The organism is Kribbella jiaozuonensis (assembly GCF_005233875.1).
In the GTDB taxonomy this organism is placed as follows: Bacteria; Actinomycetota; Actinomycetes; order Propionibacteriales; family Kribbellaceae; genus Kribbella; species Kribbella jiaozuonensis.
In genome coordinates, this window is sequence record NZ_SZPZ01000003.1 from 504455 (window position 1) to 613763 (window position 109309).

The 109309-nt window shown below is 68.0% G+C and carries 122 protein-coding genes (2 of these 122 cut by a window edge); 65 read left to right on the forward strand and 57 right to left on the reverse strand.

The genetic code is table 11. The features are described from left to right. The 10 genes in view from FDA38_RS22100 to FDA38_RS22145 are tightly spaced (at most 39 nt apart) and all read left to right on the forward strand, a layout consistent with a single transcriptional unit that may run on beyond the window. On the forward strand, positions 1-18 hold the 3' portion of the coding sequence (locus FDA38_RS22100; RefSeq protein ID WP_137255990.1) for a DUF6668 family protein. The gene continues 600 nt to the left of window position 1, outside the view; only the last 18 of its 618 coding nucleotides appear in the window; its start codon lies beyond the left edge, outside the window; it ends in the stop codon at positions 16-18. A 39-nt stretch (positions 19-57) separates the two neighbouring features. Next, a complete protein-coding gene (locus tag FDA38_RS22105) occupies positions 58-309 on the forward strand; it encodes a conjugal transfer protein TrbC (protein WP_233714849.1) in 252 nt (83 codons plus the stop codon). Positions 310-347: 38 nt separating this feature from the next. Next, a complete protein-coding gene (locus FDA38_RS22110; RefSeq protein WP_137255991.1) occupies positions 348-1199 on the forward strand; it encodes a hypothetical protein in 852 nt (283 codons plus the stop codon). Further along, entirely contained in the window at positions 1196-2095 is a 900-nt protein-coding gene (locus FDA38_RS22115; protein ID WP_137255992.1) for a hypothetical protein, read from the forward strand. The genes FDA38_RS22110 and FDA38_RS22115 overlap by 4 nt, the downstream gene beginning before the upstream one ends. 1 nt (position 2096) lies before the next feature. Continuing rightward, complete coding sequence (locus tag FDA38_RS22120) at positions 2097-3689, forward strand: hypothetical protein (RefSeq protein ID WP_137255993.1); 1593 nt, start codon at positions 2097-2099, stop codon at positions 3687-3689. After that, the gene (locus FDA38_RS22125) at positions 3676-5184 is read left to right on the forward strand and encodes an SCO6880 family protein (protein ID WP_170989832.1); all 1509 of its coding nucleotides are present in this window, start codon (positions 3676-3678) and stop codon (positions 5182-5184) included. The genes FDA38_RS22120 and FDA38_RS22125 overlap by 14 nt, the downstream gene beginning before the upstream one ends. 34 nt (positions 5185-5218) lie before the next feature. After that, the gene (locus tag FDA38_RS22130; protein ID WP_233714850.1) at positions 5219-6832 is read left to right on the forward strand and encodes an ATP/GTP-binding protein; all 1614 of its coding nucleotides are present in this window, start codon (positions 5219-5221) and stop codon (positions 6830-6832) included. Next, on the forward strand, positions 6832-8676 hold the full coding sequence (locus tag FDA38_RS22135; RefSeq protein WP_137255994.1) for a type IV secretory system conjugative DNA transfer family protein: 1845 nt from the start codon (positions 6832-6834) through the stop codon (positions 8674-8676). Before FDA38_RS22130 ends, FDA38_RS22135 begins: the two co-directional genes overlap by 1 nt. Then, positions 8666-9043 (forward strand): DUF4913 domain-containing protein, encoded by a 378-nt coding sequence (locus FDA38_RS22140; RefSeq protein ID WP_130443131.1) that lies wholly within the window; start codon positions 8666-8668, stop codon positions 9041-9043. Before FDA38_RS22135 ends, FDA38_RS22140 begins: the two co-directional genes overlap by 11 nt. 1 nt (position 9044) lies before the next feature. Beyond that, positions 9045-9386 (forward strand): YrdB family protein, encoded by a 342-nt coding sequence (locus tag FDA38_RS22145; protein WP_137255995.1) that lies wholly within the window; start codon positions 9045-9047, stop codon positions 9384-9386. A gap of 2 nt (positions 9387-9388) precedes the next feature. Here FDA38_RS22145 and FDA38_RS22150 read toward each other — a convergent pair whose 3' ends face one another. Together FDA38_RS22150 and FDA38_RS22155 are read right to left on the reverse strand one after the other, a co-directional pair. Continuing rightward, a complete protein-coding gene (locus tag FDA38_RS22150; protein ID WP_137255996.1) occupies positions 9389-10135 on the reverse strand; it encodes a hypothetical protein in 747 nt (248 codons plus the stop codon). Between the two features lie 41 nt (positions 10136-10176). Beyond that, positions 10177-11499 (reverse strand): MATE family efflux transporter, encoded by a 1323-nt coding sequence (locus tag FDA38_RS22155; protein WP_233714851.1) that lies wholly within the window; start codon positions 11497-11499, stop codon positions 10177-10179. Between the two features lie 342 nt (positions 11500-11841). Between FDA38_RS22155 and FDA38_RS22160 the strand changes: the two genes are divergently transcribed. Beyond that, positions 11842-14973, forward strand: coding sequence for a replicative DNA helicase (locus FDA38_RS22160; protein WP_380090680.1), 3132 nt, complete (start codon positions 11842-11844; stop codon positions 14971-14973). A 24-nt stretch (positions 14974-14997) separates the two neighbouring features. On the opposite strand, the gene FDA38_RS22165 is transcribed toward FDA38_RS22160, so the two are convergent. Then, positions 14998-15579: an NADPH-dependent FMN reductase gene (locus FDA38_RS22165; protein ID WP_137255997.1), complete on the reverse strand. Its 582-nt coding sequence runs from the start codon at positions 15577-15579 to the stop codon at positions 14998-15000. A gap of 108 nt (positions 15580-15687) precedes the next feature. On the opposite strand from FDA38_RS22165, the gene FDA38_RS22170 reads away from it, so the two are divergent. Further along, entirely contained in the window at positions 15688-16167 is a 480-nt protein-coding gene (locus tag FDA38_RS22170; RefSeq protein ID WP_137255998.1) for a MarR family winged helix-turn-helix transcriptional regulator, read from the forward strand. On the opposite strand, the gene FDA38_RS22175 is transcribed toward FDA38_RS22170, so the two are convergent. After that, positions 16164-16796 carry a MerR family transcriptional regulator gene (locus FDA38_RS22175; protein ID WP_137255999.1) on the reverse strand — a complete coding sequence of 211 codons (633 nt, stop codon included), beginning with the start codon at positions 16794-16796 and terminating at the stop codon, positions 16164-16166. The genes FDA38_RS22170 and FDA38_RS22175 overlap by 4 nt on opposite strands. Positions 16797-16881: 85 nt before the next feature. On the opposite strand from FDA38_RS22175, the gene FDA38_RS22180 reads away from it, so the two are divergent. Continuing rightward, positions 16882-17382 carry a DoxX family protein gene (locus tag FDA38_RS22180; protein ID WP_137256000.1) on the forward strand — a complete coding sequence of 167 codons (501 nt, stop codon included), beginning with the start codon at positions 16882-16884 and terminating at the stop codon, positions 17380-17382. Continuing rightward, positions 17379-17780, forward strand: coding sequence for a hypothetical protein (locus FDA38_RS22185; protein ID WP_137256001.1), 402 nt, complete (start codon positions 17379-17381; stop codon positions 17778-17780). Before FDA38_RS22180 ends, FDA38_RS22185 begins: the two co-directional genes overlap by 4 nt. Here the strand turns inward: FDA38_RS22185 and FDA38_RS22190 are convergent. Then, complete coding sequence (locus FDA38_RS22190) at positions 17730-18740, reverse strand: helix-turn-helix transcriptional regulator (protein ID WP_233714852.1); 1011 nt, start codon at positions 18738-18740, stop codon at positions 17730-17732. The two genes, FDA38_RS22185 and FDA38_RS22190, sit on opposite strands and share 51 nt — an antisense overlap. Positions 18741-18797: 57 nt before the next feature. Between FDA38_RS22190 and FDA38_RS22195 the strand changes: the two genes are divergently transcribed. Next, positions 18798-20069, forward strand: coding sequence for an FAD-binding oxidoreductase (locus FDA38_RS22195; protein WP_137256003.1), 1272 nt, complete (start codon positions 18798-18800; stop codon positions 20067-20069). Here FDA38_RS22195 and FDA38_RS22200 read toward each other — a convergent pair. Genes FDA38_RS22200 through FDA38_RS22215 form a run of 4 tightly spaced genes read right to left on the reverse strand, consistent with a single transcriptional unit; the run spans position 19999 to position 22489 of the window. Next, positions 19999-20559: a GrpB family protein gene (locus FDA38_RS22200; protein ID WP_170989833.1), complete on the reverse strand. Its 561-nt coding sequence runs from the start codon at positions 20557-20559 to the stop codon at positions 19999-20001. The genes FDA38_RS22195 and FDA38_RS22200 overlap by 71 nt on opposite strands. Further along, positions 20556-20951 (reverse strand): RidA family protein, encoded by a 396-nt coding sequence (locus tag FDA38_RS22205; RefSeq protein ID WP_137256005.1) that lies wholly within the window; start codon positions 20949-20951, stop codon positions 20556-20558. The genes FDA38_RS22200 and FDA38_RS22205 overlap by 4 nt, the downstream gene beginning before the upstream one ends. Before the next feature lie 22 nt (positions 20952-20973). Beyond that, complete coding sequence (locus FDA38_RS22210) at positions 20974-21408, reverse strand: phosphatase domain-containing protein (RefSeq protein WP_233714853.1); 435 nt, start codon at positions 21406-21408, stop codon at positions 20974-20976. A gap of 4 nt (positions 21409-21412) precedes the next feature. Continuing rightward, positions 21413-22489: an ABC transporter ATP-binding protein gene (locus FDA38_RS22215; RefSeq protein ID WP_137256006.1), complete on the reverse strand. Its 1077-nt coding sequence runs from the start codon at positions 22487-22489 to the stop codon at positions 21413-21415. Positions 22490-22682: 193 nt separating this feature from the next. Here FDA38_RS22215 and FDA38_RS22220 point away from each other — a divergent pair, with 193 nt between their 5' ends. Together FDA38_RS22220 and FDA38_RS22225 are read left to right on the forward strand one after the other, a co-directional pair. After that, positions 22683-23246, forward strand: a complete 564-nt coding sequence (locus FDA38_RS22220) for an ArsR/SmtB family transcription factor (RefSeq protein ID WP_137256007.1) — start codon at positions 22683-22685, stop codon at positions 23244-23246. After that, the gene (locus FDA38_RS22225) at positions 23239-24069 is read left to right on the forward strand and encodes an SRPBCC family protein (protein WP_137256008.1); all 831 of its coding nucleotides are present in this window, start codon (positions 23239-23241) and stop codon (positions 24067-24069) included. The genes FDA38_RS22220 and FDA38_RS22225 overlap by 8 nt, the downstream gene beginning before the upstream one ends. Here the strand turns inward: FDA38_RS22225 and FDA38_RS22230 are convergent. Next, on the reverse strand, positions 24066-24959 hold the full coding sequence (locus FDA38_RS22230) for a LysR family transcriptional regulator (RefSeq protein ID WP_137256009.1): 894 nt from the start codon (positions 24957-24959) through the stop codon (positions 24066-24068). The genes FDA38_RS22225 and FDA38_RS22230 overlap by 4 nt on opposite strands. An 82-nt stretch (positions 24960-25041) precedes the next feature. Here FDA38_RS22230 and FDA38_RS22235 point away from each other — a divergent pair, with 82 nt between their 5' ends. Continuing rightward, positions 25042-26262, forward strand: coding sequence for an MFS transporter (locus FDA38_RS22235; RefSeq protein WP_137256010.1), 1221 nt, complete (start codon positions 25042-25044; stop codon positions 26260-26262). Positions 26263-26274: 12 nt separating this feature from the next. Next, positions 26275-27099, forward strand: a complete 825-nt coding sequence (locus FDA38_RS22240; RefSeq protein ID WP_137256011.1) for a phosphotransferase enzyme family protein — start codon at positions 26275-26277, stop codon at positions 27097-27099. Here the strand turns inward: FDA38_RS22240 and FDA38_RS22245 are convergent. Further along, positions 27096-27548, reverse strand: a complete 453-nt coding sequence (locus FDA38_RS22245) for a winged helix-turn-helix transcriptional regulator (RefSeq protein ID WP_137256012.1) — start codon at positions 27546-27548, stop codon at positions 27096-27098. The genes FDA38_RS22240 and FDA38_RS22245 overlap by 4 nt on opposite strands. A gap of 85 nt (positions 27549-27633) precedes the next feature. Between FDA38_RS22245 and FDA38_RS22250 the strand changes: the two genes are divergently transcribed. The 3 genes from FDA38_RS22250 to FDA38_RS22260 are packed head-to-tail and all read left to right on the forward strand — an operon-like array spanning position 27634 to position 29316. Continuing rightward, positions 27634-28224: a dihydrofolate reductase family protein gene (locus FDA38_RS22250; protein WP_137256013.1), complete on the forward strand. Its 591-nt coding sequence runs from the start codon at positions 27634-27636 to the stop codon at positions 28222-28224. A gap of 12 nt (positions 28225-28236) precedes the next feature. Further along, positions 28237-28617, forward strand: a complete 381-nt coding sequence (locus FDA38_RS22255) for a TIGR03618 family F420-dependent PPOX class oxidoreductase (protein WP_137256014.1) — start codon at positions 28237-28239, stop codon at positions 28615-28617. A 9-nt stretch (positions 28618-28626) separates the two neighbouring features. Continuing rightward, positions 28627-29316, forward strand: a complete 690-nt coding sequence (locus FDA38_RS22260; protein ID WP_137256015.1) for a dienelactone hydrolase family protein — start codon at positions 28627-28629, stop codon at positions 29314-29316. Here FDA38_RS22260 and FDA38_RS22265 read toward each other — a convergent pair. Together FDA38_RS22265 and FDA38_RS22270 are read right to left on the reverse strand one after the other, a co-directional pair. Continuing rightward, entirely contained in the window at positions 29294-29812 is a 519-nt protein-coding gene (locus tag FDA38_RS22265) for a putative immunity protein (RefSeq protein WP_137256016.1), read from the reverse strand. The genes FDA38_RS22260 and FDA38_RS22265 overlap by 23 nt on opposite strands. A 39-nt stretch (positions 29813-29851) precedes the next feature. Beyond that, positions 29852-30784: an AraC family transcriptional regulator gene (locus tag FDA38_RS22270; RefSeq protein WP_137256017.1), complete on the reverse strand. Its 933-nt coding sequence runs from the start codon at positions 30782-30784 to the stop codon at positions 29852-29854. A 91-nt stretch (positions 30785-30875) separates the two neighbouring features. Between FDA38_RS22270 and FDA38_RS22275 the strand changes: the two genes are divergently transcribed. Beyond that, positions 30876-31709 carry an NAD(P)H-binding protein gene (locus FDA38_RS22275; RefSeq protein WP_137256018.1) on the forward strand — a complete coding sequence of 278 codons (834 nt, stop codon included), beginning with the start codon at positions 30876-30878 and terminating at the stop codon, positions 31707-31709. A gap of 54 nt (positions 31710-31763) precedes the next feature. On the opposite strand, the gene FDA38_RS22280 is transcribed toward FDA38_RS22275, so the two are convergent. The 3 genes from FDA38_RS22280 to FDA38_RS22290 form a co-directional block, all read right to left on the reverse strand. Further along, on the reverse strand, positions 31764-32921 hold the full coding sequence (locus tag FDA38_RS22280) for a zinc metalloprotease (protein ID WP_137256019.1): 1158 nt from the start codon (positions 32919-32921) through the stop codon (positions 31764-31766). A 93-nt stretch (positions 32922-33014) separates the two neighbouring features. Beyond that, positions 33015-33803 (reverse strand): ABC transporter permease, encoded by a 789-nt coding sequence (locus FDA38_RS22285; RefSeq protein ID WP_137256020.1) that lies wholly within the window; start codon positions 33801-33803, stop codon positions 33015-33017. Beyond that, complete coding sequence (locus FDA38_RS22290) at positions 33803-34756, reverse strand: ATP-binding cassette domain-containing protein (protein ID WP_137256021.1); 954 nt, start codon at positions 34754-34756, stop codon at positions 33803-33805. Before FDA38_RS22290 ends, FDA38_RS22285 begins: the two co-directional genes overlap by 1 nt. Before the next feature lie 88 nt (positions 34757-34844). On the opposite strand from FDA38_RS22290, the gene FDA38_RS22295 reads away from it, so the two are divergent. Further along, positions 34845-35807, forward strand: coding sequence for a helix-turn-helix transcriptional regulator (locus FDA38_RS22295; protein WP_137256022.1), 963 nt, complete (start codon positions 34845-34847; stop codon positions 35805-35807). Next, a complete protein-coding gene (locus tag FDA38_RS22300) occupies positions 35804-36388 on the forward strand; it encodes a YdeI/OmpD-associated family protein (protein ID WP_137256023.1) in 585 nt (194 codons plus the stop codon). Before FDA38_RS22295 ends, FDA38_RS22300 begins: the two co-directional genes overlap by 4 nt. Here the strand turns inward: FDA38_RS22300 and FDA38_RS22305 are convergent. From FDA38_RS22305 to FDA38_RS22330, 6 genes are all read right to left on the reverse strand, one after another. After that, complete coding sequence (locus FDA38_RS22305; RefSeq protein ID WP_202877783.1) at positions 36385-36729, reverse strand: cupin domain-containing protein; 345 nt, start codon at positions 36727-36729, stop codon at positions 36385-36387. The two genes, FDA38_RS22300 and FDA38_RS22305, sit on opposite strands and share 4 nt — an antisense overlap. 69 nt (positions 36730-36798) lie before the next feature. Then, a complete protein-coding gene (locus FDA38_RS22310; RefSeq protein WP_137256025.1) occupies positions 36799-37608 on the reverse strand; it encodes a phytanoyl-CoA dioxygenase family protein in 810 nt (269 codons plus the stop codon). A gap of 85 nt (positions 37609-37693) precedes the next feature. Beyond that, positions 37694-38647, reverse strand: a complete 954-nt coding sequence (pip, locus tag FDA38_RS22315) for a prolyl aminopeptidase (protein ID WP_137256026.1) — start codon at positions 38645-38647, stop codon at positions 37694-37696. 2 nt (positions 38648-38649) lie between these two features. Beyond that, positions 38650-39558 (reverse strand): UbiA prenyltransferase family protein, encoded by a 909-nt coding sequence (locus FDA38_RS22320; RefSeq protein ID WP_233714854.1) that lies wholly within the window; start codon positions 39556-39558, stop codon positions 38650-38652. A 63-nt stretch (positions 39559-39621) separates the two neighbouring features. Then, positions 39622-40443 carry a virginiamycin B lyase family protein gene (locus FDA38_RS22325; RefSeq protein ID WP_137256027.1) on the reverse strand — a complete coding sequence of 274 codons (822 nt, stop codon included), beginning with the start codon at positions 40441-40443 and terminating at the stop codon, positions 39622-39624. Continuing rightward, positions 40430-42007: an ABC-F family ATP-binding cassette domain-containing protein gene (locus tag FDA38_RS22330; protein ID WP_137256028.1), complete on the reverse strand. Its 1578-nt coding sequence runs from the start codon at positions 42005-42007 to the stop codon at positions 40430-40432. The genes FDA38_RS22325 and FDA38_RS22330 overlap by 14 nt, the downstream gene beginning before the upstream one ends. A 103-nt stretch (positions 42008-42110) precedes the next feature. Between FDA38_RS22330 and FDA38_RS22335 the strand changes: the two genes are divergently transcribed. The 3 genes from FDA38_RS22335 to FDA38_RS22345 all read left to right on the forward strand — a co-directional run bounded on the left by FDA38_RS22335 (position 42111) and on the right by FDA38_RS22345 (position 44302). Then, the gene (locus FDA38_RS22335; protein WP_137256029.1) at positions 42111-42689 is read left to right on the forward strand and encodes a TetR/AcrR family transcriptional regulator; all 579 of its coding nucleotides are present in this window, start codon (positions 42111-42113) and stop codon (positions 42687-42689) included. Between the two features lie 63 nt (positions 42690-42752). After that, positions 42753-43481, forward strand: coding sequence for a VOC family protein (locus FDA38_RS22340; protein WP_137256030.1), 729 nt, complete (start codon positions 42753-42755; stop codon positions 43479-43481). 53 nt (positions 43482-43534) lie between these two features. After that, positions 43535-44302, forward strand: a complete 768-nt coding sequence (locus FDA38_RS22345; RefSeq protein WP_137256031.1) for an SDR family NAD(P)-dependent oxidoreductase — start codon at positions 43535-43537, stop codon at positions 44300-44302. Here the strand turns inward: FDA38_RS22345 and FDA38_RS22350 are convergent. Continuing rightward, positions 44299-45822: an LCP family glycopolymer transferase gene (locus tag FDA38_RS22350; RefSeq protein WP_137256032.1), complete on the reverse strand. Its 1524-nt coding sequence runs from the start codon at positions 45820-45822 to the stop codon at positions 44299-44301. The genes FDA38_RS22345 and FDA38_RS22350 overlap by 4 nt on opposite strands. A 39-nt stretch (positions 45823-45861) precedes the next feature. On the opposite strand from FDA38_RS22350, the gene FDA38_RS22355 reads away from it, so the two are divergent. Next, the gene (locus FDA38_RS22355) at positions 45862-46353 is read left to right on the forward strand and encodes a GNAT family N-acetyltransferase (RefSeq protein WP_233714855.1); all 492 of its coding nucleotides are present in this window, start codon (positions 45862-45864) and stop codon (positions 46351-46353) included. An 81-nt stretch (positions 46354-46434) separates the two neighbouring features. Continuing rightward, complete coding sequence (locus FDA38_RS22360; RefSeq protein WP_137256034.1) at positions 46435-47235, forward strand: DUF3152 domain-containing protein; 801 nt, start codon at positions 46435-46437, stop codon at positions 47233-47235. On the opposite strand, the gene FDA38_RS22365 is transcribed toward FDA38_RS22360, so the two are convergent. Both FDA38_RS22365 and FDA38_RS42325 read right to left on the reverse strand, forming a co-directional pair. Then, positions 47226-47591, reverse strand: a complete 366-nt coding sequence (locus FDA38_RS22365) for a VOC family protein (RefSeq protein ID WP_137256035.1) — start codon at positions 47589-47591, stop codon at positions 47226-47228. The genes FDA38_RS22360 and FDA38_RS22365 overlap by 10 nt on opposite strands. 62 nt (positions 47592-47653) lie before the next feature. Next, the gene (locus FDA38_RS42325) at positions 47654-48271 is read right to left on the reverse strand and encodes a MarR family transcriptional regulator (protein WP_170989834.1); all 618 of its coding nucleotides are present in this window, start codon (positions 48269-48271) and stop codon (positions 47654-47656) included. A 94-nt stretch (positions 48272-48365) separates the two neighbouring features. On the opposite strand from FDA38_RS42325, the gene FDA38_RS22375 reads away from it, so the two are divergent. Further along, positions 48366-49130, forward strand: a complete 765-nt coding sequence (locus FDA38_RS22375; protein ID WP_137256036.1) for an SDR family NAD(P)-dependent oxidoreductase — start codon at positions 48366-48368, stop codon at positions 49128-49130. 193 nt (positions 49131-49323) lie between these two features. Continuing rightward, positions 49324-49554: a hypothetical protein gene (locus tag FDA38_RS22380; RefSeq protein WP_130443046.1), complete on the forward strand. Its 231-nt coding sequence runs from the start codon at positions 49324-49326 to the stop codon at positions 49552-49554. Positions 49555-49805: 251 nt separating this feature from the next. On the opposite strand, the gene FDA38_RS22385 is transcribed toward FDA38_RS22380, so the two are convergent. Next, positions 49806-50171, reverse strand: coding sequence for a VOC family protein (locus FDA38_RS22385; RefSeq protein WP_137256037.1), 366 nt, complete (start codon positions 50169-50171; stop codon positions 49806-49808). A gap of 98 nt (positions 50172-50269) precedes the next feature. On the opposite strand from FDA38_RS22385, the gene FDA38_RS22390 reads away from it, so the two are divergent. Next, a complete protein-coding gene (locus FDA38_RS22390; protein ID WP_202877784.1) occupies positions 50270-50515 on the forward strand; it encodes a YdeI/OmpD-associated family protein in 246 nt (81 codons plus the stop codon). Here FDA38_RS22390 and FDA38_RS22395 read toward each other — a convergent pair. Both FDA38_RS22395 and FDA38_RS22400 read right to left on the reverse strand, forming a co-directional pair. After that, positions 50512-51273, reverse strand: a complete 762-nt coding sequence (locus tag FDA38_RS22395; RefSeq protein ID WP_325053106.1) for a M23 family metallopeptidase — start codon at positions 51271-51273, stop codon at positions 50512-50514. The two genes, FDA38_RS22390 and FDA38_RS22395, sit on opposite strands and share 4 nt — an antisense overlap. Next, positions 51270-51929, reverse strand: a complete 660-nt coding sequence (locus FDA38_RS22400; RefSeq protein ID WP_137256040.1) for an excalibur calcium-binding domain-containing protein — start codon at positions 51927-51929, stop codon at positions 51270-51272. The genes FDA38_RS22395 and FDA38_RS22400 overlap by 4 nt, the downstream gene beginning before the upstream one ends. A gap of 140 nt (positions 51930-52069) precedes the next feature. On the opposite strand from FDA38_RS22400, the gene FDA38_RS22405 reads away from it, so the two are divergent. From FDA38_RS22405 to FDA38_RS22415, 3 genes are read left to right on the forward strand one after another with little or no spacing between them, the layout of a single operon-like run. After that, on the forward strand, positions 52070-53815 hold the full coding sequence (locus tag FDA38_RS22405) for a PHP domain-containing protein (protein WP_137256041.1): 1746 nt from the start codon (positions 52070-52072) through the stop codon (positions 53813-53815). An 11-nt stretch (positions 53816-53826) separates the two neighbouring features. Beyond that, complete coding sequence (locus FDA38_RS22410; protein ID WP_137256042.1) at positions 53827-54399, forward strand: hypothetical protein; 573 nt, start codon at positions 53827-53829, stop codon at positions 54397-54399. An 18-nt stretch (positions 54400-54417) separates the two neighbouring features. Further along, positions 54418-54612 carry a DUF5808 domain-containing protein gene (locus FDA38_RS22415; protein ID WP_137256043.1) on the forward strand — a complete coding sequence of 65 codons (195 nt, stop codon included), beginning with the start codon at positions 54418-54420 and terminating at the stop codon, positions 54610-54612. On the opposite strand, the gene FDA38_RS22420 is transcribed toward FDA38_RS22415, so the two are convergent. Continuing rightward, the gene (locus FDA38_RS22420; RefSeq protein ID WP_137256044.1) at positions 54595-56832 is read right to left on the reverse strand and encodes a HelD family protein; all 2238 of its coding nucleotides are present in this window, start codon (positions 56830-56832) and stop codon (positions 54595-54597) included. The two genes, FDA38_RS22415 and FDA38_RS22420, sit on opposite strands and share 18 nt — an antisense overlap. Positions 56833-56959: 127 nt before the next feature. Here FDA38_RS22420 and FDA38_RS22425 point away from each other — a divergent pair, with 127 nt between their 5' ends. Genes FDA38_RS22425 through FDA38_RS22435 form a run of 3 tightly spaced genes read left to right on the forward strand, consistent with a single transcriptional unit; the run spans position 56960 to position 59680 of the window. Beyond that, a complete protein-coding gene (locus FDA38_RS22425; protein ID WP_137256045.1) occupies positions 56960-58060 on the forward strand; it encodes a M4 family metallopeptidase in 1101 nt (366 codons plus the stop codon). A gap of 46 nt (positions 58061-58106) precedes the next feature. Beyond that, entirely contained in the window at positions 58107-58631 is a 525-nt protein-coding gene (locus FDA38_RS22430; RefSeq protein ID WP_137256046.1) for an NADPH-dependent FMN reductase, read from the forward strand. Positions 58632-58660: 29 nt separating this feature from the next. Continuing rightward, positions 58661-59680, forward strand: a complete 1020-nt coding sequence (locus FDA38_RS22435; RefSeq protein ID WP_233714856.1) for an LLM class flavin-dependent oxidoreductase — start codon at positions 58661-58663, stop codon at positions 59678-59680. Between the two features lie 2 nt (positions 59681-59682). Here the strand turns inward: FDA38_RS22435 and FDA38_RS22440 are convergent, their stop codons facing one another. Further along, positions 59683-60174, reverse strand: coding sequence for an Lrp/AsnC family transcriptional regulator (locus tag FDA38_RS22440; RefSeq protein ID WP_137256047.1), 492 nt, complete (start codon positions 60172-60174; stop codon positions 59683-59685). A gap of 123 nt (positions 60175-60297) precedes the next feature. Between FDA38_RS22440 and FDA38_RS22445 the strand changes: the two genes are divergently transcribed. From FDA38_RS22445 to FDA38_RS22460, 4 genes are all read left to right on the forward strand, one after another. Continuing rightward, a complete protein-coding gene (locus tag FDA38_RS22445; protein ID WP_137256048.1) occupies positions 60298-61449 on the forward strand; it encodes a trans-sulfuration enzyme family protein in 1152 nt (383 codons plus the stop codon). A gap of 89 nt (positions 61450-61538) precedes the next feature. Continuing rightward, positions 61539-61895, forward strand: coding sequence for a helix-turn-helix domain-containing protein (locus FDA38_RS22450; RefSeq protein ID WP_137256049.1), 357 nt, complete (start codon positions 61539-61541; stop codon positions 61893-61895). Between the two features lie 3 nt (positions 61896-61898). Then, positions 61899-62888 (forward strand): pyridoxal-phosphate dependent enzyme, encoded by a 990-nt coding sequence (locus tag FDA38_RS22455; protein ID WP_233714857.1) that lies wholly within the window; start codon positions 61899-61901, stop codon positions 62886-62888. Next, complete coding sequence (locus tag FDA38_RS22460) at positions 62873-63277, forward strand: GNAT family N-acetyltransferase (protein ID WP_233714858.1); 405 nt, start codon at positions 62873-62875, stop codon at positions 63275-63277. The genes FDA38_RS22455 and FDA38_RS22460 overlap by 16 nt, the downstream gene beginning before the upstream one ends. Here FDA38_RS22460 and FDA38_RS22465 read toward each other — a convergent pair. Continuing rightward, positions 63264-64139, reverse strand: coding sequence for a hypothetical protein (locus FDA38_RS22465; protein ID WP_170989835.1), 876 nt, complete (start codon positions 64137-64139; stop codon positions 63264-63266). The two genes, FDA38_RS22460 and FDA38_RS22465, sit on opposite strands and share 14 nt — an antisense overlap. Positions 64140-64298: 159 nt before the next feature. Here FDA38_RS22465 and FDA38_RS22470 point away from each other — a divergent pair, with 159 nt between their 5' ends. Both FDA38_RS22470 and FDA38_RS22475 read left to right on the forward strand, forming a co-directional pair. Further along, entirely contained in the window at positions 64299-65444 is a 1146-nt protein-coding gene (locus tag FDA38_RS22470; protein ID WP_267901764.1) for an MFS transporter, read from the forward strand. A gap of 35 nt (positions 65445-65479) precedes the next feature. After that, positions 65480-66409, forward strand: coding sequence for a DMT family transporter (locus FDA38_RS22475; protein WP_137256051.1), 930 nt, complete (start codon positions 65480-65482; stop codon positions 66407-66409). Here the strand turns inward: FDA38_RS22475 and FDA38_RS22480 are convergent. Then, the gene (locus FDA38_RS22480) at positions 66331-67023 is read right to left on the reverse strand and encodes a TetR/AcrR family transcriptional regulator C-terminal domain-containing protein (protein WP_137256052.1); all 693 of its coding nucleotides are present in this window, start codon (positions 67021-67023) and stop codon (positions 66331-66333) included. The two genes, FDA38_RS22475 and FDA38_RS22480, sit on opposite strands and share 79 nt — an antisense overlap. 46 nt (positions 67024-67069) lie before the next feature. On the opposite strand from FDA38_RS22480, the gene FDA38_RS22485 reads away from it, so the two are divergent. After that, the gene (locus tag FDA38_RS22485; RefSeq protein WP_137256053.1) at positions 67070-67981 is read left to right on the forward strand and encodes an SDR family oxidoreductase; all 912 of its coding nucleotides are present in this window, start codon (positions 67070-67072) and stop codon (positions 67979-67981) included. On the opposite strand, the gene FDA38_RS22490 is transcribed toward FDA38_RS22485, so the two are convergent. The 3 genes from FDA38_RS22490 to FDA38_RS22500 all read right to left on the reverse strand — a co-directional run bounded on the left by FDA38_RS22490 (position 67978) and on the right by FDA38_RS22500 (position 70568). Beyond that, complete coding sequence (locus FDA38_RS22490; RefSeq protein ID WP_233714860.1) at positions 67978-68715, reverse strand: MBL fold metallo-hydrolase; 738 nt, start codon at positions 68713-68715, stop codon at positions 67978-67980. The two genes, FDA38_RS22485 and FDA38_RS22490, sit on opposite strands and share 4 nt — an antisense overlap. Before the next feature lie 172 nt (positions 68716-68887). After that, entirely contained in the window at positions 68888-69850 is a 963-nt protein-coding gene (locus FDA38_RS22495) for an Abi family protein (RefSeq protein WP_170989837.1), read from the reverse strand. Positions 69851-69971: 121 nt separating this feature from the next. Next, positions 69972-70568 (reverse strand): LysE/ArgO family amino acid transporter, encoded by a 597-nt coding sequence (locus FDA38_RS22500; RefSeq protein ID WP_137256055.1) that lies wholly within the window; start codon positions 70566-70568, stop codon positions 69972-69974. Between the two features lie 73 nt (positions 70569-70641). On the opposite strand from FDA38_RS22500, the gene FDA38_RS22505 reads away from it, so the two are divergent. Continuing rightward, entirely contained in the window at positions 70642-71529 is an 888-nt protein-coding gene (locus tag FDA38_RS22505; RefSeq protein ID WP_137256056.1) for a LysR family transcriptional regulator ArgP, read from the forward strand. Here the strand turns inward: FDA38_RS22505 and FDA38_RS22510 are convergent. After that, entirely contained in the window at positions 71480-72685 is a 1206-nt protein-coding gene (locus tag FDA38_RS22510; protein ID WP_137256057.1) for an FAD-dependent monooxygenase, read from the reverse strand. The genes FDA38_RS22505 and FDA38_RS22510 overlap by 50 nt on opposite strands. A gap of 99 nt (positions 72686-72784) precedes the next feature. Here FDA38_RS22510 and FDA38_RS22515 point away from each other — a divergent pair, with 99 nt between their 5' ends. Then, the gene (locus tag FDA38_RS22515; protein WP_137256058.1) at positions 72785-73378 is read left to right on the forward strand and encodes a TetR/AcrR family transcriptional regulator; all 594 of its coding nucleotides are present in this window, start codon (positions 72785-72787) and stop codon (positions 73376-73378) included. Here the strand turns inward: FDA38_RS22515 and FDA38_RS22520 are convergent. Together FDA38_RS22520 and FDA38_RS22525 are read right to left on the reverse strand one after the other, a co-directional pair. Then, positions 73362-74231 carry an SCO6745 family protein gene (locus FDA38_RS22520; protein WP_137256059.1) on the reverse strand — a complete coding sequence of 290 codons (870 nt, stop codon included), beginning with the start codon at positions 74229-74231 and terminating at the stop codon, positions 73362-73364. The two genes, FDA38_RS22515 and FDA38_RS22520, sit on opposite strands and share 17 nt — an antisense overlap. Beyond that, positions 74228-74734, reverse strand: coding sequence for a GNAT family N-acetyltransferase (locus FDA38_RS22525; RefSeq protein WP_137256060.1), 507 nt, complete (start codon positions 74732-74734; stop codon positions 74228-74230). Before FDA38_RS22525 ends, FDA38_RS22520 begins: the two co-directional genes overlap by 4 nt. Positions 74735-74798: 64 nt before the next feature. On the opposite strand from FDA38_RS22525, the gene FDA38_RS22530 reads away from it, so the two are divergent. Next, complete coding sequence (locus FDA38_RS22530) at positions 74799-75905, forward strand: calcium:proton antiporter (RefSeq protein WP_137256061.1); 1107 nt, start codon at positions 74799-74801, stop codon at positions 75903-75905. Here the strand turns inward: FDA38_RS22530 and FDA38_RS22535 are convergent. The 4 genes from FDA38_RS22535 to FDA38_RS22550 all read right to left on the reverse strand — a co-directional run bounded on the left by FDA38_RS22535 (position 75871) and on the right by FDA38_RS22550 (position 80050). Then, positions 75871-77313, reverse strand: a complete 1443-nt coding sequence (locus FDA38_RS22535; RefSeq protein ID WP_137256062.1) for an ankyrin repeat domain-containing protein — start codon at positions 77311-77313, stop codon at positions 75871-75873. The genes FDA38_RS22530 and FDA38_RS22535 overlap by 35 nt on opposite strands. A 144-nt stretch (positions 77314-77457) precedes the next feature. Continuing rightward, a complete protein-coding gene (locus tag FDA38_RS22540; protein WP_137256063.1) occupies positions 77458-77817 on the reverse strand; it encodes a YybH family protein in 360 nt (119 codons plus the stop codon). Beyond that, a complete protein-coding gene (locus tag FDA38_RS22545; RefSeq protein WP_137256064.1) occupies positions 77814-78851 on the reverse strand; it encodes an amidohydrolase family protein in 1038 nt (345 codons plus the stop codon). Before FDA38_RS22545 ends, FDA38_RS22540 begins: the two co-directional genes overlap by 4 nt. A gap of 338 nt (positions 78852-79189) precedes the next feature. After that, the gene (locus FDA38_RS22550; protein WP_137256065.1) at positions 79190-80050 is read right to left on the reverse strand and encodes a PadR family transcriptional regulator; all 861 of its coding nucleotides are present in this window, start codon (positions 80048-80050) and stop codon (positions 79190-79192) included. A gap of 542 nt (positions 80051-80592) precedes the next feature. Here FDA38_RS22550 and FDA38_RS42330 point away from each other — a divergent pair. Continuing rightward, positions 80593-80862: a hypothetical protein gene (locus tag FDA38_RS42330; RefSeq protein ID WP_170989838.1), complete on the forward strand. Its 270-nt coding sequence runs from the start codon at positions 80593-80595 to the stop codon at positions 80860-80862. 62 nt (positions 80863-80924) lie between these two features. Next, a complete protein-coding gene (locus tag FDA38_RS42335; protein ID WP_170989839.1) occupies positions 80925-81464 on the forward strand; it encodes an RNA polymerase sigma factor in 540 nt (179 codons plus the stop codon). A 579-nt stretch (positions 81465-82043) separates the two neighbouring features. Here FDA38_RS42335 and FDA38_RS22560 read toward each other — a convergent pair. Beyond that, positions 82044-82553: a DinB family protein gene (locus FDA38_RS22560; RefSeq protein WP_137256067.1), complete on the reverse strand. Its 510-nt coding sequence runs from the start codon at positions 82551-82553 to the stop codon at positions 82044-82046. Between the two features lie 359 nt (positions 82554-82912). Between FDA38_RS22560 and FDA38_RS22565 the strand changes: the two genes are divergently transcribed. From FDA38_RS22565 to FDA38_RS22580, 4 genes are all read left to right on the forward strand, one after another. Continuing rightward, a complete protein-coding gene (locus tag FDA38_RS22565; protein ID WP_137256068.1) occupies positions 82913-84439 on the forward strand; it encodes a DEAD/DEAH box helicase in 1527 nt (508 codons plus the stop codon). A 63-nt stretch (positions 84440-84502) separates the two neighbouring features. After that, positions 84503-85411, forward strand: a complete 909-nt coding sequence (locus FDA38_RS22570; protein ID WP_202877785.1) for a phosphotriesterase family protein — start codon at positions 84503-84505, stop codon at positions 85409-85411. A 15-nt stretch (positions 85412-85426) separates the two neighbouring features. Next, entirely contained in the window at positions 85427-85795 is a 369-nt protein-coding gene (locus tag FDA38_RS22575) for a DUF1304 domain-containing protein (protein ID WP_137256070.1), read from the forward strand. Positions 85796-85824: 29 nt separating this feature from the next. Continuing rightward, on the forward strand, positions 85825-87192 hold the full coding sequence (locus FDA38_RS22580; RefSeq protein WP_137256071.1) for an MFS transporter: 1368 nt from the start codon (positions 85825-85827) through the stop codon (positions 87190-87192). On the opposite strand, the gene FDA38_RS22585 is transcribed toward FDA38_RS22580, so the two are convergent. From FDA38_RS22585 to FDA38_RS22605, 5 genes are read right to left on the reverse strand one after another with little or no spacing between them, the layout of a single operon-like run. After that, complete coding sequence (locus FDA38_RS22585; protein WP_137256072.1) at positions 87182-87823, reverse strand: LysE family translocator; 642 nt, start codon at positions 87821-87823, stop codon at positions 87182-87184. The two genes, FDA38_RS22580 and FDA38_RS22585, sit on opposite strands and share 11 nt — an antisense overlap. 59 nt (positions 87824-87882) lie before the next feature. Then, entirely contained in the window at positions 87883-89733 is a 1851-nt protein-coding gene (locus FDA38_RS22590; protein ID WP_137256073.1) for a Na+/H+ antiporter NhaA, read from the reverse strand. Further along, positions 89730-90152 (reverse strand): VOC family protein, encoded by a 423-nt coding sequence (locus FDA38_RS22595; RefSeq protein ID WP_137256074.1) that lies wholly within the window; start codon positions 90150-90152, stop codon positions 89730-89732. Before FDA38_RS22595 ends, FDA38_RS22590 begins: the two co-directional genes overlap by 4 nt. Further along, positions 90152-91792: an MOSC and FAD-binding oxidoreductase domain-containing protein gene (locus tag FDA38_RS22600; protein WP_137256075.1), complete on the reverse strand. Its 1641-nt coding sequence runs from the start codon at positions 91790-91792 to the stop codon at positions 90152-90154. The genes FDA38_RS22595 and FDA38_RS22600 overlap by 1 nt, the downstream gene beginning before the upstream one ends. Beyond that, complete coding sequence (locus FDA38_RS22605) at positions 91792-92646, reverse strand: DUF427 domain-containing protein (RefSeq protein ID WP_137256076.1); 855 nt, start codon at positions 92644-92646, stop codon at positions 91792-91794. The genes FDA38_RS22600 and FDA38_RS22605 overlap by 1 nt, the downstream gene beginning before the upstream one ends. Positions 92647-92804: 158 nt before the next feature. Between FDA38_RS22605 and FDA38_RS22610 the strand changes: the two genes are divergently transcribed. From FDA38_RS22610 to FDA38_RS22630, 5 genes are all read left to right on the forward strand, one after another. Continuing rightward, positions 92805-95522: a helix-turn-helix transcriptional regulator gene (locus FDA38_RS22610; RefSeq protein ID WP_137256077.1), complete on the forward strand. Its 2718-nt coding sequence runs from the start codon at positions 92805-92807 to the stop codon at positions 95520-95522. A 46-nt stretch (positions 95523-95568) separates the two neighbouring features. After that, positions 95569-96117, forward strand: coding sequence for a histidine phosphatase family protein (locus tag FDA38_RS22615; protein ID WP_137256078.1), 549 nt, complete (start codon positions 95569-95571; stop codon positions 96115-96117). Between the two features lie 274 nt (positions 96118-96391). After that, on the forward strand, positions 96392-97345 hold the full coding sequence (locus FDA38_RS22620; RefSeq protein ID WP_137256079.1) for an alpha/beta hydrolase: 954 nt from the start codon (positions 96392-96394) through the stop codon (positions 97343-97345). Next, complete coding sequence (locus tag FDA38_RS22625) at positions 97342-97713, forward strand: hypothetical protein (protein WP_137256080.1); 372 nt, start codon at positions 97342-97344, stop codon at positions 97711-97713. The genes FDA38_RS22620 and FDA38_RS22625 overlap by 4 nt, the downstream gene beginning before the upstream one ends. 57 nt (positions 97714-97770) lie before the next feature. Continuing rightward, on the forward strand, positions 97771-98154 hold the full coding sequence (locus FDA38_RS22630; protein ID WP_233714861.1) for a hypothetical protein: 384 nt from the start codon (positions 97771-97773) through the stop codon (positions 98152-98154). A 98-nt stretch (positions 98155-98252) separates the two neighbouring features. Here FDA38_RS22630 and FDA38_RS22635 read toward each other — a convergent pair whose 3' ends face one another. Genes FDA38_RS22635 through FDA38_RS22650 form a run of 4 tightly spaced genes read right to left on the reverse strand, consistent with a single transcriptional unit; the run spans position 98253 to position 100835 of the window. Next, positions 98253-98630 carry a VOC family protein gene (locus tag FDA38_RS22635; RefSeq protein ID WP_137256081.1) on the reverse strand — a complete coding sequence of 126 codons (378 nt, stop codon included), beginning with the start codon at positions 98628-98630 and terminating at the stop codon, positions 98253-98255. Positions 98631-98639: 9 nt separating this feature from the next. Next, on the reverse strand, positions 98640-99242 hold the full coding sequence (locus FDA38_RS22640) for a class I SAM-dependent methyltransferase (protein ID WP_137256082.1): 603 nt from the start codon (positions 99240-99242) through the stop codon (positions 98640-98642). Positions 99243-99275: 33 nt separating this feature from the next. Further along, positions 99276-100124, reverse strand: coding sequence for a fumarylacetoacetate hydrolase family protein (locus FDA38_RS22645; RefSeq protein WP_137256083.1), 849 nt, complete (start codon positions 100122-100124; stop codon positions 99276-99278). Between the two features lie 15 nt (positions 100125-100139). Then, positions 100140-100835, reverse strand: a complete 696-nt coding sequence (locus FDA38_RS22650) for a GntR family transcriptional regulator (RefSeq protein WP_233714862.1) — start codon at positions 100833-100835, stop codon at positions 100140-100142. 140 nt (positions 100836-100975) lie between these two features. Between FDA38_RS22650 and FDA38_RS22655 the strand changes: the two genes are divergently transcribed. Genes FDA38_RS22655 through FDA38_RS22665 form a run of 3 tightly spaced genes read left to right on the forward strand, consistent with a single transcriptional unit; the run spans position 100976 to position 103852 of the window. After that, entirely contained in the window at positions 100976-102064 is a 1089-nt protein-coding gene (locus FDA38_RS22655) for a mandelate racemase/muconate lactonizing enzyme family protein (RefSeq protein WP_137256084.1), read from the forward strand. A gap of 40 nt (positions 102065-102104) precedes the next feature. Further along, entirely contained in the window at positions 102105-102944 is an 840-nt protein-coding gene (locus FDA38_RS22660) for an amidohydrolase family protein (protein ID WP_137256085.1), read from the forward strand. Then, positions 102944-103852, forward strand: a complete 909-nt coding sequence (locus FDA38_RS22665) for a phosphotransferase family protein (protein WP_137256086.1) — start codon at positions 102944-102946, stop codon at positions 103850-103852. Before FDA38_RS22660 ends, FDA38_RS22665 begins: the two co-directional genes overlap by 1 nt. On the opposite strand, the gene FDA38_RS22670 is transcribed toward FDA38_RS22665, so the two are convergent. Genes FDA38_RS22670 through FDA38_RS22685 form a run of 4 tightly spaced genes read right to left on the reverse strand, consistent with a single transcriptional unit; the run spans position 103845 to position 107625 of the window. Further along, on the reverse strand, positions 103845-104936 hold the full coding sequence (locus FDA38_RS22670; protein ID WP_137256087.1) for a DNA polymerase IV: 1092 nt from the start codon (positions 104934-104936) through the stop codon (positions 103845-103847). The genes FDA38_RS22665 and FDA38_RS22670 overlap by 8 nt on opposite strands. Before the next feature lie 18 nt (positions 104937-104954). Continuing rightward, a complete protein-coding gene (locus tag FDA38_RS22675; RefSeq protein WP_137256088.1) occupies positions 104955-105797 on the reverse strand; it encodes an ABC transporter permease in 843 nt (280 codons plus the stop codon). Continuing rightward, positions 105794-106606, reverse strand: coding sequence for an ABC transporter permease (locus tag FDA38_RS22680; RefSeq protein ID WP_137256089.1), 813 nt, complete (start codon positions 106604-106606; stop codon positions 105794-105796). The genes FDA38_RS22675 and FDA38_RS22680 overlap by 4 nt, the downstream gene beginning before the upstream one ends. After that, entirely contained in the window at positions 106603-107625 is a 1023-nt protein-coding gene (locus FDA38_RS22685) for an ABC transporter ATP-binding protein (protein WP_137256090.1), read from the reverse strand. Before FDA38_RS22685 ends, FDA38_RS22680 begins: the two co-directional genes overlap by 4 nt. Before the next feature lie 298 nt (positions 107626-107923). Here FDA38_RS22685 and FDA38_RS22690 point away from each other — a divergent pair, with 298 nt between their 5' ends. Next, positions 107924-108766: an alpha/beta fold hydrolase gene (locus FDA38_RS22690; RefSeq protein ID WP_137256091.1), complete on the forward strand. Its 843-nt coding sequence runs from the start codon at positions 107924-107926 to the stop codon at positions 108764-108766. On the opposite strand, the gene FDA38_RS22695 is transcribed toward FDA38_RS22690, so the two are convergent. Beyond that, positions 108735-109199 carry a GNAT family N-acetyltransferase gene (locus FDA38_RS22695; RefSeq protein ID WP_233714863.1) on the reverse strand — a complete coding sequence of 155 codons (465 nt, stop codon included), beginning with the start codon at positions 109197-109199 and terminating at the stop codon, positions 108735-108737. The genes FDA38_RS22690 and FDA38_RS22695 overlap by 32 nt on opposite strands. Positions 109200-109230: 31 nt before the next feature. Here FDA38_RS22695 and FDA38_RS22700 point away from each other — a divergent pair, with 31 nt between their 5' ends. Continuing rightward, positions 109231-109309, forward strand: partial view of a PaaI family thioesterase gene (locus tag FDA38_RS22700; protein WP_137256092.1) — the 5' end (the start) only. Its footprint extends 323 nt past the window's final position; 79 of the gene's 402 nt are visible here — the first part of the coding sequence; it begins with the start codon at positions 109231-109233; the stop codon falls past the right edge of the window.

A 109309-nucleotide genomic window follows, 5' to 3' on the forward strand; every position in this document is an offset into this window, starting at 1 on the left:
TACCCCGCCCCGTACTGAAAGGTATTCACAACCATGATGTTGGTACACCACGTGGTCATGGAGCTCAACACCATGACCCTCCCGCTCGACGCGCCTCCCGGCGTACAGCCCGGCCTGGACAAGGTGCTCGGCTGGGTCAAGTGGATCGCGTACTCCGTCTGCACGCTCGGCATCCTGATCGCCGGCGGCATGATGGCCGTCGGTCAGCGCCGCGGTGAAGGTGGCGAGCACGCCGCCCGCCTCGGTTGGGTCCTGGCGGCCTGCATCGTGATCGGTGCGGCGACGGCACTCGTCGACGCCCTGAAGTGATCGCGGTCAGCGGCGACCTGCTCGGAGGCTGATCGCAGGTGGGACTGTTCAGCAAGGATCCGGACTCCGATGGCGATTCCGACGGCGAAAAGACCAGCTTCCTCGAGGAGCGTGGCTTCGTCGCGTCGGCGATCGTCATCGGAGCGGTGCTCATTTGCCTGGTGGTCTGGGCTGTTGCCAGTAACGGCTCGGACACTCCGGCCGCCAACCCCAGCCAGACACCGAGCACCATCGCTCCTACTGAACAGCCCACGGAGTCGACCGGTCCGCCCGCCACGCCGACCGAGCAGCCGACCGCTACGCAGACGGCGCCGCCGCCACCAAACAGTCACACCGGTGGCTGCCACGACAGCAACCCGGAGCAGGCGATCCCGCGGCTGGCCGCGCCGGTTGCGGTGACGTGGCAGTTCGAGGGCGAGATGCTGGTGCCGATCCAGGCAGCGGCCGGCCCGGCGTCCACCGGCACGAACGGCGTACGGTCCTGCTTCGCGCATTCGCCGACCGGTGCGGTGTTCGCCGCCATGGTCCTGCTGGGCCAGGTCCAGAATCCGCAGGTCAGCGTCGCCGCGCTGAAGACCCGGGTGCTCGCCGGTCCGGGCCGGACCGCTGCGATCGCCGCGGCCAGGAACGAACTCCAGACCCCGCCGACCGAGGCCGGCGACGTCCAGTTCTCCGGCTTCAAGGTGCTCTACTACACCACCACTCAGGCGATCGTCCAGGTCGTCGCGAACCTGAACAACAAGGCGTACGGCGCGCTGCCGATCACCATGCAGTGGTCGCACGGCGACTGGTACGCGGTGCTGCAGGACGACGGCACGTTCAACGGCTCGGTCGAGCCGGACATCCTGTCCAGTCTCAACGGCTACGTTAGGTTCAGTGGTGCGTCATGATCGCCCTCGGATGCTCGAAGTGGCCCTGGGACTGGGACGACTGCATCAGGGAAGGCCTGCAGACCGCGATTCAATGGGCCTTCGGCAAGTTCTTCGACTTCATCTTCCAGGCCATCGCCGACGTCGTCGTGAAGGCGGTCGAGGCCGTCATGAAGGCGGTCGGCCTGCTCTGGGTCTACATCAAGACCCCGGACATCGCGGAGAACACCCCGGCCCTGTGGGTGCAGCAGCACACGAACTTCATCATGGTGTTCATCGCCACGATCGCGGTCATCGTCGGCGCGATCCAGATGGCGATCTCGCACCGCGGTGAGCCGGCCAAGGAGATCCTCCGGTCGCTGATCACGCTGGTCGTGGTGACCGCTTCCGCGACCGCGTTCGCCGGCACGCTGATCGCGGCCGCGGACGGGTTCTCGAGCTGGATCATCGATCAGGCGCTGAAGACCAACGACCACAGCTTCGCCAAGGCGATCGCGGACACGATGACCGATCCGCTGAAGAGTCCCGGCGAGGCGTTCGGCTGGCTGCTGGTGATCTTCGTCGGCATCCTGATGGTGATCACCTCCATCATCCAGCTCGCGCTGATGATCATCCGCTACGGCATGCTCGTGCTGCTGGTCGGTGTGCTCCCGTTGACCGCGGCGGCGACCAACACCGAGATGGGGATGATGTGGTTCAAGCGGTCACTCGCCTGGCTGGCCGGCTTCATCATCTACAAACCGGTCGCCGCGCTGATCTACGCCACCGCGATCTACCTGATGTCGACGCCGAGCGTGGAAGGCGCGCCGGACGGTACGCCGCAGACCCTCAAGATCGTCATGGGCGTCACGATGATGATCCTCGCAGTCGTCGCGCTGCCCGCCATTCTTCGGTTCGTCTCCCCGAGGACGTCTTGACATGATTCCGCTCAACTGGGCCACGGATCTGCTGAAAGAAGCCGTCTCGGCGGTCCTTGCCCCCGCCATGGAAGCGGTGATGAAGTTCGTGTTCCAGCCCATCCTCGACGCAATCTCCGGTGCGGTCGGGACGTTGATGTCCACGATCGCGACGTTCTGGATCTACGTGCCGACGCCGTCGGTGGAGGGCGCTCCCGGTCAGCCGGCCAACAACTCGGTCAGCTGGATCTGGTCGCACACGCAGTTCATCACGCTGTTCATCGCGGCGATCGGGCTGATCGTCGGCGCCATCCAGATGGCCTGGACGCAGCGCGGCGAGACCGCCCGCGACCTGCTCCGTTCGCTGATCACCCTCGCCGTCGCCGCGGCCTTCTCGATCGCCGTCGCGCAGGCGCTGATCACGGCCGGCGACAAGTTCTCCCAGTGCATCGTCAGCTCCGCGCTGAGTACCAGCGGAGACTTCTGGGTGAAGAACTGCGACAAGATAGGCTCCGGCGACGCGAAGGCGTTCGGCACCAGCATGTCGGTGGTGCTGGGCTTCGCCGCCGTCGCGGCGCTGGCCGGTTCGCCGTTGCTGATCGGGATCATGATTGCCGTCGGCATCTTGTGTGTGATCGCCGGCGTGATCCAGATCGTGCTGATGGTCGTCCGCAGCGCGATGCTGATCCTGCTGCTCGGCGTACTGCCGATCTCGGCTGCCGCGACGAACACCGAGATGGGCCGAAGTTGGTTCAAACGAATAATCGCGTGGTTGCTCGCCTTCATCCTCTACAAACCGGTGGCGGCGATCGTCTATGCGACAGCGATCCGCCTGGTCTCGAACAACGGCGCACCACTGCACTTCGACGGCACCAACGCGAACGACGTCGGCAGCCTGGTGATGAACGTGGTCACCGGCCTCACGATGCTGGTGCTCGCGCTGTTCGCGCTGCCGGCCCTGATGCGGTTCATCGTGCCGATGGTCTCGGCGACCGCGGGCGCGGCCGGCGCCGGCATGATCGCGGCCCGGATGATGCCCGGCATGGACAAGCTGGGCGACATGGCGAACAAGCAGACCAGCCAGGGTGCCGACGACGGCGGGGGCGGCGGTGGAGGCGACGGCCCGACCGGCGCCCAGAACGTCGGCAGAGCGCAGCAGCAGGCACCGAGTGGCGGCGGTGAAGGTGCCGCGAGCGGTGCCGGCGAGGGTGCCGCGGCCGGTGGCGAAGGTGCAGCGGCCGGAGCGGGCGCCGGTGCTGGAGCCGGGGCTGGTGCGGGCGCCGGCGCAGGTGCGGGTGCCGGAGCTGCGGCGGCCGCGCCGGTAGCGGCTGTGGCTGCTCCGGTCATCGTGGGTGTCGCGATCGCCAAGGGCATCTCGGACACCGGCAAGACGCTGGCGGCCGAGACCACCGACCAGGGCGACGCGGCAGCGCAGTCCTCGTCCCAGAGCAGCGGCCCGAGCGGCAGCAGCGGCACCGGCGACCCGAACCGGGGCGGCGGCCAACCACAGCAAAGCGGCGGAGGTAACCAGCCTCCACCTCCACCGCCAGGCCCGAGTGGCAGCGGCGGAGGCGACGACACACCGACACCGGAAGGCCCAAGTGGCAGCGGCTGAGAACGTACGACGCGCACCTCGCACCTACGGCAACTGGCGCCAGCCCGCCTCGGCGGGTATCGGCGGCTTGGGCATGCTCGGCACGGCCATCCTGATGGGTGGCCTGCTGATGGTCGTCATCGCGACGATGTCCGGCGGTCTGCCCGCAGCGATGATCACGCTGCTGGTCGTCGGCGTCGTACTGCTGCTGCTGATGACCAAGGACAAGCATGGGCAGTCCACGCTGCAACGGATCTCGACCCGAATTGGATGGCAGCGAGCAAAGATGGCAAAGCACAACATCTACCGATCCGGTCCTCTCGGCCGTACGGCGTGGGGCAAGTTCCAGCTCCCCGGCCTGGCCGCCTCTTCGCAGCTGAGCGAGTACCAGGACTCGTACGGGCGCCCGTTCGCCCTGCTCTACTACCCGAGCACGCGGCACTTCACGGTCGTCATCAACGCGGAGCCGGACGGCGCCTCGCTGGTCGACGAGGACCAGGTGGACGTGTGGGTCGCGCACTGGGGTCAGTGGCTGGCGTCGCTCGGCCACGAGCCGGGTATCGTCGCCGCCTCGGTCACCGTCGAGAGCGCGCCCGACACCGGCATCCGGCTGCGCCGTGAGGTCGGCAACAACATGATGGACGGTACGCCGGCCATCGCCCGCGCGATGCTGACCGAGGTCGTGCAGACCTACCCGGAGGGCTCGGCGCTCGTCTCGGCCCGGGTCGCCCTGACCTTCAAGGGCACCGACCGCAGCGGCAAGCGGCGCAAGGAAGACGACATGGGCCGCGAGCTCGCCGCCCGGCTGCCCGCGCTGACCCAGAGCCTGAACGCGACCGGTGCGGGCGCGGCCCGGCCGGTCAACGCGCAGGAGCTGTGCGAGGCGATCCGGATCGCGTACGACCCGGCGTCCGCCATCCTCATCGACGAGGCCCGGGGCCAGGGCATGCCGCCCGAGCTGCAGTGGACCGACGTCGGCCCGTCCGGTGCGCAGTCGTTCTGGGACAAGTACCGGCACGACTCGGCCTGGTCGGTAACCTGGCAGATGTCGCAGGCGCCGCGTGGTGAGGTGTTCTCGTCGGTGCTCTCGCAGCTGGTCGCGCCGCACGCCGACATCGACCGCAAGCGCGTCACCCTGCTCTACCGCCCGCTGGACGCCGGTACGTCGGCACGCATGGTCGAGGCCGACAAGCGCAACGCGTCCTTCCGCGCCAGTACGTCGAGCCGCCCGTCCGCGCGCAGCCTGGCCGAGGCACGCGCCGCCGACCGGTCCGCGCAGGAGGAAGCGCGCGGTGCGGGCCTGGTCAACTTCGGCATGATCGTCACCGGCACGGTGATGACGGTCGAGCAGATCCCGGACATGATCGCCGCCATCGACAACCTCGGCGCCACCGCGCGCGTGCTGCTGCGGCCGGCGTACGGCTCGCAGGACTCCGCGTTCGTGGCCGCGTTGCCGCTGGGCGTCGTACTGCAGAATCACCTGGCGGTCCCGGCCGGTCTGCGGGAGTCTCTATGATTGGACAAAGCTCGGTGGCCTCTGGGGAGTCACAGTGAGTCAGAAGCAGAAGAAGCCGGTCGATCCGAGCAAGCGGGGCAAGCGGCCGATGCCGCGCGGTTGGCCCGGTCCCGGCGGCGGCTACTCGACGTACCTGCAGGCAGCGCCCGAGTGGCGCGGGACGACGGTGCAGGTCTGCGGCATGTGGCCGTTCGCGGCCGGCACCGGCAGCCCGATGGTCGGTGTGCCGATCGGGCGGAACATCCTCTCCGGCGCGACCATGTGCTGCGACCCGATCAGCTGGTTCATGCGGGCCAAGCTGATCTCGAACCCGTCGATGTTCGTGCTCGGCAAGCCGGGTCTGGGCAAGTCGACGATCACCCGGCGGATGGCGCTGGGCCTGGCCGGGTACGGCGTGATGCCGCTCGTGCTGGGCGACCTCAAGCCCGACTACAAGGACCTGATCGAGGCCCTCGGCGGCCAGGTCATCCAACTCGGCCGCGGTCGCGGACACCTGAACGTGCTCGACCCGGGTGAGTCCCGCGAGGCCGCGCTTCGGCTGACCGGCAAGGCCCGCGAGGCGATCCAGGCCGACGCGCACGGCCGCCGGCAGACGATGGTCTCTGCGCTGATCTCGATCATGCGCTCGCAGCCGCCGAACGACCGCGAGGAGACGATCCTCGACGAGGCGCTCAAGGTTCTCGACGAGCGCTTCCAAGGTACGCCGGTGCTCCGCGACCTGCTCCAGGTCGTGCAGGACGCCCCGGACCGGGTCCGCAACGTGGCCCTGGACCGCGGCAGCCTGGACCGCTACCGGCAGATCACCGAAGGTCTCGAGGCCTCGCTGATCGGTCTGGTCGGCGGCGGCCGGCTCGGTGAGATCTTCTCCGAGCAGACCGACAACCCGATGCAGCTGGACCGGCCGGTCGTGTTCGACGTGTCCAACATCGACGACTCCGAGACCAGCCTGCAGGCCGCCGTACTGCTGGCCTGCTGGTCGTACGGGTTCGGCGCGGTCGCGGTCTCGCAGGCGCTGGCGGACGCCGGCCTCGAGCCGCGGCGGCACTACTTCGTCATCCTCGACGAGCTCTGGCGAGTACTGCGGGCCGGGCGCGGCCTGGTCGACCGGGTCGACGCGCTGACCCGGCTGAACCGGCAGCGCGGTGTCGGGATGGCGATGATCTCGCACACCATGTCCGACCTGCTGGCACTGGAGCTGCCCGAGGACCGGATGAAGGCGAAGGGTTTCGTCGAGCGCTCCGGCATGGTCATCTGCGGTGGTCTGCCGCGGGCCGAGATGGACAACCTGACCGAGGTCGTGCCGATGTCGCAGGAAGAGCAGAACATGCTCATCGGCTGGCAGGACCCGCCCGCCTGGGACCCGGCCACCGGTCAGGAGGCCGCACCTCCTGGTCGAGGCAACTTCCTGGTCAAGGTCGGTGGCCGCCCGGGTATCCCGGTGCACGTCGGGCTGACCACGGTCGAGCGCGAGATCAACGACACCAACAAGCTGTGGAGGACCGGCGAGGACGGCAAGCCGCTGAAGGTGGAGGTCGCACCGGACGGCAGTGAGGCGGTCGTCGGCGAGTACAGCCTGGACGATCCGGCGATGCTGCCGCCGCCCGACCCCACCACGCGAGTGGTCGCCCGAACGGGAGTTGAGGAGTAATGGCCCAGGGCAGGAAAAGCACCGGACCGGGCGGGCTGTCGCCCGAGTCGATCCTGATCTTCGCCGCCGTCGGCGTGTTCGCACTGGTCGTGTTCTCGCTCTGGGGTGCGCTGAAGATCGCCTCGGCGATCAACGGCTCGCCGCCGGTGGGCAACCCGTTCGACGCGATCGTCGATCTGATGAAGGGACACCGGGACTGGTCCGGCGCGGCCACCGGCGTACTGATCATCGAGCTGGTCGTGCTGTTCGGCCTGGTCGGCACCGGCTTCTGGTACTTCCGGAGCCGGCAGAAGTCGGTCGGTCGCGTGGACCGGCAGGCGCAGCTGATGTCGAAGCGGTCCGAGATCTATAAGCTCACCCGCGAAGGCGCGCAGGAGAAGGCGAACCAACTCGGCGCCGGCCACGCCGGACCGGGCATCCTGATCGGCCGCACCGTCCGGGACAACCTCGAGGTCTTCGGCAACTGGGAAGACATGCACGTCGACATCTGGGGTCCCCGAACCGGTAAGACCACGTCCCGCGCGGTGCCGGCGATCCTGGACGCGCCCGGATGCGTCATCGCCACGTCCAACAAGCGCGACATCGTCGACGCCACCCGTGGGCCGCGCTCGGAGAAGGGCCCGGTCTGGGTGTTCGACCCGCAGGAGGTCTGCGAGGAGCCGAACACCTGGTGGTGGAACCCGCTCAGCTACATCACCGACGAGACCAAGGCTCGCGAGCTGGCGGAGCATTTCGTCGCCTCGCAGCGCCAGGTCGGCGCCCAGACCGACGCGTTCTTCGACGCCGCCGGTACGGACCTGCTGGCCGGTCTCTTGCTCGCCGCGGCAGTGGCGAAGCGCCCGATCACGCAGGTCTACAGCTGGCTCGCCGACCAGCGCAACGACGAGCCGGAGCGGATCCTGCGCAACACCCCGGGTCTGCAGCTGTCCGCGGACGCGCTGTCCGGTGTCATCAACGCGCCCGACAAGCAGCGCGCGGGTGTCTACGGTACGGCGCAGCAGAGCGCGCAGTTCCTGGTCAACCGCAAGGTCACCCGCTGGGTCGTGCCCCAGGGCCCGAACGACAACCGCCCGCAGTTCAACCCGCACGAGTTCGTCCGCAAGGGCGGCACGCTCTACAGCCTCTCCAAGGAAGGCGCCGGTACGGCGGGTCCGCTCGTCACCGCGTTGACCGTGGCGGTCGTCGAGGCGGCCGAGCAGTTCGCCCGCGGCTGCCCGATGGGCCGCATGCCCAGCCCGCTCGTCGGCGTACTGGACGAGGCCGCGAACGTGTGCCGGTGGAAGAACCTCCCCGACCTGTACTCGCACTTCGGTTCCCGCGGCATCGTGCTGATGACGATCCTGCAGTCCTGGGCGCAGGGCCAGGAGTGCTGGGGCGACCACGGCATGCAGAAGCTGTGGGGCTCGGCCAACATCCGGGTGTACGGCGGCGGCGCGGCCGACGCGTCCTTCCTCGAGAACCTGAGCAAGATGATCGGCGACTACGACATCAACTCGAACTCGGTGTCGTACAACGAGGGCAAGCGCGGTACGAGTTCGCAGGTCCAGCGGCACAACATCATGGAGGTCTCCGACCTCGCCTCGATGCCGCCCGGTCGCGCGGTCGTGTTCCCGTCGGGTATCCCGGCGACGCTGGTGAAGACCGTCCCGTGGTTCACCCGGCCGGACGCCGGTGCGGTGAAGGCGTCGCTGGCGAAGTACGATCCGGGAGCGGCTGCGAACGTTCCGGTGAGCAACAACCCGTGGGTGTCCGCAGGCACCGGCGGACAGGCGCCCCCGCCGCAGCGCGGCCCGGACCGGCCGGTCTGGGAGCAGAACGAAGGGGACAACCGAGGTGGATGGTGAACAGGAGCTCTTCTATCCACACGTCGCGGCGTTCGTCGAAGACCGGCTGATCTACCTCTACACCCGGCGGCTCGGGCAGCAGTTCGTCTGGTGCCCCGAGTGGTACCGGCACGCGGAGGCACTCAGCCGGCTCGACTCGATCTGGCGTGCGTGGGAGCACCTGCGGCTCGACCCGGCGACCGGGATGTCGGTCTGGTGGCGTGACCACGCGGACCCGCACATGATGGCGCTGCTCGACCCGGACGGCCCGTTCGCGGCCTGCCGGAACAACGTCCACACCGACTACCCGATCCCGCCGCTGCCGGTGCAGGAGCCGCCGGCCGGCCTGTTCTTCGACCAGCGCCAGCCGAACATCCGCGGCATCTGACATGTGGAAGTGGGGCAACCTGCTACTGGCGTTCCTCGTCGAGTTGGTTGCCCTAGGCATCTTTGCCTGGTGGGGCTGGGACACCGGCAGTACGACGCTCACCCGATGGCTCCTCGCCATCGGGCTGCCGGTGGTGACCGCGGTGGTCTGGGGACTGTTCGCAGCACCCACCGCCACCCGCGGTACTCCCGTGGTGCGGTGGATCGTGAAGGTACTCGTGTTCGGCCTCGCGGGTGCCGCCCTGTGGAGTCTGGGGCACCCGCTACTCGCCGTCGTGTTCGTTGTGGTGGTCGCGGCCAACCTGGCGATCATCCACGTCCAGAAGCTGCAGCCTACGAGCTAGGACTACATGTCCAGGTCGATGCCGGTGTCGCGGCGTTGCTCCTGCTGCTTCTTCTGCCTGCTCCGGGGACCGCGGGAACGCACGCGGGCCTGGGGGAGCTGAGCCTCAGGCGTTTCCTTGGGCGGGTTCCGGACCGCCTCGACAGCGTCGGGCTGCGTCTGGCGCGCCTCCCGGCGGTGCTCCTGCGCGGAGTCGTCGTACCTGTCGGCGAGCCGGTCGTCGGACACGGCGCGGCGGGCCTCGATACCGCTGGCGCGTTCGTAGCGCCGGCCTTCCGCGGCCAGTCCGGCCGAGCCAAGCTCATCGGGATGCGCGGCCGCCTCGTCCAGCTCGTGCCGGCCGTGGGCCAGGTCGCCGATGGACCGCTGCGTCTCGGTCGTGGCGTACGCGCGGTACCGGTCGCGGGCAGCCTCGTCGGCGTACGCGAGCTCGAAGGCCCGCGTGGTCTCCGCGGTGGCGTCGAGGAGCTGCTCCCGGTCGCGGAGCTCGTCCAGCTCCTGCTGGTCCTTGGCTGCTAGCTCGAGACGCTCGGCGTGCGCGGCCTCGTCCTCTTCGTCCAGGCGGGCCTGCTCCACCTCCTCCGTGTGCCGCTCCACGTCCTCGTCGGCCGTCAGATCGGCGACCACGCGCCGGTCGGCCTCGGCCCGCGCCTGCGCGGCACGCCGCTCGCGATGGCCCTCGGTGTCGTCGTCACCGGACTCCCGCTGCACGGGGTCGAGCTCGACGGACTGGTCGTCGGTGTCGGGCATGCCGCTCCTTTCCTTCCGCTCAACGATGCCGCACCGCGGGGTCAGCGGGTAGCGCCGGTGACCAGCCAGCCGTCGCGGCGCTCGCGTAGCGTCAGGGTGAGGAAGCGGAGCAGCATGTACCCGCCGAATGCCCACCAGAGCGCGACGATCCCGCCGCCGAGCCAGAGCACCGCCAGCGCGAGCGGCACGTACAGCACGAGCGCGACGACCCCCGCCGCGGCCAGGTACTTCCCGTCACCCGCGCCGATGAGCACACCGTCCAGGACGAACACGACGCCGTTCACCGGTTGCCACAGTGCGGCGACGATGATGATCGCCGCGAGAGTACGGCGTACCTCGGGATCGCTGGTGAACCACGGGACGTAGACGCCGCGCAGGCCCCACAACGCGAGGCCGCCGATCAGGCCGGAGAACAGGCCCCACCACATCATCCGTCGGGTGATCGTGCGGGTACCCACCACGTCACCGGCGCCGAGCGCGCGGCCGGTGAGCGCCTGCGCGGCGATCGCGATGGCGTCGAGGGCGAGGGCGAGGAACGACCACAGCGTGAACGCGACCTGGTGCGCGGCGACCGACGTCGTACCCAGTGCGGTGGCGACGAAGGTGAGCAGAATGATTGCCGCACGCAACGTCAGCGTCCGGACGATCAGCGGTACGCCCATCTGCGCGGACGCGAGGATGCCGGGGCGATCGGGGCGCAGTTTGGCGCCGTCGCGGCGGGCACCGCGGACGACGACCACGACGAGCGCGATGCCGGCGCCCGTCTGCGCGAGCGCCGTACCGAGGGCGGAGCCGGCGATGTTGAGGCCGATGCCGTAGACGAGCAGGACGTTGAGGCCGATGTTCGCGAGGTTGGCGGTGATCGCGACGACCATCGGGGTCTTGGTGTCCTGCAGTCCACGCAGTACGCCGGTCGCGGCGAGCAACAGCAGCATCGAGGGGATGCCGAAGCACGAGATCCTCAGGTAGGTGACTGCGTAGTCAGCCACCTCGGGCGACGGGTCGAACGCCGCTATCGCCTGCGGCGCGAGCGCCAGCCCGAGCAGCGCCAGTACGACGCCGAGCAGCAACGCCAGCCAGAGTCCGTCGATGCCCTGCGCCAGCGCGCCCTTGTGGTCGCCGGCGCCGATCCGCCGGGCGACCGCGGAAGTGGTGCCGTAGGCAAGGAAGACGCAGATGCCGACGAGGGTCTGCAGGATGGTGCCGGCGACGCCGAGCGCGGCGAGTTGCGGCGTACCGAGGTGGCCGACGATCGCCGAGTCGGCGAGCAGCATCAGCGGTTCTGAAACCAGCGCGAAGAACGCCGGGACGGCCAGTCGGAGGATCTCCCGATCCTGTTCGCCCACCCATCGTCTGCGTCTCACCGGAGCGAGGTTACCCACGACTGCCGGGGACTCTGGAAATTCGTCTCAGACTTTTTCTTCTCCACAGTTGTGCACTGGAGAAACCGCAGGTCAGGGCGATGTTGTGGGCAAACGTCCACAGATATCCACAGGGTTGTTCGCAGCCTGTGCACAGCCCCTCACGGAGTTTCCCACAGTTCGTCCACACCCCCTGTGGATGGCTGGGTGGCTTTGGGTGACAAGAGCGGCGTACGGTCGCGAGGCCTGCTGCCGGAAACTGTCGGCGGGCCGGGCTACGGTTCGAGCAGGTGTTCGAACCGGGTCACAGTGGCCGGGCGGCGGCGGACGAGGAGGTCGGGCGAAGTGAGCGTGGCGGAGTTCCGCGGGGGTCAGGACGGCGGTCACGAAGAGCGCCGGCCGGAGATGGGCTTCGACCGCACCCCACCGCAGGACCTGGCGGCCGAGCAGTGCGTGCTCGGCGCGATGATGCTGAGCAAGGACGCGATCGCCGACGTCATCGAGACGCTGCGCGGCACCGACTTCTACCGGCCGGCACACGAGAGCGTCTTCGACGCGATCACCGACCTGTATGCGCGGGGCGAGCCGGCCGACGCGATCACCGTCGCCGCCGAGCTGACCAAGCGCGGTGACATGGCCCGGATCGGCGGTGCGCCGTACGTGCACACGCTGGTCGCGTCCGTGCCGCTCGCGGCGAACGCGTCGTACTACTCGCACATCGTTCGCGAGAAGGCGATCCTCCGTCGGCTGGTCGAGGCGGGCACGAAGATCGTCCAGCTCGGGTACGCCGGTGAGGGCGAGGTCGACGATGTCGTCGACGAGGCACAGGCGGAGATCTACTCGGTCACCGAGAAGCGGACCGCCGAGGACTACGCCCCGCTGAAGGACATCATGGAGGGCACCCTCGACGAGATCGAGGCGATCGACTCCCGTGGTGACGCGATGGTCGGCGTGCCGACCGGGTTCACCGATCTCGACGAGCTGACCAACGGGCTGCACCCCGGCCAGATGATCATCGTTGCCGCGCGTCCCGCGATGGGGAAGGCGCTCGCCCTCGACACCCCGCTGCCGACGCCGACCGGTTGGACCACGATGGGCGAGGTCGCGGTCGGCGACCAGCTGCTCGATGCCAACGGGCTGCCGACGACCGTCGTCGCGGCGACCGAGGTAATGGTCGACCGGCCCTGTTTCCGGCTGTCGTTCTCCGACGGCAGTGCAATCGTCGCCGACGCCGAGCACCAGTGGCTCGTCGAGGACGGCGGCCGCCCGGTGGTCTGCACGACCGCCGACCTGTACACGGCGATGTCAGCGAGTCCCGGACTGACACCGTCGATCCCCGGGTCGGCGCCGCGGCAGATCACCGGGCACGGCTTCCCGGCCGCGCTCGGCGGTGAGGGCGAGCGCCGGGTGGAGTGGGTCGACCCGGTCGTCGGCGTACCGGTGCGTTGCGTCGAGGTCGACAACGCCGACCATCTGTACCTGGCCGGCAAGACGATGATCCCGACCCACAACTCCACGCTGGGCCTGGACTTCGCCCGCTCCTGCTCGATCAAGCACGGCCTGACCTCGTGCATCTTCTCGCTGGAGATGAGCCGCAACGAGATCACCATGCGTCTGCTCTCCGCCGAGGCGAAGGTGCCGCTGCACCACATGCGCAACGGCAAGATGACCGACGAGGACTGGGCCCGCCTGGCCCGCAAGATGGGCGAGGTCTCCGAGGCCCCCCTCTTCATCGACGACTCCCCGAACCTCACCATGATGGAGATCCGCGCCAAGGCCCGCCGCCTCAAACAACGCCACGACCTCAAACTGATCATCATCGACTACCTCCAGCTGATGACATCGGGCAAGAAGGTCGAGTCCCGCCAACTCGAAGTCTCCGAGTTCTCCCGCTCCATCAAGCTCCTCGCCAAAGAACTAGAGCTCCCCGTAGTAGCCATCTGCCAGCTCAACCGAGGCTCAGAACAACGCTCCGACAAACGCCCCATGGCCTCCGACCTCCGCGAATCGGGCTGCCTGACCGCGGACACCCGGCTGATGCGAGCCGACAACGGTGCGGAGATCTCGCTCGGCGAGCTGCTCGCGACGGACGCCCGGGACATCCCGGTCTGGTCGCTCGACGACCGGCTCAAGCTGGTGCCGCGCACGCTGACGCATGCCTTCCCGAGTGGGGTGAAGGAGGTCTTCCGGCTGAAGCTCGCGTCGGGCCGGGAGATCAAGGCCACCGCGAACCACCCGTTCCTGACGTACGACGGATGGAAGCCGCTGGGGGAGCTGTCGCCCGGAGCGCGACTGGGATCGCTCCGGCACGTTCCGGCACCGCTCGAGGTCACGCCCTGGGACGAGGACGAGCTCACGCTGCTTGCTCACCTGCTCGGTGACGGCTCCTTCGTCAAGCGGCAGCCGATCCGCTACGCGAGCATCGACGAGGCCAACCTGGCTGCGGTCGGTGAGGCGGCTCAGCGCCGGTTCGGCATCACCGCGATCCGCGACGAGTACGCCGCCGCCCGGGTGAGCACGCTCCGCCTGCCCGCGCCGTACCGACTGGCTCGCGGCAAGCGGAACCCGATCGCCGCCTGGCTCGACGGTCTCGGTCTGTTCGGCCTCCGCAGCCACGAGAAGTTCATCCCGGCCGGCGTCTTCGCGCTGCCGAAGGAGCAGGTCGCGCACTTCATCCGCCACCTGTGGGCCACCGACGGCTCGGTCCGCTGGGACGCGAAGGCCGGCCAGGCGCGGATCTACTACGCCAGCACCAGCCGCCGCCTGACCGACGACCTGGCCCGCCTCCTGCTCCGCCACAACATCTTCAGCCGGATTCATATAGCTAGGAAGGCGGGGTATCGCGACTGCTATCAACTGAAGATTGATGGCGTGGAAAATCAGCGACGTTTCTGCGATGAGATCGGCGTCCACGGCTTACGTGGCGAGAAGGTCCGGGAAGTCCGTGGCTACTTGCAGGCTATTTCGGCGGCACCAAAGCTCGACACCGTCCCGGTTCAGGTCTGGGATCAGGTGAAGGAGGCCATGCGTGAGCGTGGTATGACCAGGGCAGCCTTGGGCGCGGCACTCGGTGTGCGCAGTTCGGGCCGCCTCTTCGCGGGTTCTCCGACACGTCAGCGTCTCTCTGACGTTGCGAATATCCTCGACATCGCGGACCTCGACTTGCTCGCGACGAACGACATCTTTTGGGACACGATCGTGAAAGTCGAGAGCCTTGGCGAGCAAGAGGTATTTGATGCGACCGTCCTCGGAACGCACAACTTCGTGGCTAATGGAATTGCTCTCCATAATTCCCTGGAGCAAGATGCCGACGTAGTAATTCTCCTGCATCGTGAAGATGCTTACGAGCGGGAGTCGACCCGGCCCGGTGAGGCGGACTTTATTGTTGCCAAGCATCGCAACGGACCGACCGCCGACGTGGTTGTTGCGTTTCAGGGGCATTACTCGCGGTTCGTGGATATGGCTCACGACGGCTGACCACGTCGGCGGTCGGGGCGGGGGTCAGGCTGCGATCGGGACGTCGGCGCGGATTCGCTTGAGGGCGCCGGACCAGGACTCGAGTTGGTCGAAGAGGATGGTGGCGGCGTCCTCGTGCTGCGGGCCGGGGCGGAAGGTGGAGAAGTTCTCGAAGTCGGTGAACATCGAGAACGACAGCTGCTGACGGACGGTTGCGATCTGCAGTTCGGCGCTGATGCCGCGGAGGTGCTCGATCGCGCGTGCTCCACCGAGTGAGCCGTAGGAGACGAAGCCGGCCGCCTTGTTGTTCCACTCGGCGTACAGGTAGTCGATCGCGTTCTTCAGGACGCCGGACGTCGAGTGGTTGTACTCCGGCGTGACGAACACGAAGCCGTCGTACTCCGCGATCTTCTCGGCCCACGCCTTCGTGTGCTCGCCGGCGTATTGACCGGCCGCAGGCGGGATCGACTCGTCGAGGTGCGGCAGCGGGTAGTCGAGCAGATCGATCAGTTCATAAGTGGCCCCGGTCCGGATCCGGGCCTGGTCCAGCACCCAATCGGCGACCGCCTTGCCGTTGCGGCCCGGACGGGTACTGCCGAGGATGATCGCGATCTTCAGGTCGCTCACAGCGACAACTCCTTCGAGGGGATGACTTGAATCTTCATGTCATTGACCACGGTACGACCCATCACTTGAAGATTCAAGTCAAGGCTCGAGTGGCCTATGCTGCACCCCATGGCCGCCGAAAGAGCCCGCAAGGTCGAGCCGCGCTGGCTGACCGCGGAGGAGCTGGACACCTGGCAGGCCCTGCACCTGGTGATCGCCAGCCTCCCGACCGTGCTGGGCGCCCAGCTGCAGCGCGACTCGGGCCTGAGCTTCCTCGACTACTACGTCCTGGCCGGCCTGTCGGACCAGCCGGACCACACGATGCGGCTCAGCCAGCTGGCGATTCTGACCAACTCCGAGCTCTCGCGCCTGTCCCACCTCATCCGCCGGCTGGAGAACCGCGGTCTGGTACGCCGTGAACCCGACCCGGAGGATGGTCGCTTCACGAACGCGATCCTCACCGAAGCCGGCTACGCGGAGCTGGTGAAGGCCGCCCCGGGTCACGTCGAGCTGGTACGCCAACTGGTCTTCGACCCGCTGACCGAGAGCGAGCGACGCACGCTGCACAAGGCGCTGGCGAAGATCATCCCGGGGCTGGCCGACGGCTAACCGCGACCCCAGCGCTTGGCCGAGATGGATTCCTGGGCGAGGAGGCGCAGGGACGAGATCAGGGTCTCGCCGAGGATGGTGCCGATGACAACTGATTCGGCCAACTGGTCGCGGGTGGGGCGGGCGCTCACCGCCGCAATGTCGAGCTCGGTGAACTTCTCGACAGCCTCGGCGTAGGTGTCCAGGTACTCGGACAGGTGGCCCTGGCCGAGCGTCTGCATTGCCGCGATCGTGTCCACGAGCGTGGCAAGGGCAGGGGCCTCGGGCTCCACCGTCCAGCCGCGGCGTTCGATCAGCTCGGTGACCTGGGCGGTGGCGGCGGCCCGGGCCTCGTCGGTCGAGGTCAGGCGGCGCGTGGGGGTGAGGGCTCGGTGGGCGCGGCCGATCTGTTCGTGCAGGGGTTCGGTGTCGGAGTCGAGGGACTCGAGGATCTCCTTCACGGTCGCCACCGGGACCTGGGCGAGTTCGATCAGCGCACGGATCAGGCGGAGCCGGCGGACGTGAGTCTCGCCGTACGACGCCTGGTTCGGGCTGCTGAGTTCGCCGGCGGGGAGCAGGCCCTCGCGGAGGTAGTACTTGATCGTCGGCACCGGGACGTCGGTGGCCTTGCTCAGTTCCCCGATTCGCATTTTCGCTTGCCTTCCACTCGCTTGGCATGGATAGTATCAGTATCCATAAGCAGATACTGCAACTATCCATAAGGAGGCGAGTCGGTTGATCCCGCTCGTACTGATCCTCGGGGCCGTCGGCTTCCGGGCGCTGGGTGCGCTCGGGGTACGACGCTTCACGACCTGGCCCGTCGCTGCGGCGCACGCGATGGCGGTGATGCTGCTGTTCACCGCGAGCGCACACTTCGTTCCCGCGAGCGTCACGGTGATGCCGAACCACGCCGACATGGCGCGGATGGTGCCGCCGTTCCTGCCGTACGCCGACGCGCTCGTCTACCTCACCGGCGTATTCGAGCTGCTCGGCGCCGCCGGCCTGGTCATCACCGCGACCCGCAAACCAGCCGGCTACGCGCTGGCCGCCCTGTTCGTCGCGCTCCTCCCGGCCAACATCCACGCCGCGGTCGCGCACGTACCGTTCGCCGGCGGCGAGGCGACCCCGCTCTGGCAGCGCATCCCCGAACAGATCCTGTACCTCGCCGTCGCACTCTGGGTCGCGCGTACGGCGAACACCACCACTACCCCTGCCAAAGAGAGCGTGCTCGTATGACCGACCAGTCCCGCATCATCGCCGGCGTCATCCTGCTGACCATCGTGACGATCCAGTTCGGCGGCTACTTCATGACCAAGATCGTCCGCGGCCAGGTGCCGATGACCGATTTCCAGAAGTCGTTCGCGCGGGCCGGGCACGCCCACGCCGGCGTCCTGGTCATCCTCAGCCTGGTCGGGCTCTTGTACGTCGACCAGACCAGCCTGACCGGGTTCTGGCTCTGGGTTGCGCGGCTGGCGATCCCGGTCGCGGCCGTCCTGATGTCCGGCGGCTTCTTCGCGTCGTCCGCCGGCAAGGACCGTACTCAGCCCAACCAGTTCCTGTGGGTGCTCTGGGCCGGCGCGGCATCACTTGCCATCGGAGTACTGACCCTCGGAATCGGTCTGATCGCGGCGTGAGAAGGACTGCGCGAGTCGCCCACCCACGTGAGCGATGAGCGCAGCCGTCTCCGGTGTGGCGTGGTCGACGGCAAAGTCGGCGATGGCAGCAATGGCGGCGACCTGTGTGAGCAACAGAGCGGGTGTGTCCGCACTGAACCGGACCACACAGGACGACGCATCAACAGGCTCGACGATCCCGCGGACCATCCCTTCGAAGGTCGCGGACACGGCGTGAGCCGGCGCCTGCACTGTTAAGTGGACGGATTGCTGGTACTGCGCCGACGTGAACGACTCGACCAGGTACGTCGCCGCGTCCGGTGCCGGCAGCTCCCGAGGTGTGAAGCGGTGCAGCGTCGACGCAACGTCGGAGATCCGATCGACGCGGAAGATCCGCCAGTCGTCCCGCCCCGGATCGAACGCGAGCAGGTACCACCGCCACGCCAACGTCAGCAGCTGATGCGGCTCCACCCGCCGGCGCGTCGCCCCGCGCGCCCGCCCGTGGTAGTCGAAGGCAACGATCTCCTGGTTCCGGCAGCAGCGCGCGAGCACGGCGAGCACGTCCGGTGAGACCTGCGGTACGCCGGGCCGCGGGATCGCCTCCGCGGACGAACTCACCGCCGCGAGCTGGGGCCGCAGTCGCGCCGGCAACACCTGCTCGAGCTTGGCCAGCGCGCTCATCGAGCTGTCCGCCATCCCGCTCACCCCGCCACCGGCCGCGCCGACCAGACCGAGTGCGACGGCGATCGCCTCGTCGTCGTCCAGTTGGAGCGGCGGCAGGTGCGTCCCGGATCCGAGCCGATAGCCGCCCGCGGTACCGGTCGTCCCGGTGACCGGGTAGTCGAGCGACCGGAGCCGGTCGACATCACGTCGTACCGTGCGCTCGGTGACGCCGAGGCGGTCGGCCAGCTCGCGGCCGGACCACTCGCGGCGACTCTGCAGCAGCGACAGCAGCCGAAGCAGACGGCCTGGCATATCCATGACAACAGGATGCCTTGCGGACAAGATCTGTCCGGAAGGGCCCATAGCGTGAGTCTCATGATGCTGACGACGACAAGCCCGGAGTACGACGATGCGCGCCTTGGGTACCAGCGGCGGGACCCGCATCGGCCCGAGGTGATCTTCCCAGTCACGAGCGCGGCCGAGATCGAGGAAGCCGTGCGCTACGCGATCGACCACGACAAGAAGATCGCCGTGCAGGCGTCCGGCCACGGTCTGACCAGCGGCATCGACGGCGGCGTGCTGATCGCGACCAAGGCGTTCAACCACGTCACCGTCGATCCGGAGAGGAAGACGGCCTGGATCGAGGCCGGTGCGACCTGGCGCGACGTGCTCGACGCGACCGCGCCGTACGGTCTGGCGCCTTTGTCGGGGAGCTTCCCGGGGGTCGGAGCGATCTCGTACACGCTGGGCGGCGGGCTCGGGTTGATGGCGAGGCGGTACGGGTACGCCGCGGACCACGTCCGCCGGATCGAGCTCGTGACCATGGACGGCGTACGACGGGACGCCGACGACGACCTGTTCTGGGCGACGAGAGGTGGTGGCGGGAACTTCGGCGTGGTCACGGGGATCGAGATCGACCTGTTCGAGGTGCCGACGCTGTTCGGCGGGAGTCTGTACTTCGACCTGGCCGAGCACCCCGAGGTGCTGGAGGTGTGGCAGCAGTGGACCAAGACCGTCCCGGACGAGGTGACGACGGCGGTGGCGCTCGTGCCGCTGCCGGACATCCCGCCGATCCCGCCGGCGCTGCGCGGGAAGTACATCGCGCAGGTGCAGCTCGCGATTCTCGGTGACAACGGCGAGGAGCTGATCAAGCCGCTGCGGGCGATCGGGGAGCCGGCGATGGACACGGTCGGCGAGCTGCCGTACGTCGAGTCGGGGAAGATCTTCGCCGAGCCGGATCGGCCGGACAGGTTCAACTCGCGCAATGTCCTGGTCAGCGACCTCGACCCGACCGCGCTGGCGACGCTGCCGAAGCTGGCCGGCCCGGAAGCGTCGACGCGATGCGTGATCGCCATCCGTCAGCTCGGCGGCGCGCTGACCCGGGAGCCGGCGGTCGCGAACGCGGTCTGCCATCGCGACGCGGCGTACTCGATCACCGTGATCTCACCCGGCGCGGACGACGAGAGCGAGCTGCAGAACGCCGTACTGGAGCCGTGGCGTGCGCTGACGGTCGGCCGGCTGCTCAACTTCAACGGCGCCGGCATCGACCTCCGGGAGGTCTACGACGAGCCGACGTTCACCCGGCTGACGGAGCTCCAGGAGCGGTACGACCCGGAGCGTCGGCTGCAGGCGAACCATCAGCTCTAGCGATCAGCTCCTCGACGAGCGCGCCTTTGCCCTCGACATAGGCGGTGCGGTCCGTGGTCAGCAGGTGCGCCAGCTCGCGTTTGCGGGCGGCGTACCGCTCCCGCTCGGCCTCATGGGCACGCAGATGATCGCGGAGCAGGACGTGATCCAAGTGGGCTTTGTTGCCTTCAACAACTATATAGAGATGGTGGTAGTGGGCAACTTCCGCAGGCAGCGCAAACGCCTCCCGGCCGGGGATCCCGGCATCGCCCTCGTGACGGTAGCCAGCAGCAACCAACCGTGAGATCGCCGTCGGCACCAAGCCTGCAGACGGTACGACGATGTCCAGATCGATGATCGGCTTCGCGGCCAGCCCGGGTACGGCGGTGCTCCCGACGTGCTCGATCATGTGCGGGAGCCCGTCGAGGTACGGCTCCAAGTCCGCGGAGATCTCGGCGAACCAGAGCGGCCAGCGCTCGTCGTACTCGACGACCTCGGCGGGAACGATCACAGCGCCGCGGTCACGTCGATCTCGACCAACTGGCCCGGGAAGCCGAGCTGAGCGACGCCGAGCAGAGTACTCGCGGTCGTGAAGGCAGGGCCGAGCGGAGACGCATTGAGCTGTGTCCACACGGCGGAGAGGTCCTCGCGGTCCGGGCTGACGACATAGATGACAGTGCGTACGACGTCCTCCGGAGTGGCGCCCGCAGACCCGAGCGCGGTCAGGATGTTGCTGATGACCTGCGCGGTCTGCCCTTCCAGACCGCCCGGGGCCAGATCGCCGGACGGCTGCAACGGACACTGCCCGGCGAGGTAGACGAGAGTGTCCGTCTTGACTGTGGTGACGTGGTGGTAGCCGGGGGTCGTGTGGAGTCCGCTGGGATTGGTCCGCTCAATGCTCACACCTCGAACCCAACGCGAGACGTCAGCCCCGGGTCAACAGATTTTGCACGTACCGCTTCTGCCACGGCGTCTCCACCGCGTGCTTCTCGAAGTGCTCGCGGACATACGCGACAGCCTGATCAGCGGGCACACCATCGAGTACGGCGAGGCAGGCGAGCGCCGTACCGGTCCGTCCTCGTCCGCCGCCGCACGCGAACTCGACCCGCCCGGTCTCGGCCCGGACCAGCGCCTCGCGAAAGATCGTCAGCGCCGCCGCGCGATCCACCGGAAGCCGGAAGTCCGGCCACTTGATCCAGCGCGTCTCCCACGGCACGTCGGGCGGTTCCGACCCGAGGAGATACACGCCGTACGTCGGAAACGGCGCTGCCGCCGGGCCACGCCGCAGACTCCGTCCGCGAACGAGCCGACCCGACGGCAGCTCCATCACACCAAGTGCGTCCCGATCCCAATGGCCCACGGGATCAAACTACAAGGCGCTCCTCCGTGGAGGTGGAGAAGAGGTGCAGCTTCTCGGGGTCCGGTGCGAGGTAGACCTCGGTGCCCTTGTCGTTGTGCAGGCGGGTGCCGATGCGGGCGATGATCTGCTGGTTCTCGGCGTGGTCTGCGGTCCCGTACAGGAACGCGTCCGAGCCGAGCTCTTCGATCACGGCGACCTTCACGGGCAGGCCGGCGTCGGCGATGTGCAGCGCCTCCGGGCGGATGCCGAGTGTCAGGGTCTTGTCGTCGCCGGCCTTGGCCAGCAGGTCACGGGCGACGGGTACGACGTAGTCGCCGATCTTCGCGCCGCCGTCGACGATCTCGGCGGTGATCAGGTTCATCGCGGGCGAGCCGATGAAGCCGGCCACGAACTTGTTCTTCGGCCGGTCGTACAGGTTCAGCGGGGTGTCGACCTGCTGCAGTACGCCGTCCTTCAGTACGGCCACGCGATCGCCCATCGTCATGGCCTCGACCTGGTCGTGGGTGACGTAGACGGTGGTGACGCCGAGGCGGTGCTGCAGCTCTGCGATCTGGGTGCGGGTCTGGACCCGGAGCTTGGCGTCGAGGTTCGACAGCGGCTCGTCCATCAGGAACACCTTCGGGCTACGCACGATCGCGCGCCCCATCGCGACGCGCTGTCGCTGGCCGCCGGACAGTGCCTTCGGCTTGCGTTCGAGGTACTCCTCGAGGCCGAGCAGCTTGGCGGCCTCCAGCACGCGCTTGGCGCGCTCTTCCTTGTGGATGCCCTGCATCTTCAGGGCGAAGCCCATGTTGTCGGCCACCGACATATGTGGGTAGAGCGCGTAGTTCTGGAACACCATCGCGATGTCGCGTTCCTTCGGCGGTGCGTTGGTGACGTCGCGATCGCCGATGAAGATCGAGCCCTCGTTCACCTCTTCGAGCCCCGCCAGCATCCGCAGCGCGGTCGACTTACCTGAACCCGAGGGTCCGACGAGCACCATGAACTCGCCGTCGGAGATGTCGAGATCAAGGTTGTCCACAGCTGGGACGTCGCCGCCCGGGTAGATCCGAGTGGCTCCCTTGAACGAGACAGTTGCCATGTCGCGCTTCCTTTCCTCCGCCGGCAGGAACGTGCCGGACGATCCGTAGCAAAGGCTCCCAGGTCTTGGGTGTCTGCTCGGTGACGCATCACCGAAGCACTTCGTACAACGAACGAGGGCCGATTTACATTCCCGGGTGATGTAAGCCGATCGATTGACAAAAGAGATTTTTACGTACAAAGTTCTTTGTGTGATGAGAGACGTGATGCACCTGGAGCAGCTCGAACAGGCCGAGGCGCTGTTCAAGCCGCAGCGGATCGAGGTGCTGCGGCGGCTGGCCGAGCCGGCCACCTGCAGCGAGGTGGCCGAGCAGCTCGGGCAGACTCCGCAGCGCGTCTACTACCACGTCAAGCGCCTCGTCGAGGCGGGACTGGTGACCCAGGTGGACGAGCGCAAGGTGCGCGGCATCCACGAGGGCATCTACCAGGCGACCGCCCGTTCGTACTGGCTGTCGCCGACGCTCGTCGGCCGGATCGGCGGACTCCGCCGGACCCGCGACGAGCTCAGCCTCGGCTACGTGCTGGACCTGATGGAAGAGGTCCAGACCGACATCGCCGCGCTGGATCGGTCGGCTCCGGAGCTGCCGTCCATCGGGGTGTCCGGTGAGATCCGGGTCCCACCGGACCGACGGCGGGAGTTCTTCGAGGACCTGCGCGGCACGCTGCAGGACCTCTTCTCGCGCTACGGCGGCACTGAGGGCGACGCCTTCAAGCTCGCCGTGGCCTGCTACCCCAAAGGAGACCAAGACCATGACTGAACCGCTCGTTCTGCAAGTCCGCGCCAAGGCCGGGATCGACGAGGTCCGGCAGGCGCTGACCGATCCGAAGGCCCTCAACCTCTGGCTCGGCGAGCACTCGAACGTCGATCTGCCCGGCACGTTCGAGTTCTGGGGCCGCTACATCCCCGAGGGCGACACGCCGCATCAACGTGTCGTCGGGTACGACGGCAGCACGCTCACGCTGGCGTGGACGCTCGGCGGCGAAGAGACCACCACCGAGATCACGCTGACCCCCGACGGTGACGACGCGACAGTGGTCAAGCTGTCGCAGACGCACTTCGACTACGCGGACGCGATCAGCGGCGCCAACATCCGCGGCGTACTGCAGACCTTCTGGTCACTCGCGCTGGCCAACCTCGTCGACCACGTCGAGGGTCGCGAGCTGACGACGAGGCCGGACTTCACCTCGCCGGTCTTCGAGGGCGAGGTGCTGATCGACGGGCCGATCGACCAGGTGTACTCGGCGCTGACCGAGTCCGAGAAGGCGTCGGCCTGGTTCGGGTTCCCGATCGAGATCGACCTGCGCAAGGGCGGCCGGTTCGCGATGGGCGGGTTCGAGGCCGGCCCGGGCGTGGAGATCGTCGACCTGGTCGAGGGCCGCAAGATGGCGACGGACTGGGGACCGTCCGGCATCAGCAGCTGGGAGCTCGCCGAGTCCGACGGGAAGACGCGGCTGACGTTCGTGATGAGCGGGTTCGACGAGGCCAACCCGCCGTACGGCGCCTGGACCGGCTGGCTCAGCGGTGTCGCCGCACTCCGCCGGTACGTCGAGCTCCCGGACTGGTCGATCTGGGCCGCCTAGAAGTACGGGCGGGTGCTGTCCCCGATCAGATCGAGCAGGGCGGTCACTGCCCTGCTCGGTCGTCGTCCGGCCGCCGTTGCCACCGACAACGTCCAGGTCAGCTCGGTGCCCTTGATCGGCACCTTGGCGACGCCGGGCTCCTCGGCCAGCTCGAGATCGGGTACGACGGCAACCCCCAGCCCGACCCGCACGTAGTCGGGAATCGTCGTCAGTTCCGGGACCTCGATCTGGATCCGCCGTGGCATCCCGATCGTGTCGAACGCCCGGTCGACCATCTTCCGGTTCCCGAACCCGGCCGGCATGTCGACGAACCGCTCACCGGCCAACTCCTCCAGCCGTACGGCGGACTGCCGCGCCAGCCCGTGCCCGGACGGCAGCAACGCGACGAACGGGACCGTCGCGAGATCGCGCACCTCGAGCCCGGCGAGCTCGGGCTTCGGCAGACCGAGCAGTGCGACATCCAGCCGACCATGGCGTATGTCGTCCGCGAGACCGGTGGAGCCGGTCGGCGAAGTGGTGACCTGGACCTCGACCAACGGGTACTTGCGGTGGAACGCGCCGAGAAGCTCGGCCATGTTGACCATGCGCAAGCGCGCGAGCGTCCCGATCCGGATGTTGCCGCGGAGCCCGGCCGACGCCTCTTCGACGACGGCCCGCGCGCGGTCGAGGGCCTCCAAAGCAGCCTTCGCCTCCGGCAGTAAGGCCTGACCCGCGGTCGACAGCACCACCCGCCGGGTCGAGCGGTCGAACAGGGTCGTCTTCAGATCGGTCTCGAGGGCGCGTACGGCGGCCGACACCGTGGACTGGACCGTGAACAGCCGCTGCGCCGCCCGGGTGAAGCTCAGTTCCTCGGCGACGGCGACGAAGTACTCGAGCTGTCGACTGTCCACAGGCTCAATTATCGATGTTGACGATAAGAGCGTGCAAGAACTTTCGTTGGACTCGATAGATCCCGCGCGGCACGCTGGAAACATGTCCACCATGACCTCATCGCGGACCGGCGTACGGATCCGGCTCGCTCATGCTCCCGGGTTCTGGGTGATCGCCGCGGCCTTCCTCATCACGATGGCCTTCTCGACGATCCCGACTCCGCTCTACGCGATCTACCAGCACCGGGACGGGTTCCCGACGTACGTGATCACGGTCATCTTCGCCAGCTATGCGGTCGGCGTGATGGCGTCGCTCTACCTGGCCGGACATGTCAGCGACTGGCTCGGTCGGCGCCGGGTCGCGCTGCTCGCCGTACTCGCGGAGGCGCTGGCCGCGGCGATCTTCCTGATCTGGTCGTCGGTGCCCGGTCTGCTGGTGGCGCGCTTCATCTGTGGCGTCGGGGTCGGCGTACTGACCGCGACCGCTACCGCGCACCTGTCCGAGCTGCGGCAGATCGCGCGGCCGGGGGAGGACCCGAGCCGGTCGGCGTTGATCTCGAGCATGGTGAACCTCGGCGGGCTCGCGTTCGGGCCGCTGATCGGTGGGCTGCTCGCGCAGTACGTGTCGGCGCCGCTGCAGCGTCCGTACGAGATCTTCCTGGTGCTGCTGTTGATCAGCGCGGTCGGCATCGCGCTCGTGCCGGAGACCGTGGAGCGGTTGGAGGAGCGACCGGCGTACCGCCCGCAGCGGGTTGCGCTGCCGTCGTCGGCCAAGCCGCTCTTCTTCGCGTCGGCGATCGGTGCGTTCGCGGCGTTCGCGATCTTCGGGCTGTTCACGTCGCTGGCGCCGACGTTCCTTGCAGGCGTGCTGCATCACACCTCGCGCCTGCTCGCCGGTGTCGTCACGTTCGCTGTCTTCATCGCCGGGGCTGCCAGTCAGGTGATCTTCGTCCGCCTCAGCCGTCCGGCTCAGCTCCGCTTGGGCCTGGTCGCGATGTCGGTCGGACTGGTCGGGGTGGCGGTCGGCGGCCTGATCCCCAACCTGTACCTGTTCGTCATCGGCGGGGTCGTCGCCGGGGCGGGCGTCGGGCTGGTCTTCCGCGGTGCGGTCGCGACCGCCGCGTCGCTGGCAGATCCCGGGTCTCGCGGGGAGGTGCTGGCCGCCCTCTTCCTGATCGCGTACGCCGGCCTCGCGATCCCGGTCCTCCTGATCGGCCTTGGCATAGCGCTGCTGCCCGCCCAGGTCGCCCTGCTGATCTTCTCCGTGCTCATCCTGATCCTGGTGAACGCCGCCGTACTCCGGATGTTGGCCGCCCAGAGGTGATGTGATGAGGCCGTGGATCTGCAGCGCGACTACGGCCTGAGCGTGTCCTCGCTCGAACCGCACCCGGGCGGGTTCGCGACCGACGGATGGGTGGCGGACGGCACCTGGTTCGTGAAGGTGTGGAAAGAAGGCGAGCAGCCGATCGGGCTGGAGTTGCTGGCGGAGTTGCACGCGCTCGGCCTGCCTGTCGTAGAGCCAGTCCGAACCACCCACGGTGAGGGGTCTGCGATGGATGGCGGACGAGCCTATGCCGTTTTCCCTTATGTACAAGGGCGCACGGCGACCTGGGACGACTGGAAGGTTGCGGCCCGGGCTCTCCGTCAGGTCCACGATGCGCCTCCGCAGGTGATGCTGCCGCACGCCGATACCAGCGAGCCGCACATCCGCGCTCTCGAGAACCAGCTGCAGCACCCGTGGATCGTGGACCGAGCGGACGTGGTGTCCGCGGCGCTGGCGCGGTTGGACGACGTTCGATCGCGGCTCACACCAGTGCGCGACGTGCTGTGCCACACGGACTTCCACGGGCTGAACGTGCTGATCGCCGCTGACGGTGAGGTGGCGGCCATCCTCGACTGGGAGAACGCCGTCATCGGACCCCGCGAGTACGACGTGTGGGTCGCGGCCGACGGTCGGCGGATCCCGGAGTTCCTCGACGAGTACGGCGCCGACGATCTGGACCCCGATCATCTCGAGTTCGCGCTGCTCGCCCGCGGGCTGCGGGACCTGTCGGCGCGCGTGTCACGCAACGTCGACCGTCCGGGCGTGGACACGTGGGGCTTCGAGCGGATCGCGCGGGTGGACAGCGATCTGGAGGAGTTCCGCCCGTACTGCGCCTAAGCGGCCGCCCCCGGGCCGGGGAGTACGTCGATGTCGTTGGCGTGCATGGGCTTGCCGCAGTGCGAGCAGCTGAGCTCGACGTGGCTGATCTCCCCGCAGGCGTGGTGCCGGTACAGCACCGGCGGCCCGGCCTCGCCGGCGAGCCATTTGTCGCCCCAGGCAACCATCACCATCAGGACGTCCATCAGCTCCAGGCCTTTGCCGGTCAACACGTACTCGTACCGCGGCCGCTTGTCGTACGGGCGCCGCTCGAGCACGCCGCGGTCGACCAGATGGTTCAGCCGCTCGGTCAGCACCTTGCGGGAGATCCCGAGGTCCGCCTGGATCTGCTCGAACCGCGCCATCCCGACCCAGATGTCGCGCAGGATCAACGGTGACCACGGCTCGCCCATCACGTCGAGCGTGCGCGCGATCGAGCACGCCATCTCACTGAAGTCTGTGCGCTGCATGAAATCAGTCTAGCAATTGGGGTTCCCTGAGGGAACTCCGACATGTTAGCGTTCCTTCAAGGAACCCCAAACGGAAGGCGGAACGATGAGCAAGGTCCTCTGCGCCCTCGCGGTCTCGGTCGACGGATACATCACCGGTCGCGACTCCGGTCCGGACCGTGGCCTCGGCGACGCTCCGATGCTGTTCGACTGGTACTTCGACGGTGACACCCCGAGCCAGGTCTTCGACGGCTTCAAGCTCAGCGCCCCGAGCGCCAAGATGTTCGATGCGCTCGCCGGCCGGGTCGGCGCCGTGATCGCCGGTCACAAGACGTACGACGACTCGAGCCACTTCGGCGGCGGCAGCCCGCACGCGAAGGCGCCGCTGGTCGTGCTGAGCCACGGTCCGGTCGCGGAGATCAGCGAGCAGCAGACGCTCGCCAATACCATCGAGGACGCAGTCGCCGCGGCGAGCGCCATCGCCGGCGGCAAGGACGTCGGTCTGATGGGCGGCGGTGTCGTGACGGCCGCGCTGAAGGCCGGCCTCGTCGACGAGCTCGTCCTGCACCAGGTGCCGATCCTGCTCGGCAGCGGCCGGCCGTTCTTCCAGGAGCTGCCCGAGCAGGTCCGGCTCAACCTCGTCGAAGCAGTGCCCGCCCCGGGCGTCACCCACCTCCACTACGCAGTCGTCCGCTGAAGGAGTAGAACCATGTTGAAGCCCGCCGTACGCCGTGCCGTCGAAAGCAACTCGATCGCTCACCTGGCCACCGTTCTCCCGGACGGGTCGCCGCACTCGATCCCGCTGTGGGTCACGACGCTCGACGACCGCATCATCTTCCTGACCGGGCCCGACTCCCAGAAGGCCCACAACCTCCGCCGCGACCCGCGCGTGGCCCTGTCGCTCGCGCCAGTCGACAACCCCTACGAGCCGGTGATCATCCGCGGCCGCGTCACCGAATGGATCGACGGCGACGCCGGCTGGGCCCTCGTCGACCAGATCGCAATGAAGTACCTCGGCCAGCCCTACGGCCGCGACCAGGCCCGCATCATCGGCGTCATCGAGCCGGAGCACCAGACCGTCGGCGTCTAAGATGCGCGCATGGGTGTGACTGTGACGGTTGGGGAGCAGGACGCTTATCTCGCGCGGGTGGGGCGGGCCGGCATGTTGTTGTTGCCGATGATCACCGGGATCGGTGAGCAGGTGCGGGCCTGGGCCGATGAGCTGGCCGGCGAAGGGATCACTGCGCTGGCGTGGGATCCGTTCAAGGGGCGCAGTACGGACAACACCAGTCGGCAAGAGCTGAGTGGTTTGCTGCGGCAGATGGACGACGACACTGCCCTCGCCGAGCAGAGCGCGTTGCTGGACTACCTCGTCGACGAGCTCGGGTGCAGCAAGGTCGGTGTGATCGGGTGGTGCCTCGGTGGGCGGTTCGCGTTCCTGCTCGGGGCGCGTGACCAGCGGGTGGCGAATGTCGTCGCCTTCCACCCGACGGTTCCGTCCGATCGGCCGCCGCATCACACGTACGACGCGATCGCCGAGGCAGCCGGGATCACGGCGCCGGTGCTGGTGAGCTATCCGAGCGCGGACACCGCCGTACCGAATTCTGACTTCGAGACGCTGCAGACGGTGTTGCAGGCGCGGACGGCCGGGGCGACGTTCACGCAGTACTTCCCGGGCGCGGACCACGGGTTCTCGGACAAGTCGCGGCACGACAAGGAGGTCAACGCGGACGCGTTCCGGTTGGCTTGGCCGCAGGCGTTGGCGTTCATGAAGGCGACGGTTGCCTGAGCGCCGACTCCAGTTGGCGGTGTAGCTCGCCGAGCCGGCTGCGGCCGGGCGTGCCGTCCGGGTAGCGGCGCAGTACGTCCCGGACCACGGGTGGCACTCGGTCGATCGCCCAGCTGACGACGCTCGAGGGGTCACGCCCAGCCAGTTCGTGCGCGTACGCCGCATACTGCGCCGCTCCGATGATGTGCTTCGCCTGGGTGGCCGCCGCCAACGGATGCAGGTACGCCGAACCCGCTGCCGCAACTGCTGCTCGCGCCGCAGCCTCCGCGGCCGGATCGTTTACCTCACCTGCCGCCTTCAGGGCGCCCCACGCAGCCGTCCGGATCGCCTTCGTTCTGTTGCCTCCGGCACCGAATTCGCGGGCGGCCTCGATCGCCTCGCGCGGCCGGCGATCGTCGGGAGCGACGGCTTCATAGAGAGGCAATGCCCGCTCGGCACAGTCCGCGCTCCAGAGGCTGAGCTGCCGCAGTTCGTCGAGGCTCAACGCGATCTCCATGAGCCTCAATCGTATCGTTGAACCTCGGTCTTGAAGCTTTCACGCCGCCCGACGGTGGTCCGTAGGCGTGATCCCGCGGACCCGCTTGAACGCAACGCTCAATGCGAAGGCATTCGCGTACCCGACCCGCCGGGCGATCGTCTCGACCGTGTCCCGGGTCGACCGCAGCTGATCGGCGGCGAGCGTGATCCGCCAACCGGTCAGGTAGCTCATCGGCGCCTCGCCCACCACGGCCGTGAACCGCCGGGCCAGCGAGGCCCGCGACACCCCAACCTTGTCGGCGAGGTCGGTGACGTTCCACGGGTGCGCCGGATCCTCGTGCAGCAAGCGCAACGCAGTACCGGCGACCGGATCGGTCTGGGCCTGGTACCAGCCCGGCGCATGAGAGTCCGGCCGGTCGAACCACGCGCGCAGGGTGGTGATCAGTGCGAGGTCGAGCCAGCGGTCGAGCACGGTCTGCTGGCCGACCGCATCCCGCTGGATCTCACTCGTGATCATCTCCATCACCGACCCGGCCACCTCGGAGGCAGGTACGACGAGCACCGGCGGCAACGCGGTGACCAGTCGCCGGCTGACATCACCCGCCACCTGATAGGTGCCGCTGGCAACCATCACCTCGCCGGACTTGCGGCTGCCGTACGTCCGCACGCCCAGCCGCGCCGAATAGTCGGCCGGTGCCCCGGGCAACGGTTCGCAGATGCCGCCGGGGTGGATCCGCAGCTGCGGCGCGGTGTGCACGCTGTCGCCGACGACGTACGGCTGGGGGCCGGTGAAGATCGCGACGTCGCCCTGCTCCAGCCGCTGCGGCGCGGTGCCTTCGCGGGTCACCCAGCCCGAGCCGCGGACGAGGGTCGCGAGCGCGAGCGGCGCCTCGTCCCGGATCTCCAGCGCCCACGGCAGATCCAGGATGGTCAGGTTGAAGACGCCGTCCTGGGCGCGGGTCCCGGCCAGCAGTTCGTCGAGCACGTCCATGCGATGAGGGTACGGCATGATGAGCGCCTCGAACATCGAATTGCGCCACATAGCCATGGTTTGTCTCACTCAAGCCCGGTGAACTAGAGCCATGAACCCGATACTGATCCTCAGTGGCAAAGGCAAGACCGGTCGTCGCGTCGCGGCACAACTCGACGCGCGGGAGGTCCCGTACCGCCTCGCCTCGCGCTCCAGCGAGCAGCGCTTCGACTGGTACGACGAGAGCACGTGGGCGGCGACGATCGCCGGCGCGGAGACGGCGTACCTCGCGCCGCCGGTCGGACCGACCGGACTCGCGCAGGCCGGCAAGTTCATCGAGCAGGCAGACGGGCTGCGGCGCCTGGTCCTGCTGTCCGGTCGCGGCGTCGGCAGCCCGGGCCGCGACTTCGCCGTGTACGACGGCCAGCTCGAGTTGGAGAACGTTGCCAAGGCGAGCGGTCTGGACTGGACGATCGTGCAGCCGGCCTGGTTCGCGCAGGGCTTCAGCGAGGACTTCCTCCGGTACCACGTGCTCGCGGGCGAGATCCGGCTGTCCGCCGGCACCGGCGCCGAGGCGTGGATCGACACCAACGACGTCGGCGACGTGATGACCACGGCCCTTCTCGACGAGTCGTACGTCGGCCAGACCCTCACGATCTCCGGGCCGCGCACGCTCACCATGACCGAGATCGCCGACGAGTTGACCGCCGCCACCGGACGCCCGATCGGGTACGTCGACCTCGAGCCGGATTCCCACGTCGCCGAACTGATCGAGCAGGGGCTGATCCAGGAAGACGCCGACGCGGTCCGCGACCTGTTCGCGGTGATCCGCAATCACCGCTCGGAGTACGTCTCCGACGGTGTCGAGCAGGTGCTCGGCCGACCGGCCCGCGACTTCACCGATTGGGCCCGCGAGACTGCCAAGACCGGAGTCTGGTCAGCCTGAACAAGCCGAAGCCCTCGCGCCCACCTGAAGGTGCGAGGGCTTCCGCTTGGACCACTACTTGTGCTGCATCGAGACCCACTCGTCGTGGGTGAGCTCCTGCAGCTCCGACGCCGGCGTCTTGGTGCGGGGCGTCGTGCCCCCACCGACGGCACCGCCGCCGAAGACGATGTTCGCCCAGTTGTTCTGCGCGATCAGGATCGACGTGGTCTTGTCGCCGTTGATGTCCGCGGCCGTCGTCGTGTCGGTGGTGTCACCGTCGCAGTTCCAGTCGATCGGCGCGTTCGCCGCGCCGGCCGTCACCCGGGTCGTGCCGTTCGGGCACTTCCAGCTGGTCTTGTAGCCGGCGCCCAGGCTGCCCAGGCCGACCGTCTCGTCCGGCCGGGCCTCATTGATCGAGGTCGGCTGGACGTTCGAGTAGCCCCAGTACTTCGTGCCGTCGGCCTTGAGCACGCCGCCGAGCTGGAACGAGTAGTTCATCACGCTGAGGTAGTTCGGCTTGTAGTTCAGGTTGTCGGTGCCGCCGTGCTTCAGGCCGATGTTGTGCCCGAGTTCGTGGATGAACGTGCCGACGTTGGTGTCGTCGGTCGCGTTCCACCCGCACTTCGGGCCGACCGTGACGATGAACGTGTCGTTCGGGATGTTGAACGCCTGGCCGCTGCTGCAGCCGCCGTCGTAGCTGTCTCCCCAGATCATGTAGTGGAAGACGGCCTTGCGGACCGCCGCGAAGTTGGCTGCCTTGATCGCGTTGGTCTGGGTGGCCGACGGGTTGAGGTCGTCGTCGTACGTGACCTCGTTGCCACCGCCCAGGTTGTACGTCGCACCGCGGGCGGCGCCGGCGTCGAGGTGGATCGTGACGCCGGTCGTGCCGTCCGGGTTGCTGACCGGGGCGCTCGCGAACACCTGGACGATGCGGTCGAGCGCCGCCGTACTGGCGAGCCGGCCGGACATGTAGTCCATCTCGACGAACAGGTCCTTCTTGTTCGGGTTCGCGCCCATCGCGGGCAGGTCCACGTCGACGACGCCGTCACCGTTGGCGTCGTATCCGTTGGTTTCCCATGCGTCCGGCAACGAGTCGCCATCTGTGTCAGTCGCGGCGACGACCGTACGGGCGTTGTCGACGGACGGAGCCGGAGCCGCCACCGCGCTCGAGGTTGCGAGCGCGGCGGCGGCCAGCGAAGTCAGGACAGTGAGCAAGGCGGGGCGGGGTCTCATCAGATCTCCTTGGGGGCGGTGGGTGATCTGCCCGCTACCGTAGGTGAATTTCAGCGCTACGAACGGCCCAGTCGGGTCATTGACCCAATTGGGTCACGCGGCCGAGCGAAGCATCGTCCGGATCCCGACGGTCAGTCCGAGTGCCGCGGTCACGATCGCGGCGACCCAGCCCCAGAGCACCGCGCTCGACCACACGTCACCCGAGAACAGGACCCGCTCCGCGTCGACGACGTACGACAGCGGGTTGAACTTCGATGCCACCCGCATCCATTCCGGACCGGTCTCCAGCGGCAGCAGCATCCCGGACAGGATCATCAGCGGGAAGAGGAACGTCTGCTGCACGACCCAGAACATCCAGTCCTGCTTGCGCACCATGATCGCCAGGGCGTAGCTGAAAGATCCGAGCCCGACGCCGAACACCGCGAGCAACACCAGCCCGACCAGCGCACCACCGACGTGCAGGTCGAAGGCGAACGGCGTCATCACCGCGATCACGATCACCGCCTGCCCGAACAGCGGCACCATCTCCTTCAGCGCCCGGCCGACCAACAGCGACGAACGGGACAACGGCGTGACCAGCATCCGCTCGTGTGCTCCGGTCTGGAACTCGAACAGCAGATTCGCCCCGGTGGTCGACGTACCGAACAGCGTGGTCATCACGAGGATCGACGGCACGAACCATTGCCAGACGCCGTCGCCGAACGTGCCGCCCATCGAACCCGACAGCAGCGGTCCGAAGAGCGCGAGGAACACCAGCGGCTGGATCATCTCGAACAGCAACGAGAACGGATCCCGCAGTACCGGCTTCAACTCGCGCGTCATCACGATCCGGGTGTCGCGGAGCAGGTTCCGGGACGGTTCTGAAACGGTCAGGGTGGTCATCAGGCTGCCTCTCGCAGGTTCCGGCCGGTCAGGTTGAGGAAGACGTCGTCGAGAGTCGGCCGGTGCACCTGTGCCGACGCGATCGGTACGCCGTCGTGCTGGGCGGCCGCGATCAGCTCGGGCAGCGCCGCCGGGCCGTCCGCGACCCGGACGCTGAGCTCGTCGCCAACGGCAACGACTTCGCGAGCCCCGGGCAACTTCTCGGCGAGCACGGTCAGCTGGGAAAGGTTGTCAGGAGCAACGGTCAGGGCGAGCCGGTCGCCGGCCAGCTTGGCCTTCAACGAGCTTGCGGTGTCGTCGGCGATCACCTCGCCGTGATCCACCACGACGACGCGCTCGGCCATCGTGTCGGCCTCGTCGAGGTAGTGCGTGGTCAGCACGATCGTCATCGCGTGCTGCTCGCGCATCCGCAGGATGTGGTCCCACAGGTTCGCCCGGTTCTGCGGGTCGAGGCCGGTCGACGGCTCGTCCAAGAACAGCAGCGACGGCGCGTGCACCAGACCCATCGCGACGTCGAGGCGCCGGCGCTGACCGCCGGACAGGTCCGACACCTTGCGCCGTGCCAGCTCCCGCAGCTCCAACGCGTCGAGCAGCTCGTCGGTCCTCCGCTTCGCGGCCCGGCGATCGAGGCCGTAGATCACGCCTTGCCCGATCAGTTCGTCGCCGACCCGCTGGGTGTGGCCCGCGCCGTTGCCCTGGCCGACGTACCCGATCCGGCGCCGGACCTGGCTCGGCTGCGTCGTCACGTCGTACCCGGCGACCGTCGCGGTGCCCGAGGTCGGGGTGATCAAGGTGGTGAGCATGCGCAGGGTGGTGGTTTTGCCGGCTCCGTTCGGGCCGAGGACGGCGACCAGCTCGCCGGGTTCGACGTCCAGGCTGATGCCGCGGACGGCGTGCACGGTCTCGGTACGGCTCACCACGAAATCCCGGGTGAGCGCTCGGGTGCTGATCACGGATGGCTCCTTCGGTTGGACTTGATGAGCACGACATTTCCAGCAGTAGCGGTCAGGTTCTGTCCCTTACTCATGGGAAGCTGAAGTCATGTCCGAAACCTCTGCTCGACTCCTCGCGCTGCTGTCGCTGCTGCAGGCACGGCGCGACTGGCCGGGTGCTTTGCTCGCCGAGCGGCTCGAGGTCAGCCCGCGGACGGTCCGCCGCGACGTCGACCGGCTGCGGGACCTGGGCTACCCGGTGCGTGCGAGCAAGGGGCCTGACGGCGGCTACCGCCTGGATGCGGGGGCCGACCTGCCGCCGCTGCTGTTCGACGACGACCAGGCGATCGCGGTCGCGGTCGCCCTGCAGACCGCGACGACCACGGTCACCGGGATCGAGGAGGGCGCGTTGCGTGCGCTCGCCACGGTTCGTCAGGTGATGCCGGCACGTTTGCGGCAGCGGGTCGACGCGTTGCAGGTGACGACGGTGGATCGGTACGCCAACCGGCGTACGACGGTGGACTCGGAGAAGCTGATCGCGATCGGGATGGCGGTCCGCGCGCAAGAGGTTCTGCGGTTCGACTACGCGTCACCCGGCGCGCCGGACGAATGGGTGCCGCCGCGCAAGGTGGAACCACATCACCTGGTGACCTGGGGCGGGCGTTGGTACCTGGTCGGCTGGGATCTGGAGCGGAAGGACTGGCGGACGTTCCGGGTCGACCGGATGACGCCGAAGACGCCGACCGGGCCGCGGTTCAGCCAGCGCGAACTGCCGGCGCCGGACGTCGCGACGTACATCTCGAGTCGGTTCCACGGCCAGGACCAGAACCCCTGCAAGGGTGAGGCGATCCTGCAGGCGAAGGCGTCGGACATCGCGCAATGGGCCGGGCGACGTGCGTTCGTCGAGGAGATCACGCCGACGAGTTGCCGGCTCGTGCTCAGCGCGTGGTCGTGGACCGGGCTGGCCGCGACCTTCGGGATGTTCGAGTGTGACCTCGAGTTCGTCGGCCCACAGGAATTGAAGGATGCCGCGGCCCAGCTGGCCGCCCGCTACCAGGAGGCTGCGTCATGAGTACGGAACTGATCATTGTGGACGCCGCCGCCTGGAAGTCCTGGCTGCACGAACACCACGGAAGCTCGGACGGTGTCTGGCTCGTGCTCGCGAAGAAGAACGTCACGGAACCCACGAGCCTCACGTACGCCGAAGCGCTCGAAGAGGCACTGTGCCACGGCTGGATCGACGGCCAGCGCCGGAGTCGCGACGACCAGACCTTCGTCCAGCGGTACACCCCGCGGCGCGCGCAGAGCATGTGGTCCAAGCGGAACGTGGACCTCGTCGCGCGGATGGAGAAGGAGGGCCGGATGCGTCCGGCCGGCCGCGCCGAGATCGAGCGCGCCAAGTCCGACGGGCGTTGGGACAAGGCGTACGGCGGGGCCAGCGCGCGCGAGATCCCGGAGGACCTGGCCGAGGCGCTGGCCGCCAATCCCAAGGCTCAGGCGATGTTCGAGATCCTGACCAGCGCCAACCGGTTCGCCATCGTGCACCGGGTGAACAACGTGAAGAAGGCCGAGACCAGGACCAGGAAGATCGAGCAGTTCGTCGAGCAACTGGCCCGCGGAGAGACGATCTACCCGCAGAAGCGGACGCTCTAGATCAGGTCGAGCGTCGCGTCCTGGCCCGCGGTGAGCGGGAAGTACGCGAGGAACGTGACGCCCTCGTCCTCGGTGTCGAAGCGGGAGATCCGGTCGACCGCCGGCTCGTAGAACACGTCGCCGGGATGGAGGACCTGTACGTCGCCGTCGGCGGCCTGCTGGTAGACCGCCTTGCCCGACACGATGTTGCCGAACACAGGGCCGTTGTGGACGTGGGCGCCGAGCGCGGTGTGCGGCTCGATGGTGATCCGGCGTACCTCGACGCGCTGCACCGGGAGCGCCTCCGGCAGGTGCTGGTCGAGCACGACGACGCGGCTGATCGGGGACTCTGCTGGGTTCATGGCAGCATCGTACATACCAATAGGTACAGAAGTCGCGCGGGTTTGTGCGCCGGGGTGAGGCGCGGTGGGTCAGTAGAGGACGGGGTTGAGCGGGGAGGAGATGGTCTCGCCGGGCTGGTTGCCGGGCATCCAGCTGGCCAGGTCGGCCTCCTGGTTCTTGTTCACCGGCTCCGAGATCTCCATCGCGGCGTCGACGTAGATGATCGTCATCACCCGGCGCGGGATGCCGGTGGTGTTCGGCGGCGCGTGGTGGAAGGTCCAGCCGAGGTGGTAGCTCACCTCGCCGAGCTCGAACGGCTCGGAGACCTCCGCGAACTCCTGCTCGGCCAGCGTCTCCTGCAGGACCCGCTCCGACTCGTCGCTGATCGGCAGGTCGCGGCCGTGCTCGAAGGTATGGCTGCCGGCTGCGAACGACAACGGGCCCATCGCCATCGGGGTCTCCTGCAGCGGGACCCAGACCGTGACGCAGCGGTCGGTCGCGAACGGCCAGTAGTACTGGTCCGCGTGCCACGGGGTGACTCCGCCGCCGGACTCCTTGTACAGCGCCTGATCGTGGTACAGCCGGACCGACTGCACACCCAGCAACTGCGCGGCGATCCGCGCCAACCGCGGCGACGACACGAACTCGAGCACCCGCTCGCTGTCCTGCCAGAGGTTCGTCACCTGCAGGAACGCCTTGCCGTAGGTGTCGCGTTCGTCCAACGGCAGGTGTTGCGTGTTCAGCTCGATCACCTTGCCGGTGATCTCCGGCTCGTACGCCGCGATCGTCTCGGGACTCAGCACGTTCTTCAGCTTCACGAATCCGTGCTCGGCGAAGTGCGCGATATCGGACCGGCTGAGGATGTAGTCGGTCTCGAGCTCGGGGCGGGTCAGAGTCATGGGACTCAAGGGTTCAGGAACGTTTCATCGCTGTAAAGATCAGTGATCAAATCTTTGCTCTTCGTGCACGTGCACGGAGAAGCGGTCAGGACCGTAACGCGAAACGATCCAGCGCCTGCAGGATCAACTCCTTCGTGCCGGTACCTCCGGCACCGTGACCCTCCTGCTCGACCAGGTGCAGCTCGGCATCCGGCCAGGCCTGCGCCATTCGCCAGGCGATGTCCGCCGGACTGCTGATGTCGAGTCGGCCGTGGATCAGCACACCCGGGATCCCGGCCAGCTTTCCGGCGTCCTGCACGAGTACGCCTTCTTCCAGCCAGGCTGCGTGACCCCAGTAGTGCGTGACGAGCCGCGCCAGCCGCAGCCGAAGTACGGGGTCGTCGTACCGGGAGTCGGGCTGCCAGTTCGGGTGGGTGCGGACGTGCGTGTCCTCCCAGTCGCACCAGTCGCGCGCGGCCTTCTCCCGTACGGCGGGATCCGGGTCGTGGAGCAGACGGCTGTAGGCGAGCGGGAGATTGCCGTCGCGATCGTTCGCGGGAACGCCGTCGCGGAAGCGCGACCATTCCTCGGGGAAGATCCGGCCCATGTCGCGGGTGACCCACTCGACCTCACGCCGGGTCGTGTTCGTGACGCTGAACAGGACGATCTCGGAGATCGCCTCCGGGTGCTGCTCCGCATAGGCGAGCCCGAGCGTCGCGCCCCAGGACGCTCCCAGCAGAAGCCATTTCTCGATACCCAACTGCCGCCGGAGTTGCTCGAAGTCCGCGATCAAGTGAGTCGTCGTGTTGGTGCTCAGATCCACGTCCGGCTCGGCGGCGTCCGGCGTACTGCGTCCGCAGTTGCGCTGGTCGACGAGAACCACCTTGTACTTGGCGGGATCGAAGTACCTCCGCCACCAGGCGCCGGCGCCGGAGCCCGGGCCGCCGTGGATCACCAACGCGGGCTTGCCGTCGGGGTTGCCGCAGACCTCCCAGTACACGCGGTTGCCGTCGCCGACGTCGAGCAGGCCGTGGTCGTAGGGCTCGATCTCCGGATACATGCTCAGAGGACTCCCGTGTAGGTGAGGGCGAACGTCCCGCAGGGAAAGAGGAACAGGGACGCGAGCACGATGATGCCCTTGAAGGACTGGCCGGGACCAATGAGTTTGCGGTAGGCGGCGACGAGCACCGGGACCATCACGAGCTCGAGCGGCAGCATGCTGCGGGGGATGATCGTGGCGGTTGCCGCGAGTACGACGGAGAGCGCGGCGGCGGCGATCCAGGCGGCGTACCCGATCCGGTACGTCGTCCGCGCGCCGAAGCGGACCGCGATCGTGTGGTAGCCGGCGGCGCGATCGGCTTCGAGGTCGGCGAGCGTGGTGGGGAGGTAGAGGCCGATGGCGGCGAGCGTGCCCTGGAGGCCCATCAGCCAAGGGAAGTTGCTGAGGTCCGGGTTGATCGCGGCCCAGCCGGCCAGCGGTCCGAAGGCGCCGAGGGCGAGCGCGTTGACGGCGACGTCGAAGCCGGCGCGGGTCTTCAGCCGGACCGGCGGGACGGAGTACGCATAGCCGAGCAGGACGGCAAGTAGGACGCCGAGCGCGAACACGACACCTACGTGCAGGCTCAGCCCGACCGCTGCGACGGCGGCCGCGAAGGCGAGTCGCTTGGCTGCGCGGAGCGTGATGCGTCCGTCGAGCAGCGGCGACTTCGCCTTCCGCGGATTGAGCCGGTCGCTCGGCAAGTCGTACGCGTCGTTCACCGCCAGCACGGCCAGCCACACCAGCGGACCCATCACCACCGCGCCGACGATCAGCCGCGGCCACTCCTCCACCGGCGGGACCAGTTGGCGGGTGGCGAGCAGGATCCCCGTGTAATAAGGAACGATCGACACCACCCAGAACGCCGGCCGCCCCACCGCGATGACGTCGCGAACCCGCGCAGTCGTACCCCGGACCTGCACCAGCGTGCTCACATCACCACTGTCCACCCGCCAGGCGCCCGCCGTCCTCCCTCCGTCGGGTGAACCTCCTCACCCTCACGGCTGGATGTGAGCCAAGGAACCCTTCTCCAGCGCGACCCACACCGACTCACCGTCAACCACGAGCCCGTGCGGCTCGGACCCTTCCCCCAGGTCGTGGCGGTCAGTGATGTTGCCCTCGGCATCCAATCGAGCGACCGCGCCGGCTCCCCACAGGCTCACCCAACACCCGCCGTCAGCCGCGCCCGCCACCGCGTGCGGCTTGGAGCCGGCCGGCAGCGCGAACTCCTCGATCTTCCCGTCCGCGGTGATCCGGCCGACGCGATCGGCGAGGATCTCGACGAACCAGACCCCACTGATCCCGACCGGACCAGCGGATTCGGTCGGCAGCGGATAGGTCGTCACCGCACCGTCGAGAGTCATCCGCCCGATCGCATTCGCCTGGTTGAGCGTGAACCACAGCTCATCGCCGTACGACGTGATCATCGCCGGAAACGCCCCGCTCGTCCCGATCGGGTACGTCGTCACCTCGCCGTCGACTGTCACGCGCGCAACAGCGTCGGCGCTCATCAACGTGCACCACAACGCGCCATCCGATCCGACACACAACCCGTACGGCGCCCCGGCAACGTCGACCGCCGACACAACCCCGTCGTACCCGATCCGTCCGACCCGGTCGTCACCGTTCCGCGTGAACCACACCGCATCGTCAGGACCGTCGACGATCACGCTCGGGCGGGACTGTGGGGCATCGAGGTCGAACTGCCTCCCGGACGCCGTCGCCACTCGACCCGCATGCACCAGCGTCGTCCACACCTCGCCGCCCGCAATTGCAACGCCATAAGGCCCATCGCCAACCGCATATTCAGTGACTGACATAGATGTTCTCCTTCAACTCGATCATGGTGCCGCGCCAGCGGGACACGAAGCGGCGGTCGTGGCTGACCACGACGAGCGCGCCGGCGTACTGGTCGAGCGACCACTCCAGTTCCTCCACCAGCACGAGCGACAGATGGTTCGTCGGCTCGTCCAGCAGCAGTACGTCGTACGGCGTGGTCAACAACCGCGCCAGCGCCAGCCGTCGGCGTTGTCCGGTCGACAATGCACCGACCTTGGTCTGCAACTGATCCCGACGGAACAGCCCCAAACCCGCCGCACCCGGATGCCGGGCGAGCGCCTGCCGCAACGTCTCCTCCGGTCGCGCCTCGGTCACCTCCTGCTGCAGGTAGCCGATCCGCCCGCTGCGCTCGACGTACCCGGAGGAAGGCTCGAGCGCCCCGACTAGAACGTCCAGGAACGTCGACTTGCCGACTCCGTTGGGTCCGGTGATCAGCACGCGAGCACCAGCTGGTACTTCGAGGGAGATCGGCAACAACCGGTCCTCGACCGCGACGCCGACAGCATCCAGCCCGGCCGGTTCGCCCGTCGTGCGGATGGATGCGGTGAAGCGCAGCGGCTTCGCCGGCACCGGTGGCGGATCTTCCTCCAATCGGCGCAGGCGTTCCTTCGCGTTCCGGATCTTGCTGCGCTCCGCCTCGTTGACGCGCCCGGTCTTCCGGTCGTACGCGACCTTGTTGTTGTCGGTCATCGGCCGTCCGTAGGCGACCCGATCAGCTGTGGTGCGCACGAGGACCCGCGTCGCCGCGACCTCGTCCTCCCACTCCTGCCGGGCCTGCTCGATCCGCGCCCGCTCGGCCGCCTTCTCGGTCAGGTAGCCCTGGAAGCCGTTGCCGTACCGCGTTACCCGATGCGTATCGCCGTCCACCTCGAACAGCGTCGACGCAACCCGCTCCAGGAAAGCGCGGTCGTGCGACACCACAACCGTCGTACCGCGGCGCGACCGCAGATGCTCCTCCAGCCAGATCGCGGCCGATATGTCGAGATGGTTGGTCGGCTCGTCGAGCAGCAGGATCTCCGGCGACGACGCGAGTACGGCGGCCAGGTGCAACCGCGCCAACTCGCCGCCCGACAGCTCCGACAACCGACGATCACCGGGCAGCGTGCTGAGCCCGAGCCCGTACGTCGCACGGGCGAAGCGCGCGTCGGCGTCGTACCCCTCGCGGATCTCGAACACGGTCTGGAGTTCGCCGTACTCATCGAGGACATCGGTGCGGCCGTCGGCAAGCAAGGCTTCGAGTGATCGCATCCGGGACTCGATCCGGCGCAGGTCGGCCAGGGCGTGATCGGCGAGCGCGTTCACGTCGAGGTCGAGCGGCAGCGGGTTGTCCTGCGCGAGGAAACCGATGCTGCCGGCAGCGGTCGCCGTACCGTCCGTCGCCGGTTCGAGGCCGGCCAGGATTCGGAGCAGCGTCGACTTGCCGGAGCCGTTCTCGCCGATCAGGCCGCTGACCTGGCCGGGCGGGAACGCGCAGGTGATCTGGTCGAGCACCAGGCGGTGGTCGTAGGACTTGGTGACATCGTGCAGGGACAGCTGGGTAGACATGAGAATCCTCCTGACTCACGCGGGGTTCGGGGTTGGCGAACGGCGGGTCAGAAGATCACTGAGCTACTCCCTAATGCGACGAATGTTGCGTTAAGATCATGACATGCTGACGACCGATCGCGCAAGCAGGCCGGGTGGACGCACGGCCCGGGTGCGGTCCGAAGTACTCGCGGCCGTCGAGGCAGAGCTCGCAGAGCACGGGTACGACGGACTGACCGTCGATGCGGTCGCCGTACGCTCCGGAGTCCATCGCACGACGGTCTACCGCCGCTGGAAGACCGTCGCCGGCCTGCTCGTCGATCTCCTGCAAGCCGGCGCCGACGACTCCTGGGAGCCTGCCGACACCGGTTCGCTCGAGGGCGACCTGATCGCCGTCAACCGCGAGGTGCATGCCGCGCTGACGGCGCGCCCGTCGGTCACCCAAGCGGTGATCGCAGCCTCCTTCCGTACGTCGGAAGCCGCCGAGGCGCTCACGCAGTTCTGGGTGGATCGCTACGAACGCACGGCGATCGTCGTACGGCGGGCCGTCGAGCGCGGCGAGATCCCGGCCGGCACAGACGCACATCAGCTCCTGCTGACCGCGACCGGTCCGCTGTACCTCCAACTCGTCCTGCTTCGTCGGCCGATGAGTCGCGCGACAGCCGATCATCATGCGCGAGTGGCCGCGGCGTCGGTCGGCTAAATCTCTTTGCGGCGCCCGTTCCGTCCGCCCTACGGTGGAACTTCCCGGCGGACAGGAGTCCCGATGAGCGTCACGATCCAAGCACTGTCCTTCGACGCAAAGAATCCTGCCGGGCTGGCGCGGTTCTGGGCCGGTCTGCTCGACCGGGAAGTCGGTGCGGACGGGACCTCCGTGCTGCCGGACAACGAGCTCGGGTTCGTCCTGCGGTTCCTGCCGACCGAGCTCGACAAGGAACGGCCGAACCAGACCCACTTCGACCTGCCCAGCCAGACGCTGGAAGCGCAACAGGCGATGGTCGACCGGGCGTTGGAGCTCGGCGGGCGGCACATCGACATCGGGCAGTTGCCGGAGGAGGAGCACGTCGTACTGGCGGATCCCGAGGGCAACGAGTTCTGTGTGATCGAGCCCGGGAACAACTTCCTCGCCGGCACCGGGGTCATCGGCGCGCTGTCGTCCGACGGCACGCAGGCCGTCGGGTACTTCTGGAGCAAGGCCCTTGAGTGGCCGCTGGTCTGGGACCAGGACGAGGAGACCGCGATCCAGTCGCCGCAGGGCGGGCCGAAGATCAGCTGGGGCGGACCGCCGGTCAACCCGAAGGCGCCGAAGAACCGGCTGCACCTCGACCTCGTCGCGTCCGGCGATGCCGAGGCCGAGGTCGAGCGGCTGATCACGCTCGGCGCGACCCGGCACGACAGCGGTCAGGCGCACGCGGACGGCGCGGACGGCATCGAGCTGGCCGACCCGGACGGCAACGAGTTCTGCATCCTGACCGGTACGCGAGAGCCCGCCTGAACCAGCCGCGTCTCCGACTAGGGTTTCAGCACGCCTAGTTTGAGGAGACGTTGGTGACTGGACGGTTGGCGAACGAGGTTGTGCTGGTGACGGGGGCCGCGCGCGGGATCGGGCGGGCCGTTGCGGTCAAGGCGGCGGAGGAGGGCGCGGCGGTCGGGCTGATCGACATCCTGGCCGACCAGCTCACCGCCACCACCGCGGAGCTCGCGGAGAGCGGCGCCAAGGTGGCCGCGGCTGTCGGTGACATCACCGACGAGGTGTCGGTCCGGCAGGCGGTCGGAAAGCTGACCGACGACCTCGGCCAACCCGTCACGGTGCTGGTCAACAACGCCGGCAAGAACTCGTACGCCGACCCGGCGAAGATGTCGGTGGCCGAATGGGACGACGTGTTCGACGTCGACCTGAAGGGCGCGTTCCTGATGTCGCGCCAGGTCCTGCCGGCGATGATCGACGGCAAGCACGGCTCGATCGTGAACATCGCCTCGATCCACTCGAAGCTCACGACGGCCGGCATGTTCCCGTACGCCGCGGCGAAGTCGGGCCTGGTCGGCATGACCCGCTCGCTCGCACTGGACGTTGCCCCGCACAACGTTCGGGTGAACGCGGTCAGCCCCGGCTACATCTCCACCGACCTGCTCGAGGAGTTCTTCGACACCATCCCCGGCGAACGCGAGAAGGCGCTCGGCGTCCACCCGCTCGGACGGATCGGTACGCCGGAGAACGTTGCCGAGGTCGTCTGCTTCCTCGCCTCCGGAGCGGCCGCGTTCGTCACCGGCGCCAACTGGGCCGTCGACGGCGGCCTGGGAGTCCGGTACGCCTAACCGGGCGGACCGGGGTTGTAGGCGCAGGCCGAGCTCAGGTCGCCGTCGTCGGGTTTGGGCGTCGTCTTGGGCTGGGTCGCCGTCGAGGGCCTGGTCGTCGTGGTGCGGCGGGGGGTCGTCGGCTTCGGGTTGAGCGCGTTCGCGACGATCTCGCGCATCGCGGCGTAGTTCGGGTTGCGGCCGTTCGGGAAGTTCTTCTTCTTGTCCAGATCGATGTTGGAGATCTTGGCGGTCTTGACCCGTCCGCCGAGGGTGACGAACGGTCCGAGCAGCTTCTCCGGGATGTCGGTGCGGATCAGTTGCTCGCCGGCCGCGGCGATCGCCTGGTAGTTGGCGAGCACGTTCTGCGGGGTGGCGCGTTCGACGAGCGCCTGGATCGTGCAGTGCTGCCGGGCCTGACGGGCCAGGTCGGCGGTCGCGACGCCGTACCGGCCGCGGGCGAACCACAGCGCGTCGGTCCCGTTCAGCTTCCGGTTCGGTCCGGGCTGCAGGTACCGGCTCGGCGGGATCTTCTTGTCGTCGTTGCCGCCGACCGGCACCGGGTAGTTGATGTTCACGGTGATCCCGCCGAGGGCCTCGACCAGCTTCGCGAACCCGGCCAGGTTGATCTGCACGTAGTAGTGGATCTTCAGCCCGAGTGCTTCGCCGACCGAGAGCTTCAGGATGTCCGCGCCCTCGTTGTCCGACGGGCCGATGACGCCGGGGTGCAGCTTGGGGATGTTCCGGTACATGGCGTCCAGGTAGAACTCGGACTGCTCCTTGCGGGGATCGATGCTCGGATCCCAGAAGCCGGTCGGGTAGATCTTGTGCAGCGGCGAGTCGGCGGGGAACGGCATCCGCATGAAGTTCCGGGTCAGCGAGATCAGCGACGTGTTGCCGGTCTTGGTGTCGATGCTCGCGACCATGACGGTGTCCGTCCGCGTGCCCTGACGGTCGTCGCCGTCATCCGCGCCGAGCAGCAGCACGTTCAGCCGGGGCAGCTGAGTCCAGATGTCCTTCGTTGCGGCGATCGTCGGCCTGGTCTGGCTCCTCGACCCCCCGCCGGCGAACACCTTCTTCACCAGGCTCCGCTGGGCCATGAGGGTCTGCGCACCGCTCGCCGTACCGACCGTCATCGCGAAGCAGACCACGCCGACCACGAGCGACCCGGCCAGCCGTGATCCCGGTCCCGCGGTCAACGGCCGGAGCATCTTGTACGACGTGACCAGCACGATGATCCAGGCCAAGGCGATCGCGCCGAGCCCGGCGATCATCCACAGCAGCAGGCCCGGGTTCAGCGCCCACGAGATCACCGCGTCCCGTTTGCGCAGACCGACGTACGCCGCGGCGCCGTACAGCGTGAGGCTCAGGGCGGTCACCACTGCGCCGAGCCGGGGCCGGCGCGCGACCAGGTACGCCGTACCGGGCAACAGGATGCCGACGACGGCGATGACCAGCGCGACGAACGCCGACCGTCGCCGTGGTCTCGCTCTCCGTGCTCGGCTGCTGCGCGACGATCGCTGCGCTCTGCTCGGGGCCATGCCCTCTTCGATTCATTGACTCGGCAAAAAGTTGGCAGGATGGACGTCGTGAACGACATTCAGGTACGACGAGCCGGGATGGATGACGCGGAGTCGTTGGTCCGTTTACGCGGGCTGATGCTGGCTGCGATGGGCAACGACATCGACGGGCCCTGGCAGGCGAGCGCGGTCGAGTGGTTCGCCGGGCAGCTGGCATCACCCGAGACGTTCGCGGCGTACGTCGTCGACGACCCGGACGCCGGTGTCGTTGCAGGGGCCGCGGGCAACGTGTTCGAGCACCCGCCGGGCCCGAACGACCTGACCACGGTTCGCGGTCACCTGTACAACGTCAGCACTGAGCCCGCCTTCCGCCGGCGCGGTCTGGCCCGCGCCTGCGTGGTCGCGCTGATGGACTGGTTCGAGAACGAGACCGGCGTCGGCCAGGTCGAGCTGCACGCGACCGACTACGGCATCGAGCTCTACCGCGACCTCGGCTTCATCGAGGCGAAGTACCCGTCGCTGAGGTTCCGGACCGCGAAGGCGCGGCCGTGAGCTGAGAAGGGTTTCTGGGCACAGTGGCAAGAAGACAGTGAGGACGCGCCCGACCGGGCGCGGTGTGAGGAGCTCACCGGAATGCGCCGCTGGACTGTTGTCAGGACGATCGGGCTCGCGACTGCGGCGGTGGTCGCGGTCGGAGTGCTGTACGAGTTGCCCGCCAGCCCGTTGTCGCGTCACGGTGACCACGTCGTACCGGCCTCGGTCCAGACGACCGCGCCCGCCTTGGAGTCACCCGCCGTCGCGCCACGCCGTACGACAAAGCCCGTGAAGCCGGCGGAGGTGATCGCGTACCCGGTCGCGGGGACGCAGTCGTACGCCGTACTGCCCGCAGCTCCGGCGGTGATCGGGCGGGGCGGCCGGCTGATGAAGTTCCAGATCGCGATCGAGGGCGGGATCACCGGCGTCGACAAGAACGCGTTCGCGCAGTTCGTGCGGACGACGTACGGCGCGCCGCAAGGGTGGGCGTCGCAGGGGAAGTGGCGGTTCCAGCAGGTCGGGCCAGGGGCGACGCCCGACTTCAGGTTGATGCTCGTTACGCCGCAGACGCGGGACGTGATCTGCGGCGGGGGACCGGACCGGTACACGAGCTGCCGGATCGGGGACTCGGTCGTGCTCAACGTTGCGCGGTGGGCGCACGGCGTACCGAACTTCGGTGCGTCGCTGACGACGTACCGGCAATACATGGTGAACCACGAGACCGGCCACCGGCTCGGCAACGGCCACGAGCTGTGCCCGGGGCCGGGCCAGCCAGCCCCGGTCATGCAGCAGCAGACCCTCGGCCTGCACGGATGCACGGCGTACGCCTGGCCGTACCGGAACGGCGCCCGCTACTCCGGCCGGCTAGGTCAGTACGACGACCCCGTGCCTCACAGCTGAATGATCGAGAGCACGTTGCCCGCCGGGTCCTTGAACCAGGCAATCAACGGGCCCTGGCCGCGGTAGATGCCGACCTCGTCCTGTTCGTTGTTGTAGTGCTCGAACGTGACGCCGCGGCCGGTCAGCTCTCGCGCGGTCGCCTCGATGTCCGGGACCGGGAAGTTGAGCACCGTGTACTCCGCGGGCACATGATTGGGCTTCGGATACACCAGGATCGCGGTGCCACCCGCGACCTTCAGCCGCAACATCCCGTTCTCCTCGCCGACGTCGATCCCCAGCGTGTCGGCATAGAACGCCTTCGCCTTCTCGATGTCGTCCACCGAGAACCCACTGAACGCCTTGCTGTCGTGCAACATCTGATGTCCTCCCTTGATCGTCCGACATCAGCTACGTCGAGACCCGAACGGGTATTTCGACACTAGTTGTGGACGACGACCTGCGGGAGTGCGTCGTTGACGGCGGCGGCGACCGAGGCGGACTCCAGGCCGTCGGCGACGGTGTGGAGAAGGCGGACCAGGTGGGCGGCGTCGGTCGGGCCGAGGATGCCGGTGATGACATCGAGGACGCGGACGGTGAGACCGTCGAGCTGCGAGAGCCGGGCCTGACCCATCGACGTGACGGCCAGCGCCGGCGTGGTCCGGACCATGCCGAGCGCCTCGAGGTCGGCGATCGCCAGCTCCGCCTCGCCGGGCGTGATGCCGACCTGCTGGGAAACCTCGTCGGGCGTGGTGCGGCCGTTGGCGACCGCATTCAGCACGAGGGCGGCCGGCATCTTCATCCCGACCGCCTGCTGCAGGCCGAGGATGAGCGGGTGGGCGTGGCCGCGGACGCGCTCCACTGCGTCGAGCAGCCGGAGAGCGTCGCCGATGTCACCGATCAGGTGCTCTGTCTGGACGGCCGCGATCCCCGTTGGCCCAGGCCGGACGGGTGACGGAACGACGCCGCCGATGACCCGCTCCGGCACTACCAGGGCATGTGCCACGACCCGCTCGTCGTCGGATCCTCGTGGCCTGATTCCAGCGTCTTCGATGGTCACGCCTCCAGCGTACGGAGCCGTTCCGACAGCTTCGGCGTGTCTTTCCTGAGGAAACCCTATGAATCTCATGACGTTGCTGGCTTACGCTCCGCCCATGCAGCTGAACGGGAAACGAACCCTGGTGATCGGTGGCGGTGGCGGCGGGATCGGTCGTGCGACGACTGAGGCCTTCGGCAACGAAGGTGCGGCGGTCGTGGTCGCGGACCTCGATCCGGCCCGTGCCGAGGAGGCAGCGGAGGCGGTGCGCGCGAGCGGCGGTACGGCGTACCCGGTGTCGGGTGACGTCCGCTCGATGAGCGATATCGAGGCGATGATCGCGACCGCGGTCGAGAAGCTCGGCGGCCTCGACGTACTCGTCACCGTCGTCGGCGGGCAGGTCGCGTTCGTGCCCGCGGTGAAGCTGCACGAGATGGCCGACGAGGACTGGGACACGATCTACGAGGTCAACCTCCGGTACGTGGCTCGCGCGGTCCGGGCGGCGCTCCGCGTCTTCCTGGACCAGGGCACCGGCGGCACGATCGTCAGCGTCGGATCGGTCACCGGCTTCATGGCGGCTCCCGAGCAAGCGGCGTACGGCGTGATGAAGGCGGGCATCCTCAGCCTGGCCCGGACGGTCGCCGCGGAGTACGCCCGTGACGGCATCCGGATGAACGTCGCCGCGGCCGGCGCGATCGCGACCGCGGTCGCCAATGCGAACGTCGACGCCGAGGTGGTCGAGGAGATCCCGGTCGGGCGGTTCGGCCGGTCCGAGGAGGTGGCGCAGGCGGTGGTCTACCTGGCTTCGGGTGCGTCGTCGTACATCACCGGGCAGCAGATCGTGCTCGACGGCGGCGTCTCGGTACGGGGTCCGTTCGGGTAATCGAACATACCGGCGAAGAAATGGGTTCCGGCCGGTTCCGAAAAAGCTGGGAATTTCTGAATTCGGGCGTGACCTCGGCTCGTCGTACTCCGTTGGATCTGACGTGACGGTGAACACAACACGGCGCACCGACACCGCGCTCGCCCGCGTTTTCCAGGCCGTACAGCCCCCGAAGTAACAGCCAGGAGGACCAGTGACAACCGCCACCGCCATCCAGACGATTGAGCGCCGACGCGTCCGTGTCTGGTTCGGTGAGCACGTCATCGCCGACTACAACGCCGAGCCGGCGTTGGCCGAGCGGTACGCAGACGCCATGAGCCGTCGGTTCGCCGGACTCCGGGTCACCAACGACCCGATGCCTGCCGTCGACAAGCTCCCCGACCCCCTGCCCGGCGAGCGCATGTGGGATGTAGCACCCCGCTGAGAAAAGCATCCGGCGCCTTCTCGTTCCGTATCTCACCAGACAACCCACCCGGAACGTTTGCCCGGTCGAGCACCTCACCTCGATCAACAAGGCACCGGTGATTGGGCGGCAAGCGAGCGTCGGGCGTTCTGCCCCTCGCTTGGCGCCACTTCTCTCATAAGTACTGCTCTTCTGCACAATGCGCCTGAGACAACTGAATAAACCTCATCGTTCGCACCGGATCCCCCAGGTCCGGTGCGAACTTGTTTGTCTCAAAGGTTCGCGTAGTACTCCGGCTTCATCTGGATGAGCTGGACGTAATTACCGTCCGGGTCGATCAAGGTCGCGAACCAGCCGACCCCGCGGTCCTCGGGATGCACCAGCCACTCGACGTCGAGCGTGCGCAGGTGCGCGGCGGCCGCCTCGATGTCCTCGACCCCGAAGTTCACGATGTGCCGGCCCGGCTCGGCGGTCTTCGCGGCGACGTCGTCGCGCTGCTCGATCACGAGTCCGAATCCGCCGAGGTTCAGGTTCCCGTAGCCGTCGACCTCCGCCTGGAAGCCGTCGCGGTACCACGCCTTCAACCGCTCGGCGTCGGTACTGCCGATCAACATGCTGTTCAGAACAGGCTTCGCCACAATCTCTCCCTTTCAACCGACTGTCACGCGGTACGTCGGAGCCGCGGCGCCCCTCTCGACATGACCTGCCCGGCGCGGAGCGTCGTGCCGAGGCGGGGGTGGCGGCCGGCGAGGTGCTGGAGGTCGAGGTGGAGCTGGACACGGCTCCGCGGGAGCTCGAGGTGCCGGAACCGTTGGCCGAGGCGCTTGCACGGGACAGTCGGGCTCAGGCGTTCTGGGAGACGTTGAGTTACAGCAACCGCCAGTGGCACGTGCTGCAGGTGACCTCGGCCAAGACCGACACCACCCGTGAGCGGCGGATCGAGAAGTCGATCGGGATGCTTCGCGACGGACGGGCTCGCTAGCAGTAGGAGCGGCAGCCGTTGTCTGCGCCGTACGTGCGGTGGGTCTTGGCGACGGTGCTGACGGGGGAGAGTTGGCCGCCGTGGTGCCAGCTGTTGAGGAACTGTTGCGGGGCTACCGCGCCGCGGCGGATCCACCACATGTTTGGCTTCGTCGGCCAGCTGATGCCGAAGTGCAGGTGTGGCGGGGTGACTCGGGCGCTACCTGTTTTCCCTGTGTGGGCAAGGGTTTGGCCCGCGCGGACGATCACGCCGGGGCGGATTCCGGGTGCGATGGCTGACAGGTGTGAGCCGTAGTACCTGACTCCGTCTACGCCGACGATCGACACCGAGAGGCCGCCGCGGTCGGGGCCGCGGTTGGTCTTCGGATCCCAGGTGTCTACGCGCGTCACTTCATCAACCCGCCCGTTCACCGGCGCCACGAACAGACAACCGACCTTCGCGAAGATGTCCGAGGCTGGGTAGTCGTGGTGGCTCTGTGAGGCGTCCGCTCGGCAACCACCAACCGGGAACACGTACCGCGGTGTCGGGTGCGAACGCGCTGGGTTGGAAGGCCGAGTTGTTGGCGTAGGACTGTGCGGGAGAGCTGGACTACTTGGTTGTACAGGCTTGCTTGGTTGTGGTGTCGGTGTCGGTGTTGGCGGTGGGTCGGCGGTGGGTTGGGTGCGGCTGAAGACGCCGGCTGCCGATAGCGCGAACAACCCACCGCCGGCGACGACCACCAGCGCTGCGAGAAAGACCGCCCAGAGGCGCCGCGTCACGGATACCAGAAGGCGTTGACTGCTGCGGACGAGTACACGGTTTCACACGGTATCCCGTTCTTGTCCGCGTCCATGCGATCCGGCATGCCGTAGTACCACCAATATCTGACCGCTACCGCGTACGAAGCACCTCGCGCGGCCAGGTCCCGGCAGTACAACCCGGCCGACCAGTACACGACCCCGCTGATCTCGCGACCGTTCCAGTAGGCGGCGACATCGCTGCGCGAGTACACGGTCTCGCACGGAATTCCGTTGCGGTCGGCATCCATCTGGTTCGGCTGCCCGTGCAGTCGCCAGTAGTCGATCGCCGCGACATAGCTGTATCCCTTGGCGTTCAGGTCCCGGCAGAACAACCCCGCCGGCAACGACCGGACATCCCCGACTGCCGGCGCCGAGTTCGACGTCCCCTTCACCGTCGGCTTCGGTACGACGGTCTTCGTGACCACCGGCGCCGAAGCAGCCGGTGCCGAAGCCGCCGCCGACGGCGCGGTATCCGCGGCCCGTGGTGCCGGATCGTCCTTCGTCATCAGCACCACGAGCCAGGTCAGCAGCACCAGGATGACGCCGACCGCCACCCCTCCCAGGGCTGCCAGCGTCGCGTTACCGCGCTCATCCTGCTGGTGACAATGCGTGCGTGTATACGGTTCTCCATTCATGATTCCCCCCGCACGCCATTGAAGCTCCGTCACTCTGCGTTGTCTACAGGTCGGACCGGAATGGTGTTCATCGGGGGAACATCTGGTGGTCATGCGAACGGGTGATGATCGCGCCGAATCCGCCTGGGAGAGGACTGCTGATGGGGCACCCGCACGATCACTCGCATTCGCATGGGCACGACCACGACCACAGCCACGGCCATGATCATCACCATCCGAATTCCGAGCTCGATCTGGCGACCCTGGCCGCGCTCGACGAGTCGGTGCCGGACAGTGATCTGACGCCGGCCGAGGTGTCGCGGCGCGGACTGCTGCGGTCGGCGGGGATTCTCGGAGGTACGGCGGCGCTCGCCGTCAGCGGCGCGCAGTTCGCGGCGGCGACCTCGCCCGCGAAGGACGGCTGGATCTTCCAGCACGGCGACCGGCCCAACGTCTGGCTGGCCGGCGACCACCACATCCACACCCAGCTGAGCTCCGACGGCATGTACCGCGTCATCGACCAGGCGCGCCACGCGACGGCGTACGGACTCGACTGGCTGGTCATCACCGACCACGGCGGCGCCACGCACGCGCGGATCGGCGTCGACCTCGTCAACCCGCAGATCAAGGCGGCCCGCGCCGAGTTGCGCGACACGCTGATCTTCCAGGGGCTCGAGTGGAACATCCCGGCCGCCGAGCACGGCACGATCTTCGTCGCCCCGGGCAGCCGTGAGGTCGACGTACTCAAGCAGTTCGAGAACAACTACGACGGCAGCGTGAAGAACGCGAGCGCGAACTCACCCGCCAACGAGGCGCTCGCAGTCTCCGGCATCCAGTGGCTCGGTCAGCAGGTCGACAAGCGCCGGGTCGCGGACGCGCTGTTCCTTGCGAACCACCCGGCCCGCAACGGCATCGACAGCCCGCACGAGATCCGCAACTGGCGCGACGCCGACCCGCGGATCGCGATCGGCTTCGAGGGCGCGCCCGGTCACCAGGCCGGCGGCCTCCCGAAGGGCATCGGTACGGCGGGCGCCCGCGGCCTGTACGGCAACGCCCCGAACCCGAACTCGTTCCCCGGCTACCCGGCCGAGAGCTACCGCACCTGGGGCGGATTCGACTGGATGACCGCGACCGTCGGCGGTCTCTGGGACAGCCTGCTCGCCGAGGGCAAGCCGTGGTGGATCACCGCGAACTCCGACTCGCACGTGAACTGGAACGAGACCTCCCGCCGTCCGGACGGCTCGTCGCAGGAGCAGTTTGACCGCGACGGCCGGTACATGGACCCGGTCTACGGCAACACGGTCAACTCCACCGCGAGTGACTTCTGGCCGGGTTTCTACAGCCGCACCCACGTCGGCGCGTCCCGCCGTGACTACCTGTCCGTGATGGACGGTCTACGCAACGGTCGTGTCTGGGTGGACCACGGCGCGCTGGTCAAGGGCGTCGAGGTCGAGGTCCGCGAGGTCGGCAAGCGGTACGGCGAACCGCTCGGCGGCGCGCTGATCGTGAAGAAGGGCCGCGCGATCGAGCTCGTCGTACGGATCACCACCCAGACGCTGCCGAACTGGGCGAACTTCGTGCCGGCGCTCAACCGCGTCGACGTCATCCGGGGCTCGGTGACCGGGCCGGTCGGTGACAAGGACACGATCACCGCGCCGAACACCAAGGTCGTCAAGCAGTGGGACACGTCGGGCAAACGCGGTACGTTCGAGCTTGTCCACCCGCTGGGTCGCGCCGACGAGGCGCAGTACGTCCGCGTTCGCGGCACCGACGGGAACCGCAGCCAGCCCGGGTACCTGGGCACGGCTGTGGATCCGGCCGGGCCCAAGCTGGATGTGGTCGGCGACGCGGACCCGTGGGTGGACCTGTGGTTCTACACCAACCCCATTTGGGTGCTGCCCAAGTAAGGAATTCAGTTGTGATCATCGCGATCGATGCCGACAGCATGGACACGGCGGCTGCCGACCACCTGTTGTACGAGCTGATCGACGCCGTGGACCAGCCGGTCGTCGCCCTCACCCATATGGTGTCGGGCGACGACCGTCCGCACGTCGCGGTGTCGCTCACCAGCGCGGCCGACCTCGCGGACCCGATCCGCGAGATAGTTGCCGATCGCAACGTTGGCCTGGCCATCACTCGCGCGGGCGCCTCCGAACCCGAGCTCGCGGGCCCGAGCCGCTTGGTCCGCGGTGCGTACGTCGCCGCGGTCGAGGCAGCCCTCGGTACGTCGGGACGCGTGGTCCGCTGGCCCGGTCACGAGCAGGCGCACGGCGTACTACCTGCCGCCGAACTCTGCACCCGCTGCGGCATCGATCAACTCGAGGGCATCGGCGGCGTACCCGTCGAGGACGACACCTTGGTCGACACCCTCGACTTCCTCCGCCCGGTCCGCCGCGACGGCCGCCTGGTCCTCCAGGTCCAGCCGGCCGCCGGCGACGTCCTGATCCCCTTCGAACTGCAACATCAGCAGAACTGCTGCACCGATCACTGACCGAGGTACCGTCGAGGTATGGGCGGTAAGACTGGGAAGTTCCTTGGTGTGCCGTACGACTGGCGTCCTCTGACGGGGCAGCGGGTCAAATCTCGTTGGTGGAATCCGGACGACCCGCGGTGGTTCACGCCGAAGGCGCTCGGGTGGGGGTACGGCTTCAACTTCGCGCGGCTGTTCGGCCGGCGGGGCAAGGGCTCACCCCCAGGCGAGTGAGTCGCGGAGCACCTCCGGCAGGTCTCCGATCACGCCGAGGCGTTGGGTGCAGCGGGTCAGAGCGACGTACAGGTCGCGGAGGCCGCGCGGCGACTCGATCACGATGCCGTCGGGGTCGACGACGAGGACCGAGTCGAACTCGAGGCCCTTGGCTTCGCGGGCGGTGAGGACTGTTACGCCGGCCAGGCCGTCGACAGCTTCCTGGATCAGCTCGAGGCGGTTCCGGGATGTGATCACGCCGACCTCGCCGTGCGCCGTCTCCTCCGCCGCCATCTTGTAGACGTACAGCGCCTGCTCGGCCGCGGGAACGTCAGCGTGCCACGGCTTCACCCCGGTGGAGCGGACGGATTGCGGCGCCTGCGCCGACGGATCGACCTCCCGCAGTACGTCGTTGGCCAGCTCCATCACCTCCGCGGGCGTGCGGTAGTTCAGCGTCAGCTCGGCCAGCCGCCAGCGATGGTCGAACGTCTCGCCGAGCGCGCTCGCCCACGAAGTCCCGCCACCGATCGAGCTCGTCTGCGCAACATCACCAACCACGGTCATCGACCGCAACGGGCACCGCCGCGCAATCGCCCGCCACGCCATCGGCGACAACTCCTGCGCCTCGTCGACGATGACATGACCGTACGTCCACCGCCGATCCGCCGCGGCCCGATCAGCCAGCGTCCGGTCGTCATCCGCCTCGTACCGCTCGGCCAACGCCTCCGCGTCCAACAGGTCCTTCGCGGTCAGGATCTCCGCCTCGTCGTCCTCGTCCCAGTCGGTCGAACCCGAACCGCTCAGCACGTCCAAAGCCCCTTGTGCATAAGCGACTGCGCGCGCCCGCGCCGCCCGCTCCCGCGCCGCCTCGGTGCCGTCGTCGCCGAGCAGCTCCGCCGCCTCGTCCAGCAGCGGCACGTCGGCCGGCGACCAGTCGTCGCCGTACCTCAACAGATGTTCACGATCCAGCTCCGACAACTGCGGTGCGGCCGACGCCAGCCGGGCCTCGTCGCCGTACAGATCCTCGAGCAGCTTCTGCGGGCTGAGCAACGGCCACAGCTGCTCCAGCAGAGCCTGTACGGCGGGCTCGGCGAGCACCTCCTTGCGCAGCTCGGCCAGGTCGTACTCGTCGAGCAACTGCTCCCCGTCGAGCGGATCGGTGCCGATCAGCTCGGCGTACTGGTTCGTGAGGTAGTCGGTGAACTCGTTGAGGATGAACGGCCGGGCCTGGTTGTGCGTCAGCCCGCGGTTGCGAACCCGGGCGTGCGTCTCCGCGCACACCGACGGGTCGAGCGTGAGCTCGGTCCGCTCCACCGTGACCCGGACCGGCTCGTCCGGGATCCACTGCCGATCGACGACCGCCTTCGCGATCACGTCGGCCATCACCGTCCGCCCCTTCACCTCGGCGCTCTCCGGCGGCTCCGGCCGGGTCGCGTTCAGGCCCGGGTACAGCTCGGCGATCGTGACCAGCCGGACGCCGTCCTCACCGAGCGACGGCAGCACCTGACCGATGAACCGCAGGAACGCCGCATTCGGCCCGACGACGAGAATTCCGCGCTTTTCCAGCTGCTCACGATGTGTGTACAGAAGAAATGCCGCGCGGTGCAGCGCGATCGCGGTCTTTCCGGTGCCGGGACCACCTTGAACGACCAGGATTCCGGGCAGTTCGGAACGGATGATCCGGTCCTGATCGGCCTGGATGGTCTGGACGATCGACTCCATCCGGCCGGTCCGCCGCGCCTCCAGCGCCTTCATCAGCACGGCCTCGCCGATCACGCCGGTGCCGGGCTTCGACGGGTCGGCCGCCTCCCGGCCGAGATCGAGCTGCTCGTCCTGGACGTCGATCACCCGGCGCAACCGGGTCTGGAGGTGCCGGCGGCGTACGACGTCGTGGTTCGCCACCGCGGTCGCGATGTAGAACGGCCGCGCCGCCGGGGCGCGCCAGTCGACCAGCAAGGGCTCGTAGTCCGCGTCGTGCAGGCCGATCCGGCCGATGTGCAGGATCTCGCCGGCGGCGGTGTCGAGGCGGCCGAAGTACAGGCCCTCCTCGGCGGCGTTCAGCCGGGCCTGCCGGAGCTTGAGGTCACGGATGCGTCCGTCGCGCTGGTGCAGTGCCTGCGCGTTGCGGGTGCTGACGAGTTGCTCGTCGTCGGTCCGGGCGTCCGTGCGCTCGCGCTCGCTGTCGAGCGCGGCGTAGAACGTGGTCAGGTGAGCCTGTTCGGCGTCGACCGGATTCGGCAATTCAAACCCCTTGTGTTAAAATACGTCCCGTTGGTTTTCAGGCCGCATTTCGTCGTTCAGGAAATGACACTGCGCGCAGCAGCCACAAATCCTTGAGTTTATCCCTTTCCGGGGTTTTCCTGTAGTGGTGTTCCACTCAATCATCCCGCCGTACCTGCTCGAGCAGCTCGAGCGGTCCGCGAGTGACCCCAGCCTCCGTGCCCGGTACCGGCAGTCGCTGCAGCACGACGCCGTACTGCGAACGCGGCCCGCGGCCGGCCGTGACACCGCGGCCGCAGCACCCGGCGGGAGGCAGCGCCAGGTGTACGACGCGGAGAACGGCACCGACCTGCCCGGCACGCTCGTGCGCGCCGAGGGCGACGACGCGGTCCAGGACCAGGCGGTGAACCAGGCGTACGACGGCACTGGCGCGACCTGGACGCTGTACCACGAGTGCTTCGGGCGGGACTCGATCGACGGCGCCGGGCTGGTGCTGACCTCGACGGTGCACTACGACCGCGGGTACGCGAACGCGTTCTGGGACGGCGCGCAGATGGTGTTCGGCGACGGCGACGGGGAGATCTTCGGGAACTTCACCTCGTCGATCGATGTCACCGGACACGAGTTGACCCACGGCGTCACGCAGTACACGGCGAATCTTGCGTACGAGGGCCAGTCAGGTGCGCTGAACGAGAGCATCTCGGACGTGTTCGGCTCGCTCGCCAAGCAGTACGCGACGGGTCAGAGCGCGGCGGATGCGGACTGGCTGATCGGCGCGGGGCTGTTCCTGCCGGGCGTCCAGGGCGTCGCGCTGCGCTCGATGAAGGCACCCGGCACGGCGTACGACGATCCGCGGCTGGGCAAGGATCCGCAGCCGGCCGACATGTCCGGGTACGTCGACACCCAGGACGACAACGGCGGCGTACACATCAACTCCGGCATCCCGAACCGCGCGTTCTACCTGGTCGCGGCGGAGCTCGGCGGGAACGCGTACGACGACGCCGGCAAGATCTGGTATAGCACGCTGACCTCGGGCAGCCTTGTCGAGTCCAGCAGGTTCAGGGACTTCGCCGAAGCCACGCAGGCCACGGCTCGCGACCTGTTCGGCGACGACTCCACGCAGCTCGCCGCCGTCAGCAAGGCCTGGCAGACCGTCGGCGTCCTCGGCGACCAGACCCGACTCATGAGCGCGGCCCAGACCGAGCTCCAGCCCTCCACCCCGCCCGCGCCGCCGCCGAACGGCGGCTGAGACGGGGTTTGACCTCAAGTCTTGTTGAGGTACTAACGTCCGTCGCGTGACTGTTCATCCGCTGCGGCTCGTCGTGCTGACGCGCAATCTCGACAGCGGACGATTCGGTACGGCGGTCACCCGCTGGTTCGCGCGGGAGGTCGAGCGGGCGGACGAGTTCAAGCTCGACCTGATCGATCTGAGCATGGTGCCGCTGGGCGAGCTGCCGAGGCGGATCGACGACGCGGACGCGGTCGTGATCGTCACGGCGGAGTACAACCACGCGTATCCGGGCGACGTGAAGACGGCGATCGACGCCGTACGGCGGCCTTGGTACGCGAAGCCGGTCGGCTTCGTCGTGTACGGCGGGCGGTCGGGCGGACTGCGCGCGGCCGAACAGCTCAGGCTGGTCTTCGGCGAGTTGCACGCGGTGACGATTCGCGACAGTCTCGGCTTCCGCGAGGAGGACTTCGACGACGGCGAGCCGACGGACCCGACCACGGCGCACGCCGCGGCGACGATGCTCCGGCAGCTCGCGTGGTGGGCTCGATCACTCCGCGACGCGCGGGCAAACACGCCGTACCCGGAATAGGTCGCGGGCGGGGGCGGTTGCCAACAGACGTGAGCGCCGAACCGATGCCCCTGTCCGTGCTCGACCTCTCACCCGTGCCGTCAGGCACGCGGCCGTCGGAGGCGCTGCACGAGACGCTCGAGCTGGCCCGCACCGCGGAGGCGGCCGGCTATTACCGCTACTGGCTGGCGGAGCATCACAACATCCGCAGTGTGGTGAGCACGAGCCCCGAGGTGATGATCGCGGCGGTCGCGGCCGCCACGTCGACCATCCGCGTCGGATCGGGCGGCATCATGCTCCCGAACCACTCCCCGCTGAAGGTCGCCGAGACATTCCGCGTCCTCGGCGGTCTGTACCCGGACCGCATCGACCTCGGCATCGGCCGCGCGCCCGGCACGGACCAGCGCACCGCGCTCGCGCTCCGCCGGAGCCGCGAGGCGCTCGGTGCCGACGACTTCACCGAGCAGTACGCCGAACTCCGCGCATACGTCGAGGGGTTCCCGGCCGGCCACCCGTTCGAGCCGATCAGCGCGCAGCCGGACGACGTACCGCTCCCGCCGGTGTGGATCCTCGGATCCAGCACGTACGGCGGTCAGGCGGCGGCCGCGCTCGGGACCGGGTTCGCGTACGCCGGGCATTTCGGCACGCTCGATCCGGCCGGCGTCATCGCGGCGTACAAGGAGAACTTCCAGCGCTTCGAGAACGACGGCGAGCCGCGGGCGATGCTCGCACTTGCCGCGATCGTCGCCGAGACCGAGGAGCGCGCCCAGGCTCTGGCCCGCGCGAACGCACTCTCGATGCTCCGTCTCCGCTCCGGCCGCCCAGGCCCGCTGCCGTCGCCTGAGGAAGCCGCGGACTACCCGTGGTCCGACGCGGAAGAGGCCGCGGTCGAGGAGTGGGCCGGACTGGTGTCCGTCGGCACGCCTGACCAGGTGGCCGCCGACCTGCTCCGCCGCGCCAACAAGGCCAACGCCGACGAGCTGATCATCACCACGAACATCCACGACCCCGCCGAACGCCGCCGCTCCTTCGAGCTGCTTGCACAGGCCTGGGGACTCAAGCCGCGCTGAGCTCAGCTTCCCCGGATGTGCTCGAAGATCAGGCTGGTCTCCGCGTGGCTGACGGCCGGATCAGCCGTCAGGTGATCTAGCACGAACTCCCGGAGTGCATCCGGGGTGGCTGCACTGACGTGCAGTAGATAGTCGTTCGCTCCGCTGACGTGGAACAGTGAGAGCACGCCCGGCAGCCTCGGGACCTTCGCGCGGAAGCGGTCGATCTCGTCACGCGAGTGCGCGCCGATGCGGATCGCGATCAGCGCCTGCAGCGGCTGACCCAGCGCGCCCAGATCCACGTCGGCATGGAAGCCGCGGATCACCCCACGCTCACGCAGTGACCGCACCCGCGTGAGACACGTCGACGGCGCGATCCCGGTCGCCTCGGCGAGCGCGTTGTTGGCCATCCGCCCGTCGGCGGTCAGCAGTTGCACCAGCTTCCGATCGACCTCGTCGAGGCCACCGGGCGCCGGCCGCGGAGCCGGTCCAGGGCTCCGACGTTCCTTCGGCATGCCCTCACTCTAGAGCCCGTCCACAGAATCCACAGCGTGTGGATGACCCTGTGGACGAATTTTCTTCGGAACTATTGCGCCAATCTCGCAGAAGATTCCAAGCTCACGGGTGAGGAGGCAGCCATGACCCAGCTCGACACCCGTTCGGTCCACGCCGGTCGCGACGACCTGGCCGCGCTCGGCGTCCACGTCCCGCCGATCGACCTGTCCACCACCTATCCGCTCCCCGATGTGAGCGCAGGCGGAGCGTCGTACGACGCGCTCGCCGAGGGCCGCGGTCCGGACGGCGGCAGCCTCGTCTACCAGCGCCTGTGGAACCCGACCGTCGCCCGCTTCGAGGACGCGCTGGCCGAGCTCGAGCACACCGACGGCGCCGTCGCGTTCGGCTCGGGCATGGCCGCGCTCACCGCCTGCCTGCTCGCCAGCGTCGCTGCGGGCCGTCCGCATGTGGTCGCCGTACGACCGCTGTATGGCGGCTCGGACCACTTGTTATCCACAGGTCTCCTGGGGACAACCGTGACTTACACACAGCCGAGTGAAGTCGCCGGAGCGATCCGCCCCGAGACCGGGCTGGTGATCGTCGAGACCCCGGCGAACCCGACGGTGGCCCTCGTCGACATCGCGGCCGTCGCCTCTGCGGCCGGCGACGTACCCGTGCTGGTGGACAACACCTTCGCGACGCCGGTCCTGCAGCAGCCGGCCCGGTACGGGGCGGGCCTGGTGTTGCACTCGGCAACCAAGTACCTCGGCGGTCATGGTGACGTTATGGGTGGCGTCGTCGCGGCCGGCGTGGAGTGGGTCGGCCGGCTCCGGCAGATCCGCGCTGTGACAGGTGGCCTGCTGCATCCGTTGGCGGCGTACGAACTGCACAGGGGACTGCAGACGTTGCCGGTTCGGGTACGGGCGCAGCAGGCGACCGCCATCAAGGTCGCCGACTGGCTGTCCGCGCAGCCGATGGTCGAGCAGGTCTACTATCCGGGCCTCAACGACCCCCAAGGCTTGATCGGACGTCAGCAGTCCGGTCCTGGCGCTGTCCTCGCCTTCACCCTGACCGGCGGATTCGAGGCCGCATCCCGAGTGGCCAACCGTTTGCAGCTCATCACTCACGCCGTGTCCCTGGGCGGTGTGGACACGCTCATCCAGCACCCCGCAGCGCTCACGCATCGCCTGGTGGCTGCCGAGGCGAAGCCGTCGGACGGTCTGCTCCGCCTCAGCCTCGGCCTGGAGGACCCCGAGGACCTGACCGCCGACCTCCAGCAGGCGCTCAACAGGTGAGCAAGAATCTGCTCAGGGCAGATCTTCGTACGGCCGACCTGCTGGAGATGGCACACTCGGGGTAGGACATGAGGCGAGGAGGACCAGACGTGTTGCTACGCCAGGTGATCGGGAACGTCTTCCGCCGCTTGCGGCGCGAGCGGGGGATCACCCTGCGCGAGCTCGCCGAGCTGGCTCAGGTGTCGGTGCCGTACCTGTCCGAGATCGAGCGCGGCCGCAAGGAGCCGTCCTCGGAGATCCTCGCCGCGATCTGCCGCGCGCTCGAGCTGGAGCTGTCCGACCTGCTGGCCGAGGTGCAGTTCGACCTGGCCACCGCCGTACGGTCCACGCTGCCGGTCCGGCTGCAGACCGCCGCGATCCGGGTCGAGGACCGCGCCGCGCACCGGATTCCCTCTGGCCCACGGACGTACTCCGCGACGGCTCAGGCGTTCGCACTGGTCGCCTAGCTGGTGCACTGGTACGAGAACCTGGCCGCAAGGTCCTGGCGTACGTCGCCGGCGCCGGCCGAGGTGTTGTCGTTCCACCAGAGTCTCCCGTCGTACCGTCCGACCCTGCTGACCCCTGTCCCGGCACTCGCCGCCGAGCTGGGGGTCGGTCAGGTGCTGGTGAAGGACGAGTCGCAGCGGCTCGGGCTGCCCGCGTTCAAGGCGCTGGGTGCGTGGTGGGCGATCCACCGTGCGGTGCAGGACTACCCGGGCGCGACTGAGCTGGTCACCGCGACCGACGGCAACCATGGTCGTGCGGTGGCTCGCCGGGCCGCGATGCTCGGGCTGGCGGCGCACGTCTTCGTCCCGGATGTCGTGAGCGATGCCTCCGTGGACGCGATCCGGTCGGAGGGCGCGGGGGTGACCGTCGTACCGGATTCGTACGACGCTGCGGTCGCGGAGGCTGCGTCGTACGCGGGGGAGGATCGGCTGTTGATCCAGGACTCCGCGTGGCCCGGGTACGAGGTCATTCCGCAGTACATCGTGGACGGATATTCGACGCTGTTCCGCGAGATCGACGTAGAGCCTGACCTGGTGGTTGTCCCGATGGGCGTGGGCTCGGCGGCGCAGGCAGCCGTGACCCACTACCGGAGTGGGGCGGTGACTCCAGCCCTCCTCGGCGTCGAGCCGGCCAGCGCGTCCTGCGTCACCACCAGCCTTCTCGCGGGCGAGCTGCTCACGATCCCGACCAGCAAGACCGTCATGGCCGGCCTGAACTGCGGTACGCCGTCGTCGCTGGCGTGGCCCGTTCTGCGGTCAGGCCTGGACTACTCGGTCACGGTCGAGGACGACGCCGCGCTGCAGGCTGTGGATGACCTTCGCGCAGCCGGAATCTCCTCCGGACCGAGCGGCGCGGCGGCCCTCGCCGGCGTGCGCGCGGCACGCGACCGGCTAAATCTGATGGAGGACAGCACGGTTGTGCTGATAAGCACTGAGGCGTGGATACCAACCTGAGCTATGTCGTGCGCTTCCCGGTGGACGACCGTGAGTTGTCCGAGCTGCATGCTGCCGCGTTCGAGAGCGAGCTCGAGGTCAGCGCGTGGGGTGAGCGGTTGGAGCGGTGGGCGCTGACCTGGGTCGGTGCCTTTAGCAACGATCGGCTGGTCGGGTTTGTGCAGGTGTGCTGGGACGGCGGGGCGCACGCGTTCGTGCTTGATACCGCCGTGCATCCCGACCATGGCCGGCGAGGTATCGGCAAGCAGTTGGTGCTGACGGCCGCCGACGAGGCTCGGAACGCCGGGTGTGAATGGCTCCATGTCGACTTTGAGCCGCATCTGAAGGCGTTCTACCTGGATGCGTGCGGCTTCCGGCCGACTGATGCGGGGCTGCTCAAGCTCCGATGACGGTGAGGCGTTCAGTGGAGATGCAGGACGTCAGGCAACGTTCCTTCGCGTCGCCGAGCAGGTCCGCGGTCCACGTGGTGAAGCCGCCGTCGCCAAGCCCTTCGCCGTCGCGATCGATGCCGAGCGCCGTGCCGGCGTAGTACGCCTCGCTCTTGGTCCGCTCGGTGTCCTCGGTGAACGCCACTCCCAGCGCCGGACGGACCGTGTCCTCGATCCGGTCCCGCAACGCAGACTCCTTGAATGCGGTGAAGCTGAGCTCGGCCTTCTCACCCAGTACGTCGTGCCAGAAGCTCAAATGATCGATCAGCAGTTCGGCCTCGGTCCGGCACGAGCCGGTGTCACGCGCGCTCGACACCAGCACGAACAGCTCGAAATGCGCCGACATCCCGGGCCCGTCGAACGGCTGCGCCCGTACCACTCGCTGACAGGTCGCCAGGTGCACCCGCTCCTGCCCGGCACGACGGCGTACGGCGGCCTCGATCGCCAGCTCGTTGGTGGGATCGCTGGCGACCTCCGTACCGCGGATCGTGCTGACCACCTGGTGCTGGTTGATCGTCGCGATCGCGGAGCACGTGCCGAGCGGAGTCACCGGTGACAGCTGGACGCCGTCGAACTTCTCCGGCAATGCAGCCCACAACCGCTGCTGGGTGTTCACCAGCTCGCGCGGATCGATCGTCGACGGGCGCACGAACCGGTCCTGCTGCCAGCGCTGCAACAGCCGAGCCGGCGTCACCTTGCCAGCCCGCTCCCGGGTCACGTCGAGCAGCACCGACTGCAGCTCTGACTGGCTCAATCCGTCCACGAGCGCATCGCGGCTACCCTCCGGCAGCTTCGCCCAGAACCGTTCGCTGACCTGTTCCATCGCCCCACTCTGACGGATATTCCAGCGGTTTCGCGCGCCATTTTCGCGTATCTTCGATGCATGAGACTGCCGAGCCCGCATCTTTGACGCACTGACAAGAGTCTGTTCGCCCGGGTTATTGCCTTCGAGGCGTTCCACGACTTCATCCCGCTCTACCCGCTGTACCAGCTGCTGTTCGCCGATCACGGATTGTCGGCTGCCCAGATCTCGACGCTGTTCGTCATCTGGTCGGCGACCGCGTTCGTCCTCGAGGTGCCGTCGGGCGCCTGGGCGGACACGTATTCCCGGCGCAAACTGCTGATCCTCGGCGCCCTGATCAGCGCAGTCGGGTACGCCGCGTGGATCACGCTCCCCACCTTCGCCGGCTTCGCGCTGGGCTTCGTCCTCTGGGGTATCTCGTCCGCGCTGATCTCCGGCACGTACGAGGCGTTCGTGTACGACGAACTTGCCGCGCGCGACCGGACCGCCGACTATGCGACCGTCCTCGGACGCGCGCGCTCCGCCTCGTTCGTCACGAACCTGGCGGCGACCGCGCTTGCCACACCGCTGTTCGCGCTCGGCGGCTACACGCTGGCCGGCATCGTCAGCATTCTGAGCGGCCTGCTGCAGGCGGTCGTTGCGTGGACGCTCCCCGAAGCGCGAGCCGTCGAGACCGCTCGCGAGGCGGAGGAATCCGGCACCCGAGCGGCCTTCGCCGATTACCTCCGCATGCTCCGATCAGGTGTCACCGAGGTGCTGGTCAGCCGGTCGGTGCGCCGGGCGGTGGCGTTGGTCGCGCTGCTGGGCGGGTTCCTGGCATTCGACGAGTACTTTCCGCTGCTCGCCCGGGAGACCGGTGCGACGACGGGTGTGATCCCGCTGCTGATCGCGGGGACCGTTGCAGCGCAGGCGATCGGCAGCGCGCTCGCGGGACCGGCGTACAAGTTGCCTGCGGCAATCTTTGCGGTGGGACTCGGGGCGACGGCGCTGCTGATCGCGACCGGGGCGTTGAGCGGGTCGGCGTGGGGATTCCTGCCGATCGCGCTCGGCTACGGGCTGATGCAGCTGGTGATCGTGGTGTCGGAGTCGCGGCTGCAGGACGCGATCACCGGCCGGGCGCGGGCGACCGTGACCTCGGTGTCGGGCTTCTTCGCCGAGGTCTTCGCGATCGCGGTGTACGGCGGGTTCGCGCTCGGGTCGCTCTGGTTCACGATGTCGGTGCTGGTCGCGGGGCTGACGATCCCGGTGCTGATCACCGCGTTCGTCGTACCGTTCGCGCTGCCGGATCCGCGTAGTTCGGTGGCCGCCGAAGCGTCCGACACCTAGCCTCACACCATGACCGTCGACGGCGTTGTAAGAGTATGAACAAGCAGGGTGTGCTGGCCGCCGGTGCGGCCGCGGTCACGGTGGTGCTGTGGGCGTCGGCGTTCGTTGCCATCCGCCATGTCGGTCAGGAGATCTCGGCCGGTGCGCTGTCGCTCGGGAGGTTGCTCGTCGGCAGTGTGCTGCTCGGGATCTTCGTGTTCGCGCGGCCGCGGCGTTGGCCGGCTCGCGGTGACTGGAAGTTTCTGCTGGCCTGCGGTCTGCTCTGGTTCGGCGTCTACAACCTCGCGCTGAACGAGGCCGAGCACCACCTCGACGCCGGTACGACGGCGATGCTCGTCAACATCGGCCCGTTGCTGATCGCCTTGCTGGCGGGTGTCCTGCTGCATGAGGGTTTCCCGCGTCAGTTGGTGATGGGGAGCGTTGTCGCCTTCGGCGGGGTCGTTCTGATCGGGCTGTCGTCGTCCAACGGCAGCGCCGAGACGTGGGGTGTGGTGCTGTGTCTGGTGGCCGCGGCGGCGTACGCGATCGGTGTCGTCTCGCAGAAGCCGTTGCTCGCCCGGCTGCCTGCGCTCGAGGTGACGTGGTTGTCGTGCGTGATCGGTGCGGTCGCGTGTCTGCCGTTCGGGCCGACGCTGGTTCACGAAGTGGGTGACGCACGAGCGTCGACGATCTGGTGGGTTGTGTTCCTCGGCGCGTTCCCGACCGCGATCGCCTTCACCACCTGGGCTTACGCGTTGGCCCGTACGACGGCCGGCCGGATGGGCGCGACGACGTACCTGGTCCCGCCGATCACGATCTTCCTCGGCTGGCTGCTGCTCGGTGAGAGCCCGGCGCCGGTCGCGTACGGAGGTGGCGCGCTGTGCCTCGTGGGCGTCGCGATCTCGCGCTACCGGCGGCGGGCGGTGGCTGCGATTCCCGCGGTCAGCGTGGAGAGCCCGGACTCGAACCCGTCGTCGAAGTCGTAGGCCAGGCCCTCGGCGCCGAGCCCATTGACGATCTTTGTCAGTGTTGGCGCCTTGTCCGCCGGCAGAGCGCGTACGCGGGTGAGTAGGTCGGGCGCCAGCTCGAACGTCTCGGCCCGCACGGACGCCTCGCCGAGGCTGAACCCGTGGATGAAATCGATCAGCGTGTTGGCGGCCTCGAAGATCTGACGCGGTGTCAGCCCGGCTCGGTCGAGTGCGCGGTAGAACGGCTCCATCGTGACCACGACGACGTCCGACACGGCTGACGTGTCGGAGAGCACCTGGAGCGCCAGATTCGGGTGCTGGCGGAGACCGTTGCGGTAGGCATGGGCAGCCTCCTTGAGCTGCTCGTCCCAGGGGACAGCATCGCCGGGGTCGGGCAGCTCGAGCCCGGCGAACACGAGCTCAGCGAGGCCGGCCAGTACGGCAGCCTTGTTCGGCAGGTGGTGGTACAGCGACATCGGGTTGACCTGCAGCGTTGCCGCGAGGCGCCGCATGGTCAGCGCGTCGATGCCCTCGTCGTCGACGATCCGCAGCGCCGCGGTCAGGATCGTCTCCCGGCTCAGCCGCTCCTCCCCGGCGCGGGGCCGCCCGGAGCGCTTGCCGACGTTAACCATACGTCGTATGGTACATAATCGTACAGTGTATGGATAAGGAGGACCGATGAAGTCGTTGGCGGGGAAGGTGGCGTTGGTCGCCGGGGCGACCCGAGCGGCCGGGCGGGGGATCGCGGTCGAGCTCGGCGCGGCCGGCGCGACTGTGTACGTGACCGGCCGGAGCACCCGGAGCCGGCAGTCGGAGATGGCTCGGCCGGAGACGATCGAGGAGACGGCCGAGCTCGTCGACAAGGCCGGCGGGCGCGGGATCGCCGTACCGACGGATCATCTCGATCCTTCGCAGGTGCGTGCGTTGGTCGAGCGGATCGAGGCCGAGCAGGGTGCGCTGCACATCCTGGTGAACGACATCTGGGGTCAGCACGGCGAGCCCGACTGGGACAAGACCGTGTGGGAGAGCTCGCTCGAGCCCGGTCTGCGGTTGCTGGAGCTAGGGGTCAACACGCACGCGATCACCAGCCACTTCGCGCTGCCGTTGCTGATCAAGACACCCGGCGGGCTCGTGGTCGAGATGACGGATGGCACGAACGACTACAACGCGTCGAACTATCGCGTCTCGTTCTTCTACGACGTCGCGAAGGGCGCGGTCAGCCGGATGGCGTTCGCGCTGGCGCACGAGTTGAAGCAGTACGACGCGGCCGCCGTACTGCTCACGCCGGGGTGGTTGCGGTCGGAGGCGATGCTCGACGGGTTCGGCGTACGCGAGGAGAACTGGCGGGACGCGACCGAGAAGGTCCCGCACTTCGCGATCTCCGAGAGCCCGTCGTACGTCGGACGTGCGGTGGCGGCGCTCGCGGCGGATCCCGACGTACGGCGCTGGAACGGCAAGTCGACGTCGAGCGGCGAACTCGCCCAGCTCTACGGCTTCAGCGACCTAGACGGCAGCCAACCCGACGCCTGGCGCTACATCGTCGAGGTAGAAAGCGCCGGCAAACCGGCTGACACCACGGGCTACCGCTAAAGCTTGTACGGCGGGCAGACGTCGCCGCCGCTGCCCGGTCCCTCCACCGGCGTGACGTCGACCGGCCGGAGCTGCGTGCCGCCGGCGCCTGGCGTGCCGCCCGCGCCCTGCGTGCCGCCCGCGCCCTGCGTGCGGTCGGCGCCGGGCGGGGCACCTGGTCGCAGGGCGTTGCTCGGGTGTGCGGCGGCGATCGGCACGCCCATCGCGGCCGCCATCGCCAGCACCTCCCGCCGCGACGTGACGGCGGTCGCGGGGTCGCGCTCATACACATACGTCAGCTCAGGCCACCGAGCCTGCGCCGGATGCACCAGCACGTCCCCACCCAGGATCGCCCGCTCCGTCACCACCGCCTGATGCCCGGGCGTATGCCCCGGCGTTGGCACCAACCGCATCCCCCGCAGCGCCGTCTCCCCCTCCACCACCCGCAACTGCCCGGCGTCCTCAATCGGCCGGATCCTGCTCGAGTACGTCGCCCCGCCGCGCACATGCTCCACCTCGTCCCGCTGCACGACATACTCGGCCCGCGGAAACAACGGCCGCACACCGTCCGAAGCCCACCCCACATGATCTAGATGCACATGCGTCAACACGACCGCATCCACATCCGCCACGTCAACCCCCACCCGCCCCAACAACCCCGGCAACCGCCCAGCCACCCCCAACCACTCCGCCGCCTCCCCACCCGCCGGCCCAACCCCCGCATCCACCAACACCAAGCCATCACCCGAACTCACCAAATAACTATGAAAATGCAACAACCACCCCTCCCCCCGAACGTTCCCCGGCATAACATCCCCGGTCCAAGCCGCCTGCCCAGAACCCCAACCAGCCAAGGCCTCCGAAACTCCCTCCGGAAAAACCGCCACCGCATCACACAACACCGTCACGTCCATCAATACCTCCTGGTCAGTCGACCCACGGCCGCTCGGCAGCCCATCCGGCGGGGAACCCCAACTCACGAAGCTCGCGTCCGCAGGCTGGGATCTCCGCGCTGAGTAAGTCACGGATGTGCTGCGCCCAGTGCGACCCATGTCCGAGGCGGGAGAGCAGGAATCCGACGACGCACAACGTCGAGTAAATCCGGAAATGCGATACCCGACGATCGGTGAGATGGCGCAGATCTGGGATCGACCGCAGGTGGCTCGGCGCGAGCTGATCGGCGAGATTGCGATTCCAGAGCCGAGAGTGATGAGCGCAGACGTTGCGGACGTAGTTGAGCACGCGAAGCCAGTTGGCCAATGCGGCTCCGTTGCCGTCGCCCCGCCGGTCGAGAACGCCCAACCTGGCCGCGATCTCGTTGCGATCCGCGAACTGCAGTCCCTGGAACAGGTAGCTCAGCGCGCCGAAGTCGAGGATCTCGGTCATCACCCAGACCGGCAGGCGACCGTCGTACTTCTGCTGGAAGTGCAGGACGAAGTCCTCGGACGATCTGGTTTGCGCGGCCAGGACCTTGTGCAGCCACCGGTCGTACGTGCTGGGCCGCCTGCCGTCTGATCGCCTGAACCGGCCATCCAGGTTCGAGGCGTCGAGATGGGCATACGCGCCGCGTCGCCCGAGGGTGAAGCCGATCATGACCCGAAGCGCGATCTCGATGCGTTCCAGCGCATCGAGCAACTGCAGTTTCAGTCGGCGATCCACGTCGTAGAGCTGAACGACCTGCCTGAAGGTGGTGCCTTCGAGGAAGTTGTCGTCGCGGAGAACGCTGTTGAGCGGACGGCGGAAGGAGTACCAATAGCCGCTCAGGCGGTAGTAGCCGATCACACTCAGCAGACGCTCCGCCTCGGCCTCGTCGTCGATGATCAGGCCCCTGCTCTTCAGCAGTCCGACCTGGTCGGCGAAGGTGAGGTGCGGCTTGAAGTAGACAGTCACGGAAGTCCCCCAGGAAAAGAAAACCAGCCCGTGCCCTGAGGGGCAGAGGGGCTGGCCGTGTTGCTGAAAGGATACACCCGGGACCGCTCCGGTTGCCGCGAGAACGCCCTGCCTGTGGATATCAGGGAAGCAGCATCCAGGTGGCCAGGCTGGCCATGATTACGGCTATGGCGGAGTCCAGGAATTGCCAGGCTCGGGGGCGGGCGAAGACTTTTGTGAGTTTGCTGGAGAAGAAGCCTAGGGCGAAGAACCAGATGAAGCTGGCGGCTACTGCTCCTAGGCCGTAGAGCCAGCGGCCGTTGGTGCCTCGTTGGTTGGCGAGGGAGCCGAGGAGGACGACGGTGTCGAGGTAGACGTGGGGGTTGAGGTACGTGAAGCCCAGGCAGGTGAGGACGACGCTGCGGAGGGCGGCGGGGGCGTGGTCGGCGGGGGTGATGGCGCCGGGGTTGAAGGCACGCTTCGCGGCGAGGGCGGCGTACGTGTAGAGGAAGGCGGCGCCGCCGAACTTCGCGATGTCGAGGGCGAGTTGGCTGCGGGTGAGGAGGGCGCCGAGGCCGAGGATGCCGCTGGAGATCAGGAGTGCGTCGGAGAGTGCGCAGGTCAGGACCACCGGGAGGACGTGTTCGCGGCGCAAGCCTTGGCGGAGTACGAAAGCGTTCTGGGCGCCGATCGCGACGATCAGGGAAATCGACGTGGCGAATCCGGCGAAGAGGGGCATGTCTTCGACGGTAGGCAGTTCGGCGGCTTCAAACCAGCTAAAGATTCTGATGCAGCATTAGGATTGCTTCATCATGCAGTTCGACTCCGTGCAGCTCGAGACGTTCGTGGCCGTCGTCGACGAAGGCAGCTTCGACGCGGCGGCGCGACGGTTGCGGGTCACGCCGTCGGCGATCAGCCAACGAATCAAGGCGTTGGAGAGTCGTCTCGGTCAGGTCGTGGTGATGCGCGGGAAGCCGGCCCGGGCGACCGCGGCGGGTGAGGCGCTGCTCCGGCTGGCCCGCCAGGTGTCCCTGCTCGAGCTCGAGGCGATCGCCGCCGTCCGCGGTACGGTCGACGCGCAGCGGATCCCGCTCGCGGTGAACGCGGACTCGCTCAACAACTGGTTCCTGCCCGCGATGCTCGACCTCTCCCGGACCCACAACGCCCGGTTCCTGGTGCACCAGGAGGACGAGGAGCACTCGGCGGAGTACCTCCGCAACGGTACGGTGCTGGCCGCGGTCACCGCCGATCCCCGGCCGGTGCAGGGCTGCCGCGTCGTACCGCTCGGGAAGATGCGGTACCTCCCGCTCGCCACCCCGGAGTACGCCGAACGCTGGCTGACCGGGAAGCCGTTGCCGGAGGCACTCGCCGAGGCCCCGATGGTCGTCTTCAACGAGAAGGACGTGCTGCAGCATCGACTGCTCCGCAAGGTGACCCGGCGGAAGCTGGACCCGCCGTCGCACGCGATCCCCGCCTCCGCGCCGTTCCACGAGGCGGTCCGGATCGGGCTCGGCTGGGGGATGATCGAGGACCAGATCGCCGGATCCGAGCTCGCCGCCGGCCGCCTGGTGGAAGTTGCCCCAGGCAAGTACATTGACGTGCCGCTGTACTGGCAGCACTGGAAGCTCGAGTCCGGCGTCCTCGACGCACTCACCGACGCGGTGCTACGGGCCGCTGAGGAAGGTCTTCGTACATCGTGAGCTCGATCGCGTTGCCGACCTTCAGCGACATGTCCCGGATCATGTTCCGCCACGGCAGGTACGGCATCATCCGGAAGGTCAGGTTGCGCAGCTTCATGAACCACTTGCTCGCCGGGATGAACCACATCGCCCCGTCGACCGCCTGCTTCTGACAGGCCACGACGAAGTCCTTCATCCGTACGTCGTACGCCGCAAACGCCTGCTCGTGATCCCCGCCGGCCGCGTGCAACTCACCGGCGAGCACGTACGCGCCGACGACGGCCAGGCTCGTGCCCATGCCGGACAGCGGTGAAGCGCAGTACCCCGCGTCCCCGACCAGCGCGATCCGGCCGCGTGAGTAGCTGTCGAGCTTGATCTGGCTGATCGAGTCGAAGTAGAAGTCCGGCGCGGTCCGCATCCCCTCGAGCAGCGTCGGCACCTCCCACCCGAGGTCCTTGAACTGCTCCTCGACGATCGCCTTCTGCGACGGCACGTTCCGCCGGTCGTACGTCAGATCCGAGGAGGTGAAGTAGAACAGCGCCTTCGCCTCGGTGTTGTCGCGTGCGCTATAGGTGCCGACGGTCTTGCCGGGCACGTTGAAGATCTGGCCGGTGTGGTCCAGCCCGAGATGGTTCTCGACCGTGCAGACGGATGCGTAGTACCCGAGGTCGTGGATGTACGACGACTCCGCGCCGAACGCCAACCGCCGTACGTTCGAGTGCAGCCCGTCCGCGCCGACGACGAGGTCGAACCGCCGCCGCAGCCCGCTCTCGAACACCACGTCGACGCCGTCCGCGTCCTGGTCGAGCGAGACGATCGAGTCGTCGAACAGGTACTCCGTCGTCTCCTTCGTCAGCGTGTACAGGATGTCGACCAGGTCGCCCCGGAGGATTTCGAGCTCGCCGCTGAACGCCTCGGACGAGGTGGTCGCGGCCACCTTCCCGGACTCCTTCACGTACGTCATCGCGCCCATCCGGGTCGCCTTCGCCTCGACCGCGTCCAGGATGCCCATCCGCTCGAGCACCTTCATCGACGCGCCGCGGAAGTCGACCGCGTAGCCGCCGGGGCGCGGCGCCGGAGCGCGCTCGACCACGGTCGGGGTGAAGCCGTACCGCTGCAGCCAGTACGCCAGGGCCGGACCCGCCACACTCGCGCCGGAAATCAGAACTGTCGTCATCGGAACCCCTCCAGAAGTAGTTGCTGTGCCACGACTGTACGACGGTCTTAGACAAATGTGCAAGACGATTGTGTGAGACAGGCGTGTTAGAGTTCTGGCATGGGTAATCGGGAGGCGCTGGTCGAGGGCGCGAAGGCGTGTCTGCTGGAGAAGGGCTACAGCCGGACGACGGCGCGCGACATCGCGACCGCGGCCGGGGTGAGCCTGGCCGCGATCGGTTACCACTTCGGTTCCAAGGAGACGCTGCTCAACGAGGCGTTGCGCGGGTTGCTGACCGAAGAATGGGCGACGGAGGTCGCCGGCGCCGGTGATGAACGTGCGGCGGTTTCGACCGGACCACGGGAGCAGTTCGTCGCGACCTGGGGTCAGGTCATCGACAGTCTCTCCAATCCGCGTCTGAAGGCGTTGTGGGCGACGCAGTTCGAAGTACTGAGCCTGGGGGCGACGATGCCTGAGCTCGTGGCGGAGCTGACGAAGATGCAGGGTGAGGCGCGGGAAGGGCTGGCGCAGATGTTCGGCGGGGTCGACCCCGACGCGGATCCTGAGCAGGTGCAGGCGATCGGCTCACTCCTGCAGGCGCTGCTGCTCGGGGTAGTCGCGCAGAGCATGTTCGACCCGGAGAGTGCGCCGACTGGTGAGGAGCTGGCTCAGTCGCTCCGCACGCTGGCGGACCGGATCAGTCCCAGCGCATAGCCATCGGGTTGTCGGCCGGGATCAGCCCGGCCGACATCAGTACGGCGCTGATCGGCCGTACGACGTCGAGCAACTCGCGGGTGCGCTCGTCGCCGAGCGCTCGCCAACCCTGATCGGCCAGTGCGTCAGTGGTGTCTTCGACTTGCTGTCGAAGCGCTCGCCCGGCGTCGGTCAGCGCGCCCTCGGCGTCGAGCAGGCCGCGGCTGCGCAGATCGTCCGATGCGGCGGCCCACTCCTCGTCGCTCCACCGGCGGTTGAGCTGGAAGACCTCCTTGGCCGGGCCGCCCGCTGCGGAGATCGTCACCAGTGCCTGACATGGGCTGAGCTCGGCCGCGACCAGCGCCGCGACATGTCCGTCGCCGCGCGACTCCCGCAGGATCGTTGTCGCGTGCCAGAGCGCGAGGTGTGGCTCGTCCGGCCACTCCAGCGCGGCATTGGCAGCCGCGATCGGTCGCCCGGCAACCGGGGCGAGTTCAGCCGCACGCCGAGCCAGCTCGGCCGCGCGCTTCACGGGCTCACCAGACCATACGGTTTGGTATGGCGGCGCGTCAGGGAACAGCCGGCGTACGGCGTTGTCCACAGCCGTGAGGCGGGCGTCGAGCAGCTGTTCCGGGGTTGCGTAGGTCCACGCGTCCGGGAGGGAGCGGGCGACCATCGCCGGGTGGAAGTTGTAGAACATCGCGGCGACGAGCCCCGGCCCGACCGCGCCCAGCGGCGCCGCCCGGCAGCCGAAATAACTCATCCAGCCGCCCTTCAACCCGAGCGCATCAGTCGCCTTCCGCGTCTCCGGCGAGAAGTACGAAATCGCGTGATACGGCTCGAGCGCCTTCCACATCCCGCGAGCACGATTCATGGCAGCGGACGGTACATGACGTGTAGGCCGACGTAGCCGAGAGTGGGGTGGTCGAAGGCTTCAGGAACGGTGCCGGCGATGCGGAAGCCGAGGGACTGCCAGAGGTGTACGGCGGGTTCGTTGGTCTCGACGACGGCGTTGAACTGGATCGAGCGGAAGCCGGATTCTCCGGCCCAGGCGATCATGTCCTCGCACAGCAGCCGGCCGACGCCCATGCCGCGGGCCTTGCCGTCGACCATGAAGCTCGCGCTGGCGACGTGCGCGCCGGGGCCGGGCCGGTTCGGGTACATGTTCGCGCTGCCGAGAACGGTGCCGTCGGCATCGACCGCGACCGTGGTCCGGCCGAGCGGAAGCTCCAGCGGCGACATCCACATCGCCCGGGCCTCCTCCTCGGTGAGGTGCGGGTCGTACGTGTACGTCTCGCGCGCGGTCACGATCTCGTGGAAGAACGGCCAGATGGCCGGCCAGTCGGCGGCGGTCGCGGTCCTGATCTGCACAGTCATTGTGGGAGAAGCATCACCCGATGTTCGCCGGATGCCAAGCAGATTCCCGATAGGCTGTCTGAGGATGACAAACTCCGTGATCCAAGGCCTGCCGCGCTGGACGTTGGTCGTGCCACCGCTCGCTTTCGTTGTCTTGCTGGTGACCTGGCATCGCCACCTGGGCGCGTTCCTGCTGATCCTCGTCTGCCTCGGTCTGGGCGCTGCAGTGATCGCAGCTGTCCATCACGCCGAGGTGGTTGCACACCGTGTCGGTGAACCGTTCGGCACGCTGATCCTCGCGCTCGCGGTGACGATCATCGAGGTCGCGCTGATCGTCACGCTGATGGCATCTGGTGGAGAGAAGGCTTCGTCGCTGGCGCGCGACACCGTCTTCGCCGCGGTGATGATCACCTGCAACGGGATCCTCGGGTTGGCTCTCGTTGTCGGCTCGCTGCGGCACCGCGTGCAGGAGTTCCGCGTGCAGGCGTCGTACTCGGCACTCACGGTGATGACGGCGTTGGTGACGCTGAGTCTGGTGCTGCCGACATTCACGACCAGCGCGCCCGGGCCGCAGTTCAGCTCGGCGCAGCTCGCGTTCGCGGGCGTGACGTCGCTGGTGCTGTACGGCGTCTTCGTGTTCATCCAGACGATCCGGCACCGGGACTACTTCCTGCCGGTGCGCTCCGACGGCAACAACGACGTCGACGACGAGGAGCATCACGCGGCGGCTCCGAGCACGGGGACCGCACTGCTCAGCCTCGGTTTGCTGTTCGTCTGTCTGATCGCGGTCGTTGGTCTGGCCAAGACGGTCTCGCCGAGACTCGAGTCCGCGGTCGAGTCGGCCGGCGCGCCGGTGGCCGTGGTCGGTGTCGTGATCGCCTTGCTGGTGCTGCTGCCGGAGACGGTTGCCGCAGTACGCGCGGCACTGCGGAACCGTCTCCAGACCAGCGTCAACCTGGCGCTCGGCTCAGCGCTCGCCAGTATCGGACTGACCATCCCCGCGATCGCCATCGCGTCCATCTGGCTGAGCGGACCGCTGGTGCTCGGGCTCGGCGGCAAGGAGATGGTGCTGTTCGCGCTGACGGTCGTGACCGCCATGCTCACGCTAGCGACCGGGCGCGCCACGCTGCTCCAGGGCGCCGTTCACCTCGCGGTGTTCAGCGCGTTCCTGTTCCTTGCGGTAAGCCCTTGAGGTAGTCGATCACCGCCTCTTGATGGTTGTGCTCGGCCCAGCCGAGCGCGTTCCCGTTGTAGTTGGGATCGCGTACCTCGGGATCGGCGCCGAGCTCGATCAGCTTCTTGACCGTGTCGAGGTGACCGTTGAGTGCGGCGCGGTGGATCGGTGCCGATCCGCCCGAGATCCGGTTCAGATCGAATCCGAGCCGCTGCAGGGGTTCCAGAGCTTCGGTACGGCCGATCTCGGCGGCGCGAACGGGCAGATGACGTTGACGTGCGACCGCACGCGCGGCCAGTCCGGCATCGACGTCCGGTGTCTCGCCGCGCATCGCCGCGGCGTACACCTCCTCGATCTCATCCAGCGGCGCCGCGCCTCGCGCCTTGAGCCGGTCCGCGATCTCCGTATGGCCTTGGACCGCCGCCAGCACATACGGGCGACCGCCGCCGTACACCGGATGCCTGGTGCCGGTGCCTTCAGGATCGGTGCCTTGGGCAAGCACTAGTTCGGCCCGGTGCAGGAGACCGGCCCAGGCCGAGAAGACCAGTTCGTCCTCGAGGAGTTGCTGCGGAGTCGGGTGCGCGGTGGTCATCCGTTCGTGCCACGGACCGCCGTCGCCGCGGCCCAGTCCGTACTCGAGCAGGAGCTCCAGATGCACATCGTCGTACGGCGGGGGACAACCGGGACCGCAGTTGTACATGGTCTGGCTGTCGTTCGGGTCGGCGCCGGCGTCGAGCAGGACGCGGGCGAGCTCAACCCGTTCGGGGTGCGGTGGTTGGTCGCCCTCACCGCGGCCGAAGACGCCGGTGATCGCGGTGAACGGCGACGGCAGGCCTTGCCAGAGGTAGCCGGCGTTGGGATCGGCGCCGTTCTCGAGGAGGAGGCGCGCGATCTCGACCTGGTTGGGAGCGTCCAGGCGGTTGTAGGTGAGGTAGAGCAACGGTTCCCAGCGGTACGGTCCGCCTTCTTTTGCTGCGTTGCTCAGGTCCGCGCGGACGGCGTCGAGGTCGCCGGCCACGACCTTCGTGTAAATGTTGCTCTGGGCAATCTCTGGGAACCGGTCGAGCAGATCACGTGCGGATCGTTGGCGCGCCGGATCGTCCTCCCCGTAGTGCAACGTCGCCAGCCGGAGGAACTCGTCGGCACGCTGCTCCGGAGTGTCGAGCGGGCCGCCGACGGACTGCCGATGGGGTGACCGGCTGTACTTGTCCACCAACTCCAGGTGCCGCACGATCCGCGGCCAGCTGGGGAATCCGTAGCTGCGGGCAACTACCAGCTGCGCGTCCGCCAGCGTCTGTACGGGATGGAACTCGTCCGCGAGCGCGATCGCCTCGCGGTCCCCGGCGCGGACGCCCTTGAGCAGCGCTTTGGCCTGCTTGCGAAGGTGTTCGAGGTGTGGGTCGTCCGGAAGATTTCGGGTCGGCATCACCGACCTCCTCTCTACGAGCCTGCTGTCCGCGTCGTCAGGCGAGAAAGGAGGTGAACAACTGCCACAACCGTGCTCATTTCAGGTGGGCTGAGCCCTTCCCGCGGACCGGTGGCACCCTGAGTGCCTATCCGCGAGGGTAGCTCACAGCGGCTTTTCCATCCACCATTCGGTGAATTCGTGCGCACGGTCCCGGTCCAGTCGGATCACCCACAGGTTGCTGAACTCGGCCGGCGGATTGGTCAGGTACGTCGTCCAGCCGCGCACGAACCCGACCCCGTCGCCGAACCCGAGCACCTGGTACTCAAAATCTGTCTCGCCCGGACCGTCGGCGACGTCGAGCCAGGCCGCCACGATCGCGTCCCGCCCGAGCACCGGCGGCTCGTCCGGTCGCCGGTACCAGGCGGCGTCCTCGGTCCAGAGCGCGGCGATATGCGCGGGATCGTTGCTCTCCCACGCCTTCCGGTATCGCTCGACCCAGCGGTCGAGGTCTTTCTCCTTCATGAGATCCGGCGGCCGTTCAGTACTACGGCAGCCGGCGTCGCCAGTACGTCGGGGTGCTCGCGCGGGTTGGCGTCGTACGTGACGAGGTTGCCGGCGCCGGTCAGACCGAGGAACTCCTGCGCACCGGTGGAGGCCGCGGTCAGGGCCTGCTCGACGGAGAGCCCGTGTTGCACCAGGAGGTCGATCTCGCTGGCGACGGTGCCGACGACATCGGATCCGGTCAGCACGCGGACGCCGTACCGCTCGGTCAGTGGCAGGATCGATGCCAGGTGTTCGGAGCGGGCTCGGCGGCGGGCCGACTGCTCCGGGGTCTCGTTCGGGCTCTGGCTGACCGAGGCGCAGAGCGTCGGGGTCCACGCGCCGCCGCGGGCGCCCAGGGTCTCGAGGTCCTGCTCGGTGAGCGCCGTACCGTGTTCGACCGAGTCGATGCCGAGCCGGATCAGGTCGGTGACGTGGTCGGTGTTGACGTGCGCCGCAACCCGGGCGCCGCGGGAGTGCGCCAGCTCGACCATCGCCCCGACCACATCCAGGCCGTACGTCGGACTGACCTTGCTACCGCGGATCGGACCGTCCGGGCCGACCTCGGGGAAGTCGCCGACCAGCTTCAGCCAGGTCGCTCCGGCAGCGATCTCGGCCTCGACCGCGGCGAGCAGGTCCTCCGCTGCGACCGGCTCGTACGCCTGCGGGAAGTAGCAGCCCTCCGGCGCGAGGAACCGGCCCGCCGCGAGGACGAGCGGGCGGCTGTCGTCCCGCGTGCGAGCCAGTTCGAGGGTCACCTCACGATTGCCGCCGACATCGCGTACCGCGCTCACCCCGGCGCCGGCCAACTCACCGAGCCGCTCGGCCGCGAAGTCCGCGCCCTGCAGCACGGGACCGTTAGGCCCGGGAGCCATGGTCAGGTGACAGTGCGAGTCGACCAGCCCGGGTACCCCGTACCGCCCGGGCAGCACCTCGCCGATCTCACCCGGCCCGAACGTGACGCGCGCGGTATCGCCGGCCGGGAGCACGGTTCCTTCGAAGACCCAGGTCGTCATGGTCGCCATCCTGCCTCAGCAGAGATCCATGCCGAGTGCTGCTCGTGGGAGAGTCCCCCGCGTGCTCCGCGGCCGCCTCTCGTCGCTCCGCTCCTCGGCGCGACCACTACGCACGCTGCCCACCCACCCCCGGGCTTATCGCCCGGAGCATCCTTTCCGGCTATCGCCGGACGTGCCGGCTACCGCCGGGGTGTTCCGGCTTATCGCCGGGGTTGCGGGCTGCCGCCCGTGGTCGGCTCGCTGGCTGTTTCAGTGGGGGACCTTGCCAAGGGACCACACCCGCACGGTGTCGTCGGTGACCTCATACAGAACGCGGTAAGCCCCGGCTGGTTTGCCGTTCACAGGTCAGTCGAGCCCCAGTTCCAGCTGATGCCATACGGCGTATGCGGAGACGAGCCGTTCTCCGCGTCGAGTGTGACGACGCCATCGGGATCCAGCGAGACCGGGCCGTCGGTGCTCTGCCGCGGAAGTTCAGACGATGAGCCGTCGCCGTACCTGAAGGTCTGCTTGGGTGGAGTGTCGAACTGGACCTCAATGTGCAGGGATTCTAGGCGCCGCGAGGACCTGTGCTCCAAGACCTGGGGTGCCAGCCGTGAGCTTGCCAAGGTCACCGTGAATCTGAGTGTGTACCGGTCGCCCGTGTGAAAGGGGCGCGGCAGGCTGAGGATCAGTTGCCTTCGACTGCTTCGCGATCCCTGTTTGACCGCGTCCACAAGGCGCGCACCCTCGAGCTCGAAGACCGAGTCGTCTCGACGCTCGGCGAACGATCCGTTGTTCGCCCGGGGACGGGTCTCGGGCAACGGCAGATCGTAGGCCAGGTGCTGAACGGCAGGCTGCGTGAAATAGAGCCCTGCCTGGGTCTCAAACACGGGCCGGTCGCCGAGGATCGCCTTGAGCGACAGGTGCTCGATGTACCAGCCGGCGCCCGCAGTAACAGCAGCGGCTCGCATCTCGATGTTAGGAGGGAGGACAGTGTTCGCCAGCCGGAACACGGCGGCACTGCGGCCCTTCTCGGTCAGCCGGTACCCATGCCGAGCCTTGCGGCCAAGCTCTTTAGGATCGCCCAGTTCCCACATACTGGACAACCACCCGCATTCTTCGAGTTTTCTCAGGATCGGGTATAGCGTCCCGCTTTGCGTCTTGAGCTTCTCCATAAGTTCATAGCCGTGGATGTGTCGTTCGGTCTGTTCGCCAAGCATCGCAAGGAGTACCTTCTGCGTGTTTGGCGGGATACTAAGAGCCCCCACGAGAGGGCAATCTACATACCCCCGGCACTGGCTTCCATACTTCGTTGAACGTAAAAATACGCTGCGGACAACCGCCCACCTCGGGGGCCGGAAAATATCTGGGGATCTATGTAGACGTTCTGGCGCAGAACCGCGTCTACATAGATGTGGAGCCCACGGCTCCCGATCGGAACCGGCCCCGCCGCCACTCGCGACTTCCCGGAAGCAACTGGCGGTGGGTCGGGACATTAAGACAAATATTCACAGGCAACCGATTGCCGCACTAGGAGTTATCTCCCGGTGCGGTTTTGTTATGCCCGGTCTTGCTGTGAGTGGTGTGTAATCAGCTAAGCGTGTCTGTCGGTTTGCTTCCGGGAAGTCGCGAGGCCGGCGGGGACACGAGTTCGGTTCCGATCGGTCGAGTGGATGGAGAATCCATGCAGAACAAGCACGCACATGGGTGCGTAGAGGAAGGGGGTCCGTCCTACTGGCGGACCCGGCGGTACCCCGCGGTGGTGATCGTCATCCTGTTCTGGATGACGCAGGTGCCGCAGTTGCAGGTGGAGCCCTGGAAGGGGCACATCGACCTGGGGCTGCACAGCGCGGTCATCGCCGTCAGCGTCCAGTACGCGATGGATATGACCCGGCGGACGCGCCTGTCAGCCGGCCGGGTGTCCAGGCGGGGAGCCAAGGCCGTCGCGGGCGGATTCCGGCGAACCCGCGCCTGGATCACCGCGCGGGTTCACTTCAAGATCGGCCTCAGGCTCGATCTGGGGGCCGCCTGACTCGGCCGGGCGGAGCCGACGGCGCTGACGCGGTCCACCGGCAGGGTTTAGAGGTTGCGGAGGTGGAAGCGTCCAACGACACTTCCACCTCCGCCCATGACCAGCAACGACGAGAGTTCGAGGATTGGTTGTCCGCGAACTACAACAAGCTGTACTTGGTGGCTGCGCGGCGTTGCTACGGCGATCGAGATGCCGCGGTGGACGTTCTGCACCAGGCTTTGCTGGAGATCTGGCAGAGATGGGATCGCATCGAGCACACCAACTCGTATGCGTACATGGTGATCCGCCATGCCGCGGTCCAGGCCCATCGCCGCCAGCAATTCGGCTGGCAAACGATCGAGACGGACTCGTGGGACATCGCCGATCCGGTCGACGCCGTAGACCTGGCCGAGATCAGACTGGCAGCCGAGGCGATCCTTCGCGACCTGACCTCACGTGAGCGGGAGATCGTCGTCTTGCTGGCCGCTGGTTACAGCATCGTCGAGATCGCTGGCAGATTGGGGAAGACCCCTTCGACGGTCCGCACGCAGCTGCAGCGGATCCGGCAGAAGGCGGAGGACAGCCCGTCGGACTGGAGACTCGGCCGGGAAGACCGGTCATGACCGTCGATTCCAGGGCGAGGCAGCCGTCTCCGCCTCCCCACTGTGCGAGTAGCGATCTGAATGAGTTTTCAAACCCATTCGGCGAAGATGCGTGGGCACGGCGGTCATGACGCGGCCCCGGGAGTCTGGCCGAGTGGGCCGGTATCCACGGTTGTCGAGGGTGACGGACCGCGAATGTGGCCAGCACCGCAATGGCGACCCGGATGCGGGCCAACGCGTAGGTGGCTTGCCGCGGGCCAGGAACGGTGCCGCTGGCAAGCCCGAAGAGCAGCCCGATCGGGTTTGGTGGTGATATCGGCCGTGGTACGGCCCCATGCGGTGCCGAGTCGCAGCGCGCTCTTCGCGATCACGCCGATCCGACGACGTGCTGAGCCCGGGGAGCTGGTCACGGGCCCACCTGGCGCAGTCGCGCGGCGATAGCCGCAACTCCGGCGGTAGCCGGAAGGGATGCTCCGGGCGATAAGCCCGGGGGTGGGTGGGTAGCGGGCGGAGCGGCCGCGCCGAGGAGCGGAGCGACGAGAGGCGGCTGCGGAAGCACGCGGGGGCGGCCGCAGTACGTGAGGCAGACCGTAGTACCAGCTATTCCCCGGTTGCCCCGTCCACGCGTTCGCGGAGGAGGTCGGCGTGGCCGTTGTGGCGGGCGTATTCCTCGATCATGTGGATGTAGAGGTAGCGGACGGAGTACGGCTCGTCGTAGTTGGGGCGGATGAACGTGTCGTCCAGCGCGAACGCCGCGGCCAGCGTGTCCGACAGCTTCACGATCTCGCGGAAGTGTTCGACGTCCTGTTCGGCCTGCGCAGGGGCGGCCAGGTCGAAGTCGCCGTCTGGATACTCGGCGGTCCAGTACTTCGGGGGTGAGTCGTGGCCGGCGAGGGCGCGGTGGAACCAGTACTTCTCGACCTCGCTCAGGTGCCGTACGAGCCCGATCAACGACATGCTGGACGGGTCGACACTGCGCTGGACCAGCTGTTCGCCGGTCAATTCCGACACTTTCCAGAGCAGTGTGCCGCGGTGGAAGTCGAGGAATCCCTGCAGCAGTGCCCGCTCGTCGGCGGCCGTGGGTGGGTCCACCCGGAACTCTGTCGTCACGTGCAGAACCTAACCGTGTGACGAGGGTCCTGTGAATATCCGCCGGTTCTCGACCCGCGGTGACGTAGACTAGTAACGACGGCCCGCCCAGTTCTGCCTCGGGCCGGTGAGCGCAACTACACTGCGCCAGCAGTCGACCACCACGCGCCGCAGCCCACCAGGCCGCGCCGGGCAGGACGACCCCCGACTTTTGGAGTACTTCTATGGCGGCCCGCCGCCCCACGTCTACAACCACGCCCACGCAATCCACCTCCCCGCGCCGCACCACGAGCGCAACCTCGGAGGCCTCCGCACGTCCCCGCCGCCGGCGCCGTTCAGGTGCCGCGCGCAACAACCAGCCGGCTCCCGTCCAGGACCTTGTGGTTGCTGAGAGCAACGACGTTGAAACAGTTGCCCCCGACAACCGCACGTTCGCCGAGCTCGGCGTACCGGCTCCGCTAGTTGCCGCGCTGGACGCATCCGGTGTGACCAGCCCGTTCCCGATCCAGGCAGCAACGTTGCCGGATTCCCTTGCCGGCAAGGATGTTCTCGGCCGCGGCCGGACCGGCTCCGGCAAGACCTACGCATTCGTCCTGCCGGTTCTCGCGCGACTCGCCGCGAGCGGCAGCAAGCGCCGGCCGAACCAGCCGCGCGCTCTGATTCTCGCGCCGACCCGCGAGCTCGCTACCCAGATCCAGGCCTCGATCACCCCGCTCGCGGACACGCTCGGCCTGCGGTCGATGACGATCTTCGGCGGTGTCGGCCACGGCCCGCAGATCAACGGCCTGCGCAAGGGCGCCGACATCGTCGTCGCCTGCCCGGGCCGGCTCGAGGACCACATCCAGGCCGGTCACGCGAAGCTCGGCGCGGTGGAGATCACCGTGCTCGACGAGGCCGACCACATGGCTGACCTCGGCTTCCTCCCCGCCGTACGCCGGATCCTCGAGGCGACCCCGGCCGCGGCCCAGCGACTGCTGTTCTCGGCCACGCTGGACGCCGGCGTCGACGTTCTCGTGCGGCGCTTCATGACCAACCCGGTCACGCACAGCGTCGACTCGGCGCGCTCACCGGTCGCCAAGATGACCCACCACGTCCTGCACGTCCAGCCGGACACCCGGCTCCCGGTGCTGGTCGACCTGACCGCCGCACCGGGGCGCACGCTGGTGTTCACGCGGACGAAGTACGGCGCCAAGTCCCTGACCAAAAAGCTGATCGCCCAGGGCGTGCCCGCCGTCGAGCTCCACGGGAACCTGTCGCAGGGTGCCCGCACGCGGAACCTCGAGGCGTTCTCGGACGGTACGGCGAAGACGCTGGTCGCGACCGACATCGCCGCCCGCGGCATCCATGTCGACAATGTGACCTTGGTCATCCACGCCGACCCGCCCATCGAGCACAAGGCGTACCTGCACCGCTCCGGCCGTACGGCGCGCGCCGGCGCCGAGGGGACCGTGGTCACGCTGATGACCGACGACCAGGTCCGCGACGTCCGCGACCTGACCCGCAAGGCCGGCATCGCCGCGACCGTCACCAAGCTCACCACCGGCGACCCGCTGCTGTCCGAGCTGGCTCCCGGCGAGCGCACGTACGTCGAGCCGACGGCCACGCCGGTGCAGACCGAACGCGTCGCGGGCTCGACCGGCGGCGGCTCGGGCCGCGGTGGTCGCCGTCGGCGCGCTGCGGGCTCCGCCCAGCCGGCGACCGGCAACCGGTCAAACCAAAACCGGTCGGGCCAAAAGCGGTCAAGCCAGTCCGGCGCCGGCCAGTCGACCGGCCGCTCCAGGTCCCGTGCCGGTTCGGGCGGCCCGAAGAGCTACAGCACGAGTACTCCGGGATCGGCGGCTCGCCCCGCCGGAGCCGCTGCGTTCTCCGCGGGATCGCGCGCCGGCAGCTCCCGCCGAGGTCGCTGACACCACCGGTCGCTCGTCGAGACGATCGGCGCGCAGGCACCCCCGGGACGCTACGTTGGATCTGTGATTCGTACAGTTCTGGGGGACCTGCGGCCCGACGCGCTCGGCATCACCGACTCGCACGACCACCTGTTCTTCCGCTCGGCGGCCCTTCCCGGGCAGGAGCTGGACGATGAGGCCGCCGCGGTGGCCGAAGTACGTGCCTTCGCGGACGCCGGTGGCCAATCGATCGTCCAATGGACCCCGTACGGGCTGAACCGGCGCGCCGAGTTGTTGCCTGGAATCTCAACCAGGACAGGGGTTTCGATCGTCGCGGCGACCGGCCTGCATCGGCGCGAGCATTATGCCGACGGATTCGTCGACAAGGTGCAGGACCAGCTCGCCGACATCTTCGTGCGCGAGCTGACTGCGGGTATCGGCGACACCCAGGTGCGTGCGGGCCTGATCAAGGTGGCCAGCGGTTTCCACGTCCTCGACGCGCACGCCGAGCTGGTGATGCGGGCCGCGGCCGAGGCGCATCACGTGACGAATGCGCCGATCGCCATCCACCACGAGCTGGGTTCGGCGGCAGACGCCGTACTCGATCTGCTGGTCGACAAGCTCGACGTGGATCCGCGTGCTGTCATCCTCGGGCACCTCAACCGCTTCCCGGATCACCGGGTGCAGTTGGAGCTCGCGCAGCGGGGTGCGTGGCTCGCGTTCGACGGGCCGTCGCGGGCCAACAACGCCACCGACCCGCGGATGATGGACTGCTTGGCTGCGCTGATCGATGCCGGGTACTCCGACCGCCTGCTGCTCGGCGGCGATACGACGACCGCTCGCGCGCGGGCCGCCACCGGTGAAGGCCCGGGTATGCCGTACCTGTTGACGCACCTGCGGCCGCGGATCACGCGGTACTTCGGTGCTGACGTCGCGGACGCCGTGTTCCGGAACAACCCAGCGCGTGCCTTCACCACGGATTGGCGGGCCTAGCGGTACCTTCCCGGCATGAGCGTGATCGCGCAGGTCTTCGTGGTGATTGCCGGCATCTTCCATCTGTTCGTGTTTGCGATGGAGAGCCTGCTGTTCCGCAAGCCGAGCACCTATCGGCGGTTCCTGGTCAAGGACGACACCGAGATGGCGGCCGCGCGGCCGTGGGCGTTCAACCAGGGCTTCTACAACCTGTTCCTCGCGGTCGGCGCGCTCGGCGGCCTGATCTGGAGTGGCGACAAGGGACACGCCATCGCGCTGTTCGCATGTGCGTGCATGGCCGGGGCCGGCGTCGTCCTCCTCGCCTCCGATCGCCGGATGCTTCGTGCTGCAGCGACCCAGGCCGTCCCGCCGATTGTTGCCTTGGTGCTCGCCGCCTTGACTTAAAGTCCACTTGAGGGCGGAGCCTTCTCGGCATGACCACCCTTGCCGAGCCCACGGCCAGCACTGAGACAGGCGGCGTCCTCTCCCCGCAGTACCGCGCGTTGACGGTCGGGATGGTTGCCCTGATCACCCTCGTCGCGTTCGAGTCACTGGCCGTCGCGACCGCGATGCCGACGGTCGCGCAGGCGCTCGACGGGCTTTCCCTGTATGCGCTCGCGTTCGGTGGACCGCTCGCGTCCGGTGTGGTCGCGATGGTTGTCTCGGGCACCTGGAGCGACCTGAAGGGCCCGGCCCGGCCGCTCTGGCACGGTACGGCGTGGTTCCTGGGCGGACTGCTCATCGCCGGGTTCGCGCCGACGATGGAGGTCCTGGTCGTCGGCCGGATCATCCAGGGCTACGGCTCGGGTCTGCTCACGGTCGCGCTGTACGTCGTCGTCGGGCAGCTGTATCCGGCCAGGTTGCGCCCGAAGATCTTCGCGGCGTTCGCGACCGGCTGGGTCGTCCCGTCGTTGGTCGGCCCCGCGATCGCGGGGTTGATCGTCGAGCACACCAGTTGGCGGTTCGTGTTCCTCGCCGTACCGGCGCTTGCGGTGCCGGCTGCTCTGGTGATGCGGCCCGGTCTGGCGCGGGCGGGCGAGCACGAAGCGCGTCAAGGAAAGCTGTGGGACAAGCGGGCGATGTGGGCGGTTGCGGCTGCCGTTGGGGTCGGTCTGCTGCACTACGGCGGCCAGCAGCGCGGCGTACTGCAGGTGGCGCTGCTGGTGATTGGTCTGGCCGGCGTGATTGCGTTCGGGCCGCGGTTGCTGCCGGCCGGGACGTTCGTGTTCGGGCGCGGGCTGCCGTCGGTGGTCGCGTTGCGTGGTCTGGTCGCTGCGTCCGGGTTCGGTGCGGAGGTGTTCCTTCCGCTCATGCTGACCCGGGAGCGCGGGCTGTCGCCGGCGCTGGCGGGTCTGGTGCTGACGGTGAGTGCGCTGAGTTGGACGGCGGCGTCCTGGTACCGCGGGCGGCCGAACCAGCCGTTCTCGCACTCGGTGTTCCTGCAGGGCGGGATGGTGCTGATCGTGCTGGGGATCGTCACCGCGACGCTGACGCTCAACCCGCACGTTCCGGTACTCGTGGGGATCCTCGGTTGGAGTCTGACCGGGCTCGGGATGGGGACCGTGTTCCCGACGCTGTCGGTGTTGACCCTGGAGTACTCCGAGCGGGACGAGCAGGGTGCGAACAGCTCCGCCGCGCAGTTGAGCGACTCGTTGTCGACGGCAACAGTGTTGGCGATCGGCGGATCGTTGTTCGCGGCAATCGAGCCGCATTCCGACATCACGGCGTACGTCGTGGCGTTCGGGCTCCCGGCGCTGCTCGCTTTGATCGGCGTACAGGCCGGTCGGCGTACTACTCCTTAGAGCCGGTCACCGCGATGCTGGCGCCGAGACCGATGATCATCAGGCCGCCGGTACCGCCGACCAGCTCGAGCCGGCGCGGTGAGCGGGCGAACCACTCGCGCGCCGTGCCGGCCACGACCGCCCAGACGCTGTCGGAGCAGAGCGCGATCAGGATGAAGATCAGCCCGAGGACCAGGATCTGCGCCCATGCCGGGCTGCTCGCGCCCTTGTCCACGAACTGCGGGAGCACGGCCGCGAAGAACACCGCGGTCTTGGCGTTGGTCACGCCGACCAGGAACCCTTGGCGGACGGTCTTCCGGCTGCTGCCCGGCTTGACCCCGTTCGCCAGCGCTTCCGCCAGCGACTTCCGCGACCGGAACGCCTGCACCCCGAGATAGATCAGGTACGCCGCTCCGCCGAGCTTCACCACGGTCAACGCGATCGCACTGGCTGCGATCAGCGTGCCGAGCCCGAGCGCGATCAGCACCAGCATGACGGCAGCCCCGACCGTGTTCCCGATCATCGTCAGCACCGCCTCGCGCCGCCCGACCGCGAGCGCGCGGCCCACGATGAACAACACGCTGGGCCCCGGAACCACGATGATGATGAACGCGGTGATCGCAAACGCGAGCAAGTGATGAGCGGACGGCATCTCCCCAGAGTAAATGCGACGCCGTCGCGCCGCACCCGACTATCCGCCGGGTGGGACAGTCAGGTTGCTGTAGCCAAGGACTGGCGGATCGCCTCGGTCAGGGAGCCTAGGTCCTGGGGGCCGTTGTGGCGGTGGTTGTTGATGAAGAAGGTGGGGGTGCCGGCTACGCCGCTGCGGTCGGCCGAGTCGATGTCTTGGGCGATCCGGGTGGCGAAGTCGTGGGAGGTGAGGTCGGTGCGGAAGCGCTGCAGGTCGAGTTGCAGGTCGGCGGCGTACTTCAGGATGCGCTCGAGTTCGAGGTTCTGCTGGTTGGCCAGGAGCAGGTCGTGCATCGGCCAGAACTTGCCCTGTCGTCCGGCCGACTCGGCTGCCTCCGCCGCCAGTTGAGCGTGCGGGTGGACGTCGTGCAGCGGCAGATGGCGCCAGACGTACCGGATGTAGCTGTTCGTGGCGATCAATTCGCGGGCCGTCGGTGCGGCCATCTGCGTCCACGGGCACTCGAAGTCGCCGTACTCGACCACCGTGACCACGGCGTCCGCCGGACCGCGCACATGGTCGCGGTTCGGGTCCACTGGAGTCGCCAGATCGACCAGCTGAGGACCGGTGCCCAGTAGAGCCCGGGTGTGACCGGCCATCACGCGGTAGAAGACCAGAGTGATGACGGAAGCGGCCACAGCGGCCGCGAGTACGCCGATCTTGGCCTCCTCGAGCGCCTTGCCAGTGAGAGCCAGGTCAGCAATCAGCAGCGAGACCGTGAACGGCACCCCGGCGATCAGTCCGCTCCCCACGACGCCGGCCCAGCCGACGGACGGCCGCACCGAGCCATGCGTGGTCCTCATGAGCGCCCACGACGTCCCAGCGACCGCAACCGGCTTGCCGACCACAAACGCAACGAACAGACCGACAGCGACAGGCGCGGTCAGAGCGTCCGCCAGCAGACTAGGCCGCAGCGAGATGCCCGCGTTGGCCAGCGCGAACAGCGGCACGATCACATAGCTCGTCGCGCTGTGGTACGTGTGCTGCAGGCGAGCATTGGCCGACAGCGTCCCGGTCAGACCGGTGGTCGCTTCCCGTACTAGCTCCGGCGTCGGCTGCTCACGGAACAGCCGGACCAACGTGGTCGCCTGCTCGAGCGCATCCCGTCGCGGCAGGTACGCCGACGTGGCCAGCCCGACCGCCAGACCCGTGACCACCGGGTCGATCCCGCTGGACAGCAGCGCGCACCACAGCACCACAGCGAGCGCAGTGAAGACCACCCGCCGCTGCCGGTACGGAATCCGCCTGGTCGCCAGCAGACCGCCGTACGCCGCGATCGCGACAAGCAAACCGACTAGGTGCACCTCGCTGGTGTAGGCGACCGCGATCACCACGAGCGCCACCACGTCGTCGACGACGAACACGGTCAGCAGGAAGGTCCGGATCCGGTCCGGTACCTGCTTCCCGGCCACTGCGAGCACACCGAGGGCCAGCGCGGTGTCTGTGGACATCGCAGCGCCCCAGCCGTGCAGTCCGGCGCCGGAGTGGTTGAAGGCCAGGTAGATCAGCACCGGTAGGACCATCCCTGCCAGGCCGGCGGCGAGTGGCAGGACCAGCCGGCGGCGTTCACGCAGCTCACCGAGGTCGAACTCGCGGCGTGCCTCGAGCCCGACGACCAGGAAGAACAGGGTCATCAGGCCGCTGTTCACCCAGGTCCGGAGGTCGAGGTTCGCGGACAGTGGGCCGATCCGGATCGGCAGCTCGGTCGTCCAGAAGCTCTCGTACCCGGTACCGCTGATGTTGGCCCACGCCAGTGCCACCACGATCGCACCGACCAGCACCGCCGCACTGGCCGCCTCGGTGCGCAGAAACGCGCGCAGCGGACTGGTAGCGGCACTCGTCATCGACATCCCGCTGGGGTCGAGCTGGGTCATCTGTTGTTGATCTCCTGCAGTGTCCAGGTGTTGCCGTCCGGGTCGGCGAGCTCGGCCATGCTGGCGTAGGGCATGCGATCGGGATCGAGGCCGGGAGCGAGTTCGCCGGCCCAGGTGTCGATCGGTTCCTTGTGCCGGATGTCGCCGATCTTGATGCCGTTGGCAACCAGTTCCCGGTGGGCGGCCTCGAGGTCGTCGACGACGAGGTAGTTGGTACGCGCCGAGCCCGGCGCCGCATCGGTCAGCCCTTCGCCGAACTGGATCGAGCAGGCCGAGCCCGGCGGCGTCACCTGAACGACGCGGAACCCGTCGCGCGGGTGGTAGTCGACGTCGACGTTGAAGCCGAGCGATCGGTAGAAGGCGAGCGACGCGTCCACGTCGCTGACCGGCAGAGTGAGAACTTCGATTCTGTAATCCATCACATGTCCAGGACGAGATCGGTCGTCGGACGGGCGCAGCACAGCAGCGTCTGACCGTCCGGCGGCGGTTCGAGTGGGGTTGGGGAGTAGCTGACTTCTCCCGACAGCAAAGGGGTGACGCAGGTCTGGCACACCCCGGTCCGGCAGCTCCAGCGCGTCGGAACGTCGCATGCGTCCGCCAGGTCGAGCAGGCTGCCGTCCCGCATCGCGGTAGAGATGCCGCTGCGGGCGAAAGTCACCTGTGGTCCATCGCCGGGTGGTCCGTCCGGCTGGTGCGGCGTACGGGCGATCTGGTCGACCAGGCCTGGGTTGATCGCCGCCAGCGCACCGAACAGCTCGGTGTGGACCTGAGTCACCCCGACCGCGCTCAAAGCAGCCTGCATGTCGGTCATGAAGGCGGCCGGTCCGCAGATGTACGCCGTTGCGTCGGACGGCAACGCCAGCTCGGCCAGCTTCTCCTTGGTGAGCCGGCCGTCGACCGAGCTGTAGTAGATGCGCTCTTGGCCGTTGGGGATCTTCGCGAGCAGTTCGTGCGCCTCGGAGGCGAGTGGATGCTCGGACGGGCCTCGGGCGGTGTGGATCCACCAGACTTCGCGAGAGCTGCCGGCCAGTGCATGGAGCATCGCGAGGACCGGTGTCAGCCCGATCCCGGCCGAGAGCAGTACGACGGGCATGGAACCGTCCTGCAATATGAAGTCGCCGCGGGGTGCGGCGACATCGACGACCGCCCCGGCAGCCAGCTGAGTCATATAGCCGCTGCCAACGCCATGCGGCTCGCGTTTGACGCTGACGCGGTAGTCGGGCGTCGACGACAGCGAGTAGCTGCGCACCGCATCCGGCAGCCGGAAGGTCAGGTACTGCCCGGGGAGAGCAGCCGGCAGGTCGCTGCCATCGAGCGTCGCGAGGCGAACCGAGAACACGTCGGTGCTCTCCGGAACCACATCGGTCACCCGCAACTGGCGAAAGCCGTCCCACGCCGGCTTCGGCGTGTCTTCCGCGGCCAGCAGATCCTGGAACGACCCCAGCCACCCAGGACTCAACGCCGGGATCTGTACGGCGACCTGCAGCTTGGCCCGATCCCGGTGTGGCAGGTAGAGCAGTGCATCCGTGTCGGCCACGCTGAGCGCGCCCGGTCCGGTCGAGACCTTCACGATCGCGTCGCCGGCTCGTACCGGTCCTTCCGTGATCACGCGGCAGTAGAACCCGGGCCGGTGGTGGCTCACGAGCAGGGCGGGCAGCTCGGGCTCGCCCATCCGCAGACCGACCCGGTAGCAGGTCACCCGTGGTTGCGTGACCTCCAGCTCGGCGCCACCGATCCGGTACCGGTCACCGATGCACACCTCGTCGTCGGGCAGCCCGTCGATGGTCAGGTTCTCGCCGAACTGCCCGTAGACCAGGTCGTCCCGTCCGAAGTGCTTCTCCCAGTGACGGTACGAATCGATCTGGTAGACCATCACCGCCCGCTGCTCGCCACCGTGGCCGCCCTTGTCGCCCTGGCCGTCGCCGTCCAGGTTCAGCCGCCGGACCATCACCGGTCCGTCGACCGGCTGCTTCCAGACGCCGGTGAAGACGGTCTTCCCGTTCCACTCGACGTTCTTCGGCATTCCGACGTTGACCGACAACACGGTGGCTGTGCTCATCAGGACAGTTCCTCCACTGTCAGGTCGCGGTCGACTCCATGCGAGATCACACCCTGACCAGGCTCCTGCCGCATCCGCTTCCCGTCCAGCTCCACCCCCACCTTGTCCGGTTCGAACGACACCATCCCGGAGATCCGGCGTACCTCGGTCCAGGCGTCCTCGTACGACCACGCCGCCCGTTGCGCCGTACCGATGTCGTAGTAGCTGCACAGGCCCTTGTAAGGGCAGAAGGTCTGGCCCTCGACCGGTGTGAGGGCACCGTCGGTCACGTCTTCCCGCGGTACGTACCAGCGCGGCGCGAAGCCCGATTCGAAGAGCACCAGCGGACGTGACGAGTCGGCGACGACCTGGTCGCCGTCACGGACGATCAGGTGCCGGCTGGTCTGCCGGATGTCGATCCGGTGGTACGCGTCAGCCGCGTGGCCGACGATCCGCTCGTCCTCCTCGTAGAACGCGTCCATCGCCCGCCACGCGAACGCGACCCGGCCCTTCAGCTCGCTCGCGTAGTCCGGCAGCTCGACGTGCTGCCACGCGGACCGCGGTTTGCTCGCGTCACCAGCACTCACGGTGTACCAAGCGGTCGCCCCGAGGTCCTTGTGCTGCGTGGTCCGGTCCTCCGACTTCAGTACGTCGGCCACCACGTCCTCCACCGGGAAGTACGCCACCGGATACCGCGCCGGCTCGTGCAGTAGTACGACGTCCTCGCTGTCCGCGATCCAGTTGTCGCCGAAACGTACCCGCATCCGCCGCCGCGCCGGCTCGGCGTACAGCATCCGCTCCGGCAGCTCGACCGGGACCAAGAACCGTCCGATCGCGCCGGTCCCCAGTGGACCTTGTTGCCAGGCCAGTCCCATCACTCATCTCCGTTCAGATCAGCAGAACGCTTACGGAACCCGAACGGCTCTGAGCGCTGCTCGTGGCACCGCTAGAGGGTGCGGCAGGCGTGGACCGGTTCGCATCTGCCACTGGCTAGCCACTCCGCGAGCTGGCCTGCCGGAGATACCTTGAGGCTGTGCTTCCTCCCCATCGCTCCCTTGAGCTGACCGGGCGTGACGCGGAACGCGACGCGCTGGATCAGCTTGTTGCTGCAGTCTGCTCCGGGGAGAGCCGGGCGCTGGTGCTGTCCGGCGAGGCCGGCGTCGGCAAGACGGCGCTGATGGACCACCTCGCGGCTCAGGCGCACCGCGGCCAGGTAGTCCGGGTCTCTGGTGTGCAGTCGGAGATGGAGCTGGCCTTCGCTGCCCTCCACCAGGTCTGTGCGCCTGCGCTGGGTCTGCTCGATCGAGTGCCGGCCCCGCAGGCCGAGGCGCTGCGTACGGTCTTCGGCATCAGCGCCGGGCCGCCGCCGGACATGTTCCTGATCGGTCTCGGCGTTCTGAGTCTGCTGGCTGAGGCTGCGGTCGACCAGCCGCTGCTGTGCCTGGTCGACGACCAGCAGTGGCTGGACCGGTGCTCTGCGCAGATCCTGTCGTTCGTGGCCCGTCGGCTGGGTGCGGAGTCGCTTGGCCTGGTCTTCGCGACCCGTGAGGTCGGACCGATCCTCCAGGGCCTGCCGGAGTACCAGATCGGCGGCCTGCGTGACGCCGATGCGCGCTCGCTGCTGGACGCCGTGCTTACAGTGCCGATCGATGCGCAGGTGCGCAACCAGTTGGTCGCTGAGGCGCACGGGAACCCGCTGGCGTTGCTGGAACTGCCGCGTGGGCTGACGCCGGCGCAACTGGCCGGCGGCTTCGGGCTACCCGGCGCGAGTGGCATCGAGGAGAGCTTCGTGCAGCGGGTGACCGCGATGCCGGCCGAGACACGTCGGCTGCTCCTGCTCGCCGCGGCTGAACCGTCCGGTGACGACGCGTTGGTACGGCGGGCCGCCGTACGGCTCGGGATCGATCCGCAGGCAGCAGCGCCGGCGACCGATGCGGGGCTGGCGGAGTTCGCTAACCGGATTCGGTTCCGGCATCCGCTGGTGCGGTCTGCGGCGTACTGCTCCGCGTCCGCGGCCGAGCAGCGTGAGGTACACCAGGCGCTGGCCGCGGAGACTGACGCGGAGGCCGATCCGGATCGGCGAGCGTGGCATCGGGCGCAGGGTGCGGCGGGGCCGGACGAGGAGATTGCCGAGGAGCTGGAGCGGTCGGCCGGGCGGGCGCAGGCTCGGAGTGGGTTTGCGGCGACGGCTGCGTTCCTGCAGCGGTCCGCTGCGCTGACGATTGATCCGGTGAAGCGAGCCGGCCGGGCGCTGGCAGCTGCACAGGCCGAACTGCAGACCGGTGCGTTCGACTCGGCGGCCGAGCTGCTCGCCATGGCGGAGGGGGAGCAGCTCAGTGAGCTCCAGCGGGCTCGGGCCGATCTCGTGCACGCACAGCTTGCGTTCCTGACCAATAGAGGGAACGACGCGCCGCAGCTGATGCTGAAGGCGGCCAGACGGCTCGAGAAGGTCGACGTGGTGCTGGCGCGTACGACGTACCTGGACGCGTTGTCGGCGGCGATCTTTGCCGGTCACCTGGCGACACCGGACGGCGATGTGCTCGCTGTTGCGCAGGAGGCCGCTGCTGCGCCGCAACCTGCGGTCACACGCTCTGTGGACCTGCTACTGGAGGGATCTGCGCTCTACTACCGGGACGGGTACGCCGCAAGTGCCCCGACGTTGCACAAGGCTCTGGCCGGCTTCGGGCCCGGTCTGTCGGTCGAGGAGGAGTTGCAGCTGCTGTGGATGGCTGCCACGACCGCACTGCGGTTGTGGGACGCGGACCGGTGGGCGGAGTTGTCCCGGCGGCACGTGCAGCTCGTGCGGCAGACCGGAGTACTCAGTGATGTCGCGTTGGCCCTCACCTCGCTGGCCTATGTCTCGGTGTTCGCCGGCGACCTGGAGGCGGCGGCGTCTTTGACTGACGAAGCGGAGGCCGCGAACGAGGTGACCGGCGGCAAGCTTGCGCCGTACGGTCGGCTTGCGCTGGCGGCGTTCCGTGGGGATCGGTCGGAGACGCTGGCGCTGGCTGAGGCGACGAAGCGGGACGGAAGCCGACGTGGTGAAGGCATCGGCGTCGCCTTCGCGGACTGGGCATCCGCAGTACTCGCCAACGGGCTCGGCCGGTACCAGGACGCGCTTGACGCGGCGCAACGGTCGGCTGAGGACCGCTCGATCATCCTCGTGCACAGTGAGCTGGTCGAGGCCGCGGTTCGGACCGGTGCGATCGACACCGCGCATCGGGCCGCACAGACGCTCCAGGAGATGGCCACGGCGACCGGCACGGACTGGGCGCTTGGAGTGTCCGCGCGGTGCCGTGCGATGGTCACTGCCGGCGAGACGGCCGAGGGGCTGTACCGCGAGGCCATCACTCACCTGGAGAAGACCGCGCTGAAGGTCGAGCTCGCCCGGGCCCAGTTGCTGTACGGCGAGTGGCTGCGGCGGGAGCGTCGCCGTACGGATGCCCGCGAATACCTGCGCACTGCGCACTCCGGCTTCGAGGCTATGGGACTGGCCGGGTTCGCCGACCGGGCGCGACGTGAACTCCAGGCTGCCGGCGGCACTGCCCGGAAGCGGGTTGTGCCGACCAGGACCGAGCTGACCGCACAAGAGGCTCAGATAGCTCGAATGGCTCGTGACGGGCTCTCGAACCCGGAGATCGCCACGCGGCTCTTCATCAGCGCCCGGACCGTCCAGTACCACCTCCGGAAGGTCTTCTCGAAGCTGGAGATCGCCTCCCGCAGCCAGCTCGATCAGGTGTTGCCACGCTAGTCCCACCTCCGCAGTTCCGGGGGTGTTGGCCGCTACGCTGCTCTCGATGCTTCTGACTGTGGTGGCGCATGCCCTGACGCCCGCGCTGCGTGGACTCGTGCTCGGCGGTGACAGCGATCCTGATGCGTCGGGTCTCGAGTCGGCGCGGGAGCTGAAGCTGTCTGCCGACGCGGTGTACGCCGGGCCCGAGCGGGCCGCCGTACGCACCGCCTCCGCGCTCGGGCTAGACCCGGTAGTGGAGCCGGCGCTGCGGGACCGTGAGTACGGCGAATGGGCCGGGCGTGAGCTGGAGGACCTGCTCGCCGCGGAGCCCTCGCAGGTGGCGGCGTGGCTCGATCGGCCGCACACCGCGACACCCGGCGGCGAGACGGAGAACGACCTGATCGCGCGGGTCGCCGACTGGCTGGGAGATGTTGCCGAGCGCCACAAAGACGGCGAGTCGGTGATCGCGGTCGTGCACCCGGCGGTGGCCCGGGCGATCGTGCTGTACGTCGTCGATGCGCCGGCCGAGTCGCTCCGGCACGTCGACGTACGGCCGTTGGCGATGGTCAACCTCTCCCTGCACGTCGGATCCTGGTCACTCGCGCTCGACTGAGCGATATCCACAGGCCATCGCCTGACGGGATGCGGGAGACCTCGTCGCCTGGCAGACTGCCGTCAGTCCGGTCTCACGCCCAGGTGACCGGCTGTCACGGGGAGTCACGCCATGGACGAGCTGGCTGAGCGGTATCGCGCCAATCTCGAGGTGCTGGAAGCTGCCCGCATGCGCCTGCAGACCGCGGTCGACGCCGGTACTGCGAACGACGCCCAGCGGCGACGGCTCGAGACCGTCAAGGAATTGCTCACGCCGGTCACGGTCTCGGCAGTGGATGCCGAGGGCAACGTCCTCGGTCCAGCGGCCGCGGAAGTTCCTCAAAGTCGATCCGGAGGGACACGGCCGGGCTGTCGAAGTACTGGGGGATGTCGAGCACGCGAAGAACGTTGCGGTGTTGGTACCTGGGATGGGGAACAGCCTCGACACGTTTCGTGGGCAGTCCGATCGTGGCGACCTGATCCGGCAGGAGGCCGGTCCGTCGGACACGGCTGTGGTGGTGTGGCTCGACTACGACTCTCCTCAAGGGCTGGTGCAGGCGGCGAGCAAGGACGCGGCGCTGGAGGGCGGGCCGCGGCTGGCGGAGTTCCTGCACGAGCTCGATCAGCTGAAGGCCGACGATGCCGAGGTCACGGCGGTCGCGCATTCGTACGGCACCGACGTACTCGGGCAGGCGCTGCTGGACGGCGGACGGGCGAAGCGGGTGGTGATGACGGGGTCGCCGGGCATCACGAAGTACGTCGATGAGGCTGCCGACTTCGTCCAACCGCCGAGCCGGCTGTACGTCGAGCGCGCGCCGGGGGACTACGTCGCGTACTCCGAATGGCACGGGCCTGACCCGGCGACCTTCCCCGACGCGATCCGGATGGCGACGAACGACCCGATCGCCAACGACGAGGCGGTGTCGGTGCACTGGCACAACGAGTACTACCGGCCGAACAGCGAGGCGCTTCGGAACATCGGACGGGTGGTGCGCGGGGATCTGGGGTCGATCACGACGACTGACACCAGCCGGTCTGCGGAGACCAAGTTGGTGCTGGGGACCTCGTGGGGCGGGCCGTTGAACGCGGTCGCGGGTGCGGCCTCGAAGGTGTACGACGGTGTTGTGGCTCTGACCAATCCGTCGCAGGCATCCGCTCGGGCTGCTGCCTCAGGAGTCGGCGGGTCGAGTGCTGCAGCTCGGGCGACTGGGGTTACGCGGGGTCGGCGGGCGGAAGGGCCGCGGCGATGACGGGCGGGCGGGAGTTCTTGCGGAACGAGTTGGTGGCGGTGGCGTCAGTCGTCGTACCGGATCAGGAGCCTGTGGTCACGCATGATCCTGGGCCGGTGAACCCGGGGGTGTTGTTCGACGGGCGTGGGGCTGCGACCGTTTGTCGGGTTTCGGTCGAGACGGGCAATCCGAAGGACCCGGATCCGGCAGCGGCTGTCTCGGCTGCGGCGGAAGCGTTGCGCGCTCGAGGATGGAACGCCGAGGTGTCGGCGCCGGAGGACGGGCACTACCGGGTCGCGGCGTCGCGTGACGGGTTCGAGGTCGCCGTACATGCGTGGGCGTCGGACTGGCGGATCACGTTCACCGGGGAGACACCGCTCGTTTCCTGACAACGAAAACGCGGCGTGGTGTCGCGTGGGTTGGCCGCAGGGTGTATCACGGACACCGTGACGTTGACCGAAGCGCGAAACTACCTCCGCTCGGAACTCCTGGCGGTTGCGGCAGTCGTCGTACCGGACCAGACCCCGACGGTCACCCAGGACGTCGGCCCAGCCGACCAGGGCGCCCTCTCCGACGACCGCGGCCGCGAATCCGTCTGCACGATCACCGTCGAAACCGGCGATCCCACCACCCCCGACCCGGTCGCCCAGATCGGCTTCACCGCCGAAACCCTCGAAGCCCGCGGCTGGAAGGTCACCGCCTCCGACGTAACCGACGACCACCACCAGCTGACCGCCCGCCGCCAGGGCTACGACCTCACCGTCGACGCCCACACAACCGACTGGCGCCTAACCTTCACCGGCCAAACCCCAAACGCCGACGACCTGTAGAAGCTGGTACGTCGGCGACTCGTAGAAGCTGGTACGTCGGCCCATCGCGTGCTCCCGCTCCTCGGCGCGCCTGCGTAGCGCGCGGGGGCGGACCGCCTTCAGCTCGTGGCGGCGCGTTCGGTGGCGCTGCGGAGGACGCAGAATTCGTTGGATTCGGGGTCGTGCATTACTACCCAGCCGGTGCCGTCGGGGTTGCGGAAGTCGGTGGCTATGGTGGCGCCGAGGGTGAGGAGGCGGGCGACTTCCTCGTCGCGGGGGATGTCGGGTTCGAGGTCGAGGTGGACTCGGTTCTTGACTGCCTTCTCGTCGTCGTTCTGTTCGAAGAGGAGCGTCATGGAGTCCGTCACCACCGCGGCATAGGGATCCCCGGGGTGGTCGTCGTCGGGGCGCGGGGCGTTGAGGACCTGCAGCCAGAAGCCGGCCAGCTCGTACGGGTTGTGGGTATCGAACGTCACGGATCGCACGCGAGATGTCATGCGCAGAGGCTACTTCTGGAACAGCAGTCGGTCGTCCGGAATTTCGGTCGCCAGGTACGGCGCGAAGCCGGCCGCGACCGCGAGCTCCGTCAGCGCGGGTGCGGTCCACCGATGCACGTAGATGTTCATCGGATGCCCGCCGTACCCGGACGTCTTATGAGTCGTCTCGGAGCCGACATGGAAACCCATCAACAGCACCCCGCCAGGAGCCAGCACGCGGTAGAACTCCGCGAAGGCAAGCGGTACGACGTCCCGCGGCAGGTGAATGATCGACCACCACGACACGACACCCGAGACCGACCCATCGGCGACATCCAGCGCGGTCATCGAGCCGACCCGGAAGTCCAGCTCCGGATAATCGCGCCGCGCGACCTCGATCATCCCGGGCGACAGATCGATCCCGGTCACCGGTAGACCGCGCTCAGCCAGCAGACCGGTTGTCCGCCCGGGCCCGCAGCCGACATCGAGCACGGCACGACCGCTGCCAGCGACGAGCTTCGCGAGCAGGTCGAAGGCGGCGTCCTCCCAGTCGGCGCCGTCCACCACGAGCTCGGCGTACGAGGTGGCGACGGTGTCGTAGGAGGTGCGGATGTCGGCCAGGAAGTCTGTCACCCGGCCGACCCTAGAGCCGGCCGGGGACAGTTTTCAGGCCTTGCCGAGAGCCTGCTTCTGCCGGCCCAGTCCCTCGATCTCCATCTCCATCGTGTCGCCGGGAGACAGGTACGGGAACCGCCCGGACAGCGCCACGCCCTCCGGCGTACCGGTGTTCACGATGTCGCCCGGGCTCAGCACCATGTACTGCGAGAGGTCGCGGATCAGCGCCGCTACCGAGAAGATCATGTCGCGCGTGTTCGAGTCCTGCCGCGGCTCACCGTTCACCCACGACTTCAGCACGAGGTTCGTCGGGTCCACCTCGTCGGCCGGGACGAGCGAGGGCCCGAGCGGGTTGAACGTCTCGCAGCACTTCCCCTTCGACCACTGGCCGCCGGACACCTCGATCTGGAAGGTCCGCTCCGACACGTCGTTCGAGACGGCGTACCCGGCGACGCAGGCCAGCGCCTCCTCGTCGGTCTCGACGTACCGCGCCTGCTTGCCGATCACGACGGCGAGCTCGACCTCCCAGTCGGTCTTGGTCGAGTTCCGCGGCACGAGTACGTCGTCGTTCGGGCCGACGACCGTGTTCGGGTGCTTGAAGAAGACGATCGGCTGCTTCGGGGGCTCGGCGCCGCCCTCGGCCGCGTGCGCCGCGTAGTTCATACCGATGCAGACCACCGCGCCCGGACGGGCGATCGGGGCGCCGATCCGGAGGCCGTCGACGGACGCGACCGGCAGCTCCCCGGCGTCCAGCGCTGCGCGGGTCCGCGCGATCCCGTCCGAGCCGAGGAACGCGGCGTCGATATCGGCGGTGATCGGGGTCAGGTCGTGGACGGTGCCGTCGGCGGCGCGCACGTACGGGCGCTCCTCGCCGATCGGACCGAGGCGGAGCAGTTCCACAGAATCTCCCTGGAGTCAGTCCTGGTCAAAGATGGGCCGCAGGCGGGCACGCGAGGCTTCGATATGCGACCGCATCGCCGCGGCCGCCTCCTCCGGGTTGCCCTTGCGGACCGCGGTCACCACTACCTTGTGCTCTCGCAACGCCTTCGTCGCGATGCCGCCACCGTAGTACAGCCGGAACAGGTGCAGGTGGCAGTGTGTCCGCTGGAAGGACAGCCGGGCCGTCTCGTTGCCGGCCAGCTCCAGGACCAGGTCGTGGAACCGCTGGTCGTGCGCCGCCATCGCCCGGTAGCTCTCGTACGACGGCCGATCCGGTACGTCGGTGTAGCTGAGCATCTCGGCCTTCAGCCGCGCCAGGTCCTCGGCCCCGGACCGCTCGGCCGCCCGTCCGGCCGCCCACGGCTCGATGTGCAGCCGGTACTCGAACAGGTCCTCGAACTCCTCGCGGGTCAGCCGGGACGACACCCGGTACCCGCGCAGCGGCTCCTTGATCACCAGGCCGTCGGACTCCAGCCGGGCCAGCGACTCCCGGATCGGGGTCTGGGAGATGCCCAGCTCGCGGGTCAGCGCGTCGATGTTCAGCCGGGTGCCCGGCTCGACCACGCTGTCCATGATCAGGCCCTTGACCGTCTCGTAGACGTCGTCGCTCAGCACCTGTCGCTGGGGCAGGCGGGCGAGCTGCCCTGCGAGTCCCACATGCGCATCCGTCACTGTCACTCCTCCCGGAACGCTCATTCTGCCCCACACTTGACGGCTCCAGTGTGAAGCGGGAGCATCAGGTACGCAATATCCTATAGGATCTGGAGCCGCCCCGTGAGGATCAGATTTCGTCGAACCGTCTCGAGCTGCCGGTGAGCACGATCACCAAGGCCGAGGCGTACCTGGTCGATCTCGAGGTCGAGACCGTCCGCACCGACGCCGTACAGGCCTTTCTGAAGCAGGAGACGATCTTCGTCTCCTTGTCGACAACGGACGGGCTGACCGGTGTCGGGTACTCGTACACGATCGGCACGGGCGGCACCGCAGTACTGGCGTTGTTGCGGGATCATCTGCTGCCCAGGCTGGTCGGCAAGGACGCGCGGAACGTCGAAGAGCTCTGGTCGGACCTGTTCTGGTCCACTCACGCCACCACAGTCGGTGCGATCACGTCACTCGCCCTGGCGGCCGTGGACACCGCACTGTGGGACCTGCGGTGTCTACGGGCCAGTGAGCCGCTATGGCGACTGGCCGGTGGCTATCGGCAACAGGTGCCGCTGTACGACACCGAGGGCGGTTGGTTGCACCTGACAACCGATGAGCTGGTCGCGGGCGCGCTGGCCTCGCAGAAGGCCGGCTGGCCCGGTGTGAAGCTCAAGGTCGGCAAACCGCGGGTACATGAGGACGTGGAGCGACTGCGCGCAGTACGGGATGCTGTGGGGCCGGCGATGGACATCATGGTCGACGCGAACCAGTCCATGACGTACGCCGAGGCCAAGCGCCGGGCCGCTGCGTTTGAACCGGTCGACCTGACGTGGTTCGAGGAGCCGCTGCCGGCCGACGACGTCACCGGGCATGTGCGGCTGGCCGAGTCGACGTCGATCCCGATCGCGGTGGGGGAGTCGCTGTACTCCGTCTCGCAGTTCCGGGAGTACGTCGCGGCAGGTGGTGCAGGGATCGTGCAGGTGGACGTGGCGCGGATCGGCGGGATCACTCCGTGGCTGAAGGTTGCGCATCTGGCCGAGACGTTCAACCTGGAGGTCTGTCCGCACTTCCTGATGGAGCTGCACGTCAGCCTGACCGCTGCGGTACCGAACGGGCGATACGTCGAGCACATCCCGCAGCTGCGGGCGATCACGCGGTCGGAGATGGCTGTGTTCGAGGGGCATGCGGTGGCGCCCGACGTACCCGGTCTGGGCATCGACTGGGACCAGGACGCGATCGATGATCGGCGTGTCGGATGATGAACCGACACGTCATCCGGGCCGAGGGGACAACCGCAGCATGAGTCGAGTCGATGCGCATCACCACGTCTGGGATCTGAGCGTTCGTCAGCAGACGTGGATGGTCGGGCCGGAGCTGGATCCGATCCGGCGGAACTTCTCGATCGAGGACCTCGCGCCGCTCGCCGCCGCGGCCGACATCACGTCGACCGTGCTGGTCCAGACGGTCGGGCTGGTCGAGGAGACCGTCGAGTTCCTGGAGATTGCCGCTGGCAACGATCTCGTGGCCGGTGTCGTGGGTTGGGTCGACCTCACCGCCGACGATATCGCCGAGGCGCTCGACGGGCTGCGGTCCCGCCCGGACGGCGCCTATTTGAAGGCGATCCGCCACCAGGTCCACGACGAGCCCGACGACAACTGGCTCCTGCGCCCCGACGTACAGCGGGGCCTGACCGCCATCGCCGACGCTGGCCTCGCGTACGACCTCCTCACCAAAACCCCACACCTCCCCGCCGCGATCCAAACGGCCCGCAACCTCCCCCAACTCACCTTCGTCGTCGACCACATCTCCAAGCCCGTCATCGGCGAACCGCTCGAGCCCTGGGCAACTCAGCTCCGCGAACTGGCCGCTCTCCCGAACGTCACCTGCAAACTCTCCGGCATGGTCACCGAGGCCCCCTGGACCACCTGGAAACCCACCGACCTCCAGCCGTACGCCGACGTAGTCCTGGAAGCCTTCACCCCCGCCCGAGTCATGTTCGGCTCCGACTGGCCCGTCTGCCTCCTGGCCGCCACCTACAACCAGGTAGTAGAAACCGCCGAAACCCTGACCTCCAGCCTCACCCCCGCCGAACACGACGCAATCTTCACCACGACCGCCACCCGCACCTACAATCTGTAATGGACCTTGAGGCGATCTGCCGACGGGCGCTGGGCGCGGAGCTGACGCAGGCGGTTGAGCTCGGATACGGGTCGTACAACAGTGTCTACCGGGTCGAGCTGGCCGGGCGGGACGACCCGGTGATTGTCCGGGTGGCGCCGGCGGAGGACGAGCAGTTCGGCTCCGAGCGCCACCTGATGCGGAACGAGTACGCCGCTGTCCCGTGGCTGGGCGTGATCGCGGAGTTGATGCCTCGGGTGCTGGCCGTCGACTGGTCGCACGACATCGTCGACCGGGACTGGATGATCCAGACGTGCCTCCCGGGGGTGCCGGCGCCGGACGGGTTGGGGCGGTACCCGCGGTCGGGGCGTACGACGTTCTTCCGGCAGCTCGGCGCGATCGCGCGCTCGGTGCACGACGTACGCGGACCGTACTTCGGTCGACCGGCTGGGCCTGCTCATACGTCCTGGAGTGAGGTAGTGATCGCCTCGTTCACGCAGATCGCGGAGGACCTGGAGCGGGTGGGGCTCGATGCCGCGGACGTGCGGAGAGCGGCGGCGATGGCTGCGGAGGGCCCGCTGGATGAGGTGCGGGAGCCGCGGCTGCTTGCGGGGGATCTGTGGACCGTCAACTGCATGCTGGACGCTGAGGCGCCGGAGCCGTTGATCTCAGGGGTGCTGGACTTCGATCGGGCCGAGTTCGGGGATCCGGCAGCGGACTGGACGATCCGGATGGCGCAGGCGAAGGCCGACGAGCGGGAAGCGTTCTGGGAGTCGTACGGCGAGTTGGACCGCTCACCGGAGGCCTTGTGGCGCGCCCGGATCTACGAAGCCCGTCATCTCGCGGCGATCCGCCTGGAGCGGCATCGCCTCGGCAAGGTCGAAGCCGTCCGGGAGAGCTACGAAGCGATGGCGAAACTTCTCAGTTAGCAGCTGCGGGAGGGACGAACTCGACGCGGACGCCGATTAGGCGGATCGGGCGGCGGATCTCGAACTTCTGCAGTAGCTCGAGGGCTGTGGTGGCGATGACTTCGGGGTCCTGGGTCGGGGACTTGAGTTTGCGGCTCTTGATCGGGGTGTAGAAGCTGATGAAGCGGAGTTTGACCCAGACGCGTTGGATGGTGCGGCCGTCGGCGACCACCTCGCGGGTGACCTCTTCGGCGATGCGGCGGACCTCGCGTTGGATGTCGGGGAGTTCGACCAGGTCTGTCTGGAAGGTTTCCTCGTGGCTGCGGGAGACCGGTTCGCGGGGTACGTCGGTGACCTGCGTGTCGCCGAGTCCGCGGCCCAGGGCGGCGTACCAGGCGCCCATGTTGGGGCCGAAGCGTTTCTTCAGTACGTCGACATCGGCGGCGGCGAGGTCGGCGACCGTGGTGATGCCGAGTTCGTTGAGGTTCTTCTCCATCCGGCTGCCGATGCCCCAGAGGTCGCGGATCGGGCGATGGTCCATCACCTCACGCCAGTTCGTGGCCGTCAGGCGGTAGACACCGGCAGCTGCGTCGGCAAGCAAAGCGCCCTCGAACGGCACAGCGTGCGAGCGCTCGTGCTTCGCGAAGCCGGTGGCGAGTTTGGCGCGGGTCTTGTTGTCGCCGATGCCGATCGAGCAGGTCAAGCCGGTCCGCTCGGCCACAGCGGCGCGCAGCTCACCGGCCAACGCCTCCGGATCGTCGGTCTCGGCGCCGACGATGCACTCGTCCCAGCCCCAGACCTCGACCACGACCGGGAACGAGCGCAGCGTGTCCATCACCTCGGCCGACGCCGCGTCGTACGCCGCCGGGTCCGACGGCAGCAACACCGCCTGCGGACACTTCTTGTGCGCCGCCCGCACCGGCATGCCGGAATGTACGCCGAACTCGCGCGCCTCGTACGACGCGGTGGCGACCACCTGCCGTGGTTTGGTCGGATCACCGGACCCGCCGACCACGACAGGCAGCCCCCGCAGCTCAGGCCGCCGCCGGATCTCCACGGCCGCGATGAACTGATCCATGTCCACGTGCAGGACCCACCAGCTCATACCGCACAGATAACCACATCAGCTCGACGCACTGGAGTACGTCAGCAGTCCGCGCCGCCAGACCAACCGAACTAGTGTCATTGCCACTACCGCCAGCCCGAGCCCGAGCGCGACCGGCCCCCAGCCCAGATCGCCGTCCAGCGCCCGCACCGGGAACGTCGTCGCGAACGCCACCGGGAACGCGAACGTCAGGAACGTCCGGACCGCGACCGGGAAGAACACCAACGGGTACCGCCCGGCCTCCACCATGCTCAGGAAGACGACCCCGATCGGGTTCACCGACTGCAACCAGAACGCCAGGAACGACATCGCCGACCACACCGCCGTCAGCAACACCAACCCGCAGCCGGCCAGTACGACGGCCTGCACCACCTGCCCGAAACCGGGACGCAGATCCGACTGCACCAGCCCGATCACGAGTACGACGATGCCGCTGGCAACGTTCGTCAGCTCGGCGACGTTGATCCACCGCAGCGTCAAATAGAACTGGCTCGACACCGGCCGGAGCAGAACCCCGTCCAGCTCGCCCTCGGTCAGGTACGTCGTCATCCGGTTCAGGTTCGGCGCCACGAACGTCGCAATCAGGCCGGTGATGATCTGAAACACCCCGACCAGCGCGATCACCTCGGCCCGCGACCACCCGTGCACCTCGGACGTGAACCCGAACAGCAGCAAGGTCGGCACGATCCCCAACCCCAACTGCACAAGGCCCACCAGCAGAGTCGTCAGGAAATGCGCGCGGTAATGCGTCTCGCGAACCACCGCCTGAGCGAAGAACCGCCGCCACAGCCGGACATGCCGCCACTGCATCTGCAACCAGTTCCGGTCGAGCGAGCGCCGCTCCTCGGCATAGGTCTTCACGCTCCCACCGCCGAGTACGCCCTGATCCCCGCCGCCCACACGAGTCGAGCGGCAGCGCCGAGTACGACGACGTACCCGAGCTGGATCCCCAGCCCGGCAAGCAACTCGCGGCCGGTCAGCTGGCCGGCGACGATCTCGACCGGGAACGACACCGTGTACCGGAACGGCTGGTGATCCACGAAGCCGCGCGACCACGCAGGCATAAGCGCCAGCGGTACGACGGCGCCCGACAGCACGCTCGCGATGATCACGCGCGCCTGCACGAGCGCGCCCACGTCATCCATCCAGAACGCCAGCGCCGCGATCAGGATGTCGATCGTGAACACCAGCACCGCGCCGAGCACGATGCTGACCGCGAACAACGCCCACCGCCCGACGCCGGCCGGGATGTTCATCGAGTCGCGGAAGATCCACCAGACGATGCCGATCATCGGCACCAGCGCGAACAGCTTCAGGAACTTCTCGGACAGGTTGTTCGCGACGAATCCGACCAGCAACGACGCCGGCCGCACCATCCAGCTGGACAGCTTGCCCAGCCGGATGTCGTTCGCCAGGAACGCTGCCATCCACGACGACGTCGCCATCGTGACGAACCCGAGCAGCACGAAGTACGTCGTGATGTATCGCTCGTCGACGGGGAGCTGGGCGCCGTTCGCGAGCGCGGTCCGCCAGATCAGCAGCGAGATGATCGGCATGCAGATGTTGGCCAGCATGAAGATGATCCACGCCCCGCGGTACACGGACTGCTGTGCGATCTCGGCCGCGGTCATCCGCCGTACGACGCGAAGGTTGCGCGCGACTGTGTTCATGACGCGTCCCCCAGCGTGCTCCGGCGGAGGAACAGGTCGCGCATGATGTCCTCGACATCCGCGTCTGCGACGTCGAGATCCACCAGCGGGCCGAGCCGGGTGAGCTGTTCCATCACGAAGCCCGCCCGCTCCCGATCCGCTTCGAGCTTCACCGTCTGACCGTCCACCTCGACAGCGGTCACGCCGTCCAGCCCGGTGAGCCGGTCGCCATCGACAGGTGTCGCGTACGTCGCCCGCACCAGCTTGCGCGGTTGCGCCGTACGGACCAGATCCTCCAGACCGCCGTCGAACTGCAGCCGGCCGTGGTCGATGATCATCACCCGCGAGCAGAGCGCCTCGATGTCGTCCATGTCGTGGCTGGTGATCAGGATCGTCGTACCGCGCACCCGGTTGACGTCGGCGAGGAACGACCGGACGCGGGCCTTCGCGACGACGTCGAGACCGATCGTCGGCTCGTCGAGGAACAGGATCTCCGGGCCGTGGACCAGCGCGGCCATCAACTCGAGCTTCATCCGCTCACCGAGCGAGGTCTTGCGGACCTGGACGTTCAGCAGATGCTCGACCTCGAGCAGCTCCGCGAGCTCGGCGACGTTGTGATCGAATTCCGCTGTGGACAAGCCGTACATGTCCTTGTGCAGCAGGAGACTCTCCATCGCCGGCACGTCCCACCAGAGCATGGTCTTCTGCCCCATGACGAGCGAGATCCGGCGCAGGTAGTCGTGCTTGCGATCGGACGGCGTGTGGCCGAGCACCTCCAGCTCACCGGAGGTCGTGTACAGCAGGCCGGACAGCATCTTCAGCGTGGTCGTCTTACCCGCGCCGTTCGGGCCGAGCAGGCCGACGACCTCGCCGCGGCCGATGTCGAAGGTGACCCGGTCGACGGCGAGCCGGGTCTGGTACTTGCGTTTCACCAGGCTTTTCAGCGCCCCGCCGAGTCCGGCTTGCTGCTGGTGGAACGTGTAGGTCTTGGTCAGATCATGTGCCGCGATAACAGGCGGCTGGGCGTGCACAGGCGTCACGAAAGGAACACCGCTTTCGAAAGAGTCGATGACTACGGACCGGGTAGCGCCACCGCGCAAACGCGCAGAGCGCAGGACGCACTTCGCCGACATGAATTCGGCCGGGGGACCCCGAGGTCCGTCCCGGCTACGCGACCCGATCCGATCGCGGAGTTCGCTAACCCATAGTCAGGCGAGGTGACGACATCGCTCCCTGTGGTCCTTTCGATGCGGCTACCGCGACCACGGTAGAGCGAGCCGGAAAGCGCCGTCCACCGGATATCTATCCGCTACGAGATTCATATAATATGCTTTCCGTATGAATGAGATCGAGCTGTCTACCGGAGTCCTTCAGTACGTCGACAGCGGCGACGGGCCGGTCGTCGTACTGCTGCACGGGCTGCTGATGGACGCGTCGCTCTGGGACGGCGTGATCGCTGACCTGCGTTCCGACCATCGATGTATCGCGCCGACGCTTCCGTTCGGAGCGCATCGGCGGCGGATGAACGACGGCGCCGATCTGTCGCTGCGCGGGATCGCCGACCTGGTGCTCGAGTTCCTCGACCGGCTCGACCTGCAGGACGTCGTACTCGTCGGGAACGACACCGGTGGCGCGGTGGCGCAGCTGGTGCTCGGAGCTGAGCCCAAGCGTGTCGCGAAGGCTGTGCTGGCGTCGTGTGAGGCGTTCGACAACCTGCCGCCCGGTCTGACGGGACGAGTGCTCGCGTTGTCCGGACAGTTGTCGCCGCGGTTGTTCGGAGCGTTCATGCAGCAGCTGCGGCTGAAGGCGGTACGCCGGTCGCCGCTCGCCTTCGGGACGTTGACTAAGCGCGGCGACGCGACCACGGCGCAATGGATCCGGCCGCTGCTCGAGCAACCCGAGCTACGTGCGGAAACCGTGCGGATGCTCCGCGCCGTCTTCGCGGACCGAGATCTGTTGACCGAAGCCGCGGCCGACTTGCGCCGCTTCGATCGACCGGCGCTCGTCGTCTGGGCGGCGGACGACCGGGTGATGCCGACAGAGCACGGCCGGCGCCTCGCCGAACTGTTGCCACAGGCAAATTTCTTCGAGGTTGCCGACAGCTACACGCTCATTCCGCTGGACCAGCCGGGCGAGTTCGCCGGTCTGATCAGAGCTCTTTGCGCATCTGCTGGGAGATGACTTCATAGCCGAGCGAGTCGTACAGGCCGATCGCGGTCTTGTTGTCGCCGAAGACGTTCAGGTCGAGCTGCTTGTGGCCGAGACGGCGGCACTCGTCTTCGCCGGCGAGCATGATGGCGCGGCCGTACCCCTTGCCGCGCTGGTTGCTGTCGACCTCGATGCCGTAGATGAACGGAACCCGTGCGCGCGTGCTGATCCACAGGTTGCCGACCGGCTCGTCGCCGGCGAACGCGGTCCAGATCAGCTGGTGCTCGGTGGCCGGCCCATCCGGCAGCAGCCTCTTGGTCTCGTCGTACGCGAACTTCAGTGCCTCGTCCTCGGCCAGCCCGCGGGCCGGACCGATCCCGGCCGCGAACGAGGTGGCGGCGCGGTCCATCCAGGACGGGTACTCGGATTCGGTGATCGGGCGGAGCAGCACCGCAGGCGTGGTCACGCCCTGACGATAGCCCGGCTATCGTGCGCGGGTGACGGAATTGACGCTCGAAGTGGCTCAGAAGCTGTTGGCGGCACAGCCGTTCAGCCTGTTGGTCGGCGCGCGGGTGA

Excerpts from the sequence above, each read along its gene's own strand:
- FDA38_RS22150 (WP_137255996.1), bottom strand. The coding sequence starts at position 10,135 with ATGCCCGACACCGACGACCAGTCCGTCGAGCTCGACCCCGTGCAGCGG.
- FDA38_RS22145 (WP_137255995.1), top strand. The coding sequence starts at position 9,045 with ATGTGGAAGTGGGGCAACCTGCTACTGGCGTTCCTCGTCGAGTTGGTT.
- FDA38_RS22330 (WP_137256028.1), bottom strand. The coding sequence starts at position 42,007 with ATGTCTACCCAGCTGTCCCTGCACGATGTCACCAAGTCCTACGACCAC.
- FDA38_RS22535 (WP_137256062.1), bottom strand. The coding sequence starts at position 77,313 with ATGCCGACCCGAAATCTTCCGGACGACCCACACCTCGAACACCTTCGC.
- FDA38_RS22355 (WP_233714855.1), top strand. The coding sequence starts at position 45,862 with ATGGACGTCGTGAACGACATTCAGGTACGACGAGCCGGGATGGATGAC.
- FDA38_RS22360 (WP_137256034.1), top strand. The coding sequence starts at position 46,435 with ATGCGCCGCTGGACTGTTGTCAGGACGATCGGGCTCGCGACTGCGGCG.
- FDA38_RS22305 (WP_202877783.1), bottom strand. The coding sequence starts at position 36,729 with ATGAACCCAGCAGAGTCCCCGATCAGCCGCGTCGTCGTGCTCGACCAG.
- FDA38_RS22195 (WP_137256003.1), top strand. The coding sequence starts at position 18,798 with ATGATGCTGACGACGACAAGCCCGGAGTACGACGATGCGCGCCTTGGG.
- FDA38_RS22300 (WP_137256023.1), top strand. The coding sequence starts at position 35,804 with ATGAGTACGGAACTGATCATTGTGGACGCCGCCGCCTGGAAGTCCTGG.
- FDA38_RS22475 (WP_137256051.1), top strand. The coding sequence starts at position 65,480 with ATGAACAAGCAGGGTGTGCTGGCCGCCGGTGCGGCCGCGGTCACGGTG.
- FDA38_RS22185 (WP_137256001.1), top strand. The coding sequence starts at position 17,379 with ATGACCGACCAGTCCCGCATCATCGCCGGCGTCATCCTGCTGACCATC.
- FDA38_RS22605 (WP_137256076.1), bottom strand. The coding sequence starts at position 92,646 with ATGGGACTGGCCTGGCAACAAGGTCCACTGGGGACCGGCGCGATCGGA.
- FDA38_RS22585 (WP_137256072.1), bottom strand. The coding sequence starts at position 87,823 with ATGCCGTCCGCTCATCACTTGCTCGCGTTTGCGATCACCGCGTTCATC.
- FDA38_RS22635 (WP_137256081.1), bottom strand. The coding sequence starts at position 98,630 with ATGACATCTCGCGTGCGATCCGTGACGTTCGATACCCACAACCCGTAC.
- FDA38_RS22215 (WP_137256006.1), bottom strand. The coding sequence starts at position 22,489 with ATGGCAACTGTCTCGTTCAAGGGAGCCACTCGGATCTACCCGGGCGGC.
- FDA38_RS22270 (WP_137256017.1), bottom strand. The coding sequence starts at position 30,784 with ATGGACGTGCTCGACGAACTGCTGGCCGGGACCCGCGCCCAGGACGGC.
- FDA38_RS22400 (WP_137256040.1), bottom strand. The coding sequence starts at position 51,929 with ATGAATGGAGAACCGTATACACGCACGCATTGTCACCAGCAGGATGAG.
- FDA38_RS22190 (WP_233714852.1), bottom strand. The coding sequence starts at position 18,740 with ATGGATATGCCAGGCCGTCTGCTTCGGCTGCTGTCGCTGCTGCAGAGT.
- FDA38_RS22225 (WP_137256008.1), top strand. The coding sequence starts at position 23,239 with ATGACTGAACCGCTCGTTCTGCAAGTCCGCGCCAAGGCCGGGATCGAC.
- FDA38_RS22615 (WP_137256078.1), top strand. The coding sequence starts at position 95,569 with ATGCTTCTGACTGTGGTGGCGCATGCCCTGACGCCCGCGCTGCGTGGA.
- FDA38_RS22375 (WP_137256036.1), top strand. The coding sequence starts at position 48,366 with ATGCAGCTGAACGGGAAACGAACCCTGGTGATCGGTGGCGGTGGCGGC.
- FDA38_RS22465 (WP_170989835.1), bottom strand. The coding sequence starts at position 64,139 with ATGGAACAGGTCAGCGAACGGTTCTGGGCGAAGCTGCCGGAGGGTAGC.
- FDA38_RS22660 (WP_137256085.1), top strand. The coding sequence starts at position 102,105 with ATGAGTCGAGTCGATGCGCATCACCACGTCTGGGATCTGAGCGTTCGT.
- FDA38_RS22580 (WP_137256071.1), top strand. The coding sequence starts at position 85,825 with ATGACCACCCTTGCCGAGCCCACGGCCAGCACTGAGACAGGCGGCGTC.
- FDA38_RS22480 (WP_137256052.1), bottom strand. The coding sequence starts at position 67,023 with ATGGTTAACGTCGGCAAGCGCTCCGGGCGGCCCCGCGCCGGGGAGGAG.
- FDA38_RS22665 (WP_137256086.1), top strand. The coding sequence starts at position 102,944 with ATGGACCTTGAGGCGATCTGCCGACGGGCGCTGGGCGCGGAGCTGACG.
- FDA38_RS22325 (WP_137256027.1), bottom strand. The coding sequence starts at position 40,443 with ATGTCAGTCACTGAATATGCGGTTGGCGATGGGCCTTATGGCGTTGCA.
- FDA38_RS22575 (WP_137256070.1), top strand. The coding sequence starts at position 85,427 with ATGAGCGTGATCGCGCAGGTCTTCGTGGTGATTGCCGGCATCTTCCAT.
- FDA38_RS22620 (WP_137256079.1), top strand. The coding sequence starts at position 96,392 with ATGCCGAGGGCAACGTCCTCGGTCCAGCGGCCGCGGAAGTTCCTCAAA.
- FDA38_RS22595 (WP_137256074.1), bottom strand. The coding sequence starts at position 90,152 with ATGGATTACAGAATCGAAGTTCTCACTCTGCCGGTCAGCGACGTGGAC.
- FDA38_RS22405 (WP_137256041.1), top strand. The coding sequence starts at position 52,070 with ATGGGGCACCCGCACGATCACTCGCATTCGCATGGGCACGACCACGAC.
- FDA38_RS22690 (WP_137256091.1), top strand. The coding sequence starts at position 107,924 with ATGAATGAGATCGAGCTGTCTACCGGAGTCCTTCAGTACGTCGACAGC.
- FDA38_RS22530 (WP_137256061.1), top strand. The coding sequence starts at position 74,799 with ATGACAAACTCCGTGATCCAAGGCCTGCCGCGCTGGACGTTGGTCGTG.
- FDA38_RS22505 (WP_137256056.1), top strand. The coding sequence starts at position 70,642 with ATGCAGTTCGACTCCGTGCAGCTCGAGACGTTCGTGGCCGTCGTCGAC.
- FDA38_RS22175 (WP_137255999.1), bottom strand. The coding sequence starts at position 16,796 with ATGCGAATCGGGGAACTGAGCAAGGCCACCGACGTCCCGGTGCCGACG.
- FDA38_RS22120 (WP_137255993.1), top strand. The coding sequence starts at position 2,097 with ATGATTCCGCTCAACTGGGCCACGGATCTGCTGAAAGAAGCCGTCTCG.
- FDA38_RS22335 (WP_137256029.1), top strand. The coding sequence starts at position 42,111 with ATGCTGACGACCGATCGCGCAAGCAGGCCGGGTGGACGCACGGCCCGG.
- FDA38_RS22235 (WP_137256010.1), top strand. The coding sequence starts at position 25,042 with ATGTCCACCATGACCTCATCGCGGACCGGCGTACGGATCCGGCTCGCT.
- FDA38_RS22525 (WP_137256060.1), bottom strand. The coding sequence starts at position 74,734 with ATGACTGTGCAGATCAGGACCGCGACCGCCGCCGACTGGCCGGCCATC.
- FDA38_RS22265 (WP_137256016.1), bottom strand. The coding sequence starts at position 29,812 with ATGGAGATCGCGTTGAGCCTCGACGAACTGCGGCAGCTCAGCCTCTGG.
- FDA38_RS22680 (WP_137256089.1), bottom strand. The coding sequence starts at position 106,606 with ATGAACACAGTCGCGCGCAACCTTCGCGTCGTACGGCGGATGACCGCG.
- FDA38_RS22350 (WP_137256032.1), bottom strand. The coding sequence starts at position 45,822 with ATGGCCCCGAGCAGAGCGCAGCGATCGTCGCGCAGCAGCCGAGCACGG.
- FDA38_RS22510 (WP_137256057.1), bottom strand. The coding sequence starts at position 72,685 with ATGACGACAGTTCTGATTTCCGGCGCGAGTGTGGCGGGTCCGGCCCTG.
- FDA38_RS22105 (WP_233714849.1), top strand. The coding sequence starts at position 58 with ATGGAGCTCAACACCATGACCCTCCCGCTCGACGCGCCTCCCGGCGTA.
- FDA38_RS22255 (WP_137256014.1), top strand. The coding sequence starts at position 28,237 with ATGTTGAAGCCCGCCGTACGCCGTGCCGTCGAAAGCAACTCGATCGCT.
- FDA38_RS22515 (WP_137256058.1), top strand. The coding sequence starts at position 72,785 with ATGGGTAATCGGGAGGCGCTGGTCGAGGGCGCGAAGGCGTGTCTGCTG.
- FDA38_RS22340 (WP_137256030.1), top strand. The coding sequence starts at position 42,753 with ATGAGCGTCACGATCCAAGCACTGTCCTTCGACGCAAAGAATCCTGCC.
- FDA38_RS22590 (WP_137256073.1), bottom strand. The coding sequence starts at position 89,733 with ATGACCCAGCTCGACCCCAGCGGGATGTCGATGACGAGTGCCGCTACC.
- FDA38_RS22440 (WP_137256047.1), bottom strand. The coding sequence starts at position 60,174 with ATGCCGAAGGAACGTCGGAGCCCTGGACCGGCTCCGCGGCCGGCGCCC.
- FDA38_RS22520 (WP_137256059.1), bottom strand. The coding sequence starts at position 74,231 with ATGAATCGTGCTCGCGGGATGTGGAAGGCGCTCGAGCCGTATCACGCG.
- FDA38_RS22485 (WP_137256053.1), top strand. The coding sequence starts at position 67,070 with ATGAAGTCGTTGGCGGGGAAGGTGGCGTTGGTCGCCGGGGCGACCCGA.
- FDA38_RS22295 (WP_137256022.1), top strand. The coding sequence starts at position 34,845 with ATGTCCGAAACCTCTGCTCGACTCCTCGCGCTGCTGTCGCTGCTGCAG.
- FDA38_RS22220 (WP_137256007.1), top strand. The coding sequence starts at position 22,683 with ATGAGAGACGTGATGCACCTGGAGCAGCTCGAACAGGCCGAGGCGCTG.
- FDA38_RS22365 (WP_137256035.1), bottom strand. The coding sequence starts at position 47,591 with ATGTTGCACGACAGCAAGGCGTTCAGTGGGTTCTCGGTGGACGACATC.
- FDA38_RS22600 (WP_137256075.1), bottom strand. The coding sequence starts at position 91,792 with ATGAGCACAGCCACCGTGTTGTCGGTCAACGTCGGAATGCCGAAGAAC.
- FDA38_RS22670 (WP_137256087.1), bottom strand. The coding sequence starts at position 104,936 with ATGAGCTGGTGGGTCCTGCACGTGGACATGGATCAGTTCATCGCGGCC.
- FDA38_RS22550 (WP_137256065.1), bottom strand. The coding sequence starts at position 80,050 with ATGCTTGGCGAACAGACCGAACGACACATCCACGGCTATGAACTTATG.
- FDA38_RS22545 (WP_137256064.1), bottom strand. The coding sequence starts at position 78,851 with ATGACGACCTGGGTCTTCGAAGGAACCGTGCTCCCGGCCGGCGATACC.
- FDA38_RS22310 (WP_137256025.1), bottom strand. The coding sequence starts at position 37,608 with ATGACTCTGACCCGCCCCGAGCTCGAGACCGACTACATCCTCAGCCGG.
- pip (WP_137256026.1), bottom strand. The coding sequence starts at position 38,647 with ATGTATCCGGAGATCGAGCCCTACGACCACGGCCTGCTCGACGTCGGC.
- FDA38_RS22445 (WP_137256048.1), top strand. The coding sequence starts at position 60,298 with ATGACCCAGCTCGACACCCGTTCGGTCCACGCCGGTCGCGACGACCTG.
- FDA38_RS22250 (WP_137256013.1), top strand. The coding sequence starts at position 27,634 with ATGAGCAAGGTCCTCTGCGCCCTCGCGGTCTCGGTCGACGGATACATC.
- FDA38_RS22135 (WP_137255994.1), top strand. The coding sequence starts at position 6,832 with ATGGCCCAGGGCAGGAAAAGCACCGGACCGGGCGGGCTGTCGCCCGAG.
- FDA38_RS22115 (WP_137255992.1), top strand. The coding sequence starts at position 1,196 with ATGATCGCCCTCGGATGCTCGAAGTGGCCCTGGGACTGGGACGACTGC.
- FDA38_RS22500 (WP_137256055.1), bottom strand. The coding sequence starts at position 70,568 with ATGCCCCTCTTCGCCGGATTCGCCACGTCGATTTCCCTGATCGTCGCG.
- FDA38_RS22625 (WP_137256080.1), top strand. The coding sequence starts at position 97,342 with ATGACGGGCGGGCGGGAGTTCTTGCGGAACGAGTTGGTGGCGGTGGCG.
- FDA38_RS22415 (WP_137256043.1), top strand. The coding sequence starts at position 54,418 with ATGGGCGGTAAGACTGGGAAGTTCCTTGGTGTGCCGTACGACTGGCGT.
- FDA38_RS22260 (WP_137256015.1), top strand. The coding sequence starts at position 28,627 with ATGGGTGTGACTGTGACGGTTGGGGAGCAGGACGCTTATCTCGCGCGG.
- FDA38_RS22275 (WP_137256018.1), top strand. The coding sequence starts at position 30,876 with ATGAACCCGATACTGATCCTCAGTGGCAAAGGCAAGACCGGTCGTCGC.
- FDA38_RS22280 (WP_137256019.1), bottom strand. The coding sequence starts at position 32,921 with ATGAGACCCCGCCCCGCCTTGCTCACTGTCCTGACTTCGCTGGCCGCC.
- FDA38_RS22285 (WP_137256020.1), bottom strand. The coding sequence starts at position 33,803 with ATGACCACCCTGACCGTTTCAGAACCGTCCCGGAACCTGCTCCGCGAC.
- FDA38_RS22170 (WP_137255998.1), top strand. The coding sequence starts at position 15,688 with ATGGCCGCCGAAAGAGCCCGCAAGGTCGAGCCGCGCTGGCTGACCGCG.
- FDA38_RS22245 (WP_137256012.1), bottom strand. The coding sequence starts at position 27,548 with ATGCAGCGCACAGACTTCAGTGAGATGGCGTGCTCGATCGCGCGCACG.
- FDA38_RS22540 (WP_137256063.1), bottom strand. The coding sequence starts at position 77,817 with ATGAAGGAGAAAGACCTCGACCGCTGGGTCGAGCGATACCGGAAGGCG.